The following is a 115,343-nucleotide window of genomic DNA, read 5'->3' as shown; positions in this document are numbered from 1 at the left end:
TGGTTTCTATATCATTTTTAGGCTATCCACTATATAGACGAAACAGGATACCAAAACATTGCATGAAAAGTCTACTATTTCGTTAAGCAAGAGATTATTTACTGTAATTTACACTTACTTAATGGATTTCCGTGCCGCAAGCGGTCGGGGTATCTTAAAGGAATTAAACCCTAAGAGATAGAAAAAGCGGAAGAAACTCAATTCCCCCGCTTTATAATATCTGAAAAAAGTTGATCCCTACTCGCCGATAACCGGTTTATAATAACCTAGATCTTCAATACGTGATTTGGTGACGAAGTTGTAATTTTTCATCACCTCTATCTCTCCGTAATGGATATAGACTTCCGCACTGCGACGGAACATTTCCGGTTCTTTATTGGCATCCTGCAAAAGAAGGTGCCCCATAATTATATGTGCAGCACTTTCCACGAGACGACGTGCATGGAAATCGAGATAATCCTCATCCTTGGGAGAGATAACTGCCTCCACCATTTTTTCATAGGTCTCTGCCATGTTAGCCAAATCACGCTTCAACGCTTCCAGTTCAGGCACGACCGGCATAGCTGCATACTCTTTGATCTGCTGCAGATAGGTTCCAGTCGTGACGTGACGGATTGCAGCCACCACCTGTAACTGGGTAGTACCTTCGTAAATATTGGTGATACGTGCATCACGGTAGAGACGCTCGCACTTGTAATCTTTCATATAACCCGATCCTCCATGTATCTGGATGGAGTCGTAAGCATTCTGGTTAGCATATTCACTACTCATTCCCTTTCCAAGAGGAGTGAAAGCATCTGCCAAACGGGAAAAGTGCTTCATCTCATTCCGTTCCTCAGGAGTCAGTTTCCGTTCCCGGCTGATATCTTCCAGTGTTTTATACATATCCACAAAACGGCAGGTCTCATACAGTAATGCACGCGACGCATCGGTCCTGGCCCGCATATTGGCCAGCATCTCATACACCGGAGGGAACTCAATAATGGCTTTTCCGAACTGACGACGCTCAAGAGCATAGTTGTATGCCTCACGGGTAGCTGCTTCCGATATACCTACCGACTGGGCCATAATTCCAAGACGGGCACCGTTCATCAGCGACATCACATATTTGATCAGTCCCATCCGGCGCGATCCAACCAATTCAGCTTTGGCATTTTTATATACCAATTCGCAGGTGGGTGCCCCCTTGATTCCCATCTTATTTTCGATACGGCGTACATCCACTCCTCCATTTCTCTTGTCATAGACAAACATCGACAAGCCGCGGGCATCTTTGGTACCCTCTTCCGAGCGGGCAAGTACCAAATGGATATCGGCATCGCCGTTGGTGATAAAACGCTTCACACCGTTCAGGTACCACTGATCTTCCTTTTCGTTATAGGTTGCCTTCAACATAACCGCCTGAAGATCCGATCCGGCATCGGGTTCGGTAAGATCCATCGACATGGTCTCCCCTTTTACGATACGGGGCAGGTATTTTTCCCTCTGCTTTTCATCGGCAAATTCATATATTGTCTCACCGCAGTCCTGCAACATCCAGATATTCTGGAAGCTGGCATCGGCACGGCTGACAATATCGGCGCTCATCATATAGGGCACCATCGGAAAATTGAGACCACCATACTTACGGGCAAGCCCCATCCCCATCAGTTCCGCCTTATTGAGGGCATCCAGGTTTTCCTGTGTAGGTGCAGCATAAGTCACTCGCCCCTCATTTACCGTAGGTCCGCTATGATCTACTTTTTCAGCATTCGGTTCAATGATATCGCCACAGATCTCGCCTACCACTTCCAGCACCTTGTCGTAACTGTCCATCGCGTCCTCAAAATCCATCGGAGCGTAATCATATGTTTCACGATCTGCATAATTTCTCTCTTTCAATTCCACAATTCGTTTCATCAGCGGGTGCTGAAGATAATGACGGAATTGCGGTGTATCTGTATAAAAGTTTGCCATTTCGTTCTTCTGAATATTATTTATTGTTATTGGTTTCGGAAAAGCCGGAATTTACTTTCCCTCCTCTCCACACACTCTCTCTGTCCCCTTATTTTGAATTCTTCTTATAATACTTGATCATCTTCGGAATTACCTTCTCTATTTCACCGGTGATCACATAATCAGCGATTGAGTTGATAGGCGCGTTGGGGTCGTTATTGATAGAAATAATGATAGAACTGTCCTGCATACCGGCGATGTGTTGTATCTGCCCCGATATACCACAAGCAATATAGACCTTGGGGCGGACGGTGATCCCTGTCTGTCCCACTTGGCGTTCATGTTCTGTGAAGCCGGCATCCACTGCGGCACGAGAAGCCCCTACTTCGGCTCCCAGCACGTCGGCCAGTTGATAAAGCAGTTGGAAGTTCTCTTTTGAACCCACTCCATATCCTCCGGAGACGATAATGGGTGAATTCTTGATGTTTACTTTCGATTTTTCGATATGGCGGTCGATAATAGAAACTACAAAATCTTCCTCTTTCACATAGTCAGCCACATTGTGCTCCACGGTCTCACCTTTATAATAAGGGTCGAAAATTTCTTTCTTCATCACCCCTTCACGTACGGTAGCCATCTGCGGGCGGCAATCGGGATTGATGATCCATGCCACGATATTACCTCCAAAGGCAGGGCGTATCTGGTAAAGCAGATTTTTGTAGGTCTTTCCTGCTTTCCGGTCCTCATGGTCACCTATCTCAAGTGAGGTACAGTCGGCTGTAAGACCGCTACCCAGAAGGGATGAAACACGTGGGCCCAGATCCCGACCAATAATGGTAGCACCCATAAGACAAATCTGCGGCTGTTCTTTTTTAAAAAGTTCCGTCAGGATAGAAGTATGCGGAAGCGTGGTATATGGCGACAGGCGATCATCTTTGAAAAGATGGAGCACATCCACACCATATGGGAATACCTGCCCTTCTATTTTTTCGAGGTCGGCAACAGATCCGGCAGCGATGGCTTCGAGTTTACAATCCAACTGTCCGGCAAGTGAGCGCCCTTTGGTCAGTAGTTCCTGGCTCACATCGGCTACTACTCCATCCTCGATTTCCAAATATACAAATAAGTTATTCATGTTTAATCTGTTCCTTCATTAAAATTAGACTATTTCTCGCTATGGCAGAATATAAACAGGTTTATCTTCTGCTCATTTAGCTTAACGAAATAGTTGTGTTATCCAATCGTGTGACTATCTATCAGTTCTTTCATCAACTCTTCAATATCGACATCGTCGTCGGTAAGATGCCTGCTCTCTTTAGCCTGAAACACCACATTCTCTATCTTTTTCACTTTTGTAGGAGAGCCGGAGAGACCGCACTGTACCTTGTCGGCTTCCACATCATCCACACTCCATTCGGTCAGGTTCAGATAGGGGCGGCTGCTATAGATATCTATATAGTCGATATTCTCAGCCTGCCGTTCGGTAACGGTTTTGGCATGTTTGTATTTCAATAATAATTTTGCATTACGGGGACGGCAAGCACGGGCAGAACCGTTCACAGTGACAACCACCGGAAGAGGACATTCTACCACTTCCACCCCATTTTCCAAACGGCGCTTGACGGTTATTTTACCATTCCCGATCTTTTCAATATTCTCAGCATAGGTGATTTGCGGAACTCCCAACTTTTCGGCCACCTGCGGGCCAACCTGTGCTGTATCACCGTCAATGGCCTGACGTCCCGAAATAATGATATCGAACTTTCCGATTTTACGGATCGCCATCGACAATGCGTATGAAGTAGCCAGCGTGTCTGCACCGGCAAAAGCCCTGTCGGTTAACAACACTCCATCGTCTGCTCCACGAAACAACCCTTCACGTAAAATTTCGGCAGCACGTCCAGGTCCCATAGTCAGCACCGTAATGGTTGAACCGGGAAACCGGTCCTTGATGTCTAACGCCTGCTCCATCGCATTCAAATCCTCAGGATTAAAGATGGCGGGCAGTGCCGCCCTGTTTACAGTCCCGTCGGCTTTCATCGCATCTTTCCCCACATTCCGTGTATCGGGAACCTGCTTAGCCAACACAATAATGTTAAAAGCCATATTCATTAGATTAGTTTATCTCTTATAGATGTATTAAATGTTTTAAGAACGCAAATATAATAAAATTTGCCATGCCTAGCGCTACATTATCAATTTTCTAAAAAATGAAATGAGGCATTAAACCAAACATGGAGAAACTTATCTCTATAATAGTATAATTCCACTGAATGCCTTAAAGGCAATCACACGACTTAGGAAACATGAATAAGTAATACAAAAGGCTTCAGCAGAAAATATTTATTTTTCTGTAAATATGAATGAAATATGATAACTTTGCAGTAAATTTTAATCGTATGCAAAAGACAACATCCTCTTTGATAATTCTTTTTTTGGCTCTGATGATGAGCAGTTGTGCCGGAATTAAATACCTGACAGTGGAAACGCGTGAGCCGGCACAGGTGAATCTCCCTTCAAATGTACTTTCGATAGCGATTGTCAATAATGTGCTACAACAACCCGATGAAGTAGGACACGACAGCATCCCGATAGGACATACGCAAGCTGAAAGGGTAAAAGCACCGGCCGACAGTGCCGCTATTTTTTACACCGAAGCTCTGGCCCAGTTTCTGGATGAAGAGGATTATTTTCACAGGGTAATACATTATAATGAACCGTTGAGGAAGGACAATGACTTCTTCAGGGAGAGACCGCTCGAACCCGAAACAATGAACAGAATAAGAAAGGAAACAGGTGCTGATGCAATTATCTCTCTCGACAAGCTGATCATTGAAACCAAAAAGAGAGATCATTTCAAGCAACAGGGGTATATCTATGCTGATATGACCGGAAAAATACATTCCATCCTCCGTGTATATATGCCTACCATGGAAGGAAAAATTCCTGCGGTGCAATACACCGACAGCATCCATTGGGAAGGGTTTGACATCCAGGATGGAAAGGCCTATGCCGATATTATGCTCCCCTCCCGTGAGGAAGCGGTAAAACTTTTGTCAGTAAGGGCTGCGGAGAAGATGACTTACGTATTTGCCCCGCATTGGGAGATGCAGGACAGATGGTATTACACGTTGCCCAACTCACTGATGCGTGAAGGAGAAGCCTACGCTAAAGGGTCGCAATGGGAGGAAGCAATTGAAAAATGGGAAGCTTTCTATAATAACAGTTCTAAAAAAACTGACAAAGCCAAAGCCGCAAGTAACATCGCGCTGGCTTATGAGATGTTAGACGATATGGAACAGGCATTGGAATGGGCAACCCTTTCAAATAACCTGTTCATTGAATCTACAGCACCCAACTCTCTGGAGAGAAGGAGATCACTCCTTTACAAAAACGAAATTGAAAGGCGGAACAATAATTCCAACAGATTAAATATGGATGACCTGTAATGAGATTCTATCCATGGATGACCCGAAAAAAGCGATTTGATCTCCTTTTTTCGGGTTTATTTTATCTCAACCTAAAAAAACTCCAAACTTAATTTCCAGTTTTCAAAAAAAGGATTACCTTTGCCATCAAATCTTATAACAGTAATTTTACTCATAACTACTGTTCAATAACATTAGACTTTTTCTTATTAGACTTTTTCTGTGCTCGACATAGTTCTAGTAAACTTAGTTATTTTCAATTTTTATTGTGCTATTTCAAGTGCTTTAGACTATTTCAGCGTTCGGCAAAGCAAATAAATTTACTCTGCTCTCACTTGATAAAATAGTCCTACACTTAACAAAGTCAAAGCAGGTTTTGCTGCTGTATTTATTTATCGAAATAGTTCCTTTCATGGCAAAGTTCAACAGATGCCAAATTAAGATCAGAACATCAATAACAATATTTATTCAAAAACCATAACGAATTTCATACACCTACATGGCTTATAACATTATTGAGCTTAATGAAAAGCTCACAACAGAATTACGAGTTCTCGCCAAAGAGATGGGAATAAGACGTCCCGATGCATACAAAAAGGAAGAGCTCATTTATAAAATCCTTGATGAACAGGCAATTGCCGAAACAAAAAAATTGAGCGCAGACGGTGGAACCCAACAGGGTTACACACCGAGAAGAGGTTCCGACAGCAAAACGAACACCCAAAGAAATAAAACTTCTAACAGGAAAGAGGAACCCAAAGAAAAGGAAACCGATAAAAAAGAAGACAAGACAAAGACCCAAAGCCAATCACAGCCTGTGCAGGCTGTAGAAAAGCCTAAATTAGTGAGGAAAGAGTCCGCTGTTACCGAAGAGAAAGTTCCGGCAACACAAAAAGTGTCCCTGAGCAGTCAGCCGGAAACTAAGCCGGCAACTACCAAAACAGTTCCGGAAAAAAGTATTGAAACAACCGGAACAAAAATCGAAACCCCGGAGAAAAAAGCTGAAGAAACGGCTACACCAAAGGCACCCGGAAAACCGATACAGCTGGTTTTTCGTTCCTCAAAACATCGTATTGAGGAAAAGAGCACACCTGCTCCTGTCACATTACCACCGGTAGTGGCAGAGGAGGCACCGGAAGAAAAAACAGACACACCCGTGAAAGAGGCTCCTGTCCCCGGTGGTAAACTATCCATGATGGATCTCATATCGCCTTCGCCTTTGCAACCTAAACAGGCGGCTGCACAACAGAATAAACAACCTCAGGCACATCAGGGCCAGGTACAACCTCAAGTTCAGGTACAGGCTCCGCAACCCAAGGAAAAAGATCCCGCTTATGATTTTGACGGCATACTGAATGCATCCGGCGTATTGGAGATCATGCCTGACGGTTATGGCTTCCTGCGCTCCTCCGATTACAACTATATGTCCTCGCCCGATGACATTTATGTATCACAATCACAAATCCGGCTCTTCGGACTGAAGACAGGTGATGTGGTGGAAGGCCCTATCCGTCCGCCCAAAGAAGGAGAAAAATTTTTCCCATTGGTAAAAGTGGACAATATCAACGGACGCAATCCTGATGATGTACGCGACCGTGTACCTTTCGATCACCTGAAACCTCTTTTCCCTAACGAAAAATTCAACCTCACCAAAGGACATAACGACAATCTTTCCTGTCGTGTGGTTGACCTCTTCTCTCCTATCGGAAAAGGACAGCGCGGTCTGATCGTAGCACAACCCAAAACAGGGAAGACAATGCTGTTGAAGGATATTGCCAACGCTATTGCCGACAATCATCCGGAAGTATATATGATCATACTGCTGATTGACGAACGCCCTGAAGAGGTGACTGACATGGAAAGGAGCGTAAATGCAGAAGTAATCGCTTCTACTTTCGATGAACCGGCAGACCGTCACGTGAAGATTGCCGAAATTGTACTGAACAAGGCCCGCAGGCTGGTGGAATGCGGACACGATGTAGTGATACTGCTCGACTCCATTACCCGCCTGGCTCGTGCATATAATACGGTACAACCTGCTTCGGGAAAGGTGCTTTCGGGAGGTGTGGACGCCAATGCGTTGCATAAACCAAAACGGTTCTTTGGTGCAGCCCGTAACATCGAACATGGCGGTTCACTTACCATTATCGCAACAGCGCTCACCGAAACCGGCTCCAAAATGGACGACGTGATCTTCGAAGAGTTCAAGGGTACCGGCAACATGGAATTGCAACTCGACCGCAAACTCTCCAACAAACGGATATTCCCCTCTGTGGATATTATTGCATCGAGCACGCGTCGTGACGACCTGCTCCTGTCGCAGGAAACGCTTAGCCGCATGTGGGTACTCCGCAACTTCCTTTCGGATATGAATTCGGTGGAAGCGATGGAATTCCTGTTGACCCGTCTGAGACGTACTTCAAGCAATGAAGAATTCCTTATTTCAATGAATGATTGATCTTCCGGGAAAATAGCTTTCTCCTAAAGGAAAAGCAGACAACAAAAAAACGCAGCGGACTTCATGGTTCGCTGCGTTTTTTGTTGCTCCTATCTAAAAGCCCGGCTTGAGTTTGGATATTTTAGCTTTCCTCTTGTTAAACCGGTACAACCGGGGAGCCCTGTAAGGTACATTCTTTTGAACTTCATCCAACTGTTCGAGGCCATCGATCTGTAACATTTTCTTTTGAAAATTACGCACATCGGATTTTGTTTCAAGTATAAGGTCGTATAAATTACGGAGTTGAGTCATTGTAAACTTACGCGGTAGTAATTCGAAAAGCATATAAGGCTGGAGCATCACCTGATGGCGTATATGCTTCAACGCTTCCTCCGCAATCTGATTATGGTCAAAAGCAAGCTTCATGTTGCTAAGCGATTTGACATCATACCATCTTGCAGTAGTATTTTCGGACTCAAAAATAATTTTCCGGCTGATCTTGATCAGTGCAAGGTAGCCTACAGTTACAATACGTCCGATTTTAGTATTGGTCGTTTTCTCCAACCAATTCTTATCCCGGGGGTTACTGGTTCTTTTGGGATCGCCAAAACTATGAAACTGATGCAGGAAAATATTTTTTAGACCCGTAAGTTCATTCAGAACGCGCGTTGCCGCGGTATCCAGATCTTCATCCTGATATATAATGCTTCCCGGCAATTTTTTATCACTATAATTTCCATCCCCTTCCCTGATCGTACGTTCAATTAAGAGTATTTTTAATTTTTCCCCATCAAAACCGAATACTACACAGTCAATAGAGACATGAGGATTATATGCTATTGGCTGGGATGTCTCCTGTGACACTTTATTGTCTATCATAAATTATTGTACTCAATAGAAAATTGTGCTCCAAAATAAAATCTCAAATATATGAACTATTTTATTAATTTTTCTTCTTATTGTAGTTATTATTCAAAAAAAATGAATAAGTTTGCAGATCAATATACGTACTTTATACAATAAGGATATTGGTCTGTATCATCGAATTAATCAGTGGGTAATCATGCCTTACTTACTCCGTATACACAAATAAAAGTGAGTGGAATAACAGAAACAATTACAGATTATGTATGTATTAGGATATGACATAGGCAGCTCTTCGGTAAAAGCTGCTTTGGTGGAAATTGAGACCGGAAAAACAATAGCTTCCGACTTCTACCCAAAGAAGGAGATGACAATGTATGCTGTACAGCCGGGATGGGCCGAACAGGATCCCGGGATGTGGTGGGCAAACTTAAAACTGGCCAACGCTTCGATACTCCGGCAATCGCAAGTAGACCCGCAAGATATCAAAGCCATCGGTATCTCATGGCAAATGCACGGACTGGTAATGGTGGATAAAAACAGGGAAGTATTACGTCCCTCGATTATTTGGTGCGACAGTCGTGCGGTATCTTTTGGCGAGAGGGCCTTTCATGCAATAGGCGAAGAGAAGGTGTTGTCCCGGCTATTGAACTCACCCGGCAATTTCACTGCTGCCAAACTGGCATGGGTAAAGGAGAATGAACCTGGGATATATGACCGTATCGACAAAATTATGCTTCCCGGCGATTATATCGCCATGAAATTAACGGACGAGATATCGGTTACCATGGAAGGACTGTCGGAAGGGATTTTCTGGGATTTCAAAGAGAACAGGATATCACAGGAAATCATGGATTATTTCGGATTTAAGAAAGAGTTAATCCCTGAAATAACACCGGTATTCGGTATACAAGGAGAGTTATCAGGCTCCACAGCAAGAGAACTCGGTCTCTACCCCGGAACACCGGTCAGTTACCGTGCAGGGGATCAACCCAACAACGCGGCATCCCTGAATGTGTTCAATCCGGGAGAGATTGCATCTACCGCCGGCACATCGGGGGTGGTATACGGGGTATTGGATGAAGTGAAATATGATCCCCTTTCAAGGGTGAATATCTTTGCACATGTCAATCATAAACCGGAATTGACAAGATTGGGTGTTTTACTCTGCATCAACGGTACAGGCATCCTCAATTCGTGGATAAAGAAAAATATAGTGCCGGAAGAATTAAGCTATAACGGGATGAATGCACTTGCGGCACACTCGCCCATCGGTGCAAGAGGCATTTCAGTGATTCCTTTTGGAAATGGGGCGGAGCGGGTACTGCAAAACCGAAATAGAGACAGCTCGTTCCATGGCATCAATTTCAATATTCATTCCCTTTCCGATCTGCTACGCGGAGTACAGGAAGGAATTGTCTTCTCCTTTCAATATGGCATGGAAATCATGGAGGAGATCGGGATGGATATCCGGGTTATTCGTGCGGGAAACGCCAATATGTTCCTCAGCCCGCTATTCAGGGAGACACTGGCTTCAATCAGCGGGGCCGTTATCGAACTTTTCGATACCGACGGAGCTGCAGGTGCGGCAAAAGCCGCCGGTGTCGGTGCCGGAATTTATGCATCACCTGCTGAGGCTTTTTCCTCTTTGAAGAAGATTATGACTGTGGAACCGGACAATAGGAACAAAGCACAATATCAGGAAGCATATCAACGATGGAAATCCCTGATATAAAGAAAAAGATGCAACTACTTTTTTAATAAATATTTTATGAAACGAGCATGAGTGTCATTCTGCCCAAGAACATGATTAAATTGTCTTGTATCTTGAGTCTTGATTCTTGGCTCTAAAAATTTAAATTATGGAAACTGAAAGAACAACAGGGGAATTTTTCCCGGGTATAGGGAAGATCAAATTCGAGGGAAAGGAAAGTCGTAATCCGTTGGCATTCCGGTATTATAATGCCGAAAAAGTGGTTTACGGACGCAAGATGAAAGATTGGTTCAAATTTTCAATGGCTTATTGGCATACCCTCTGTGCTGAGGGTGGCGATCCGTTCGGACCGGGAACAAAAACATTTCCCTGGGCACAAGGCAGTTCAGCTCTGGATATTGCCAAACAGCGATTAGACGCCGGTTTTGAATTTATGCAGAAAATAGGTATCGAGTATTACTGTTTCCACGATGTGGATCTGATTGCCGAAGGCGATTCGATTGAAGAATATGAAGCTAATCTCAAGGCGATCGTTGCTTATGCCAAGCAAAAACAGGCTGAAACCGGTATAAAACTGTTATGGGGAACTGCCAATGTCTTTGGTCACAAGCGCTATATGAACGGGGCAGCCACCAACCCCAACTTCGACAGTGTGGCATATGCCGCTACGCAAATCAAAAATGCACTGGATGCCACGATCGAACTTGGTGGAGAGAACTATGTATTCTGGGGCGGACGCGAAGGATATATGAGTTTACTCAATACCGATATGAAACGGGAAAAAGAGCATCTGGCCATGATGTTGACCAAAGCACGTGATTATGCCAGGGCAAAAGGTTTTAAGGGTACTTTCTTTATCGAGCCCAAACCAATGGAACCGACAAAACATCAGTATGATTATGATGCTGAAACAGTGATAGGGTTCCTGCGCGCCCATAATCTGGATAAAGATTTTAAACTGAATATTGAAGTGAACCATGCCACCCTGGCCGGCCATACATTTGAACATGACCTGCAATGTGCGGCAGATGCCGGCATGCTTGGATCCATCGACGCCAACAGGGGGGATTATCAGAACGGATGGGATACCGACCAGTTTCCTATTGATGTATACGAGCTGACACAAGCCATGCTCGTCATCCTGGAAAGTGGAGGCTTGCAAGGTGGCGGAACAAATTTCGACGCCAAAACCCGCCGGAATTCCACTGACCTGGAAGATATTTTCATCGCCCATATTGCCGGTATGGATGCTTTCGCGCATGCGTTGGAGGCTGCTGCTGCAATCCTTGAAGAGTCGCCCTATTCCACAATGCGGAAAGAGAGATACGCCTCTTTCGACAATGGCAAAGGAAAAGAATTCGAGGAGGGAAAACTCTCCCTGGAAGAACTGCGTGAATATGCACTATCGTTAGGCAGAGAACCTGAACAAATCAGTGGTAAGCAGGAGTTATACGAAGCTATTTTAAATATGTATATCTAAAACAGGATATGCAATGACAAGAGTTTGTATTGTTCAATTTCCCATCATATGATAAAACAGTATAATAAACCTTACCTGTTCGGTATCACATTGGTCGCTACCCTGGGAGGATTGCTTTTCGGATACGATACAGCGGTAATTTCAGGAGCTGAGAAATCTATTGAAGCCTATCTTATCAGGCCGTTGGGGTTGAATTCCCTGATACACGGAGCCACGGTCTCAAGCGCATTGATCGGTTGTATAATAGGAGGAGTACTGTCAGGATTCTTTTCAAATCGTCTGGGACGTAAGAAAACACTATTATTTGCTTCAGTATTGTTCTTTCTGTCCGCCCTGGGATCGGGCTATCCGGAAACGCTATTCTTTACCAGGGGAGAGCCTTCAATAGGATTACTGCTGGTGTTCAACTTATATCGTATCATCGGTGGTATTGGGGTAGGACTTGCCTCTGCGGTGTCACCCATGTATATCAGCGAGATAGCCCCTGCAGATATTCGTGGCCGGCTGGTCTCATTCAACCAGTTTGCCATTATCCTTGGAATGTTGGTGGTCTACTTTGTAAATTGGGCTATTGCCAACGGACAGAGTATAGAATGGATAAATGCTATAGGATGGAGGTATATGTTTGCATCGGAAGCTATTCCTGCTGCATTGTTCGGGATCTTATTACTTCTGGTTCCCGAAACACCGAGATTCCTGGTGCTGTCAGACCGGAATGAGCAAGCGATGTCGGTTTTGAATAAAATTTATAGCGACAAGCTGAAAACGCAAACGATTTTCTCGGAGATTAAGCAGTCTGTAGGACAGACTACTGAACGTGCAAAGCTATTCTCATATGGAAAGATAGTGATAATCATAGGTATTCTATTATCGGTCTTCCAGCAATTTGTAGGAATAAATGTGGCTCTTTATTACGCTCCCCGCATTTTTGAAAGCATGGGTGCGGCTAAAGATGCTTCGATGTTACAAACCATTGTAATGGGTTTTGTAAATGTTGTCTTTACGGTTGTGGCAATTCTAACAGTTGATAAATGGGGGCGGAAACCACTTCTCATTACAGGATCGATAGGGATGGCTGTAGGTATGTTTGCCATATCGGCACTGGCATTTAACAACATTATAGGGATCGGCACATTGATATTTATTATTATATACACTGCTTCTTTCATGATGTCGTGGGGGCCGATTTGCTGGGTGCTCATATCAGAGATCTTCCCCAACAGGATTCGTGGCCAGGCTGTGGCAGTTGCCGTTGCTTTCCAATGGTTTGCCAACTATCTGATTTCATCCACTTACCCAGCGATGATGGAATTCAGCAGTGGAATGACTTACGGTTTTTACGGATTGATGGCTGTCATTTCAGCATTGTTTGTCTGGAAGATGGTACCTGAAACGAAAGGCAAATCACTTGAAGAGATGGAGAAATTGTGGAAAAAACGTTGAAGATAAAATATCCGGTGATAAGATAACATTTATTCTCCTATCACCGGATAAATTTTGACATACTTGTCTTTGCGGTAATCCGGTAACAGATCCATTTCAGAAGTTCCAGAGCATATACACTATAAATTCCTTATCCAGATATTCCGGAAAGATACTGCCGTTCCATGATCCTGAAGCATCAGGGGAAGTCTTCCATGGGCATTGTACTCCGGCAATCCGATATAAGGAGTATGCCCTTTCAGTATATAATTGTTTTGTATAAGGATACCGTTCAATACCACTGTTATCATTGCAGGAGACTCCAGCTCGCCTCCAGCCCCAAATCTGGGTGCTTTCCAGTAAATATCATACACCTGCCATTCCCCGTTTTTTGTATATGCATTGGCCAATGGGGCTGCCTGTTTATATATACTGCCCACCATCCCGTTCACATAAGTATCGTTATTATCACCATCCAGTACCTGAACTTCATACCGGCTCATTAGAAAGACACCGCTATTCCCACGGTTTTGACCGTTATGGTTTTCCGGATCCGGAGACCTGAACTCTATATGTAACTGACAATCGCCAAAATGTTCCTTGGTCATAATTGCTCCCGTGCCCGGCCTGACTGATAAGACTCCATTCTCTACATTCCACCGCGGTTTTTCACCCTTTTCATTCACCCATTCAGAAAGATCTCCCCCATCAAAGAGTATAATGGCATCAGAAGGTGCGGCACCGGCTGTTTTACCCGGGATGACTTTCTCTGGTACGGGATAATACCATTCGGTCTGTGCAGGTGTCCATTGCGTAAATGCACTGAGAGAATAAATGACACAAATAGTTAATAAAATGCTCTTTTTCATCATGTTATCTTTTACTTTCGATTAATATATTTTTGGTTTATACAGACTATTCCCCATGGAATAACAGGTTACCACCTCTTGTCACAACCAGATATCATCAGGATAGATCACCTTTTCCAGGAAAAGGGCATGTCCCGGTGCAGAGTCACCTGCCACATTCCGATTTCCGGCTTCAATAATACGTCGAAACCCCTGTTCATCGAGTCGTCCCCTACCCGCTTGTAACAATGTTCCTACAATAGCACGCACCATATTCCTAAGAAAACGGTCGGCTCGGATGGTAAATTCGTACAACTCTTCTTTTTTCTCCCACCGGGCATATTCAATACGGCAATTGTTGGTCTTCACATCGGTATGCAGCTTACTGAAACTGGTGAAGTCTTTATATTCTTTCAATACTTCACAGAAGGTATTCATCGCCTCAATATCGGGTTGAAAAAACACCCGGTAAGAGTATTCATAGAGAAACGGATCTTTCACCGTCGTCACATAATATTTATAAGTACGCGAAACCGCACTGAAGCGTGCATGCACATCCGGGTGCACCTGTCGTATAGTGGAAAGGGAAATATCTTTCGGAAGGAAATTATTGAGTCTGTATACCAGATCATCCGGAGAAAAAATATCTCCTTCCCAGTCGAAATGGGCAATCATCTCACGGGCATGCACGCCTGCATCAGTCCTGCCGGCACCTACCACCATCACGTCCTTCCTTAAAATCACAGAGAGTGCATCCTGAAGCGCCTGCTGCACACTCATTCCGTTAGGCTGGATCTGCCAGCCCACATAATTTTTTCCGTTATAGGAAAGTGTGATAAAAAAACGGGACATCCGAAGTTTATAAATTAAGAAACAATTAATTTAGTACGCAGGTGTAAAGGGTTCTTCGACCGGCATGTGCGGCGCTAGCAGGATCAACCCTCCTACAGCGGCTGCTCCTGCCACAATCCAACCGGCAGTAACGGCATTCCGGTTGACAATCTCTATATAAAATATGTCACCCCGTTGTTGAATATCACGGGATAAGAGGTCATTTTTACTACCTGTTTTTATTATCTCCGAAATAAAAAACACATCTTCAAAAACAGTCTGACTTTTATCCCTGTCATTGACAATGGTTAAATAGCTTCGAAATTTTAAAGGTGTGTCTTCTTCAGTAAAATTGATAAAACGAACAGATGACAGACCTATGTCCCGCTTCTGATAAAGATATGCGGGAATATCCAGATTCAAAACGCGCGACAACGCCATAGGTGAATGAACAACTTTAGAATGAGGAGGAACAAACAAATCACTCTGGGGTAACACAACCCGCCCGGAAATACTTCCCGAAGAAGCACTGTAATTGGTATTTGAGAAATGATAGGTCGTGGTACTTACATCGCCGTGAAAGCGTGCGGTATTATCTCTCAGTTGCACAGCATAGTCCTCAGCAATAATCACCGAACGCGACCAATCTACAAAAACCGGATCATCCGACTCATTATGGATTTCATACACTACTTTCCCGCCCAAATCCTTGAATGAATAGTTCACAGATAAATCGTTACGAGAAGTACGAAATGAACCATCCTGGTTCCGCCGTAACTCTTTTTCATACGACTGAACGGTGGAATAATAATAGGTCGTACAACCGGACGTGAATAATCCCAAGCCTACAATTAAAAATAAAACGGTATTCTTTAAGATCATGAGGAAGATATCTCAATGTGCCAACAGCACGTTTAACTATTCATCTCACGAAGCCTGATTTTAGTAAGCACCTGTTTGGTATTGAGCGGGAAATCACCATCCATCATCCAGGCATAATAACTCGGTTCATTTTTAAGGACTTCTGACACCGGCCTCCCTTTATGTTTCCCAAAATTGAAAACTTCTACCCCTTTCTCATCATAGACAAACCGTCCGGCAAAATCCACATTATTATTGAAACTCGAATACTCTTTTGATAGCACCTCGATATCATTCTCCAGATCAGGATAACGGTCGAGTTGAGATTTCAACACTTCATAAGTAGCGATGGTATCCGCTTCGGCAGAATGTGCATTCTCCAGTTTTTTATTGCAATAAAAGGCATATGCCGCTTCGAGTGTACGCTGTTCCTTTTTATGGAAGATGATCTGCACATCCACAAATTTACGTTTACTCATATCAAAATCCACACCGGCTCGGAGGAACTCTTCCGCCAGCATCGGCACATCAAACCGGCTCGAGTTGAAGCCGGCCAGGTCACACCCTTCCAGTTGGTCGGCCAGTGACCGCGCCACCTGTTTAAAGGTAGGGCAATCTTTCACGTCATCATCAGTGATACCGTGAATCGCTGTAGCCTGGGGAGGAATAGGTATCTCGGGATTGATACGCCGCGATCTTACTTCCTCCTTTCCGTTAGGATGGACTTTTAAAAATGATATCTCTACAATACGGTCGCGAGTGATGTTGATCCCGGTCGTCTCCAAATCGAAGAAGACCAACGGATTCCTAAGATTTAACTTCATCTGGTTATTGTTAGTCATTCAACATCATCGGCATCAGCAACGTCAGCATATCTTCGTTTTCCTCCTTATCTACAGGAAGGATCAATCCCGCACGTGACGGGTCAGAAAGCTCTATCCGCACATCAGAAGAGGGTATATTGTCAAGTATATCAATCAGGAAAGAGGCTTTAAAGCCAATATTCATCACATTCCCTTCGTAAGTGCAAGGAATAGTTTCTTCTGCTGTAGTCAGGAAATCGATATCCTGGGCAGTCACCACTATCTTATCTTCTGAAAGTTGGAATTTAACCAGGTTGCTGGCCGGATTGGAGAATACAGCCACACGTTTGAGTGCGTTCAACAGTGTCAGGCGGTCCAGCACAAAAGTGTTGGGATTATTCTGCGGAATTACTGAATTATAATTGGGATAGCGCCCTTCCACAAACCGGCATACCATCTTGTAAGACGACATGGCAATGTATGCGTTATTTTCATCGAACTTAATCTCTACCGCACCTGACTCTTTCGGTAAGAGCGATTTGAGCAGGGTTGCCGGTTTTTTAGGCAGGATAAATGATGAACGTCCTTCTCCTTTGGTCTCGGTAGTAGTCACACGTACCAGTTTGTGTCCGTCAGAAGCCACGAAAGTAAGATCGTCGGTAGTAATATCAAAATAGATACCGTTCATCACCGGACGCAATTCATCGTCTGCGGTAGCAAAGACAGTCCGGTTGATACCCGAGAAAAGTGTATCGACCTCCACCGTCAATGTCATAAATGAATCTTTGAGCGGCTTTGGTTCCGGGTATTCATCTCCTTTCAGACCAACAAAATTGTACTTCCCATTATGATAATAGAGAAATATTTCCAACGTTTCGTCATTGATATCGAATGTAAGCGGCTGGTCAGGCAATTCACGCAGCGGATCGAGCAGGTTCCGGGCATTGATGGCCAGGCTTCCTTCACCTTCCGCGCTATTCACCTCCACCGTTGTTTCCAGCCGAGTCTCATTATCAGCTGCGGTTAGTGATAGTGTGCTGCCCTTTAAATCGAGCAAAAAGCAGTCGAGAATAGGCAATGTGTTTTTGGAATTGATAACTCTGCTTATGGCCTGCAAGTGACTCAATAGTGCGGCGCTTGATACTACAAACTTCATACGATAATATTTATTTTTTTATTTATCTTTATCTTCAGCAAATATATAAAATTATCCCGGTGCTTCGATCCTTTTTCCGATAAATTTTCAATGCCTGTTTAAAATTCACATCAACTTCTCGGATGATGTTCTATGATTTCCTGTCGCAGAAAATTGCGGTCGATATGCGTATAAATCTCGGTAGTGGTAATTTTCTCATGTCCCAGCATCTCCTGGATCACCCTTATATTGGCACCCCTTTCGAGCAGATGAGTTGCAAACGAATGACGAAAAACGTGCGGGCTGATCTTCTTTTGCAAACCTACTTCTTCGGCATAACGCTTGATATAATAAAACACCGTGACACGGGAGATCGCTTTGCCACGCGAGCTGACAAAGAGAATGTCTTCATTTCCCTTCCGGATGGGAATTTGATTGCGGTAATAAAGCCAATCCTTAATCTTCCGTATCGCCACATCGGAAATAGGTACCAGCCGTTGTTTGCTTCCCTTCCCTTCCACACGTATAAATCCCTCCTTGAAAAAGAGATTCGAGAAACGGAGATTGGTCAATTCGGAGATACGAAGTCCACAACTGTATAATGTTTCAATAATAGCGTAGTTACGGGTCCCTTCAGCCGTCGAGACATCAATGACAGCCAGTAGAGAATCGATCTCCTCCACCGATAAAACAACCGGAAGTTTCAGTCCGATCTTGGGAGCCTCCACTAATTCAGCAGGGTCATCCGGACGAATTTTGTCCAGCACCAGAAACCGAAAAAAAGATTTCAGGCCTGATATAATACGGGCAATGGAACGTGGTGAGATATCCTTATCATGCAATTCCGAGAGAAACTCTTCGAGATGGACGGTCTGAACAGATTTCATATCAATCCCTTTGTTTTCCATGAAATCAAGCAATTTCTGCAGATCGGTCATATAGGCGTCAATGCTATTCGCCGATAATCCCCTCTCTAACAGAAGATAACGTTTGTATTTTTCAACCTTTGGATCCCGATCCATCTCAATTTTCATCGAACTCTTTTCTGAGGGTTTCTACCTCTTCAAGATATTCCTGGATTTTATCCAGCACAAAAGCCTTCTCTTTATCCGGTAAAGTCTCTCCTTTTTCCAGTTTTTCCATAAGTCCTATTAACGACTTATTTCCCATTGACCGGAATAACGGTAATATCTTGTGAGTAATTGCCTGAACCATTTTTCCCTCTTTTTTCTGAAAAGCCTCCTGCAACTGGATACGGCACTCTGCCAGTTCATTGATAAACGATTGTAAAATGGCTACAGAAGCCCGTTTGTCATCACTCACAAATTCTATTAACGCTCTGGCTCCCTTCTCATCGAAAGATTGATTTTCTTCCTCAACGAAAGCTATCTGGCCTGGACTTTCACCTCGCACATGGTGCCAGATTATACTGTATAATCTATCAGAAGTGAACGGTTTAATAAGGAAACCGGTAAATCCTGCGGCCTTCATCTTTTCTCCCGACATATCCGATCTGGCTGACAAGCCTATCATGGGCATATTCTTTATTCGCTCACTTCCTAACCGGCGAATTTTTTCAACCAGTGCCAGGCCGTCGGTACCCGGCATCTGAATATCCATGAACAGGATATCGAATGACATCGACTCAAGGAGCGGCAACACTTTATCAGGATTCATCTCTGTCACACTCGTGACCTTCTTTCTGGAAAGCATTTCAGAAGTCATTGTCAACTGAACGGGGTCGTCATCCACAAGAAGTACGGAGATGCCTTCAAGATCCTGTGGTACAGTTTCAGAGTTATCCCTGCCCTTACTCTTTGGTTCATTCTCATTTGCATCTTTCAGGGGGATTTCCACAATGAATTCAGAACCTTCTCCTTTTCGGGAATTGAGACGAATGGTTCCCTTTAATGCCTCTATAAATCCCTTGGTAATGGCCAGTCCCAGACCACTTCCTTCCTCCCCGAGAGGATTATCCAGTTGCCTGAATTCCTGGAAAACGATCTGTTGGTCGGCTTCATCAATTCCCTCCCCGGTATCGTTGACTGAAAACACGAGGCGTTTCGATGAATCTTTATCTTCTAGCCAAGCGTTTACATGGACGCTTCCTTCCGATGTATATTTTACTGCATTGGAGATAATATTGTTCATGATCTGTCGTATCATATAGAGATCCCCATAAACAGCCAAATGTTTCGGCAGTTCATTCTTAACACTGTATTCCAGTCCTTTTCTTGCAGCCAGCGGCTTAAATCCTGAAGTCGTATTCCCAACAAGATCGTACAGGTTAAAGTCCGACTCCTTCAATTGCCAGCTACCCTCCTCTAATTTATGATAATCGAGTAATGCTGAGGCAAGCTCCAGAATATGCTCTCCTGAATTCTGCATATTGTTCAGGTAAGTCTCATTTTTCGGATTGCCATGGTAATCCATTAATTCAATAAATCCAAGTATTGAACTCATGGGAGCCTTGATATCATGCGATATGGTAAGCATCAGTTTCTCGCGCGAATCCAGCAAATCGGAAATACGCTTATTGGATGCCTCCAATTGTCTCCTGTAACGTTGACTCTTATTGATATCTATCAGGAAGAGTATGGCAAAAACAAATGCTATGGACAATGCCACACAAAAAGCGATAAACATGGTATGTTGCGAATTTGCAAGCATCTCCTCTTTTTCCTTCAGGAGTCTCAGCGACTTCTCCAACTCTTCATGTTCAATCCCTTTCAACAGTTCGTCTATCTGCAAGGTAAGCATTCGGTTAGTTTCGGTCATCGTTTCCTGACGCTTGAGGTAAGCTAACTGGAATTGCCTTTGCCGTTCCAAATCGAGCCTCTCTGAATAACGGACTTTGTTGATAATGGTATCTACGATCAGTTTAAGGTCATTATCCGATACTATCGATTTTTTTTCTATCACAACGGTTGAGTCGGAACGGGCCACGAATACATCACGTACCCGATCAAGAAAACCTCTCCTGGAGCCGACGACTACACTCGTATCATTCTGATTGACATCAGCGTTATTCAGGTTTTTGCTCTCCAAATAATCGGATATTTCCTTGTTCAGCTTCAGAGGCACATAACTGCTCTCGGTCTGCGCCACTACCCTTGGGGCACGACGAATAGAATCGAGCAATGCGGCAACTTCCTGCAGATTTTCCCTTTTCTTGTCGACCAGCAGTTGAATGGTATCCAGTTTCTCTATCCGCGAGGAATCGACAGCAACCTCTTTCAATTCAACCAGATTGGCTTTGATTTTCGGCGCTATGGAATCGTACTTAAGAAAATATTGTTCTGCATTTTCCGCATTAATAAGATTCTGCTCACTCTCAATCTCATAAAGCATGGATAATGTGTTTCCCACAATCAATAATTCTGACATGTCCTCACTGCTTATCCTTTTGTTTGAGTAGTCAACCAAATTATGATAAAGAGCGACAAGCCCAAATGCCATCACTACCACTACAAGCAAGTACCCTATAATGACTGTAAATTTAATCTTCAATGAGCCTTGTTTTTTATTTTCAGGTAATGATCGCATATCATTTTCAATTGTTTGGAAAAACGTTGTAAAGCTTTATTTTATTGTAGAGTGTTTTCCTGTCGATATTCAAAATAGACGCCGCCATTGTTTTATTACCCTTGGCCAGTTCCAATGCTTCTATAATCTTTTCCTTTTCATAATATTCCTTACGAAGCCCCTGGATCGGATTTAATAATAGCGTACGGTCTTCGTTCTTTGTTTTGTCCCCAAATAACTCCGGAACAATGGAAGCAGGAATGATTTCATCCTCTGTAAGCAAAGCAGCTTTTATGATGCAGTTCTTCAATTCCTGTATATTTCCCGGCCAGGCATATCCGGTGAGGCGCACCAATACGGCAGGATCAATGGCTTCTATCTTTTTATCAAGTGTGGTATTGGCAAATTGAAGAAAATGATTGGCAAGGAAGCTAATTACCTCTTTTTTACCTTTCAGGGTAGGTAATATAATACAATCCTGTATTATCAGGTTGTAAAGTTTGGGTATAAGACGTCTTTGCAATTCATCCTTGCTTATTTCGGTACTCATGATCACTTGCGTAAAATCATCGTCCTTTTTTTGTCTGGTAAGGATGCCCAACAATTCATTCTGCTGGTTAATATCGAGATAAGCAGTTTGCCGTATATATAATAATCCACCTTTTGCTTCCTGGAATTTCTGCATAAGTGGTGACCTATCATCACTTCCGTTGGACGATGTACGATAGGAGTTTGCACTATCGGCCGACTTATCATTATCAAAAATTACAAATGGCTCCGATAAATGGGTTCCCTTTTCGTAGATATATTTCGCTACTGAGAGTTTTCCTGTTGCCGGATCCCCAATAATCAACCGGTGCAGGTTATTTTCTGCAGTATGTTCGAGCTCCTTGTAAAGTTTGCTGTATTCTTCACCAGGGAATTTGATAAAATTATCTGAGAACCGGGTCTGTCTCAATACCCGTTCCTGAAGGGTAAAGGCTTCATCTATTTTCTTAAAGAGCTGCTCCGGTTCAATGGGCTTGGAGATATAATCTACTGCGCCCGATTTCATCGACTCGACCGCCGATTCAATGTCTGCATAGCCGGTCATCATGATTACAAGAATATCCGAATCATATTTCTTAACCCAGGAAAGAAAATCGAAACCGTCTGCATCCGGCATCCTTATATCACACAGAATTAGATCAAACGGTTGTTCCTTCACCTTCTGCTTTGCCTCTTTTACACTGGAGGCCGTTTCCACACCGAAATCTTTTTTTACCAGCCAGGATTTCAGCATCAGACAGACAGTCAGATTGTCGTCAATAACAAGTATATTCCTGTTTATATTATCCATAATAGAATATTGGGTACAACATTCCGGAAGCCTATAGTTTATTTTTCTCTTTTTCCAACTCTCGGGGTATCATAACAGATGCATAGAGTAAAAATATTGCTCCGACGATCATTGCCAGTACCCACTCATTACGTTCCCTGAACATCAGATAGGTCGCTACAATCATCGATATGCATGAAAATAGCTGAAAATTAAACAATCTCTTACCACGGATACTCTTCCCTGGATACGGGTTTGTAAAAGTGATGGCAGTAAATATTACCACGGACACGGCCATTATCCAAGGTACTACAGCAGGTATAAAAAGATACAATACCGCTGACAATAAAATCAAAATACCGGAAATCCGAAACAAGACATCCTTTACACGATGCATTTTATTTGTTATATATGCTAATTTTTTTTGTGAAATATCAACCAAAACCCGGTTATGACCTTACAAAGGTACCACTTTTTTTAATTATTTCAACTTAATCCTATCTCACTTCTTCTCTTTGATGATAAAAATTTCTTCATTCTCCTTTTTCATCAGATAATTTTCCCTGGCGAACTTCTCCAGATCTTCTTTATTGGACTGAAGTTCATTCAGCTTTTCCCTATCTGCCTCCGTCTGCTTCCGATAAAATTCGATTTGGGATTCAAGGTCTTTTATCTGAGACTCATACCGCATTCTTTTGGTAACACTGCTGTCACTGAAAAAAAAGAGCATTGCGACCAGCACAAGAAGAATAATGATTTGGTAGGCTGTGAGACCCAGAATTCTTCCCGACCCGAACTTCTTTATATATTTATTCATTGTTACACAACTTTTAAGCAATACAAAAATAGCGTCTTTTTTCCAATTGTGCGAACCATTGCATGGAAATAAATCCAAAATATACACCTACCCTTGGGGCAAATTAAACAAAATAAAGTATCTTTACGCTCAAGTTAAGAAATTAAAAATAGTTGTATGAAGAAAATCATTGCTGTAATTGCGTTATTATTCGTAATTTCCACATCCTTTCCCTGTACAAATTTACTGGTAGGAAAAAAAGCCTCCACAGACGGATCTACATTGATATCTTATGCTGCTGATTCCTATGCACTTTATGGCGAACTGTACCACTGGTCCGCCAGAGAATACAGTCCCGGAGAGATGCTCAAGGTGTATGAATGGGACTCGGGGAAATATCTTGGAGAGATACCTCAGGTTCTACGGACTTACAACGTGATCGGCAATATGAACGAACATCAGTTAGCCATTGGTGAGACTACTTTTGGAGGAAGAAGTGAACTATCCGACTCTACCGGCATCATGGACTATGGAAGCCTCATTTACATTACACTTCAGCGTGCCAAAAATGCCCGCGAAGCCATCAGCATAATGACCGGATTGGTAAGGGATTACGGTTATTACAGTTCAGGTGAATCGTTTTCTATTGCCGATCCTAATGAAGTATGGGTAATGGAAATGATCGGCAAGGGTCCCGGCAATAAAGGGGCTGTCTGGGTAGCTGTACGTATTCCCGACGATTGCGTATCGGCTCATGCTAACCAGGCACGGATACAGCAATTTCCGATGAATGATCCCGAAAATTGCATCTACTCTCCCGATGTGATCTCGTTCGCCCGCGAACGAGGATATTTCGATGGGGACGATGCCGATTTCAGTTTTGCCAAAGCCTATGCTCCGCTCGATTTTGGTGCACTCCGCTATTGTGAAGCACGTGTATGGTCGTTCTTCAATAAAGTAAACAAGGATATGGCCCAATACGTCACCTATGCACAGGGAAAAACTACGGATCCCATGCCACTCTATATCAAGCCGGACAGAAAGTTGAGCGCACAGGATATCCAAGAGATGATGCGCGACCATTATGAGGGGACCGAACTCGACTGGCGTTTCGATGTAGGCGCAGGTCCTTTCAACTCGCCCTACCGTTGGAGTCCGCTCTCTTTTGAGGTCGATTCCGTGGAGTATTGCAATGAACGTCCTATCGCTACTCAACAAACTGCTTTCTCTTTCGTAGCGCAAATGCGTTCCTGGCTACCCAATGAAATAGGGGGCATCCTCTGGTTCGGTATCGACGATGCGGCACAAACGGTGTACTATCCGTTCTATTGCGGCCACACCGAAACACCTCACGAAATGACTGCCGGAAATGGCGACCTGCTCACTTTTTCATGGACATCCGCTTTCTGGATTCACAATTGGGTCTCCAATATGGTGTATACCCGTTACAGCGATATGAGCGTAGACATGAAAAAAGTGCAATCGAAGCTCGAAAACCAATTCCAAACCGCACAAACCGAAGTAGAACAGGAAGCGGCGCGGCTCCATGAACAATCTCCCCCGCAAGCTGTTCAGTATCTTACACAATACACCAACAACCTTGTAAAAGAAGGTGTAGCAGAATGGAAAAAACTGGGTGAATATCTTATGGTGAAATATGTAGACGGTGTAATCAAAAGAGAGGAGAACGGACAATTTAAGCGCAACCCATACGGGGAACCGGCTTCTCCTTTACGTCCGGGATATTCGAACGAATATTACAGAAAGATAGTCGACCAGACTGGCGAAAAATACAAAGTACATCCTATTGAATAAACAAAAAATAAGACTGTTTTAACATGGAAGAAGAAACATTATTAGCCCAGGTCACCGATAAGGCTATGTCCTGGATTAAAGGAAATTACGATGCTGATACGAAAGAAGAGGTACAACAGATGCTCGACAGCCACGATAAAACAAAACTGATCGATGCATTCTATAAAGATCTTGAATTCGGCACCGGCGGTCTGCGCGGCATCATGGGTGCCGGTAGCAACCGAATGAACATCTATACGGTAGGTTCTGCCACACAAGGGCTTTCGAATTACCTCAAAAAAGAATTTGCCGACCTGGATGAAATCAAGGTAGTGATCGGGCATGACTGCCGTAATAACAGCCGTAAATTTGCTGAAATCTCGGCTGATATCTTCAGTGCAAACGGCATCAAAGTATATCTTTTTGAGAATCTGCGTCCTACCCCTGAAGTATCTTTCGCTATCAGAAGGCTGGGATGCCAGAGCGGAATTATGATTACCGCTTCACACAATCCCAAAGAATACAACGGTTATAAAGCTTATTGGAACGATGGTGCGCAGGTGCTTGCCCCGCACGATAAAAATATCATTGCTGAGGTTAACCGTATTAAATCGGTAGATGATATCCGTTTTGAGGGAAACAAAGGCCTGATCGAGATTATTGGAAAGGATATGGACAAAGCGTTTATCGAAGAGGTAAAAAAACTGGTGCTCTCTCCGGAGGCCATTACCCGCCATAACGACCTGAAGATTGTCTATACGCCGATCCATGGAGCCGGAAGCACGCTCGTGCCCGATGCTTTGAGAGCTGTAGGTTTTACCAATATCATCTCCGTACCTGAACAGGATGTGATAAGCGGAGATTTTCCGACTGTGGTATCCCCCAACCCGGAAGAATCGGCAGCACTCGACCTGGCTATCAAAAAGGCCATTGAAACCGGTGCCGACCTGGTGATGGCAACCGATCCCGATGCAGACCGTATCGGCACGGCTATCCGGGACAATAAAGGGAATTTCATTTTAGTCAACGGTAACCAGACGATGCTGATCTGCCTCTATTACCTGATGACCCGTCGCGATGAACTGCAACTGCTTACGGGTAAGGAATATGTAGTAAAGACAATCGTCACCACCGAACTGGTAAAAGAAATTGCCACTAAGAGGGGAATTGAGATCTTCGACTGCTACACTGGGTTCAAATGGATCGCAGAGATCATCCGCCAGAACGAAGGAATAAAAAAGTATATCGGAGGAGGAGAAGAGAGCTACGGCTTCCTGGCCGGTGACTTCGTACGCGACAAAGACTCCGTATCGGCCTGTACCCTGTTCGCAGAGATAGCAGCCTGGGCACGTGACAACGGGAAGAGTATGTACGAACTATTGCAGGATATTTATCTGGAATACGGCTATTCCAAAGAAGTGGGTATCTCCCTCGTACGCAAAGGCAAGGAAGGTGCCGATGAGATAGAAGCTATGATGAAGAATTTCCGGGTGAATCCTCTGGCTTCACTGGGCGGATCCCCGGTCACCCTTGTGAAAGATTTTGCAAAACTGGAGGCTGTAGATTATATTCATGGCGAGCATATCTCCCTTGAAATGCCAACCACTTCCAACGTCCTGCAATACTTCACGGAAGAAGGCACAAAACTCTCTATCCGCCCTTCAGGGACAGAACCAAAAATCAAATTCTATATTGAAGTGAAGAGTGGTCACGCAAAAACAAGAGAGGCTCTGGAAGAAGCAGAAGCAGTTGCAAATCGAAAAATTAATGCTATTCGCGAAGAATTGGGCATTTAATTGATTTGAAGATTTGCTGATTTAACGATCCCGGCAAGTCGGGACAACTTGTCCCGTTTTTTCACTTTTAGTTTACCTGTCTTGGTTCGTGGCTCTTTATTGTTTACTCTAAAAAAATATGAAACGAAAACTAACAATAGCTTTGGTGGCGCATGACCACCGCAAAGCCGATATGGTGGAATGGGTGGTTTTTAATGCCGATTTTTTGTCGAAGCATCACCTCGTTTGCACCGGCACCACCGGAACACTGGTACGTGATGCTTTGTACGAAAAAGGAGTCTGTCCTGACTTCACTATAATGAATTCGGGGCCAATGGGTGGTGATGCAGAGATTGCTGCTATGGTGGTTCGTAAAGAGATAGATCTGGCCGTTTTTCTGATAGACGACCTCAATCCGCAACCTCACGAAGCAGATATCATGATGTTGCTCCGGCAGTGCCGGGTGCATAATGTACCCATAGCCTGTAACCGGTACAGCGCCGACCTCATGATCACCAGTAATCTATGGGATGATGATGACTATACTCCATCCCCACCCCGATATGAGAAATTTGACAGGGAATCGTTGAATCTCTGAAACAACGATTAACTAAAGATTTGATCCCTCATCAGCCGACAATAGCCAATGAGGGATTTTTTAATAGATGGTTATCCTTCATAATGCGGACAAAAGCAAAACTAAAAGTCACAGCCTACCACAAGGAATTGGAAAACAACCTGTGAACTTTTAAATATAGCGCAACAAATAACTAAAGATGAGTAAGAATTGTATCACAAAATCCGCGATAATTTGAATTATCGCGGATTTACGCGATACTCCATATTATTGTTTAAGTATGCAATAATTTAAAATATTGCGCTAATATGCAATATTATATTTAACTTTGTGATTCAATTATAACAACCATAACATGATAGCAGTTATAAAAGGGGATATCATCGCATCAAGGAAGCTGACAGATCAGGAGAAATGGCTGTCACCATTAAAGAACCTGTTGTCCACATGGGGAAAGACTCCCGAGCAATGGGAGTTGGTGTGGGGTGATTTTTTTCAGATAGAGATTGATCACCCGGAAGAAGCACTCCAAAAAGCCTTTATCATAAAGACGCTGATAAAAAAAACAGAACCACTGGATGAGCAAAAAAAGATCAGTCCCATAGATGTGAGAATAAGCATAGGGATAGGAGAAAAGACCTATACGGGTGTAAAAATATCAGAAAGTAACGGATCAGCATTCATCTACGCCGGTGAAAAATTTGATGCCCTTAGAAAGGAAAAGATCACTATGGGGATAAAAAGCCCCTGGTCGCCTTTTGATGAGGAAATCAATTTATATCTGAAATTAGCCGGCACTTTTATGAATAAATGGACTATATCTTCGGCAGAGTTGATGCACGCAGTACTTCAAAACAATACATATACACAGCAAGAGATTGGGAAATTGTTGGGAATAAAACAAAGCGGCGTCAGTGGAAGATGGAATCGGGCCAATGTAGAAGAAGCATTGGATGTGGAAAAGATGTATCGAAAAAAGATTAAAACTCTACTATCATGATATTGCTCATCAAACTCATATTGGCTCACTTTATCGGGGATTTTTTATTGCAACCCAAATCGTGGGTTAAAGAGAAAGAGACTAAAAAACTCAAATATCCTCAATTCTATCTGCATATTTTACTGCACGGCATATTATACCTATTGATACTTTGGGATTGGAACTATTGGCTTTTGGCATTGGTACTGATGTTTGCACACGGGATAATTGATATAGTAAAACTATATGCCCAAAAAGAAGACAACAAACCCAAGTGGTTTTTGATAGACCAGGGGCTGCATATCATCACCATCGTGGTATTATGGTATATTTGGAGCGGATTAAGTTTCAATTTTCATGAATGGTTCGATAATGTAAATGTATGGATTTACATCACAGCGATACTTTTTTTAACGGTAGTAAGCAGTATAATCATACAGGTTCTCATGTCCAACTGGTCAAAATCGTTGAACGACAATAACGATGCATCCCTGGCCAGTGCAGGCAAGTATATCGGTATATTAGAGCGATTATTTATCTTTACATTTATATTAACCGGTAATTGGGGAGCTATCGGATTTTTACTGGCTGCAAAATCGGTTTTCCGTTTTGGGGATTTAAGGGAATCAAAAGACAGAAAATTAACAGAATATATTTTAATCGGGACCTTACTCAGTTTTGGTATAGCCGTAGCTACAGCAATGCTTGTACTGGAATTACAATGAGATTATATCAATAACTCTTCCTCGCAGAGGCTAACGAACATTTATATAAAAGGGATGAAACATTCAATCCCTTTTTTTGTTTTAATAAGAGATGATTGTAACAGGGCACCGATATGAAGACTCATACGACAAATTATTTCAATACATTGATTGAAGTGGCGGAAGATACAAAAGTAAACTGTGGAACAATACCGCCTGCAAAAGATAAAAAGACCGTCGCACAAATGCAATACGAACTGCTGGATGGTAATCCATACAACTACAGTTCCGATGATGTACTGTTTCTGGTATATGCAGAAAGGAATAATATCCCCCAAGATGAATATCCCCGGGCAAGGGAACAGTTCTTCTCGAAAGGACAACCCTGCATGCGCACTTCACCGCTGACAAAGAATTACGGCTTTGGGATCCATAGTAACGGCGAAGGAAAGATCGCTCTCTACGGAATGGAAACCAAAGAGTATCAACAGTTTTCAGCCGATACTACTGTAAAGAAGATAAAAGCGATGAAACGAACATGAATTGCCTTGCAATCGACGTAGTCAATTACGAAGTAAGACGTAGTCAATTACGAAGTAAGACATAGTCAATTACGAAGTAAGACGTAGTCAATTATGAAATAAGACGTAGTCAATTATGAAATAAGACGTAGTCAATTATGAAATAAGACATAGTCAATTACGAAGTAATCGACTCATTGCTTGATGAAAAAGTTCCATACACCAAAATGAAAAAATAAAATAATCATATGAAACGAGCATGACAATCATTATCACACAAGAACATGATTAAAAGCGAGTTCCATACGATACAATTGAATATAAATAATTTTAATCGTATGAATAAACTAATTGTAATAGTATCACTGATGGCCATCGTACAAATGAGTCCGGCCCAGTCCCTGAAAACGGTCTCTTATATGGACGGAACACAGGAATTGAATGGGTTAGTTACTGCCAATGCAGGACAACAATTACCCGGCGTATTAATCCTGCCAGCATGGAAAGGTGTTGACAATGAAGCCAGAACGGCTGCTTTAGAATTGGAAAAAGAGGGTTACATTGCCTTTATCGCAGATATTTACGGCAAAGGGAATATCCCGGAGGACAATGCATCCGCCGCGAAATTATCCGGGTCCTACAAAAGCGACTATAAAGCGTATCAGCACCGGATCGCTTTGGCGTTAGAGCAACTGGAAAAGCAAGGCGCTTTGCCTGACAAGATAGCCGTCATCGGTTATTGTTTCGGCGGGACAGGAGCCCTGGAAGCGGCACGTGCAGAATTTGACATACAGGGAGTCGTCTCTATACACGGAGGATTGGGTAAAGACAAAAGCAGACCGAATGCACCTATAAAAACAAAAGTATTGGTGGAACATCCGGCAGAAGACCAGAGTGTATCCCAGGAAGATTATGACAGTCTGGTGAAGGAACTGCGGGATGGCAATGCCGACTGGCAGATCATTATATACGCTAATAGCGGACACACCTTCACCAATCCCGAATCGCACGAATACAACGAAGTTATGGCCAAAAGAGCCTGGAAACATACATTGATGTTTCTCGAAGAGATATTAAAATAACAAACGTTTTTGCGAATTTCAAAACACAAAATAAAAGGATCCTGACAAAAAACGAATTGGCGGGGTATATCTCTATATCCCGTTGAAAACGGAAAAGTAAAATTATGAGCAAAATAAAGATCAACAACACAGATTTGAAGATAACCCGCATCAATCTGGGTGGAAATGTATTCGGATGGACACTGGATGAAACCAGGTCCTTTGAAATTCTGGACAAATTCATTGAAAAGGGTGGAAATTTCATCGATACCGCTGATACTTATCCCTGGTGGGTAAACGGCACAGGGGGATTATCGGAAACCATTATCGGAAAATGGATAAAATCAAGAGGGAATCGGCAGGATTTGGTCGTAGCTACCAAAGTCGGTTCTGAAACCAATGAGCACACTTCTGATATCAGCAGGAAGCATATCCTGCAATCTGTAGATGAGTCATTGCAACGGCTTCAGACCGATCATATCGATCTCTATTATACCCACTTCGATGATGAAAAGACGCCTGTCGAAGAAACATTGTCTGCTTACGACGAAATCATAAAGGCCGGAAAAGTTCGCTACATAGCCGCGTCCAATGTTTCACCTGAAAGATTGACAGCCTCTTTTGAAGCGGCGGAAAAAAACAACTTTCCCAAATATGTCGCTCTTCAACCGCATTACAATCTAATAGAAAGAGCAAAATATGAGAATGACTATTTACCTCTGGTGGAAAAATATAATTTAAGCGTATTCCCTTACTGGTCTTTGGCAGCGGGTTTCCTTACGGGAAAATACCGCTCCGAAGCCGATTTCAAAAAGAGTGTAAGAGGGGCGGGAGCAAAAAAATACCTGAATGAGAAAGGTTTTGCCGTTTTAGATACTTTGGATAAAGTTTCTGCCAAACACGGCACATCACAGGCGGCAGTCGCGTTGGCATGGCTCCTGGCACAACCGCATATAGGTGCGCCCATTGCAAGCGCGACAAACCAAAACCAACTGGAAACTCTATTTGTGGCAACCAAACTGGATCTGGATAAAGAAGACCTGGATTTACTTGATAAAGCGAGTAAATAAAACAGCTCAGTATTTCGCCTTATTACAAAGAGCTGAAAGAATAATCTGCAAATAAGATACGCACATATAATATTGGAAAAGAGGGATATATCAACATGATTTAACCCTCTTTTTGCTTGAATAATCTATTTGAAACAAACCCAAATATTCAATTCCCAGTCTGAAAGATCTTTCTGAGACTATAAAGATCAATTTTCAGGATGGAATTTATCGGGAACGACTCTTAGCATCTCTACAAAACAGTCTGATAATTGTTCGGGTAGAAATAGGGTAACTACATCATCCAGCTTCAAACCATATTTGTGTGAGAATTCTCTTATTTGCCGCTTTCGGAATATTTCCTTCAAGGCGGTACGTACCGATAAATCAGGATATCTTAATATGAAGCAAAGGAAATCAAAATATTTCTCTTTCATTTCAATATTTATCCTTGGGGATTGTTTTTTACTTATCTTCACCAGTGCCGACTGAACTGTTGGAGGCGGCATAAAACTAGCCGGAGGAACAGTATAGATTAATTCTAAATCATAAAACGTATGGTAAAACAGCACGTAGGGATTGAAAACTCTTCTCCGGAAGAGCTTTTGAGCCGCCTCTAACTGTATTACCAGACTCCCTTTTTCAAAAAATTCCGTATTATTATACATCAACGATCTAAGTATGTAAGAGGTAATACCATAAGGTATATTAGAAACTGCCTTGAATTGTTTCTGAGGTATCCGGAATTTCCTGAAATCTGAATTAACGACAGTAATATTTTTGTTGAAAGCAAATCTCGTTCTTAATTCAGCAACGAGACCAGGATCACTTTCAATAGCTATTACATTTCCTGAATATCTGACCAGATGGCCTGTAAGGAATCCCCGGCCTGCACCAATATCCAGGACCAGATCATTTTTTTGTATTTCAGCTAAGCGGATGGAATCTTCTATTAATTGTGTATCTATTATAAAGTGTTGTCCTGTAAATCTTACAGGAACTCTATTTTTGTTCATTGTACATTTCTTTTGGATGAATACTGCACTGAAGAGAGATCACAGAAAAGTGACAGACAGTATTATCCTGCAGAAATAACAAGACTGCATTGCCTTAGCTCAAAAAAGAAAACAATGCAAAACAAATAGTATTCTTCTTTTAAAAAAGGAGAAAACAAATAAAATAATCAAAGGACCGTCTATCACTTAGATAGCAGTCCACGGTCTGCTGAAATACATAATGTGTATATTTATTGTTACAAAAGTACACGATTTTTCTTTAAAAACTGATACCTTTGATGGTAGATAACGACTTTACTACATGAAATTGATAAAACGAATAATGATAATCCTTGTAAGCATTGTATTGCTGTTGAGCATTACGATATTTTTCTATATCCGGCAACCGAAGTTCGGCAGAGCTCCAAGCGGGGAACGACTCGAGCAACTACAACAATCCCCGAATTACAAAGATGGACAATTCCGGAATATCCGTCATACACCCAATTTCAGCGGAGATCAATCGCCTGCAAAAATCTTTTTCAATTTCCTTTTTAAGAAAGTTCCACGTACAAGACCCGTTGACGAGATCCCGTCTCTGAAGACAGATTTGAAAAATCTGCCCATCCATGAAAATGTGCTGGTATGGTTCGGCCATTCCTCTTATTTTATCCAACTCAACGGAAAGCGGTTTCTGATCGATCCGGTTTTTAGCGGCAACGCTTCGCCGGTACCTAATTCCAATAAATCATTCAATGGGACAGATGTATATTCGGCCGATGATATGCCTGAAATTGATTATCTGCTTATCACTCATGATCATTACGATCACCTTGATTATCCGACAATAATGAAATTGAAACCAAAGATCGGGCACATTGTCTGCGGTCTGGGTGTAGGAGCACATTTAGAGTACTGGAAATTCGACCCTGGAAAAATTACCGAGAAAGATTGGAACGAAAGTATGTTTATTTCCAATAATATCACCCTGTATACTGCACCGGCACGCCATTTTTCAGGCAGGAGTTTTTCAAGGAACAACACTCTTTGGCTGGCATTTATTCTACAAACCAAAGAGTTAAAATTATATCTCGGGGGCGACGGTGGATATGACACCCATTTTGCTGAAATCGGAGAAAAATTCGGTGGATTTGATCTGGCGATTCTGGAGAACGGCCAGTATAATCAGGCGTGGCGAGCCATCCATCTACTGCCCGAGGAGGGATTACAGGCAGCAAAAGACCTAAAAGCAAAACGCTTGTTTCCCGTCCATTCTTCTAAATTCAAATTAGCTCACCATCCCTGGGACGAGCCGTTAAAAACCATAACCGAAATGAATGAGCAAGGAGACCAGATACCACTGGTGACTCCCAGGATCGGCGAAGTTGTCTATCTGAACGACACTACACAGGTTTTCAGTAAATGGTGGGAGGGGATTAATTGAAATCTGAATAATATTAGCTACTTTTGTCGCCGAAGACAATCAGCTCCATTTGATGCCAAACCCATCAGTTGAAAATGTTGCCTTCTTTTCAAGTTGATCATCGATACAGAAATGGAAAGAAACGAAACAAGTCAATACACTTTTACCATTATTGTCCCGATTTACAATGAAGCAGAGAACATCAGTCGGTTAGAAGAAAAACTACAAAACTTCTTACCTCAGTCGCTATATCCTGCTTGTGTACTGTTTGTCAACGACGGTTCGACCGACGGCAGCCGGGAAAAAATACATAGTATCTGCGAACGGAACCCCCATTTTTTCTATCTTGACATGAAAAAGAATGGTGGATTGAGTGCTGCTTTAAAAGCCGGATTCGATTACTGTTTTTCGGAATTCGTGGGTTATATGGATGCCGACATGCAGACTGACGCCGACGATTTCAACCTGCTACTCCCCCATCTGGCCGAATATGAATTGGTAACAGGTATACGTGCTAACCGCAAAGACTCGTTCTTCAAGAACCTGCAATCAAAAATAGCCAACGGATACCGGCGGATGATGACCGGTGACGGCGTATCTGATACCGGCTGTCCGCTAAAAGTGTTGCATACCGGGTACGCCAAACGTGTACCAATGTTCAACGGAATGCACCGGTTCCTTCCGGCACTCATTCTGTTGCAAAACGGCAGGATACAACAAATCCCGGTACGTCACTATCCCCGTATAGCAGGAAAATCGAAATATCATCTGTGGAACCGGCTTACCGGCCCTTTTATCGACTGTTTTGCTTACCGGTGGATGAAAAAACGCTATATCAATTACCAGATCAGTGGAACCAATTTAGATTGATCTATGCAGGGAACAACCATCTGGATTTACGGAATTGGCTTTTTAGCCCAGATCTTCTTCTCGGCACGAATACTTTACCAGTGGATTGTAACCGAGAAAGCAAAGAAAATAATCTCGCCCCCTATATTCTGGATCCTGAGCATTTTCGGTTCCTACCTGCTTTTTATTTACGGGGTACTCAGAAACGATTTTGCCATTATATTCGGGCAATTCATTGCATATTATATCTATCTCTGGAACCTCAATATGCAGGGAATCTGGAAACAAATACATGTCGGACTGAAAGCCATTCTCCTATTAACACCGGTGATAGCGGTTGCATTACTGATGCGCGACATGAATGCTTTTACCACCCTCTTTTTCCGGCAGAAGGATATACCTGTCTGGTTACTGATCTTCGGTTCGGCCGGTCAGGTGCTCTTTACATTCCGTTTCATCTATCAATGGATCTATTCTGCCCATCTTCATCGGTCTGTACTGCCAATCGGTTTCTGGATTATCAGCCTGTTGGGATCAGGTATTATCGTCGCTTACGGGATCATTCGCCACGACCCTGTTCTCATACTGGGACAATCGGTAGGTTTTGTTGCTTATGTACGTAACATCATGATCGGCTTACAGACTAAAACTAATGTGCCAATATGAATGTGCCAATATGAATAATCCCGCCAACTCGGGGCGTGTAGTGTCAATGTGAATGATGTTAGAAGAAAAGAAATCGGAAGTGTAGTTAAAGTGTCCTCGGCAATATGTGCTTCGCACGATAATTGGTAATTGGTAATTGGTAATTAGTAATTGGAAATTAGTTAATTAGTGACTCGGATGAAAACTAAGTATCTCTATCTCTTTTGGTTTATAGCACTGCTCCCGGTTATGGTCTTACGGGACTATACCCCCAACAATGAGTTACGTTACCTGAGCATTATTGATGAAGCTTTGCGTAACGGCAATTTTTTTACTTTCACGCTGGATGGTGAGATCTATGCCGATAAGCCGCCTCTCAGCTTCTGGCTGATGATGGCAGGGAAAACATTGCTCGGCAGTCACCAAATGTGGTTTCTGTCGCTTTTATCGTTTTTGCCCGCATTGGTAGTGTTGATGGTAATGGAGAAATGGATGAGAAGAGAGAAATCTTTTGCCTGCCAACCCGATGGTTTGCTGATGCTGATGACCGGCGGTTTCTTTCTGGCTCTCACCATTACTATTCGGATGGATATGCTGATGGTGATGTTTATCACCCTTTCACTCTACACTTTTTTTAAGATATACCAGGGGGAAGGAAAGAAACGGGATGCTTACCTGTTTCCGCTCTATGTCTTTCTAGCTCTTTTCTCAAAAGGCCCCGTCGGCATATTGGTTCCGTTGCTCTCCACCCTGATATTTCTTCTCTACCGGGGTAAAATCCATACATGGCAACAATATTGGGGATGGAAAAGCTGGCTGGTTCTACTGCTGGGATGTGGTATCTGGTTTACCGGTGTTTATATGGAAGGAGGAGACGCCTATCTCAATAACCTGTTAGTACATCAAACAGTAGGAAGAGGTGTGAATGCTTTTCACCATAAATCTCCGTTCTATTACTATGCTATTGCCATCTGGTACTTGCTGGCCCCCTGGATGTTTTTATGCGTGGGACTGATCATTGCCGGAGTGGTTCGCAAAAAAATCCAAACCGAGACCGAAAAGTTTTTTCTTACGATTATCCTGACGACTTTCGTCATGCTATCCCTGATCAGTTCCAAGTTGGCAGTCTACCTGCTTCCCGCCATACCCTTTCTGATCTATCTCCCGGCCATGCTACTCGATAAATTCGATGAGAAAAATATCTGGTTACGGCTTTCGGTGGCAGTGCCTGCTGTCGTTTTCGCAGTAGTGCTGCCGGCTGTTTTTTATATAAAACGAATCGACGAAATCTCTTATATCGCCGTACCATTGGTCTATGCAGCGGCAGCTGTTATCTCACTCGGCGGAATCACAATCTTATATCTGCTATTCCGGGAAAAAGCGCTCCGTAAGTCTATCCGTGTGATGACTTTCACCCTTTTATTGACTATCTTTATCGCCGGATTAGCCTTGCCTCAGTTGAATCCTTATATGGGATGGAACACATTATGCAACGAAGCGATTCGTATTGCGGAAGAGAAAGGCACTTCCGAATATTATGTGTATAAGATTTCACGGCCCGGAAGTATGGATGTTTTTCTTGGAAAAGAAGCCATAGTTGCTTCCGAAGAAGATATACTGAACAATACATTATCCGGCCAACTGCTACTGTTACCCGAGAAAGCAGTATTGAATAACCGTCAGATTCAATCTGTTATATCAGGCAAAGAGCAACACAAAACCGGCCCTTACCTCATTGTTGTTTTATAATCTGATGAAGATGAAGATATTGGTTACCGGCACCGCCGGATTTATTGGTTTTCACGTCGTACGCGAATTAGTCCGGCAGGGATATGATGTGGCCGGTCTCGACAACATCAACGCTTATTATGATGTACAATTAAAATATGCCCGTCTGGCCGAAACAGGTATACCACAGGGAAAAATAAAAGAGGGCGAATGGGTCCAGAGCGATAAATACCCGACCTACCGTTTTATCCGGCTTGACCTGACTGATGCCAAAGGACTTCTCACCCTCTTCCGTGAAGAACAATTCACACATGTTCTCCATTTCGCTGCACAGGCCGGGGTTAGGTACTCCCTTGAAAATCCTCTTTCATACATCAATTCCAATATAGTGGGTTTTACCCACCTGCTGGAGGTATGCCGTTCCTATCCTGTCCGGCATTTCCTTTATGCCAGTTCCAGCAGCGTCTACGGAGACGACACTCCCACTCCCTACAAGGAATCGGCCCAAACCGATCATCCCGTAAGTCTTTATGCGGCTACTAAAAAAGCAAACGAGCTGTTGGCCTATTCCTACAGTAAACTTTATGGAATAGCTGCAACCGGTATTCGTTTTTTTACGGTCTATGGCCCCTGGGGACGTCCCGACATGGCACCCTGGTTGTTTATGTCGGCCATTACGGCAGGAATGCCTATTAAGGTTTTCAACAATGGGGAAATGCAGCGTGATTTCACCTATATCGACGATATTGTGGAAGGAGTACTCAAAATTATGCCTGCTCCTCCGCAAGCCGGGATTCCCAGTGTAGTATATAACATGGGCTGTGCTTCGCCTGTACAACTAATGGATTTCATCCGTATTATCGAAAAAACCACCGGAAAGAAAGCTGTCAAGGAAATGGTAGATATGCAACCCGGAGATGTGGTATCTACTTATGCCGATACATCATTGCTTGAACAGAAGTTCGGATACAAACCCCATACATCGGTTGAGACCGGTATCAGGAATTTCTACGACTGGTTTAAGGAATATCGTCACGGGTAAAACCTGTTTAAGAAATATAATCCCGGAAAAAACAGGCTGTACAAGAAATATTTCTCTAAAGTGACAGGTCTTTGACCCTGCCCGATTTTTGGATAGTGCCAATTTTCAGTTTTTTGTCCCAAATAATTTTATCAAACCGAAAAAATATGCTATTTTTGTAAGCCTGTTAAAAAGATGGTTTTTAGGGACGTTCTTCATCAGGTTGAACAGGCTGAAGAAAGGTATAACAGCCGGTATGAGGCCAAAAGAGATAACAATAACAACGATTAATAAGAACTCTTTTAACAAATAAAATTCAACAAAATTATGATTAAAGTAGGTATTAACGGATTTGGCCGCATCGGACGTTTGGTTTTCCGTGCCGCACAAAACAGAGATGATATCCAGATCGTGGGTATCAATGACTTGCTCGATGTGGATTACATCGCTTATATGTTAAAATATGACACGATCCACGGTCAGTTCACCGGATCGATCGATGTAAAAGACGGTAACTTAGTGGTAAACGGAAATACCATCCGTGTATCTGCCGAAAGAAATCCGGCCGACCTGAAATGGGATGCCGTAGGTGCTGAATACGTAGTTGAATCTACCGGTTTGTTCCTTTCTAAAGATAAAGCTCAAGGCCATATCGACGCCGGCGCGAAATATGTAGTGATGTCGGCTCCTTCTAAAGACGATACCCGCATGTATGTTACCGGCGTAAATGAAAATACGTATACCAAAGGCGAGCAGTTCGTATCGAACGCATCCTGTACCACAAACTGCCTGGCGCCCATCGCTAAAGTTTTGAATGATAAATTCGGTATCGAAGAAGCGTTGATGACCACCGTACACGCTACCACCGCTACCCAGAAAACAGTGGACGGACCTTCAGCAAAAGACTGGAGAGGCGGACGCGCGGCATCGGGCAACATCATCCCGTCTTCTACAGGAGCTGCCAAAGCAGTAGGGAAAGTAATTCCCGAACTGAACGGAAAGCTCACCGGTATGGCATTCCGTGTTCCCACCCTGAACGTTTCGGTTGTGGACCTGACTGCCCGCCTGAAAAAAGAAACCACTTACGAAGAAGTATGCAACGCAATGAAAGAAGCTTCGGAAGGTGAATTGAAAGGTATTTTGGGTTATACCGACGAAGATGTGGTATCGAGTGACTTCATCGGCGATGCACGTACTTCCATTTTCGATGCAAAAGCCGGTATCCAACTCAGCCCGACTTTCGTGAAAGTGGTAAGCTGGTATGACAATGAATGGGGATATTCCAGCAAAGTACTGGAACTGATCGCTCACATGGCAAAAGTAAACGGATAATACACCGTTATAACAATTATAGAAAACGCCTCCAAACGGGGGCGTTTTTTTGTGGTTGTTTTGCTCTTCCCGGCACCCCTTGCTTCAAGGCACAAAAAAAGCCGGACAACAATTGTTCGACTCTTTTTGTTCAATTACATTGGACTATCTCTCGCCATGACATAGCTCAAGCAAGCTTGACCCTGTCCATTTAGCTTAACGAAATAGTTCAAATATTCCGGTGTTATATTTTATTCCGGATGAATTGATTCTGTAGGACATACTTCGGCACAAGAACCACAGTCAGTACATACATCCGGGTCAATCACATAAATATCGCCTTCCGATATAGCCTCAACAGGGCACTCGTCGATGCATGTTCCACAGGCAATGCAACTATCGTCAATTACGTAAGCCATAATAATAGTAAAAAATTAGTTATTGTAATTAGTTTATATTGTCGCAAAGATAATCAGTTTTTTTCTAATACAAAAGAGGTGTAAGATATTGTCCGTTATTTAGACTCTGTATAAATTTCCCGTATCATCTTATTCCTTATATTTTGATAAAATAGCCGTTATAACCTATTCGAAACACAATAACCGACGAAGAATAACGTTTAAGATAACATATGATCAAAAAGGCAACATACTTTCTTCTATTGATCCTGATTTCAGGAAATCTCTACGGTCAACAGCGTAAGTTACAGCATCGTCCTTATGCCGATCAGCGGCTGTTTCATCTGGGATTTACACTCGGATTACATACGCAGGATCTGATACTCACCCAATCGGGATTTATCAATGAAAACGGAGAAGTATGGTTTTCAGAAATCCCTGCCTATTCGCCTGGATTCGCTGTCGGAATTATTGGGGATATGTACCTTAACAGGTTTATAAATCTCCGGGCAATACCTTCGCTGTATCTGGGCGATAAAAAATTTGTATTCAGGGAGCAATCATCAGGAGAGGAATTCACTACACAAATTCGAAATAATTATATCGCCCTGCCATTACATTTGAAAATATCTGCCGACAGGATCAATAATTTCCGACCATATGTACTGGTGGGTGGATATGGCAGTCTGGAATTGGCTTCCACCAAAAACCGGGCTGTATTGTTAAAACCCTATGATGCGGGAATTGAGTTCGGCGTGGGATGTGATTTTTATCTGCCGCTTTTTAAACTGGCTCCCGAGTTAAAATTCAGTTTCGGGTTGGCGGATATACTGGAAAAAGAAAGGAATGACCTGAAAGATGATGATCTCCGGAAATATGCCAATTCATTGTCGAAAGCCGTCCAACGGATGATTACACTCAGTTTTCACTTCGAGTAATACTATTTCCTTCGACTTAGGCTTCCCATAACAGCTGCATAAGTTTTTTTCCCCCTGAAATAAAAATCAATCAAAATGCTCTTCCGGTATTGTGTAGGAATAACTTCCTTGACTGCTTTCCGCAGATTTTCACGACGTACCGGCCTAAAGGAAGGCCGCATCTTCAGGAAATCCCTATAAGCGTCAATCACCGCCCGCGCACTTTGGAAATTGGCATTCAGTAAAAGACGCAAACAAGCAAGGATATCAAAGAAAAGTCGCATCGTAAACGTGGAATGATATATCCTTTGTGGTATATTTTTATAGATCATCAGCAGGTTATTGCGGAAATTCAGGTACATCTTTTTGGGATTATCCTGGCGCAACGATGCCCCCCCCACATGATAAACCACCGATGAGGGAATACACATCACCCTCTTACCCCGTGCATTCAACCGCCAGCAGAGGTCTATCTCTTCCATATGGGCAAAGAAACGGCTATCCAGGCCTCCAGCTTCCGTGTACTCTTTCCTCCTGATACAAAAGCATGCTCCCGTCGCCCAGAAAACCGGCATCTCGTCATCATACTGCCCCCTGTCTTCTTCTACCACATGCAGTATTCTTCCTCTGCAAAAGGGATAACCGTAACGATCGATAAATCCTCCTGATGCTCCGGCATATTCAAACCGGTTTTTATCTTTGTAAGCACGTATTTTCGGCTGTACCGCCGCCACTTCGGGATGAGCATCCATATAGGATACCAAAGGCTGCACCCAATCCGGCGTAGTTTCTACATCAGAATTAAGTAGTACTACATACTCAGAATCCACTTGTTGCAATGCCTTATTATAACCTTCTGCAAAACCCCAATTTTTGTCCAGCACAATCACCGGCAGGTCTGGATAATGTGTCTGGAGAAATTCCAGCGAATCGTCATTTGAATTGTTATCAGCCACAATCACATTGCACTCTTCGCTCAATGAATGTTGCAGCACTGAAGGAAGAAAACGCTCCAGCAATTTTCTCCCGTTCCAGTTCAATATGACGACAGAAGTTTTCACTAATTAAAAATTACCAATGACTAATTACCAATTACAGTAAAACTAAAAATGAATCTCACCCGGGTATCCTACCTTCTCACCTTCCCACTTTAATCAGGTTTCTTGAATTTCCAGCGGTCATGCGACCATAGATAATAGGCCGGTTCCCGTATGGTTGTCTCCTCCAGTTTCCTCATGTATCTCTCCATGATACTGTTTTCTGTCTCTTCACTTGCGTCGGGTGTAATTACAAAGAATTTACCTGCATAATGTCCTCTTTTCACTTTTTCTATGTCCAAGTAAACAATAGAGTTTCCCAGACGCCGGGCTATTTTTTCCATGCCGGTTTGCACAGGAGTCTGCTGATTCATAAAAGTAGTCCAGTATTTATCTTGACGTGGTGATGGCCTCTGGTCATTAAGGAAACCGATTACCATTATTTTTCCCTGATTCTGAATGCGGATCATCTGCCGGATAACACTTTGCATCTCGATGGGTGTGGCATGAAAGTGGCTTCTCGTCTTTAGAAAAAGATAGTTAAATGCATTGGAATGGAGTTTTTTATAGACAAATCCCAATACGATATCTGAAGCCAAATGCAACCCCACAGAAGTAACCCATTCCCAGTTACCATAATGGCCAAGGGCCACTATACAGGATTTTCCATTAGAAGTCAGCCGGTCAATTATCTCCGGATTTTCAAACTTCATCCGTTTTCGTACCTCTTTATCACTAAGACGAAGCGTTTTAATGGTTTCTATAAAGTAATCACACAAGTGACGATAGAATTTCCTCTCAATCTTCCCGATACTCTTTACTGACTTCTCAGGAAAAGCGTTTTTTAAATTTTTCCTTACAATTTTTCTCCTGTACCTTACCACGTAATAGGCTAACAGGTATAGGATATCGGAGAGAATATACAGCACTCTGAACGGTAACAGCGCGTGCAGATATGTTACCGCATATAACAGTGAACCCCCGATTCCCTTTTTACTTCCTTCGTCATCCATTAAAAAATCGCTTTCATTGCCATTTCATCCTCGTCATACGCACCCACTTCCACTTCTGTAACCTTGTTCACAAGCGATGCATCGTAATCGGCATACAATTTTACATAATTTTCGGTAAATCCATGCATTTTCTTACCCCGTTTTGTATGTTCAAACAATACCTTTTTCCGGCTTCCCTGCTGCGACAGATAAAAATCCCGCAAATGTCCGTCCGAGAGATCCAGCAAGGTTTTGCTACGCATATGTTTTGTTTTCGGATCTACTGCATAATCGATATTTAACGCTGCCGTACCGGGACGTTCGGAATAGGTAAACACATGCAGTTGCGAGAAATCGATGGAGCGGATAAATGCTTCCCCCTCTACAAAATAATCATCGGTCTCGCCCCTTACACCCACAATCACATCCACTCCGATAAAAGCGTGAGGAAGGATCTGTTTGATCTTTTCCACCTTGTGGCGGAACAATGCAGTATCATACCGCCGTTTCATCAGGCTCAGTACAGCATCACTACCCGATTGCAGCGGCATATGGAAGTGGGGAGCAAAACGATGTGATCCGGCCACAAAATCTATGATCTCATCCGACAACAAATTCGGTTCAATAGACGAGATACGGTAACGTTCCACACCTTCCACCTTATCGAGTTCTTTGAGAAGATCCAGGAAGGATTCTTTGGTGGTATGTCCAAAATCGCCGATATTTACCCCTGTCAGGACAATCTCTTTACCCCCTTCCTGCACAACCTGTTCAGCCTGCCTTACCAGATCGGCAATCGACCCGTTACGGCTTCTGCCTCTGGCAAAAGGAATAGTACAAAAGGAACAGAAATAGTCACATCCGTCCTGTACCTTTAAAAAATAACGGGTACGATCATCCGCAGAAACAGAAGGGACGAACGAGCGGATGCGGTGTGTCTTTGATGTGACAACCTCTCCTTTTTCTTTTTTCTTCAGATCATCGAGATATTTTACTACGTCGAGCTTTTGCTCTGCACCCAATACCAAGTCGACACCTTCAATGCCGGCCACCTCTTCGGGTTTCAACTGGGCGTAACACCCCGTAACGACCACAAATGCCGAAGGGTTCTCCTGAATCACCTTCCTGATAGCCTGACGTCCTTTCTTATCGGCCAACTCAGTGACGGAACAGGTGTTGATCACACAAATGTCGGCTTCCTGCCCCTTCCGGGCACGACGCACGCCGGAATTTAATAACTGCCTCCCTATAGCAGATGTCTCAGCAAAATTTAATTTGCAGCCCAGGGTATAATAGGCGGCTGTTTTATTTTGAAAAATAGTTCTGTCAATCATATCTGATTTGTCATATTCATATCGTTTCTCCTCGAAAACAGACTCATTGGAGAAACTCTTCGTACGACAATAAATTAACTGTGAATAAATGAAGGGACAAAATTACAATTTTACTCCTAATTTACAGCCCTTTTTTCTTTGATAATACATTTTTAGCTATTACTTTTGCTCATATTTAGCAATAATGTGCAATTATGATTGAACAAAACTTCATCAAAATATACGAAGAGAGTTTTAAAAAGAACTGGGATCTGCCTGCACTGACTGATTATAAAGGCGGCAATTCATATACCTATGGTCAACTAGCCCATGAAATAGCCAAACTTCACCTTCTGTTTTCGGAATTACAGATTGAAAAGGGTGACAAGATCTCGCTGGTCGGTAAAAACCACTCCTCCTGGTCTATTGTTTTTATGGCTACCATCACTTACGGTGCAGTGATTGTCCCTATTTTACACGAATTCAATCCGGAGAGCATAGAATATATTATCGATCATTCCGATTCAAAACTGGTTTTTGTCAGTGAGGCTATCTGGAAATCCATCAACAAGGATAATCTGAAGATACCGGTATTTGAGTTATCCTCTTTCTCTCTTCTGAAAAGTAATGATGAAAGTATAACCGAAAAGGTGGCGAAACTCGAAGAACTATTTTATCGCACCTATGCGGGCGGTTTCTCGCGCGACGATATCCGGTATGCAGACGTAAGCAATGAAGAAGTAGCTTGCCTTAATTACACATCCGGAACAACCGGATTCAGTAAAGGGGTGATGATTACGGCAAATAATTTTGCAGGGAACGTCACTTACGCCGGAAAATTAAATCTGCTTTTTGCCGGTGACCGCAATCTGGCATTTTTACCGATGGCGCATGTATATGGTTGTGCATTCGACTTTCTCTATGCACTTTCCGCAGGTGTCCACACCACATTGCTGGGCATCTCCCCTACTCCCCAGAACCTTATTGTTGCACTGAACGAGGTGAAGCCACACCTTATCATCACGGTACCTCTTGTCTTTGAAAAGATATATAAGAAGCGGATCCTGCCGGTAATAGAAAAACCGGCTGTCAAAATGCTTTTGAAAGTACCCGGGATCAATAAACTCATACTTAATAAAATAAAGAGTTCGCTGACAAAGACATTGGGAGGAAACTTCAGGGAGGTAATCATCGGTGGTGCAGCACTCAATGCTGAAGTAGAAGCTTTCTTCTACAAGATAAAATTCCCTTTCACTGTCGGTTATGGCATGACGGAATGCGCCCCGCTTATTTCTTACGATCATCATTACGACTTCATACCTACATCCTGCGGTTCAGTATTGGACAAGATCATGGAAGCACGTATCGATTCACCCGATCCTGAAAATATTCCGGGTGAAATCCAGGTTAGGGGTGAAAATGTGATGAAAGGCTATTACAAAAATCCCGAAGCGACAGCAGCGGCTTTTACAGCCGACGGCTGGCTTAAAACCGGCGACCAGGGTATCATGAAGGGAAAGCGCCTGTTCATTAAAGGAAGGATAAAAAGCATGCTCCTTTCGGCAAACGGACAGAATATTTATCCCGAAGAGATTGAATCGCAGTTGAACAACCTCCCGTATATTGCTGAAAGCTTAGTGATAATGCGCGACACAAAGCTTATCGCGATGGTCTGGCCCGATATTCCCGCCATGAAGGAAAACAACATCCCGGAAAAGAGGCTCAAAGAGATCATGGAGGAAAATAAGGGAATACTCAATCAATCAGTAGCCCAGTATGAGCGGATCAGTGCCATAGAAATAGTAGATATGGAGTTTGAGAAAACTCCAAAAAAAACCATCAAACGTTTCCTCTACGAGTGATATAGGTAAGAAATCCAGCCTCACTTATATCAGATCATCAAGATTGACAAACACTTAATGTTATTTAACTATAATTTTTCCCCTAAATATGTTCTATAACATGTTTTTGATATAATTTTGTATCGTTTTTGATAAGCAATATTATTTATCGTTTAAAACTACTAAAAGATGAAAAAAGTACTTTTGTTCGTTGCCATCGTTGCAACATTGGGTTTTATCTCCTGCAACACTGCTCAGCAAAAAGCTGAAAAAGCAACCCAGGACAGTATTGCTGAAGCAGCCAGATTGGACAGTATTGCCAAGGTTCAGGCTGACAGTATCCGGGCCGCCATCGAAGCTGCTGAAGCTGCAGCGGCCGACACACTGGAACAGGTAGTTGAAGAAGCCGCTGCTCCTGCAAATCAATAAGGAGTAAAGTTGACATTGAAGTGCGGCCACCCCAAAAGGGCAGGGTCAACGCATTTAAATTTTCAACAACTGTAGCAAAAAGTTGTCATCCCACCCGGCCTTGAGACGTTTTGAAACCAAAGAACCCTTCGATGTGTCTTGTTTTAGAAGGTTGAGTGCTATTTTTCTGATGAAGGAAAAGTTTTGGGCGGAGTTCTTCGCCCTTTTCCTTTGCCGGTCTTCGTCAAAAACCATGTCCAATGTCCAGTGGAGTTTGTTTTCAATGCCCCAGTGCTGACGTATAAAAGTGTTGAAGTTTGCTGCTTGGTCAATGACACTGCTAATGTAGAAACGGGTTTCGGTCTCCTGTTTTTTACCCGTGTCCCTGTGGGCAGTAATCCTGACAATCGTCTTGAGTCCTTTCCAGTGTTCCCTGTTGTCGATGAAACCCAGGTTCGAGATAATTTCACAGGTACGTGTTTCAATCCGTCCGTGCCCTTTTTCCGTCACCTGATCGACCGAGTCCGGATTATGCCGGTTGAAACTGTCCTCCACCTGGGACAAAAGCTCTTTCTGGTTACCCTTGACCGAAAGGATATAATCCGCTTTATTTTCTATGATTTTTTCAGCAATCTTCGTTTGGGTACCAATGGCATCTATGGTAATAATGCTTCCTTCTATGTCAAGCAGGTCCAGCAATAACGGGATGGCCGTGATCTCATTGCTTTTCTCATCCACCTTGAGTTGGCCCAGGACCAATTGGTTTTCTGATGCCCAGGCGCTGACCATGTAGATGGGGTTCTTTTCATGAAAGCTGTCTTTGGACCCTTTTATACACTTGCCGTCCAAGCTGATAACCTCTTTTGTGATATGCTCATCCTTTAAAGAATCAACCCATTTGATGAAAGCTTCTTCAAAAAGACGTGGACGTAAACTGGAAAACACCCTGTTAATCGTATCGTGTGAGGGGATACCGTTGGGCAGTTTGAGGAACGTTTTCAGGAATGAAAGTTTTGTCTTGCCGAAAAGTTCAATTGAATCCCACGATTCCGCCCCACAAATAACGGCGAGTATCGACAGGATTATGATGTCGGATAGCAGGTGTTTCTTGTTCCTGTTGATTCGGTGGTCGGGAATGCACTCAAAATACCGGTGCAAAGAAGTGGCTGGACTTGTCATGTCTTTTTTGAGGCAAAGATACGCATTTACATTGCCTCAAAACAACACAAGTTATTAACAACCAGACGGATAAATTGTTGATAACACTGTCTTTTCTGATTTTTTTATGCGTTGACCCTGCCCAAAAGGGTGGCTTTTTGTTTGATATTCTACCAAAAATAGTAACTTTGTTTATCTATTCCCTGTAATATGGGAACAGACCCAAAGGATAGCGATCCGAACACTGACTGATCAGGCTTATTCTTACAATATAATTTTATCAACAGCAAATGAGAAAGATCTTTTTTACCACTTTGTTGGTGTCTCTCGCATCACTCTCAGGGTGTAACCAGAGAGCCAACACCTATTTCGAGAAGAGACTGGCTTTCCCCGATTTGCTTACTTCCGACCAGAAAGTCAAACTCTCGGCATACGTCATTCCCACACAAAGCCAGTATGAATGGCAGCAGATAGAATTAGCAGCCTTCATTCATTTTGGAATGAATACCTTTACCGGGAAAGAATGGGGAGATGGGACCGAAGATCCGGCACTGTTCAACCCCACTGGTTTTGATGCTGAACAATGGGTTAATACATTACAGGGGGCAGGTTTTAAAATGGTCATTCTCACGGCGAAGCATCACGACGGTTTTTGTCTTTGGCCTACCAGGACTACCAGTCACTCGGTAGCTTCCTCACCCTGGAGAAACGGTTTTGGGGATGTAGTAAAAGAGGTGAAGGAAGCATGTGACCGTCACAATATGAAATTCGGTATTTATCTGTCGCCTTGGGACAGAAATGCCGAAAGTCATGATGATTCTCCACGATATAACGCACTGCTCACGCAACAGTTGGCTGAACTGCTTACAAACTATGGTGAGATCCACGAAGTATGGTTCGACGGTACTCACGGTGACGAACATGACAGTAAAGTGCAAAGATACGACTGGACACATTTCTATCAGGTGGTCGACAGTCTTCAACCCAAGGCTGTAAAAGCAATTATGGGTAACGATGTGCGTTGGGTTGGCAATGAAGAGGGATTGGGCAGAGAGACTGAATGGAGTGTCACTCCTCTGCAGCCGGATATCAATGATGCCATCATTAATGAAAATATACGGTTGGGTATCTCTCCTACTGCGGAAGATTTGGGTAGCAGCCGGCTTATCGCCGAAGCAAAAACAGTTTATTGGTATCCTTCCGAAGTAGATGTATCCATTCGGCCGGGTTGGTTCTATCATCCGGAAGAGGATCAGGCGGTAAAAACATTGCCCCAGTTGGTGGATATCTATTTCCAGTCGGTCGGGATGAACTCGGTACTCCTGTTGAATATTCCACCGGATAAACGAGGCAGATTACACGAGACAGACACCGAGCGACTCAAGCAATTCGGCGACTATATCACTCAGACTTTTGAAAACGAAAAACTCACAAATGGCAATATAGAATGGAAAGCCCCTGCGGGAGCAAGTCGGGAATACAATGTGATACCGGGGGAAACAATCAATACGGTGATGCTTCGGGAAGATATCCGAAAAGGACAACGTGTAGAAGAATTCACCGTGGAAGGATGGCTAAACGACGAATGGGTGGAATTGGTAAAGGGCACTACCATCGGCTATAAACGATTGCTCAGGTTCGATGATGTCTCTGTTCCTAAATTACGGGTAACCATTTCAGAGACACGTGATATCGCCAACATTTTCAAGGTGGGTGCTTATCATGCTCCGCATTTAAGCGAGGGAACCGATACTTATCATTCTGCAAAATAAAAATCAAATTAAAATATTTATAATAATAATGATCATGCGAAATTTTATATGGATATTTTTCCTTTCTGTTTCTTTAGTGGCAGAGGGACAAAATATAGGAGACCTGTTCAAATCAATGCCGTCGGAACTCCTTCCGGGAGTATCGGAAGGCAATAAGACCATGCTGTTGGTCGATTCAGGCAAAACAACCGTTCCTTACGCACTGGGTGAAATAAAAAAACTGGAGCAAAGCAGCGATTATCTGAAGATAAAAACATCAGATGCAGGTACCACCCAATTAAAAATGCTACCGGTTGCGAAGGATTCTTCGATTGTATGTATAATCAAGACCGTTTGTGCAGAAGCATGTGATAGTCATATCTCTTTCTATACAACGGAATGGAAAAAAATAGAGAACAATAGTTTCCTACCGGAACTCACCAAAGAAATTTTCTTCGATTCTTCCAAAAAAGAGATGAAAAATTATAAATATGCAGTATCTTTGCACCACATTTACCCGATCTCGGCAGAGTTCAATGAAAGCGGTAGTGATTTAATGCTGACATTCAACTACAAAGCACTTTTGACAGACGGCCAGATCGCAGAGATAAAGCCTTTTCTGAAAAGTGACACCGTTACATTTAAATGGGAAAACGCTGTATTCAGGCAATAATAAGGCAATCCTGCACCCGTAGTTCAATGGATAGAATATCGGATTCCGGTTCCGACGATGTGGGTTCGATTCCCGCCGGGTGTACTAACACAAAAGACAGTTAATTGATTATAAATTAATTGGCTTTTTATTTTTCTTCATTTGCCTGACATTTGCGCAACATCTATTCATAATGTCCATTTTTGGGCTATATTCTCCCGTATCACTATCAATTCAAAACATGTTATAAAACATATACGGGATAATCCCGCATTTACCCATTATTTTGGGGATTATAATGTCCGTGATAAGTACATTTAGATTTTTTCCATTTTGGGCGAAAACTACATCAGTATATATTTACTGCAAACGAAACGTTCCTTTCGCTGGGTCAGGCCTCAATCAGTTCCTGACCTACCTGCTTCACGACATTTATAATTTCCTTCTCCCGTTCTTTTGAAGGCTTTTTATTTCCGCTTATATAAGCAGCTAAAAGGCTTTGTTTCATCCCCAAGCGCCGGGCAATCGCCGACACATTCAGTTCGGGATGTTTGCGGAAAATCCTTGCAACTCCTACAGGTTCCGGATCATCGTAGAGAAAGCTGTCCAACGACATATCTTCGTCCACATCTTCCCAACGTATGCCGGAGTTGTCTATTTCGTAATTCTGCCGTTGTTCCGGGCTTGCATTCAGCAACCGCGGGTACCATAACAGCGATTGCCACAGTTCTCTTCCGTCATCAGTAAGGATGAAAATTTTTTCACCGTCAAACCATAATTTTTTAACTTTCATAGCAATACTTGTTTTAATCCGGATTTCTAGGGATTATTCCCCGAAAACCCTTTTCCATTCCTTAATAAAATTCTCCTTGTTCTCTTCGAGAATACTTTCGGCAAGTTTCACATCTTTTGGTTTCAGTCCGTTATTGTATACTAACCGGAGATCCTCTTCAATTTCAAATTTTGCCTCACCATCACTACTCTTTACGTGAATATGAATAGGCTCATGATCACGTGTGTAGAAATAGAATCTTAATCCGAATAATATTAAAAGCGTTGGCATAACTATTATATTTTCACACCACAAAGATAGGTTATAAAATTATAACCTGCAAATATTTTGTGAATCATTTTACATGAAATCCTTAGTTCTTACTATAATTTTATTCTCACCTTTTTAATTTTCGAGCTGTTGTGGGGCGCCAAAGAAAACGACAGATAAGATTTAAACAACTTTAATCATAAAGACACATAATTTTTGCAGACCTAAATTCCACACCGGAATGGAATTGAGAATAACTGGCTATATCAAAATGTACATACATTTGTACAGACATACAAAATTAAAAAGATGAAGATAATAACTACAAGAGAAATAGTCAGGGAAACAAAAACATATTTCGAACTGGCAGAAAAAGAACGGATTGCCGTCAAGAGAGGAAGAAAATATGTGAATCTGATTGTCACGGATGACCCTGACACAAAGTTTGTCAGTGAGGATTGGATCAATGAATTTATGAGTATTCCCGCAGAATATAGAATAAATCCTTTCGATGTCAGCCCGTCGGGTGATTTGTTTTTCGCTGATAAGCGGAATATTGAAAAGATTGAAAAAGATTGCAGGATATACTGAAACAGACAGGCAAAGGCTTTTGGCAGATGCAAGTATTATCCGAAACAAGCTGAAAATAAACGCTGCCATAGAGAATGCAAAAACAATTCTTGCACTACAAAAGGAATACGGTTCCTTTGAGAAATGGTTAGATCACCATCACCCAAAAACAAAGGACAAATGGGTGAAGTTGTTCAAAAAAACATTGCTCTTTATAGGAGACGAAATTGTAAACGAATTATTATTTAATGCCCGTGAGCGGCTTCGTGTGCCGCAATGCCTTCGGCTTGTGTCTGGTGAACGGTACCGTGAGGGTGCTCTCCCGGGGCATAAATCGAGTAAACCTTTAATGGCTCATCTGAGTCGTTCACCAGGTTATGCCATTTTCCGGCAGGGATGAATATGGCAAAATCATGCTCCACCCGGGCTTCAAAGTCGAGGTTATCCTCCGTGTCTCCCATCATCATGATTCCCGTGCCGGCTTCCACACGCAGGAATTGATCGATATCGGGATGCATTTCCAATCCAATATCTCCTCCCGCGGGGATGCTCATCACGGTCATCTGCATATATTTTCCCGTCCAGATAGCCGTACGGTATGTTTCATTCCGGGTAGTGTACTCCTCGATATCAAACACGAATGGCTCCGGCCCGAAATCTTTGAATTCTACCTGAGCCGTTGTTTCAGGGGTTGTTTCCGCTGCCTGCCCTTGATCTGTTGTTCCCGTGCAATCGGCCAAGAATAAAAGCGGAATAAAAGCGGTAAGTAAAATTTCTTTTTTCATTGAGTTTAATTTTTAATGGTTGATATTCAGCTGTTTTTGCAAATATACGAAGAAAAACGTTACGAGGAGCTCTTTCCTGGAAATCACCTAATCACTCCCTGATAAGCTGGTTCCGGTCAAGGATCTTAACCATACGCCCTTCCAATTGAATAATCCCGTCCTCCTCCATCTCTTTCAGGGATCGGGCAAGCGACTGGCGCTGTACCCCGAAATACTCCGCCAACTCGGTACGCGAACGTTTCAGCGTGAGCGTACCGTCCTCCGCGGTGGTCATCTCCAGAAAGTAGGTAGCCAGTTTCTTCCTCAGGCTTTTTAACGAGATCATCTGCAATTTGTTGGTAAGGAAAAGGGTAAAGTCGGCATTCATCGTGAGAAAGTTGGTCAACAGCTGTTTATTGTTGGCCATCTCATCCAGCCATGCTTCCTTCGAGATCTTCAGGAAGATGGCGGCCTCCACCGCGATCACATCTACCGGATAGTTGTTTTTTACTCCGTAGATAAACGAGGGGGTTAACGGGATGACCGCCTCCATGATATCGATATCCAACACGTTCCCTTCCATGGTGATCATCTCCGTCCGTACGCTGCCTTGTACCAATAGCATCACGAACTGGATGGGATCTCCCTGGCGAACAACCGTCTCCCCTTTCTTGTAGGTGAGTATCTCCCGCACGTTCCTATCCAGGAACTCGTCGTGCTCTCGCTGGGTCATCCCGCGGAAAAGGGGGCAGTACGATAACTCCTGATCGTGCCGGTGGGAATGATGGTGCTCTACATCCACGTTATCCATGGGAAAATTAAGTCTCTCCAAAAGATGATAGAGGTGGTCGTGAGAATGACTCTGGGCAGGATACTTTGCTGTCTGAATTTGCTCTTCCATAGGGGAGGATGTTTTTACTCTTTATTGATTTCAACCCGGCAATCGCCAACACGTTAAATTATCCAAAAAAAAAGCGCTATGTCGCTTGGGTGACATAATAAGCAGCGGCCGGTAGATAGCTTTGCAATACAAATTAAAGGAAAATCACGAACAATTAAAAATAAAAAGTATGAAGACAAGAAATTACATGTTATCAACAAAATCACTAAAGTCGTTCTTTGTTTTATCACTTATCGCGATGGTCTCTGTCCTGAGTATCCAACCCGTATCGGCCCATTGCGATTCATTCGACGGCCCAGCCTTGATAGACGCCGCCAAGGCGTTGGAGACAAATAACGTGGAGCTGATTAAGAAATGGATCCTGGCAGAAGACGAGGCCGTGGTAGTCCCGCTGTTTCACAAAACATACAGCCTGAAAAATGGCGATGCCGAGGTATATGAAATCGTGAAGACGCACTTCTATGAAACATTCATCCGTCTGCACCGCGAGATGGAGGGGGCTACTTTCACCGGGCTAAAACCGGCCGGGACTACCGCACACATCACTGTGATGAGCGATAAGGCGCTGGAAACCGGGGATTTTAGCGGGCTGCTAACAGCACTTAATAGGCATGTGAACCGGCAATTAACGGAAAAATACGAAAAAGCAGCTGCCTTATACCGAGTGAAGGATCGTTCCGTGGAAGAAGGGCGCCAGTACGTGGCTGCTTATGTGGACTATACACATGCCGTGGAAGCGGTACATGATATCTTAGAAGCTGGGGGGCACCACCATCATTAATTTTCATTCCTTTGGAATACAACGCGAAAAAACCGATGCTCGTGAACGAGTCATCGGTTTTTTGTAGCTTAGCAATAACCTTGTGGTGTTAATAACTAAAAAAAATCACGTTAAATAAATCAAATTTGATCTCATTTTTCAAATTCAACCGTATATTTGTAAGTGAATATTTACTTACATATAGTGTGATTTGAATATTACTATTTTCATTCGTTCATCCTAATGAGGATTCGGAAGGATAATAAAAGAGTAAAGATATGATAGAAAGAAAAGCAAGTTCTCTAATTCCGGGATAATGGTGAAAACGTTATTAACGCTAACCGACGACTGGCTGTTTAATTCGCTTTACTTGTTACCTCCGGTGTTTTGAAACACTACATAAATACGTGCTGCAAAACTATGAGTAATAGAGGATTCTTGAAGATAAATTTTTAAACGCTAAATAAAAGAATGATGCTAATAAAGATGGATATTAAACCAAGGCAACTTGAGATTATTGAAGTAGCCGGAAAACTACTCACGAATTCCGGTATAAACGGCTTGACCATAAAGAACCTGGCCAATGAAATGAATTTCTCCGAAGGGGCCATTTACCGGCACTTCAAAAATAAGGAGGAAATTATACTTACCCTGCTCCGTTACTTGCATGAGAATGTGCAAAGAATCATCGGAGAGATCCCTAAAAGCGGTGATTTCGAGAAAGATTTCACCTCCCTCTTTGACAGACTAGCATGCTATTTTAAAGAGAATCCTCATTACGTGGTCGCGGTATTCTCTGAAGGGTTAATGGATGAAAGTGTCCGGGTGAGTGAGAAAATCATGCTGTTGATAGGCACGTTGATGAAGCAAGTGCAATCGGTTATTAAAGAGGCACAGGAGCAGCAAATAATCACGGGTTCCCTCGCGTCTGAACAAATCGCACAAATAATTATCCCCTCTTTCAGGCATCAAATGTTCAAATGGAAAATGTCAAACTTTAAATCGGACATTGAACAAGACGTTGCATCCTTAACGCACACGTTTATAAAACTTTTGAAGGGAACTCGCTAAAGACGGAGTTGATTAGCGTTTGATCGAGCTCGAGTTATTGATAATTGACAACGCCGAACATAATTTGGACGGATTCGTCACCGGAGAAAAGATAAAGTTATAAAAATAAATCACTGCAATAAATGATTGTAAGTATGAGACTAAAAACATTTTTGTTACTCGCAGGGATGATCTGGATGCTTAGTACGGTCGCGGTGGGGCAGATCGTCACGCTGGATGAAATACAGCAGAAAGCGGAAGCCAATTACCCTGCCATTGCCCGGTACGGCATCATCGAGAAAACAATGAACTACAGCATCGTGAATGCCAACAAAGCGTATCTTCCGCAAGGAATCCTGAGCGCGCAGGCTACATGGCAATCCAATGTGCCCCATATTGATCTGGATTTCCCGGAAGGAATGCCGCCCCTCGAAATACCGGTACCCGATCAGGATCAATACCGTGTCATCGCCGAGCTGAACCAACTCATCTGGGACGGGGGCAATATTTCTGCCGGTAAAAAGAGCCTGCAAGCTCACGCGGAACTAGAGAGGCAGCAACTGGAGACGGAAATCTACGCCTTGCGGGAACGGGTAAATAACCTCTATTTCGGCATTCTGCTGATGAATGAAAACCTGCAGCAACAGGCTATACTGGAGAATGAATTGCAACGCAACTACCACAACGTGCTCGCCTATATACAGAACGGGGTGGCCAACGAGGCCGATCTGAGCGCGGTAAAGGTAGAGCAACTGAAAGCAGGACAGAAACGTATTCAGTTGGAATCAACGCTTGAAGCGTATATTCGTATGTTGTCGGTTCTGGCAGGAGAATCACTCGACCGAAGCATGGTTTTCGTGAAACCGACTCCCGATGACGGGTTGATTTCTCCCGTGATTAATCGTCCCGAATTGAAGATGTTTAACGCACAGGAGGCAGCGGTTGAAACACAAAAATTGCTGTTGAAGGCAAGAAGTATGCCGAAACTGGGTGTCTTCGCGCAGGGTGGCTACGGGAAACCTGGACTCAACATGTTCGACAATGATTTTTCTCCTTACTTCTTAGGGGGGATACGCCTTTCGTGGAACTTTGGGAATTTATACACGCTGGGCAACGATAGAAAGAAAATCGACCTTCAAAAGCAGTCGGTGGACATACAAAGAGAAACGTTCCTGCACAACTTGTCCGTCCAGATACCGCAACAGCAGGCAGAGATTGAACGGTATAAAAAGACGATGCAGGACGACGACGAGATTATCCGCCACCAGACATTGATACGCGAAGCAGCCGAGGTGAAGGTAGAGAATGGTACCTTAACCGTCTCCGACCTGATGAAGGAAATCAATGCCGAAGAAGCAGCCAAGCAAGCCAAAACGCTACATGAAATTCAATACCTTATGGCAGTCTACGCGCTCAAACACACCACGAATCAACCCTGAAAGAAAATTAAATAAAGAATAGAAATAAAAAATCGTATGAAGACAAATCGTTACCTGTCACTGACAATTATGGCATTATCGTCCCTGTTCCTTCTTTCTTGTAGCAATGGCGACGAGGATTACGACGCCACCGGATCGTTTGAAGCCATGGAAGTCATCGTATCGTCACAAGCAACCGGTCGCGTACTGGAGTTGAATGTGAACGAGGGAGAACAGTTACAAGCGGGTCAGGTAGTAGGCCGGATAGATAGTACCCAGCTCTATCTTCAGAAGATGAGCCTTCTCGCCAATGCGAAGGGGATTCGTGCCCAGCAACCCGACATCCGGAAGCAGACTGCGGCTATCCAAGAACAGATAAAAACTCTGGAACGGGAGAAAGTCCGTGTTGAACGATTGATTGCCGCCAATGCCGGAAACCGGAAACAGTTGGATGATATCGAGTCGCAAATGGAAGTGCTCCGGAGCCAACTCTCGGCACAAACGTCCACCCTCCGGAAAAGTAGTGAGAATATATCTGCACAGAGCTCGACCCTCGATATCCAGGTGGCTCAACTGGACGACCAACTGGAGAAAACACGGATCAGTTCTCCCATCTCCGGCACGGTGTTAAACCGATACGCGGAGGCTGGTGAACTGGCTACCATGGGGACTCCCCTTTTTAAAATTGCCGATATCCGTACCCTGTTCTTAAGGGCTTACGTGACCAATGATCAACTTGCACGGATCAGGCTGAACGATGAAGTGACCGTGCGGATAGACGATGGAGAAGGAGGGATGAGGTCGTATAACGGCCGGGTAAGTTGGATATCCGATAAATCGGAATTTACCCCCAAAACCATCCGGACAAAAAATGAACGGGCCAACCTGGTGTATGCACTAAAAATTGCCGTTCCGAATGATGGTTTTCTTAAGATTGGCATGTATGGTGAAGTAAAGTTCCCAAGGTATGATTGAAGTAAATAAACTGTATAAAAGTTATGGGAAACAGGGTAAAATCAATGCCCTGAATGGTATCTCTTTCACGGTGGATGAGGGGGAGATATTCGGCGTGATCGGCCCGGACGGGGCCGGTAAATCGTCGCTCTTCCGGATCATGGCTTCGCTCCTCCTGCCCGATAGCGGCACGGCAATTATGAACGGGTATGATGCGGTAAAGGATTACCGGAAGGTACGGCAGATCATTGGCTACATGCCGGGGCGGTTTTCGCTCTATCAGGATTTGAGCGTGGAAGAAAACCTGACGTTTTTCGCTACCCTCTTCAATACCACCATCGAAGAGAATTACCACCTGATCAAGGATATTTACCAGCAGATAGAACCATTCAAAAAACGTCGTGCCGGTGCCCTTTCCGGTGGAATGAAACAAAAGCTGGCACTGAGTTGCGCGTTGATCCATAAACCGGAGATACTAATTCTGGATGAACCAACCACCGGGGTGGATCCCGTCTCACGAAAGGAGTTCTGGGACATGCTGGGACGGCTGAAAGAACAGGGAATCATCATTCTGGTTTCCACGGCCTATATGGATGAAGCGAGTCGATGCGATCGAATCGCGTTAATACGGGAGGGAGAGTTTATCGCTACCGACACACCCCGGGCGATCATCGACAACTACCGGGAGATATTATGGTCGGTGGAAGGTACCCGCATGTCGGCCCTGTTGACAGCTTTGCGCGGCTACCCCGAAGTCAAGACCAGTTTCGCCTTTGGAGATAAGCACCATATCACCGTGGATGAATCCTTTCAACCCGATGCGTTGAGGTATTTCCTGGCGAATAAAGGGTTCCATGATGTGCGTGTAGAACTCGCCAAACCCACCGTGGAAGATTGCTTTATGGCAATGTGAGGGAGGTACGGTGTGGAACGTGAAAGCGAACTAAAAAGATATCATCATGAACAAAGTAATAGAAGTGTCGGGCTTGACCAAGAAGTTCGGCAATTTCACAGCCGTGGATCACATCACTTTTGATGTGACGGAGGGAGAGATTTTCGGGTTTTTGGGTGCCAATGGTGCCGGTAAAACCACCGCCATGCAGATGCTGTGCGGCATTAGTATGCCTACGGCCGGGGAAGGAACCGTGGCAGGCTACGATATCATTAAACAGAATGAGTCTATCAAACGGAATATCGGATACATGAGCCAGAAATTCTCGTTGTACGAGGACTTGAAAGTTTGGGAGAACATCCGCCTGTTTGCCGGTATTTACGGTCTCAGCGACAAAATAATTGCAGAAAAGACGGATACACTGTTGAAACGATTGGATTTTGAACGGGAGCGCAACACGCTGGTGAAATACCTCCCGCTCGGGTGGAAACAGAAGCTGGCCTTCTCGGTAGCCATCTTTCATGAACCTAAAATTGTCTTTCTGGATGAACCTACCGGCGGCGTGGATCCGGCCATGCGAAGACAATTCTGGGAGATGATTTACGAGGCGGCCGACCAAGGAATCACTGTTTTTGTGACCACGCACTATATGGACGAAGCGGAATACTGCAACCGGGTATCCATCATGGTGGACGGGCGTATCGACGCGCTCGACTCACCGGCGGCGCTGCGCCATCAATTCAAGGCTGACTCCATGGATGAAGTATTCCGCCAACTGGCACGTAAAGCAGAAAGGGGGGACTAATGAAGCAATTTCTCGCGTTTGTAAATAAAGAGTTCTATCATATCATCCGGGATAACAGAACGTTACTCGTGATACTGGGGATACCCGTGGTACAGATACTGTTATTTGGCTTCGCCATCAACATGGAAGTACAGGATATTCGTGTGGCAGTGTATGATCCTACTCCTGATGCTTTCACGACCGGTATCGCGGAGCGTATACAACAGAACGCCTACTTCACCTATCTGGGGAACGTGCATTCCATGAACGAGATGGAGGAATTGATGCGAAAAGGGAAACTCGAACTGGCCGTGGTGTTTCAACAAAACTTTCAGGAAAACCTGGTTCACTCGGGTGATGCGGCCGTCCAGTTACTCTCTAACAGTTCTGATCCCAACCGGGGATCCATCGCGGTAACCTACGCTACCGCGATCATTACAGGGTATCAACAGGAACAAATGGGCATTGGGCGGATACCTTTTCAGATTCAAACCGAAAACCGGATGATTTATAATCCCCTCATGAAATCATCCTACATGTTTGTACCCGGTATCATGGGACTGGTGCTGATGATTATTTGTACCATCATGACATCGGTTTCCATTATTCGGGAAAAGGAGTGTGGTACCATGGAAGTACTCCTCGCATCGCCGCTGAAACAGGGAGCCATGGTTTTTGCCAAGACTATTCCCTACATGTTCATATCCATTATTAACCTGATTATTATTCTCCTGCTGAGTTATTTCGTGCTGGAAGTGCCTGTCAATGGCAGTCTGCTGTTGCTCTTATTGATCTCTGTCATCTACATTTTGCTGACATTGTCATATGGGCTGACCGTCTCCACGATAGTAGATAAACAGATCAACGCGGTCATCGTTTCGGCTATCACGGCAATGATTCCCGTGCTGATGCTCTCGGGAATGATCTTTCCCGTCGACAGCATGCCCCGGGTGTTGCAAGCACTATCTACCATAGTGCCTGCCCGATGGTTTATCGCGGCTGTGCGAAAAGTGATGATTGAAGGACAGGGTTTTATCATGGTTTGGAAAGAGGTACTCGTGATGATCGGAATGACCTTTTTTTTACTGGGAATCACCATTATGAACACCAAGAAAAGATTGGAGTAACTGTTGAACGTTTCGAGGGTGCAAAGCGAAAGGTTCAAAATTCAAAGTTAAATGCTGATAGTTGAAAGATATGAAGATTTTGAAATTCTTAATAGAAAAGGAGTTTAAACAGATGTTCAGGAATCCGCTGATTCCAAGGTTGATCGTGCTGTTTCCCACCATGATGTTGCTGGTCTTCCCATGGGCGGTAAGTTTTGAAATAAAAAACATCAAAATTGACGTGGTGGATCACAGTAAAAGCGTCTACTCCAAAAGGCTGACGGATAAAATCGCCGCTTCACACTACTTTATCCTGAACGATACCCCACCCGATTACCGGACAGCCATGATAAATATGGAGCATGGCGAAACAGATATGATCCTGGAGATTCCCTCTTCGTTCGACGTGGATCTGGTAAAGAACAGGGCATCCGGCGTGGGTATGGCAGTCAATTCGGTCAACGGTACGCAGGGGCTGTTGGGCAGTAACTACATCATGCAGATTGTGAACGATTTTTCGTCGGAACTGCGCGGTGAACTGATGCACACACTACCCGCACAATCCAGAGCTGCCATAATGCGGATGCCCCGGATAAACATTGTTCCACAATACAAATTTAACCCCGCGTTGGACTATAAGAGTTTTATGATCCCCGGTTTCATGGTGCTGTTGCTTACCATTATATGCGGTATTTTGCCCGCGTTGAACATCGTGATGGAGAAAGAGAACGGTACCATCAACCAGATCAATGTCACCCCGGTAAACAGGATCGGTTTTATTCTGGCCAAACTGATCCCTTTCTGGGTTGTCGGCCTGGTTGTAATGATTATCTCCGTCTCGGTAGCATACCTGATATACGGCCTTTGGCCTGCCGGAAGTGTCGTGGCAGTGCTTTTTTCTGCCATTGTCTTTATCTTCTCCATATCGGGACTGGGAATTATCATCTCAAATTATTCCGAAAGTATGCAGCAGGCAAGCTTTCTGGTGATGTTCTTTATCCTGATCCTGATTCTGCTGGGAGGTATGTTCACACCCGTCTCAAGTATGCCGGGCTGGGCACAAGCAATTGCATCCATCAACCCGTTTAACTACCTGACAAAGACCTTCCGCATGCTTTACCTGAACGGCAGCACATTGGCTGATGTCTCCGGGAACCTGTTGATGCTGGGACTCTTTTCGGTCATGTTGAATGGGTGGGCAGTAGTTAGTTACAAAAAGAGAGGATGATTCTGATGTGATTATTTGCTGATAACTGTCAGCTAAATAAAAATGAAATGAGTCCCTTTTACCTGCATGGCGGTCGATGTACGTAATTTAAATCTTCTAAAAAAGAGTTCGAGTTTACTTCTTCCTGATACACTAAAGATCGCTGTAAATCAATTGATTTATAGCGATTTTACTTTTATAGGACAACAAAACAACAAATTAGGAAAAAAACAGGAAGGGGAAGAAAAATTAATATCTTTGTCAAAAAATTTATCATGGAAACTTTTCCTGAGAATATCGCCCATTTTACACATGGGATGGCATTCATGTTTTTTATTTTTGTCGGCGCCCATTTGTATTGGCAGCAAAACAAGAGCCGGCTGCTCTGGTTTTTATTCTATGAGGTGATTTTCTTTGCGTTTATAGAAATGAAAGATATGGTGTATCTTATCGAAGGCGTATGGTACACCGATTATCTCACACGCATACTCCTAAGCCTTGATATGTGGATTATTCCATTCACCATGCTGTTTCTGTTCGAATTAATGTCGCCCGGCTGGATAACAGTGCGCCGTACATTTACTTTGATTACTCCGTCCATTATCCTATCGCTTTTACTGATTTTTATCCCTTCAGATACGCTGTTCCATTGGGTAACTGCATACAGCCTTCTACTCGGCGTCATTGCCCTGCTGGTGGTTTTTATGGCTTCGGCACGGTACGACAATTATGTGAAGAAAAACTTTTCTTATACGAAAGGGTTAAGCGTTTCATGGGTGCGGACCACCATTGTTATTCTGTTTTTATACCTTGCCTTGTGGTTTTTTATCCTGCAATACGAAAATTGGTGGGGAGACGCACTTTATTACCTGGTAACTATCGCAGTATGGGGTTTTATCTATTTTTACACCTTGCAACATGCCGTTATAGAAATGCCCGATATACTCTATCGTTTCCGGAAAGAAGAGGTAGCAAGCAAAGAATCTGAGGAAAACGATTGTCCTTACCAGTTTGCCGAAACCTTGAAACAAGCGATGGAAAAAGATAAACTCTATCTCAATCCGAAGTTAAACATAACCGATGTCGCATCGGCCATCAGTACAAACCGGACATATCTTTCCAACTATTTGAATAAACATTTAGATACTACATTTTATGATTATGTAAATGCTTTCCGCGTCGAAATGGCATGTGAACTACTTGTAAACGAAAGAAAACAGACAATCGAACAAATAGCCGAAGAGTGTGGTTTTAATTCACTCTCTACTTTCAGCCGGTCTTTTTCCAAAATAAAACGGTGTAATCCTTCAGAGTATAGAAACCATCATCAGTAGTATTTTAATTCTCCGAAAAACACCAAATTATATTCCCGGAAAATTAAAATAATCTGACCTTTTCGAACATAATAATACTTTCATCAAACATCAACCCACTACAAGAACAGATGGATAGGGTCTAATAATAAATAGTTCATTTCACTGTTTTTTGTTGTATTGACTTGTTTTTTGTTGTACTGACACGCACTTATTTCCTACCGTTCACTATTTTCGCAGGCAAGTTAACTGTTAAAAATTATGAGTGGAAATCAACACCAAACTCAACAGCAACAAAAGCAGGAACTAAAACAACATACCCAACATGTTGAGGTAAAAAGTTACCAATGTCCTAACTGCGGCATGGCGCATACTGCTGCCGATAAGTTCTGTCCCGAATGTGGAATGAATCTGAAAGCAAACGCCTGTGTGCGCTGCGGAGCGGCTACGGAAGCCAATTGGGAAATTTGTCCCCATTGCGGGCAAAACCTGCATGCTGAACTCTGTTCATTCTGCGGAGCTAAAACAAGCAGCAATGATATGTTTTGCCCGGAATGCGGTAATCCTAAAACAGGCATCATGTGCCCGGGCTGTCAAACGCTCAATTTCCGCAGTTTTTGCCGTAAATGCAATACACCGCTCAATGCTTTGGCTCAGGAGGCGTTGCAACAGATACGGCAAAAACCCGAATTGAAGAAAGCGCTCGCCATTGCCGAAGAACTTGCCGTACTCGAAGACTTCCTTCTTTCCCAAACCGGAGAAGAGGCAACGTCGACAGAAATACCGGAACTTTCGGATGAAAACCGCGAATTTGTAAACCAATACAAAGAATTACTGGCCGTTTTTCGCGGACAAAAGTACGAGGAAAGAACGGAAACCCCGAAATTGCCGGTGACGGAACCAAAACCACGAAAAACTTTCTCTCTCAACATACCAGGCAAAGAAGAGGCGTGGGCACAATACAAGGCAAAATTGGAGGAAATGAAAAAAATACTCAACTCTCTGATCCCCGACCCCGGGATGACACCGCAAATGCAACGTGACTATTATACCGCTGTAAAAATAGAAATCATCACAAAAACAAAAGTGAAAGTCGGCTGGAAATGCAATGCTTACGGTTGTGTACACGAGAAACCCAATGATTGTGCGGAACCGTTTAAGGGCGGGACATGGATTTTTGAAGATAGGGATACCAGTGTCTGGGTAAGGCAAGAGATTTGAATCCACTATTTCGTGAAGCGACCGAAACCAGTTATTGCGGTAAAAGTATAAAAGAATATATCATTCAACAGTGATGAGCGATATCGAAAAAACAATCAGACCAGCTGACAATGCAGCAGATAAGACCATGCGTCCCAAAATAAGCACTGAAAAAACAATAAGAGGCGGCGGAACCGGTGTGGAAAAAACAACAAGGGCTGCAGATAAAACCACACGGGGAGAAACAAGCGTGGATAAAACCATACGGGGTACGGTAACAGCGGAAAAAACCATGCGCCCTGAAAGGCAGGAAGAGATCGACAAAGTCGTCCGCCAGATCGAACGGCAAACCGAACAAACCGGTTTTTTGCTGAACAACATCAATTATAGTGTGGTCGATTCCCTTTCCGAAGGTACGGGCGAAGCCGACGTTTACCTTGTAGAAGACGGCAAGAACCAATTTGCCCTCAAACTCTACAAAACCGATATTGAGCCGGATAAGGATATCATAGAAATTGTCCGTCAAAATTCAGGTAATCCTTCCCTGACTTTTCTTGTGGACACGCTTCATCATGGGTTTTGGACAAATCCAAAGACCGGACAACAACACTATTACGAATTAATGGTATATTGTAGAGGTGGCTCGCTCAACCAGATTACCATCAGCCACAATTCAGAAGGTGAACGGCTTTTGAGCGAAATCGCGATTAAGTGCGCTGCCTGCCTCAATTTCCTTCATTCAAAGCAGGTTATCCACCGCGATGTAAAACCGGCCAATTTCTTTTTCCAAAAAGAGGAGAACAAGGTAGAAGACCTTTCGCTTGCCGATTTCGGTATCGCTATCCGGTGCGACAAAAACGGCGAAGCCAAAGTAAAGATCCAGATGCGTACCAAAATCTACGCCGCCCCCGAATATTATGTGATCATCGATAGAATCACCATTACCAAAAGTATGGACTTCTATTCGCTGGGTATGATGCTGCTCGTGCTTTGGGAAGGTGGTGAAGAAAGATACCGTGCGCCCGGAGAACGTGTCTTATGGACATTGAAACAGAACAACAAACTCCCCTACCCGCAGGATATGCCGCCGCGCCTGTTGCAACTTGTCAAAGCTTTAACCATTGCCGATCCCGAAAAGCGCGCGGGTTTTAAAGAAGTCGTAAACTGGGCGAAAGGCGAAGATATATACAACGAGGAAAACATCCTCTTCAATATTGTCTATAACGCTTCAAAAAAGCAGATTGCGAAATCGCGTGAGGAGTTGGTGAAATTCATGCTTGAAGACCAGAAACTGGCAACCACCTATTTATACAGGGGACAAATTTCAGCGTGGCTCAAAGAGATAAACTTTACGGAACTGTCGAATCCGGTTGACGAGATTACCGATAACCAATTCCCCAAAAACAAGGAAGCCGGTTTTTGGGCAGCCTGCTACTTTCTCGACCCGAGCCTGAAATATGTCGATATCAACAACCGGGCCATAGAAGAAAACGAAGAGATAGCAGCCACACTCAAGGAAAATTTCGACTATTACAGTCAGGCCCTGGCGGATAAGAACGACAAGCTCTTCATTTATCTCAACACCACAGGACGCGGGGAAGTGAACAAACTGGTTCCGCTGTTTAAAAAAGGCAAAGACAACCGCGATGCAATGCTCCGGCTTATCTATGCGCTCGATCCTTCTTTGCCCTGGACAATTGCCTGTGAAGGCGGAGAAACAGTTGAATGCCACACCATCAATGATATCCTTCACCTCACGTACAGAGACCTTACCGATATGGATTTCACTATCAGCGACCAATCAAATGAAGATTTATTAACGGAAAGCTTTCTTACATGGATAGGTACACGAGACAAGGCGCTGGAAGGAAAAATCCGCTCGATCAAGGGACATGACGAAAATATTTGGATAGTGCTCTATAATCTTAACCCGAAAGTATCCTACAATTTTGTACTCGACGAAAATGCCGATAACTATTTTTTTACTGCGGCAGAAATAGGCGACTACATGAATATGCATTTGGATGAATATATCCAGCATGAAGATAATGACTCATATGCAAGCGGACAACTGGATATAATGCTGGATATTGACGATACGCGACTTTATCATTACTTCAAATCGAAAGGGGGCGTTTACGACGATAAAATCGACTGGATAAAATATTGTGCCGATATCGAGTCAAAAGAGAACACGAACAAAGCCGGCCCGTATGACTGGAAAATAGCTATTTACAAAGCTATCGCAGGACTTGGCTACGATCCTTTCTACTATTTCCCGAAAAATGATAAATATGTATTTACACTCAACGAGTTGGAACAAATTCCGAAAAAGGAAATAAAGGAAGAATTGGAAAAAGGTTATTTGGAGGCATGGCTGACGATTTTCTTCCAGGAAGACCCTCACCGCGACCTTTCGCCCCAATTCGCCTATGAAGAGGCTACCGACCAGTACATGACTCTGTTGGAAAAATTAGATAAGAACCACGAAGATGTAGAAAATTACCGTATCGCAACAAACCAACTCGAAGAGAGCGTGAACAGCTTAAATCGGAAATACAGGTTTAACCTGCTCTCGAAAACCATTGTGGGTACCCTTACTTTTATCGCGTCGGCTATAGTGATTTACGGCCTGTTGACCCTGGATGTTCCCCGGGACAGGGATTTCCATTCCTCATGGATATATATCGTGGCTGCGATGGCGGGCATCAGCGCCACGGTATATGCCATGTATGATATAAGCCACGATCTCGGTTGTCTGGGATGTCTGCTGATAGGAGCGCTTTTCGCAGTTGCCACATATTTCGGGCTGCTTTTCCTCGCGCCTTATCTGGTTTATCTCGCTTCCGCGCTATTGGTTACAATGCTGGTTTTTATGGTGATTCGTATTGTGAAATCACCTGCCAGCAAACGAACAAACAGGGATTTATTCGATCCGTCCCCTGAAGAGCGCATTGTGGAACCATTGAATTTTGCTTTCAATGCCGGGGAAGGTGAATATTTCAAATCTTCTATCGAAGACCGGGTATCCGATTTAACCTGTGATATCGGGGAAAATACAAAAACATTCTACCGGAAACTGATCGTTCCCTGGGTCTCCATTATCGTGCTGGGAGTGATTGCTTTCGGCTTTGTTTCCATTTCAGGCATAGCAGCTACCAAAAAATTCGCAAAACAACAACAATACACCGTTTTACAGGGAGAATGGAAAGGAACGTTCGACCAACGCGAAGCGACTTTTATCATTTCCAAGGTGGAAAAAGAAACGGCAGAGGCCTCTATCAGCGTAAAGTACCGGGAGATGATCTCCGAAAGTTTAAAAGGCACCATCAATATGGCAGACAAGACTTTTCATTTCGACGATGTGCACTCCAACAACGGGAATCTCGATGGCGAATACAACGGAAAATTCAACGATGATTTCACGGAGTTTTCAGGAACTTATCAAAACTATACAACCAAAAAACAGGTAGATTTCATTTTTGTCAAGTAAATTAAAACTATGGATTGTCCGAAATGCAATAAAACCAATCGTGATAAAGCTGTTTTCTGTAAATATTGCGGTGAAAACGTCATTATAAAATCAAATGCCCCCTTACAGGATTTAGTAGGAATGGAGCAGGTAAAGAACCGTTTGAATGATCTGGTGAAAATCTGTGAGATGTTGGCGCTAAGGGCAAAAAAAACAGGTGTAAAAATCCGTCCCGGTATGGATATGGTCATCACCGGCAATACCGGAACCGGAAAAACCAAACTGATAGGAGTCATTCAATCGCTGCTTCACTCTACAGGAATCATCAAAAATCCAAAAGCGGAAATGATAGATGCAGTGGATTATGAAAACTTTTCGAAGGAAGATAAATGGGATGAAAATATCGCTAAGGCCAAAGGAGGCTTATTGGTAATTGAAAACGCACAGAAACTTGTTCCGCAAAGAGAGTCCGATGATATTAACAAACTCGACAAACTCTTCAAATGCATGAACGGCGAATGGAACAACGACCCCATTGTTATCCTTTCGGGATTAACGGGATTAAACGCTTTTATGCGTGCAAACGCCGACATAGCAAGCCGTTTCGAATATCATTTTGAACTGGCCAATTGCAGTGCTTCGGAACTTTGTGACATCTGCACCACCACACTGAAAAACACCTATAAATTAGAACCCGGCGATGATGCCCGAGCCAAACTCGAACGCGTTTTCAAGTACGCTTTCCGCAATCAGCATGAGGATTTCCTGTTTGGCAATAACGGCCATTTTGCCGTAAAAAAAGCCGAACAGATATGGCAAAAGGCTATACAACGCGACTTTAACGCAACGACTTTCGAAGCAGATGATATCACAGGCAAAGAGTTCAAGGAAAAAACCTACGATGATATCATGGCTGAACTCGATGAGTTTGTAGGCATTGACGAGATAAAAACCACCGTACAGAAAATTATCAATAAGATAAACGATGAACATGAACTGAAAGGCAGCAACGCCAAACGTGAAATAGCAGACCATTTCCTCTTTCTGGGTAATCCGGGAACCGGTAAAACCACCATCGCGCGCATCTTTGCCGATATTTTGGCTTCCATCGAGGCGCTGCCAAGCGGCCATCTGGTAGAGGTCGCCGCAAAAGACCTGATCGCAGGATACGTCGGCCAAACCGCGCAAGCTACCGCCGATGCGGTAGACAAGGCAATGGGAGGGGTGTTGTTCATTGACGAAGCGTATGATTTGGCGGGAAATGATTTCGGAAAAGACGCTATTAATACGCTTCTGAAATTGATGGAAGACAACCGGGGAAAATTCGTCTGCATAGCGGCAGGTTATACCAAAGAAATGGCGGATTTCCTGGGTACCAATTCAGGCTTGGGATCCCGGTTCAACGAAACAGTCAATTTCCGCGACTATAAACCGGAGGAATTGAGTGAAATATTCCGTCGCATGGCAAAAAAAGAGGGACTGACCCTTGACGAAGAGGCCGATAAGCATCTTCAGAATTATTTCAAAAAGATCTATATCGCCCGCGACAAAAATAACTTCGGCAATGCCCGGGAAGTGCTGAACACACTTAAAAAGGCTATCGGTAACCGGAGTTTGCGGTTGCAGAAACTTCGTTCCACGACCGGAATAACGCGGGATATACTTTCGGTGCTTACCCGTGCCGATATCGAAGGCGAAGAGAACATAAAAGAAAAAGACCTCAACGCCATATTTGCCGAACTCGACGAATTCATCGGTATGGACAGCGTCAAACGCGAGATATTTGATTTGGCTAACAAACTGGAATTTAACCGGCGGAAAATGGAGAAGGGCCTGGGTGATGCCAAACTGACCAACCTTCATATCGCGCTCACGGGTAATCCCGGAACAGGAAAAACCACTATTGCCAATAAACTCGGAGAAATTTTTAAAGCCATCGGTTTGCTGCCTTCTTCGAAAGTGGTAGTAAAAAAACCCGAAGACCTGCAAAGTTCCATCGTCAACGAAACGGGGACAAAGACCAACAAGGCCTGCGATGAAGCCATGGGTGGAGTTCTTTTGATTGACGAAGCGTATGGCCTTGCCGACAGGCAGGGATACACGGACGGCACACGAAAAGAGGCTGTGGAAACCCTTATGACACGCATGAGCGAAGATGCGGGAAAATTTGTGGTGATTGTCGCAGGTTACCGTAACGAGATAGAACAGTTTATCCGCAATGCGAATCCCGGTCTGGAACGGCGTTTTACCGCCAAGCTTCACATAGAGGATTACACGCCCGGCCAGCTCGTCGAAATATTCATGCTGAACGCGAAGAAGAACAGGGATATTCTGACGGACGAGGCAATCATCGTTTTGAAAAAATTGGTTGTACAAATGGTCGACGCTAAGCGTGAGAACTTTGGAAACGCGGGTGAAATGGTGAAACTGCTGGAACAAGCCGATACACGCAGGGCCAACAGGCTTATGGCAAGAGAAGATAACGGCGAAATCCTTCCCGATGAAGCATACCATATTTTTGAGGCGGAAGATATTCCTTACGATCCACCGAAAGCCCTCAATGAAGAGGATATTTTCCGCGAACTCAATCAACTGATCGGGCTGAATAACGTGAAACAGGAGATAAAAGAAATAGCCGATTATATCAAAGTGGAACGGAAAAAAGCGGAAGATCTGGGTAAAAAATTCCAGGGAGTCGCCGACCATTATCTTTTTGTGGGCAATCCGGGAACGGGTAAAACAACCGTTGCCCGAATTATGGCCGATATATTCCATGCATTGGACGTGCTGCCAACCAACAAATTGGTGGAGGTGAAGCGCGAAGACCTGGTGATCGGCTATGTAGGCCAGACAGCGCCGAACACAAAAGAAAAAGTAAAAAGTGCCATTGGCGGCGTGTTTTTCATTGACGAAGCCTATTCCCTCAAAAGTGAGGGCAGCGGTGATTTCGGACAGGAAGCCACCAACACTCTCTTACCGCTGATGCTCGATTACAAAGGAAAAATGGTATTCATCGCCGCCGGCTATCCACGTGAAATACAACAATGGATCAACACCAACAGCGGATTGGAAAGCCGTTTCACAAAAACCATCCGTTTTGAGGATTATACAGGCGAAGAGATGACCCGGATATTCCTGATGAAAGCCTCCAAAGACCAACTTCACCTCACACCCGAGGCCGAAACAGTGATGAAGGACTACTTTAACAATCTATATGAAAACAGGAGCCGCAACTTTGCCAATGCCCGTGAAGTCGGAAATTATTTCGACCGTGTAAAGAGAAGGCAAAGCAGCCGCCTTGAGAAACGGATGTATGAGCCCGGTTTTGACAAAAATGAATATAAAGAATTGAGAGTGGAAGACTTCCCCACCCCCTGACTAAATCATCAACTGCACATCTAAAAGAAAGAATATGGAATTGCTTAGATGTCCCTTTTGCGACAAAGAAATAGAATCCGACAGTTTTTACTGCGACCAATGCGGCCAGGAATTGAGGATTTGTTCTCATGGGCACGGCTTTAAGAAAGGCAAGATATGCACCGAATGCGGTAACCCACTCACAGCGGCAAAAGATGCCGCAAGTCCCGTTGTCCGCCCGGATGTACAACCCGTCAAACCTAAATTTCTGGTTAATAACGCGCTGAACGCCCGTTTGCAACTTCTGGACGGCGCAGTCATAGGACGCAGGGCAGGAAATTATGTCCACGTTTTCGGCTCACAGAGTTATGTTTCCGGAACACATGCGCGTCTACAAAGAAACGGCACAGGCGATTGGGAAATTACTGATCTGGACTCGACCAACGGCACTTTTCTGAACGATGTCCGTCTGGTCTCTCAATGTCCCACACCCTTTAAAACGGGCGACACAATCGCATTTTATGATTTGAGATTCATTGTCGAATAAATATAAATACAAATACTGATACTATGCTTCTAAAATCGGAAATAAACAGCGATATTGGTTGCGTCAGGGTCAACAACGAAGACATGATCCTGTTCGGCGGCGAATTTTTCCGCGACAGGAGTGCGAAACAAATCTTTGAGCTTTCAGATACCGCACGGTTCGCAGCCGTTGTCGCCGACGGTATGGGCGGGCACGACGGTGGAGAATTTGCTTCGGAAATTGCCCTTAGATGCTTCGATGATTTCATACTCGCCTTGCCGGAAGGACTGGATGAAGACGAAGTTGCTTCATCCCTGAAACGCTGGACGGAAGAAACACACCGTCTTATCCTCAGGAAAAGTCACGAATTACCCGGATGTGAAGGAATGGGGAGCACTTTTTGCGGACTGCTTTTTTACGGGGAGATGGTTTTTGCATTGAATATCGGCGACAGCAGGCTTTACCGTTTTCGTGGTGGCATCCTCAAACAGTTGACTACCGACCATTCGATACGACAGCTCACAGGCGGCCTTTCACAGGATTCCAACCAGATTTACAACTCGTTGGGAGCGGGAGAGTCGGCTTTTATCGACATCAAAAACCTGGGTGGACAACTATTGGAAGAGGATTTGTATCTTATCTGTTCCGACGGACTTTCCGATATGCTTCCCGACGAAGAAACAGAGCGGATACTGACTGAAAATCCATCTGCAGAAGCCCTGATAACAGCGGCAAAAAATGCGGGCGGCAAGGATAATGTAAGCGTGATATTATTAAAAATTATAAGCTAATTACATTATAATCAAATACAAAACTATCATTCAAACACACAACATAATAAAAATATGAAACATTTTTTCGACCGTACATTTCTATTTTTCGTCTTGTCACTGATTCTTGTTGGTGTAGTAATTTATAACAGTATCCCGAGAAACAAACCGGCCAATATGGGTGTTGCTGCCATTCAAAAGACACAACTTTCCGACTTTAAAGATGATTTTGCCACTATTGACAAAGGTGATTCACTGACCATTCTGGGAGTCGATTTTAGCGATTTTCGCTTTCTGGTAGCAACAAAAGATGGACAGAGGGGATGGATACCGCAGGAAGCCGTAGACAACAAAGGTATTATCTATAATGTGGAATTAATTACCGAGAATGAGAAAACTGCGGTAAAGAACGGTGATACAGTAACATTCTTGGAACAAACCGGCGACCAGTATAACCGGATGATGGAGTTCAAAACCGTGGACGGAGAGCAAGGTGAAGTTCGTGTTCACAATCTTACAACCCTCACAGGTAATAACCTGCTCAAATACGAATACAATGGAGGCGACTATTATCTCTCGAAAAAGAAATTTGAGGAAAAATATATCGGAAAAACTTTTGAAGAGAATGAAAAACTTTATCGCCCTGCCATACTTGTAAAGAAAACTCCAAAAGGGCTCTCTGCCCAATACGATTTGCGTGTTTTTGACAAAAATGATGGCAAATTCTACTCACCCACGATTACTTATGAAAATGGTGTGGCTACTTCTTATACTACGGATTATATCAGAATGCCCAACTCATTTTTCCTGAAATATCTCCCGTTAGTTTCTACATTTCTTGATATGGATTTCTTCTCGCAGTTAATATCTTCAAATGCCTTTGAAATAGGGGATATAGATAAAGATAGCCATCCAATCTGGTTTAAAATTGCAGGCTACATTCTGTTGGTTTTCGTTTTGATTGGCGTAATAGGCTTTCTCTTTTTCCTCAATCAGATCATTCCATTCTTGATGTTCGGTTTGCTCCGTTTCCGCTATCCACTAATTTTTATTTCAAATAACATATTCCAAAAAATTATTTGGGCTGTTATTATCATTTGTACATACATCTGGCTTGTTTTGGGCTTGTGTTACCCCTTACACTGGTGGTACTTCATTCCGATACTGCTTATTGCCACATGGTGGCTCACACCCAAAATCTTGGAATGGTTTGATGATTTTCCCTCGAACCGCTGTCCGGAATGCAAATCGTTATATACCATTGAATACGACAGCGAGGAATTTATGCGCGAATATCAGGAGTGGCGTAAAGAGACTAAAAGTACCAGGATTGGCTCACGGTCGAGCAGTGAATGGGTACACGATACAGAAATTACAAAATGGAGCGACGGCAGCACATCATCGAGAGCCGTCAATCAACGAAAGGTTACACACACAACCAACACATACAATAACGATGTGTATGATGTGCTCTATTTGGTACGCGAGTATAAGCAAACCTACAAATGCGAGCATTGCGGGTTCGAAGAATACGGTTCTCGCAAAGAATCGAAAGAACTCGACCGGAAATACAAAGGTTCCTATATAGATACAACAACGACTCATTCGGGATACTAATGCAATTGAAAACTCAGACAAAATATTATAAATCATGATTCATTTTGTTTTAACACGTATGTGGATGTACCATGCCAAGGTAAACGAAAAGAAACTCTCCAAGTTTACCGATACACTTAACGTTAAAGGGCAAACCATTTTGCAACAACCGGTCGATTTTACGTCTCCGGAAGCTTTTCAGGGAAAGGTCTCAGCCCGGTGGCGCAACTATTCGGAAGTTCAGGCCGAAGGGCATAACCTGTACCCATGTATTGACCTGCAACCTGATGAAGAAACACTCAAAAGGTTCGGCCTCTTTCTCATTGAAGAGACTAATAATGGGGACTCTCTCATGAAAGGGATTAATGGCTGCAGGTTAAGCGATTGCACATTCCGGATTACCGACTACGGATATCTGAATATACGCCTTGTGTTTGAGGTCGATAATGTAGCTGCACTGGAAAAAATAAGCCATCGCCAAGTCGCTATTACACGTCTATTGAACCAATGGACTCCGCAACTGGAACCAATTTTGCGAGAGTTGCAAAAACAGGATTACGTGAAGATTGGTGAAGACTGGTTTGGCATTCCGTTGAAGATAAAAGATGTCTTATCCATTGATGAAAGCGACATGTACACTTATCAGGACTTGACGGTGCTTTCGGGCGAAAGCCGGGAACTTGTAGATGATATTCGCAAACTTTACGGAACCAGTGATGAGTATGAAAAAATGGAGTCTTTTGAGGTTCACGGCATCGACCAATCGGCAATTATTTGTACCGGCCACACAACAGGGCTTGTCGAAATCGAAGATATCATTGAGCCGTACAACCTTTTACTCGCCGAAATAAACACCTACGATTCCATTGGAAATCTCAATTACGCGATAATCAAACTGATGAACGACAGCGATTTATCGAAAACCAATAAAAAAAGATTTCTCAGAAAAGACAAAGTGGAAAGTGCTTTCAACCATTTCACTTCAAGCGATTTACGGAAAATGACAATCAACACGCACTATATTTTGCACTGCATCAATTTCCGCAAAACAGCCATTGAACATTGGCAAAATCTGTTTATGCGAAAATTCAAAGACAAAAATCCTTACGACGAAAACCGCCAGAACTGCGAGCGTAGCGAAGCGATCATCCAGAAGCTGATTGAAGAAAAAACGCAGGAATCACAAAAAGGCCATTCCAATACCCTCGAAATACTGTTTATGTTCCTTTCGGCGATTACCATCTATTCCACGTATGTTGATGTGGTAAGCTTTTTGGATTCATCTCCCCACTCGAATATCTCAAATCTCAATACCGGCAGTTTGGAAATCAAAATCTTCCTGTCGATCTCATTGATCCTGGTCGTGATATTTTTATGGATAGTCAGGGTGAAGAAGAACCGATAAACAATAAATGCAATGCAACACAACTTTTCAGATATCCCTTCGTCAAAGTATGCGGAACTGATTCCTTTGATCAATTCCCAATCGAGCTACGACCTGTTCACTCAAGAAAAGACACACCTTCAAACAACCCTGTTGCCGTTCTTTAAGGATTACCGGTTGTTATCGGCACAGACTTTTTCGACGATACCGCCCGTCACAATGCACTATTTGTGGAACGAGGAGAATAACGACATTATCCGGATAGAAGGAACACGGGATGCCGTTTTCAATAATCTCGGCAAATTGGGGCTGATCCTGAACGAAAAGACGGTTGTACCGTACGTTAAATTTGTCCTTGACTCCGTTTGGACGGATAAAGGCAGTTTGCGGCTTGTGGAAGATATGGATGAAATTGAGTTTTCAGATGGGCCTTCCATGAAAGATCTGCGGTTTTTGAAAAAAACCATACGACCGGCCATTATTTCACGGAACGGTGGGAGCTACCTCCTCGACGCCATCATTATCTACGCTACCGAAATTTATCAATCCACCATAAAACTGCAACAAAATGGTACTTTTGAATTTCAATCGGAAACAGAATTAAAAGCAGGAATGTCCTGTGTAAGAGTCATTTTCTTAGAATAAAAAATGATGGGCACTTTTTACCGTAAAATCATGTTCTTGGATGATGCTATGATCGTCCGTCCTGTCACCGCAGAAGATATCAAGTGGGCAAACAATGAATTGGAAAACTCCAACCTACCTCTCATTCCAACCGGTTATGCCGATTTTTTAAAACATTGTAACGGAGTCGCCTTCAATGGCGTGGAACTTTACGGAACAGATATTGTAACCGACCCACAGACCAATTTTAAGTTGATCGACATTGTATCCTTTTCGGAACAACAACTGGAGCTTTTCAACGATCAACTGCTCTATTTTGGACGTGTCGATGACGATATTTTCACATTTAATCCCGCCGTTGAAAAATACGAAACGAGGGACATTACCAGTTTTGAAATATGGAACGAATACAACAGTTTTGAAGAATTCCTGGAAAAAGAAATTTCAGAAAAATACCTGCCGACAGAGGAAAATGAGGTTATTTCTTCAATGGTGTATAGTAGGATGAAAGAGGATCCTGTTTTCGCGAAGAATATACTGGAATACTACACTTTGATGGCCGATAGCGGAAATGCGGAAGCACAATATCAACTGGCCATGCTGCTAATGTATGAGGGCGGCGTTGTGGAACAGGACTACGATACCGGATTCGATTGGCTTGCCAGGGCGGCAGAGCAGGGTTACCCACAAGCCGGACTCCTCTATTTGGAAGAAACATCTACTGACGACGATGGCAGATATGATGCATGGGTATAAGTGATAGAAATCAGATAAAAAATGGATGATTACGAAAAAGCAGTTTTAGAAGCGCATAACGCTGTCCTCTTATCAAGAGGAAGGATAAAGGAGTTGGTTGAGAACAGGAAGAAAATTGCTTTGGAAGCAATGCGTACTTACGATATCTTCTCCCACTTTACGGGAGATAATGAAGAGCAATTCGACGAGACCCTGGTACCTTACTTTTTTCTGATCAAAAGAATAAAGGAAAATCCCGATAAAACCATCAAAGAGATAGTCGGTATTGAAGAGATGGAGAATATCCCTGCCGCCCTTGCCGCTTTTGAGGAGTATGACTTGATGGAGCGCTATATTGCCGAAGGTAATACGTTCAACGTACAGACTTCAGTCGGTGCATTCCGTCACTGGCAACCTACCCCATTATATTATGTCACCATCAAAAAGGTTTTTGAAAACCTGAAAGATGCAAAAAAATTATTGACGTTCCTGGTGGAAAACAAAGCCGACCCGAACATGTATGCAGGAGATGACAGCACGCCGCTTCTGAATGCATGTTATGACGATAAACCGGTAAAATTGATGCAATGGCTGCTTGAACTTGGTGCCAGTCCAAACAAGCAAGGGGTGGATCAAGGTTTATTATGGTATCCCCTCTCCTATTGCCTCTTGCCTGAAGAGGGGGAAAACGGTAAAGAAAGAAATCCCCCTTCCAAAGAAACGATTCGGAAAGCAAGATTATTACTCAAATATGGCGCGGATCCCAATAAAGGTTTAGACGATTTTCCGCCGCTGATACATGCGATAGTGACTTGCGACCATACAGATATTGACCTGATCCGGGATCTGCTCGAAAGGGGAGCCAATCCAAACGTGCTTGGCGATGGACATACCTTGAACCCTCTGCTGCTATCGTATGATTTCGATTGGTTTGAAGCGGGACAGCTACTGCTTCTATACGGTGCAGAGATGGATACGGTGCAAAAACTCCTGGAAAAGCGAAACAACCGTCACATTATCACCCTAAAGGCTACGGTGACAACATGGTTTCCTTCGGGAGCAGGAAAAGATCACACAACTTCAAAAAACTTTCCAATTGCGGAGATAGAAAATGGGAAGCATCTCTCCTTGGATTATTTCCATATAACGATTCAGACGGTAAGCGGGAGGCATATTGAAGGTACTGCCTTTTGGCAAGATCAGGATTCAAACGCCCCCTATAATGCTCCCCTCACTTTTGATTGTGGCGGGTTCATTCTTTCGCCCGACAATCCGGAATACAATACAAATTCGTTGAATGTATCCTACGAGACATATAGTAAGCTATCACTGTCGCTTCAACTGGCAGATATCTCCCTGAAAGAGGAAGCAGAACTAGGGATGACAGCATTAATCACATAAGTTATAATATTTTAATTGAAAAATTCCGATTATTAATTTCTAATTTGCAATTATCATGAAACGATCAATTCCAACATTGTTTGTCGCCTTTCTTGGGTTTCTAAACATTATCTCATGTACTAAAGATGATCCAATTAGCAAAGGATTTATCACACCGGGAACTTCCCAGTCCATCTCGTTAGAGGCAGGTGCTGCTTCTTCGGAATTTGTATTCAGCACCAACAGCAATTGGACGGCAAGGGCTTCGGAGTCCTGGCTGTCAGTTTCGCCTTCAAGCGGTGGTGCCGGAGAAAACATCAAACTAAAGGTTTCCGCCGGAGAGAACACCCAATATGAGACAAGAAGTGCAACGGTCACAATTTCCGCCGGTGAAGCGACACTGACATTGACTGTTCAACAGGCTTCAAAGAAAGGTTTTGAAATCTCACAGGCCAGTTTCTCCATCGGAAAGGATGGCGGCAACGTCAACATACCGGTTAAAGCAAATGTGAGCTATACCTGCACTGTTTCTGAAAGCGCAAAGTCATGGCTGTCCGTCACTCAGTTAAAATCGCTGACCGATTATACCATTGTGCTGTCGGCGTCAAAGAATGAGACCTATGATGCAAGGACAGGCACGGTCACCATCGCCTATGAAAATCAGACATCCACCATCACTGTCACTCAGAGTCAGAACGAAGAAATCATCGTGACGCAGAAAGAATTTGAAATAAACAGTAAGGGCGGCGAGTTAAGAATTCCGGTCACTACCAATATAGAGTATGAGTGCAGCGTGATGGATGGAGCACAGGAATGGATTACAATATCTCAAAGCCAGACAAGAGGTCTGGAGGAGTACAGCATCGTGCTTCAGGTTGCTGAAAACGTGGGTTATACAGGAAGAGTCGGCCAGATAAAGGTCACAGGTGTCGGAAAGGAGAGTTTTATCACTATTATCCAGGGAGGTAATATTCGGATAACTGATCTGGGGGACGATTTCTATTTACACTCTTCGGGAAGGGTAATCGCCACACATTATAAAGGGCGTAATAATGACGATTTACTGAGACTCATCTACTCCAAATTTGAGGATGAATTTGATTTTGCCTTTTATGTCTATGAAGACGATTCATATTTTATTGGCGGGGGCTACTCGACTTTAATGAACAATATAAAAGGAATAGGTCGAGAAATTGAAGGTAATAGTATATACAATCATAACCTTTATGCAGAAAAATTGTTCGGGACTATTCTTTTTGGAGGATACCAGGAATTCAATCCCGAGATTATTAAACACGAGTTGTGTCACACATGGGCAAATTACCTTCGCTCCACATATCAACTGATAGGTGAACAGGAACATGAAATTTTTGCCCACTGGGGATTCAGTGATGTGAACGGAATGCTGGGAGGATTTGACAAGAAAACGTTTACTGCTAATATTGAAGGAAATCCGAAGTGGTACCATGCTCCTAACATCAATTATAGTGAAACATGGGATGCCCAGGGAGCTACCATGGGTATTGAAGACAAAACTTATGCTCCGCTGGAACTCTATCTCATGGGACTTATCTCGGCTGAAGAAGTTCCTGATGTGACATTCTATTCGGGTCTGTCCAATATCCCCGACAGCAGGTTTTCATTAGCCGATGGTTATTTTGCAGCCGAAAAGTCTGAGACATGGAGTATTGAAGATATTATTGAAAGATTTGGGGCAAGAGAACCGGCGTATCCCAATACCCAGAAAGAATTCAGAATTTTAACTGTTATTTTGACCAAAGAAGCACGGGAGATACAAGATACGGAATGGGAACTTGTTGATAACATGCTCCTGAAAATGAGTTATGCAGGTAAAGATGATGACAATTCAAGTCTGAATTTCTGGGAAGCCACTTTGGGAAAAGCTACTCTTAAAGTAGATGAGTTGGATAAAATCCTGAAGTAACCTCCGCTCACCAAGGCAGTCAGCGCACCAAAGGCGAACAACCTCGAACCACTGGTACCTTCTGTGTTTATAAAAGGCAGTGGGAAAGATGCGGGAAAATAAAAGTATTACGCTATCATTTTTATACACGTGCCATCTTCAAGATGGCGCGTGTATATTTCTCAAGAGGTTCAATAAGTCGCAATAAGATCTTTTAGTTTGTCAATCAATTCCTGTAGAGGCATACCCGATTGTTCACTCATCATTTTGAGCGTGGCGATAGGCAATACAACCCTTGCCATTGGGCTCTTCAGCATGGAAAATCGGGGATTTATACCGGGTAAATCATCCTTTAGCTGAGGGTATCGTTGGAGCAATGATTTTAGTTTGGTTTCAGCAGTAATAACAATTGGGCCATCACCACCGTTTAGGTCATCATCGCTTTCTCCGTTTCCGATCTCATCGTTCTCGTAACTTTGAAGGTTTTGAGAGCTTTGATAGCTTTGGGCACTTTGGGAGGCACCTACCTTTTCTCCCCCATTCTGCTGTTGCTGCACCTCTTCCCAGGTAAGCAGTCTCCGCTCGCCTTCGAGCTGGCGGATATGCGTACAATCCTGCATCATTTCCATGACTCCCCTGAAAGTCCCGTCCTTGTCTCTTACAGCGACATACACGATATAAATGAAAAGTCCCGGTTTGTTGATCCAAAATTCCGATTTACTCTGCTCGCCGCTGCGGAATTTCTCAATGATCTCCTCCACCATATGCAAACTTTTGGGCGGGTGGCAATTACGCACCTCTCTCCCGATAACGCCTTTGCTGCGGGGAAAAACGCGATGAGCGGTATCGGTATAGAATTTCACGAGATCGTTTTCGTCTACGAAAGAGATGTCCACGGGTAAATGGCGGAAAAGGAGGTTTATCTGATGAAGCGTAAGTTTGCCTTCAGCCACATCGAGGACTTTCTCCTTTGGGTCTGTCTCTATATTTTGTCCATACTTTGCCAGCAACGCAGCCAGGTCGTCCATCAAACCGGTTTGCTCTGCTACAGGTTTCGCTTCTTCAGGAGATGTACGTTGATTGAGACCGGGCATATCGATCAGGAAGAATCCGATTTCCCTGTCGCCCGATTTCATCTCCTCGAATTCCTCTTCCGGAATCAGTTTCAATGAAGTCGGATAGAGGATCAGTTCTTCTTTCTCCATCAGGTCTCTCAGGTCGACGGTCATCTGCCTGTAAGCATCGAAAAAGAATTCCGGGTTTACATCTCCATTCCGCAAAATCTCCAATGCACTGTTCATCTCATCTCGTATCTCGTCGTCATATACCCACATCGTGGTAGAAGGACGGTCAAACCCTTTCCTCTCCAACGCAGAATAGAGTTGGTTCTGTTTGCGGCTGAAATGAACTTTATATTGTATAATCTGCTCCATCAACTCCAACCAAGGATTCAGTATAAACGGCTTTTGGGCCAATTCATCTCCCCTTTGGAGCAATTCCTTCATTTTTTTATTTTCCCGCCGGTAAGCATCTATAGGATGACCGTACGGAAGACCGGGCTCATCAGCCTGGATCAATCCGTCAAATACCTCCAGTATAGTACGTACATCTTCGTTACGGCATTCGTCGGGATCCTCGTCCTTGAACATCTGTTCGGCGGCGGCAAACTCTTCGGGCGAAATTCTCCCCACTTCACTTTTTACACGATTTTTCGCTTCATCGAGTGACAACACTCCTTTATCATACTGTTGCTTGATATGGAGCATCCGTTGGAGTTTATTCTGGTCTAAACTCTCAAATGTTGTATTGGTTATTTTCTCTTGCATAATAAAAATAGTTTTTGCCGGAGCTCTTTTGTTTTGCGCTGTGATAATTGATTTGTCATACAAAAGGCTCTCTTGTGGACTCTACCGGTTCTGTACTCCTTTACAAAACAAAATTACGGAATCCGGAGGGTGTTTACAATCACAATAAATAGCTATTTTTCAGGTAAAACATCCCTATTTTTAGGGATATGGTATGATCTGATATTCAATCAGCCATTGCTAATTGTTAATTAGCAATGGCTGATCTATGACAGAGAAAAACCGGGGTATAGTTATAATCCATTTATATTTGTATCCAGCCATTGGAGGCGTTTTTCCACAAAATCCACAAAAAAGTTGACTTCAGCAGCATAGGATCCTCTGATTATCTTTGTATTCCATTCGGGTTTTGTGATGCTCCATCCGGCGCCTCCGGGTTTCGGACTAAAATTCTTTTTTTGTGCATCCTGTAATGCGAGAGCATGATCCCTGATAAAACCGGGGATTTCATCCAATCCGGGTTTCAGTTCGTTCCACCGTTTTTTTAATTCTGCCACAAAATAGGGATCTTTAAATAGCTGGTCGAACCAGGGCGATTGAGTTTTAATAAACCAGCCATCAGGTCCCGCGGAAGTAGCTCCCTGTTCCCAAGTGATATGGTCGGCATTACCAAAGGCGATATCAAAGTCCCATACTAACGGCATCTCGATTTTTCCGTTCCTGCGAATAGCCATATAACAACTGCCCCGCATATTGCCGTCCACATTCTTGGCAAGCTCCTGCACTATATAATATTTAATGAACGACTCTACATCAATATACTTGCGGTAGCCATTTTCAGGATCCTTAAAGTTATCCGAATATAAAACCCGCTCAGCCGTATTGAAATAATCCTTTACATATTCAAACTGGGCACTTGTCGGTTCATCCGGATCTTTGAACATGATTGGCAGTCCTTTGTCCGGATAACCCCTATCTGTTCTGAATCTGGAAGGCTCATCAAAATGAAAATCCAATTCAAGTAAATAATCACCGGTCAACGCTTCCCCCAAATTATCGGTGGGTTTCACCAACTCCATATCGAGCCTTTCTTTCGAAACCTTTACATGTTCTGTCAATGCATATACTCCCTGGTATGTTCCGTTCAGGTAAAAATCGACACTGATGGATGCAGGAGTCCAGCTCATTTCGGCTATCTTCGCGATCTCAAACGCAGTGATATTTCTCAACAATGTCTTATCAGTATGATTGGCAAGGAGCGCCCAGTCCTTGTCGTTACTCATACCTAAAAGGGATACCTTATTGTCCAGCTTTACGCGGTAAGGTTTTTTATCCATTCCCCATGTTGAGTTTCCCCGCCCTCTTATTCCGGCTGTTGTGATAACAGGGTCTCCATCAGTATAATATTTATCAATATCCTCAACCCTAACCGTTGAATTAACATAATTCTCTTTGTCCAGAATAGGTGCACCCCCTGCTGTATTGACATATACTCTCGGTATACGTGGCAGATTCTTTATAACGGTAACAGTATAATCAGTTTTTGTCCCGTCTTCAGCAATAACACTATAAACGACCGGCTCGTTGAAATCATTTTTTGTGACATCACTGATTTGTTCAACATCTCCTATTTTCACTGATGCACCCGAATAGGTAAATGTGGCGATCAAACCGTCGAATGATGCACTGTAAGGGATCAATACGGTTATATCCGTACCGGATCTTGTAACCAATGCAGCGTCCTCTAAATCTTTATTGAATTTTGGATGGAAAGTGAATGAGTCGAGTTGGGAGATAGAGGATAACTCTTCCGTCCGATTATCCGAACAGGAGATAAAAAAAGAAAATAATATGAAGTACAGGAACAGTCCCGATGCAGTGTGGTATTTGAGATATTTCATGCTTTAGTTTTTCTATTAATTACACTATAGTTCATAAACAAGTTCAAAAAGACTATGGTTCAAAATTAACCAATATGATAATTATTTTCCTACCGCAGAGCCGGGTCATTGAACGTATCTCCCTGACTGATATCACCGGTCTGCATGCCCTTTCTGAACCAGTAAGTACGTTGCGCGGAGGTACCGTGTGTAAACGAATCGGGGACGCTATACCCTCTCGAACGTTTCTGAATAGTGTCATCGCCGACCGCCGTGGTAGCACTGATTGCCGACTCCAGATCGCCCGGCTCCAGTTGAATCATGTTCATCTGCTGTGCATGATACACCCAGACTCCTGCCAGAAAATCGGCCTGCAACTCCAACTTCACATTGAGTTTATTGAATTCCGCTTCGCTGATCTGCCCCCTGTATTGATTCATCTCATCAATGATCCCCAACAATTTCTGTACGTGGTGCCCTATTTCGTGAGCCGTCACATAAGCCATTGCCAGATCACCTTCAGCACCGAAATCAGTTCTTAACTGATGAAAAAAGTTGAGATCGATATACATTTTCTGGTCTGCAGGACAATAGAATGGCCCTACGGCATCCGTAGCTCCACCACATTCCGAAACCGTGGCATCGGTAAAAGTAACCAGGGTAGGACGTATATATTGTCTATTCAGTTGTGTCCGGAATATTTCCTCCCACACATCATTGGCGCTGTTAAACACTCCCAGCGTAAAAACCTTCAGTTCCTCATTCTCATTCACCCTGGAAGGATCTATTACCTCAGTCGATTCTCCCGGAGCAATACTGTTTACCATGTCTAATGCCTGGAAAGGATTTTGGCCTAACAACAATGCTATCACCGCAATGACGACCGCTCCTACTCCACCGATGGCAGCGTTTCTTCTCCCTCTGCCTCTGCCCCTACGGTCTTCATAGTTGGCCTGGCTGTCATTTCTATTGATCCACTTCATGAAACATGTTTTGGTTGTATTCTATTTCTATTCCGTTTTTTTCAGCCAATCATTCACTAGATCGGCTTCATATCCTAATTCTTTGGCTTTCCGAAAATCGGCCCGGGCAGCTATCTTATCAAATTGTCCAAGGCGAACACGTCCCCGGAGAATATAAAAATAAGGATTTGCTTTCTGCGATCCTTCCACGGCCCGTAAATCGGCTGAGGCTTTAAATATCTGATCGGTATTTACATAACATTCCGCACGGTTCAGATAAAAGCTGGGATCAACTTTAGAAGAAGATTGTATCAGTCCGGTATAAACCTGCTCTGCAGCTTCCCAATTATCATCCAGCTTATAAAGCAATGCTTTGCTCAGTTTCGTATACATATTGTCCGGATCTATCGCATCCGATGCCTTGAAATCATCCTCTGCTTTGGCTCTCTCATTCTTCTCCAGAAAAAGCAAGCCTCTCCGGTAATAGGCTTCCACATCATCCGGATAGTTACGGATAAGGGTGTTATAATCCTCCATCGCCTCATCAAACCGTTCCATATCGCACAAAAGGGAAGCCCGGTTGTGCAATACCACATTAGGCATCGGATTATTTCCCATGGAGGCGGTAAATGAAATATATGCATCATCATAGAGCCCCAATTGCCGTTGCAGTATTCCGAGATTGAGTAGTAAAACGGGATTATTTTCATTTGCCGGTTCCAGCGCCATCGCCTTTTGCAGTGCCACTGCAGCACTATCGAGCCTGTTTTGCTCGATATGGTTGGCTGAGCGGTCTACCCATCCCATATAATCCAACGATTGTGCCGAAAGTACGTAAGCAAAGAAATACAATATAACCGTAAAAATAATCTTCATTCTGTTTATTATATAGATATCAATCACAAAAATAACTGTTTTTTTGTACTTTTGCGATGTTACACTGTTTAAAAACTAAAATGATGACGCTGCTTCAGATATCATTGCCTACCGACAGCATTTTTGTGCCACGGTCACCTAATGATCCCTCTTTCGGTCAACTGATCAAAGAAGGCAGGTACGATCACGTACTGGATAATATACTCGCATGGGGGATTGACCTGATAGTGAACATACTTATTGCGATTGTGCTGTTTATCATCGGTCGTTTTTTAATCACGAAGATTGACAATTTTGTGGCAAAGATCATGCGGAAGAGCTCGATCGACAACACGCTGAAAGGATTTATAAGCAGCGTATTGCAAACGTTCCTTTTTATTGTCTTGTTCATGATCATCATTAATTCCGTGGGAGTAAAAACCATCTCCATCGCCGCTATTATCGGTACGGTGGGATTAGCCATAGGGCTTGCTATGAAAGATAATCTCTCCAATTTTGCGGGCGGAGTAATGATTCTCCTGAGTAAACCTTTCAGAAGCGGCGATTACATCAGGGCACTGAACCTGGAGGGAACGGTCGAGAGGATCGGTATTATGCATACCATATTGAGGACCGGTGATAACAAAACGATTTACATACCCAACGGGCCACTGTCGACCGGAAACATCATCAACAATAACAGCCTCGATGGAACCCTTCGCACGGAAATTATCGTCAATGTGGATTACGGCTGCAATGTGGATGAAGTAAAAGAGTTGCTGTTACAAATCGCCGCCCGGCATCCAAAGGTATTGAAACAACCCGTGCCTTTTGCAAGGATGTCCAAGATCAACCCCACGTCCCTTGAATTCGTTTTCCGGGTATGGGCAAAGAAAGGAGACCTGGCCGATGTGAACCACGATCTGAGTGAAACTGTTTACAAACAATTTTACGAAAAGGGAATGATCAGTTCAATACCACGTATGTCGGTTTACCTTGCTAAAGAAGACGGGAAACCCACATAAAACAGGGGAAATATTTTGTTGTGAACTCTATCTCGTAACTTAATACTCAGAGCTAAAGTGAAAGCGGATATTTTTAAAATCCTGCTGTGCCATCATTAGAATATAGTTCGATTCAGCCAGAAAGACATCCCTGCCCTCCTTATCATGTGCCATGTACTGATATTTCCGTTTCTTGAAATCTGCCAGTTGTGCGGCATCATCGCTCTCGATCCAGCAGGCCTTGTATAGGCTGATGGGGTCCCAGCGGCACTGCGCTCCATATTCATGGAGTAGCCGGTACTGTATCACTTCGAACTGAAGCTGCCCCACCGTCCCGATGATCTTCCGTCCGTTAAACTGATTGGTAAAGAGCTGTGCTACCCCTTCGTCCATTAGTTGTTCAATCCCTTTCTGGAGTTGTTTCGATTTCATCGGATCGGCATTCTCGATATATTTGAACATCTCGGGAGAGAAACTCGGCAGTCCTTTGAAATGCAACTCCTCACCCGAAGTGAGCGTATCACCGATCTTGAAGTTGCCGTTATCGGGTAATCCAACGATATCACCGGCATATGCCTCGTCCATGATTTCTTTCTTCTGCGCCATAAAAGCGGTCGGCGATGAAAATTTCATCATCCGGTTAAAACGCACATGCTTGTAGTTTACATTCCGTTCGAATTTTCCTGAGCAGACTTTTACGAAAGCGATACAAGAACGGTGGTTCGGATCCATATTGGCATGGATCTTGAAAACAAATCCTGAAAAACTGTCCTCATAGGAATCCACAACCCGTTCTTCTGCCTGTACTTCACGGGGCGACGGAGCAATATCCACAAAACAATCCAGTAATTCTTTTACACCAAAGTTATTCAATGCTGAACCGAAAAACACTGGAGCCAGTTTCCCGGCAAGGTATTCATCCCTATCGAATGCGGGATAAACCTCGGTAACCAATTCCACATCGTCGCGTAACTTCTCCGACAAACGATCACCGATATGGTTTTCCAGTTCCGGTGACTGGATATCGAGCCTTAGCGATTCCGTCACCATCTGCTTACTGGGCTTATAAAGATCCAGACTATTCTTGTAAAGGTTATATACTCCGCGGAACCGTTCTCCCATATCTATGGGCCAACTCAACGGACGGACGCTGACTTTCAGTTCCTCCTCCAGTTCATCGAGGATTTCGAACGGATCCCTCCCTTCCCGGTCAAGTTTATTGACAAAGATCATCACCGGCGTATGCCGCATACGGCATACTTCCATCAGTTTACGCGTTTGAGCTTCTACCCCTTTTGCCACGTCCACCACTACGATCACACTATCTACCGCAGTAAGCGTACGATAAGTATCTTCCGCAAAATCCTGGTGTCCGGGTGTATCCAGAATATTGATCTTATGATTGTTATATTCAAATCCCATGACTGAAGTGGCGACAGAAATTCCACGTTGTTTCTCTATCTCCATCCAGTCCGAGGTAGCTGTTTTTTTTATTTTGTTCGATTTCACTGCTCCTGCCACATGGATGGCTCCTCCAAAGAGCAGTAGTTTTTCCGTAAGTGTGGTTTTTCCCGCGTCGGGGTGACTGATCACGGCGAACGTACGCCGGCGCTGTATCTCTTCTTTTAATGTCATTTTTTGATTTTTATCTCTTTATTGTGCGAAGCACACTATCATTTATCAAGCGAAGCATATATCATTTTATCAAACCCATACATCTTTTTAAAGCCTCTTTCCATCCCGGAATCTCCACATGAAAAGCAGCACATATTTTGGACAGATCCATTACGCTATATGCCGGACGGGGAGCTGGTGCACCATATTCCTCTGTTTTGACAGGTACCAGTTCACACCGGTTGATACCTGCTAGCCTTTTGATCTCTTCAGCAAATCCGAACCAGGTAGTTTCACCTTTGTTGGAGAAATGATAAATCCCTGTCTTCCATTCGGTCTCTTCGGAATATTGCAGGATATGGACGATCATCTCTGCCAGATCTGCCGCATAAGTCGGGACTCCCCGTTGGTCATCTACGATAGTCAATCTATCCCGCTCATTCATCAGCCGGATCATTGTCTTCACAAAATTATTTCCGTATTCAGAATACAACCATGAAGTACGTATAATCATCCACTCACCTCCTACAGCTTGCAGCGCTTCTTCACCTTTTAGCTTCGACTGGCCGTAAACCGAAAGCGGATGCGGTTCTATATCCTCGGTATAAGGGATTTCCGAGAGGCCATCAAATACGAAATCGGTCGAAATATGGATAACCTTTGCTCCTTCTTGCTTTGCAGCAATCGCTATATTCTCTACCGCTTTTTCATTTACGAGATATGCCTTTTCAACATCTGTTTCTGCTTTGTCCACAGCGGTATAAGCAGCACAATTGACGATATAGAGTACCCGGTAATCCCTTACAAAATCCGCTACCTGATCCCCGTCCGTCACATCAAGGTCACTCATATCGGTAAACAGGAATTTAAAGGGCAAATTCAACCGGTCCGTCATTTTTTTCAACTCGTTCCCCAATTGCCCGTTGGCTCCGGTCACCAGCACATTTTTCTGTACCAGCCCGTAAAAATATTGTTGTCTTGGGGTATCCTTTTCTGTCCCCCCCAGATGTTTGGTTATACCTGTAAATATGGGCATTTTTTTAATTATGAATTATGAATGATGAATTATGAGTTGCTAATTACCACATCAACAAATCATTATATTATCCTTTTATCCATTATTCCCATTGGCTCTACTTCCCGAAAAATCGGGACAAGTTATCCCGACTTGTCAGGATTGGCTCATTAACTAATCATCACATTAGTAAATTGTTAAATCGTCATTACCTGTCCCGACTTGTCGGGATCAAATCACTCTTCCTCAACAGCTTTATATTTTTGGGAAAGAAGCCGTAACAGGCCGGTAATTTGAGCAATGGCAGCCTGTGTCTCACCGGAGATTTCCCGTTTCTGCAATTTCAGCAACAGGTACCCGTACAAAGCCGTGAAACAGGTTTCCAGTTCAGATACATCCTTGTTCCCCGACTTTGCCCTTAAAGCCACAATATGAGGCAGTGTATTGTAGTAAATACCAATGTATGCCGACTCCTTAGGGTCTTTCAACAACCGTAAATGGAGATCGGTAAGGTCTATGACCAGGTTCTTGTTGATCTGCAGATGCCCTTCTTTCTGTATACCCTCCGATTTCATCATCATGATCAATCCTTCGTACCAGTCACGGGCTTCTTTCTTTTCTTCTTCCGTATGATATACGGGGTCAATCAGCGACTGCTGTACCTTGTCGATATCCAATTCATATGATCGCAAGATATCTTCCAGTTGCCACATGTACAGCAAATATTCTGCAATATTCTCTTGTTTTTTTTGCCGGGCTATCAACATAACGTAATTTTGCACAAAATTACAACTTATGATCAAGTTTTACACCATAGACCCGGGATATTTTCTACTATTGTACCGTTATAGCACATTCACTCGCCCTGATTGTAGGGATCAAATCAACTCCGGAACAAAAAAGCCAATCACACCTGCCTTCCATTAAAAAAACACTAATCTCCGGTTAACTGAAAAAAAATTATGTTTTGATGATACGTTTTGACACCCTTTCTCGTCGGATAAATGAGTATGGACATTGTTGAATACAAAAGAATAGTCGTTGCACTGCGCCCGTCGTTACTCGCAGTCGCCCGCCGCATCACAGGGAATACCGAGGATGCGGAAGATGTGGTGCAGGATGTATGTCTGAAGATCTGGCATTTCCGTGACCGGATCGATCAATATGAAAATATGGAAGCATACAGCACAACAATGGTGAAGAACCTGAGTATTGACAAGATCCGGAGCCGGAAGCCATTCTCCGATGAACTGGAGTTACTCGGCAAAGAAACGGGAGAACAACTCCCTGATTCATTGCTTGAAGAAAAAGAAGAACGTAATGCCATTCGCAGGATCATTGAGATGCTGCCGCCATTACAACAACGTATCTTGCAAATGAAAGATCTCGAAGGATTTGAAACCGTCGAAATCAGCGAGATGACAGGTATTGCAGCCGAAGCCGTACGCAATAACCTCTCACGGGCACGCAAACGGATACGCGAATTGTACCTGATGTATTATCAAACCCAACAATCAACAAAATGACAACAGATATCAGACATCTATTAGACAAATATTTTGAAGGAGACAGCTCTGCCGAAGAAGAGAAGATATTACGTCGTTATTTTGCGCAGGACAATCTGCCTGAAGACCTGAAAGTATACGCATCCATATTCTGTTTTCTCGACGACGAAGCAGCAGCACTGGCCGTATTGAATGAGATCCGTAGCGAAAACAATGTTCCTGCTCGCCGCAGACCCGTGTTTTTAAGAAAATTACTGACAATTGCTGCCGTGGCAGCCTCACTGCTGATCGCAATCCTATTACTGACACGTCCCGATCGACAATCGTCACTGAACGAAAGCTATGTGTGGGTGGACGGCAAACAAATTACAGATCCGGCCACAGTCCGTAAATATGCTGAAGCATCTTTCGGAAAAGTACAGTCCGAGAGTGACATCATAGAAGATCAGCTCCGCTTTATTCTGGAATAAATCAATGATGGTGAATCTTCTTATAAAGCCTGTTTACTATTTGAACATCAACATGATATCACAATGAAGATAAAAAGAACATTTCTACGCCTGCTTATCCTTTTCCTGTTGCTGGTAACCTCCGGAGTGACGGTACAAGCACAGGAAAACCTGAGGATCAATACTGTTTTCGAAAAATATGGCAAGCAAAAAGGCGCTACAATGGTAGTCCTCTCCGGCAAGGCGCTCCATAACTATCGACTCGACAAATACCGCAGTATTACCCTGCAATATGACCGGACCATCCTGGATGAAATACAACAGTGCCTTGAAACAGATAAGAAACAGGCGCACCAGATAAAAGAAGTCATCAGTAACGGTATTATCTCTTCAGGTTATTATCAGCTACCGGAAGAGGAAAACCAAACCAACCGGTACATCTTGTTCAAAATCGGAGACGACGGTACTGCCACACTCATTTATATGGAAGGTGGAAAGGATTCCGAAGAACTGATCAACCGGCTATTTATTAAAAAGGAGTAAATGAAAAGTTAGAAGTGGAGAAGTCGGAAGACTGAAATTAGAAGAAGTCTGGGATGCTGGACTCTTAAATCTTAAATCTTGAATTTTGAATTTTGAATTTTGAATTTTTAAATTGAAATAAAATCATCAAACAATATAAAACAATGAAAAAAACTACATTTACCATCGTTTTTTTGTCGCTAGCCTTGTATATGGCAGCTTCCTCAACGTTTCCTGCCGATACCACTCTTCATTATAACAACCGGAAAGTGGTTATTTCAGAAAACGATAATGAGATAAATATCTCGGTGTATCATCGGAATGAGCAGGGTGACACCATAGAAAGCCGGAAGGTCTACGAAGGCATCTTTACTGACGGGAGAAGTATTGAACGGGTATACGAAAACAGTTTTGAAATATCGGTGCCTGATATTTTCAAACCGAAAAACAAGCGTCGCCCAAGCCGTTCGCACTGGGCCGGTTTCGGCGTGGGATTCTCCAATCTGCCCCAGGGCCTTGATTTCGATGGGGAATTGGCATCCATTGTCAACCTGAGTCGTTCATTGCAGTATAACCTGAATCCCATTGAAGGTTCGTGGCGCATAGGAAACAGCAATTTCACCGGAATTGTCGGTATGGGTATCCAGTTCAATTCCATCCACTGGCAAAACAACAAAGCCATCGAAGTAGAGGATTACAAATCGGTTGTTACCACCACCGAACCGGGCAATGAATACAGAGACTCCCGCCTGCACTACACCTATCTCACCTTTCCTTTCCTCATAGAAACCAATTGGGATTTGGGACGTCGATCGCATTTTTTTCTGAATGCAGGTGTAGTCGCCAAAGTAAAGACCGCATCATCATCCGCAGTTTGGAGGAATAATGAAAACGGGAAAAAAGAGAAGACAAAACTTCCCGGAGAACTGAATATTCGTCCCGTTACACTGGATTTACTGGCCCAGGGAGGAGTCAATGATCTGGGTTTCTTTATTTCATATTCACCGTTCAACCTCTTCAGAAACAATAAAGGCCCTGAAGCCAATCAGGCAACTATTGGGGTACAACTTTACTTCTGACTCTGACGCAGGAAAAGATTCTTACACAGCACAAAACTTCACAATAAACAGACCGGGATTGTATCTTTTAAAAAAGAGATACGATCCCGGTTTTTAAATAATTGGATCTGTATAAAAACCGATCGGGGACTATGGTTGTTTAATGAAATTCGTTGTATTCAGTGTAGAAATACGGCAAAAAGAGGTAATTTTGTATAAGAATCTGTTTAAATTTATTTCGCTATTCAAAAAGAATTATTTTTTAGGAGAGTTCTTTCTTGTTTTGGCGATTATAGCGGGCTATTTGAGCCAAATAAGAGAAAGAAATATACAAAAAAGAAACTTTTTGAAGGCGAAGATCTCTTATTTACTAATTTCGTAAGAAATTTAAACAGTTTCTTAATATTATAGAGTATGATCAAGTTCCATATCATTGAATCGGGATATTTCCTCGGCGATGGCGGGGTCATGTTCGGCCCCGTACCCAAAAAATACTGGTCGGCAAAATATAAGGTAGATGAAAAGAATATGTGTGTGATGGCGCTCCGCTGCCTCTTTATCGAGACAGATAAAAGACGTATCCTTGTGGATGCGGGAATAGGCGACAAACACAACTCCCGGTTGAAATTCTTTCAACCTTTCAATCAGAAGGATATTGCCGGAGAGATCCGGAAAATCGGATATGCGCCGGAAGAGGTGACCGACGTGATCATTACCCATCTCCATTTCGATCACTGTGGCGGTTGCACAGTATTTAACAGCAATAAAGAAGCGGTTCCTGCCTATCCTAACGCCACTTATCATCTGAGCCTCGCACAATGGAAGAATTACAGAAACCCTTCACTTTTCGAAAAAGGCTCCTTTTTCCCGGACAATATTGAGCCGGTATATGATGCGGGACAGTTACAATTTGTACTGGAAGACATGCAATTCGATGAACATATCCGGCTGGAACTGTATGACGGGCATACTCCGGGACAGATCGCTGTGCTTTTCGATACGAAAGAAGGTAATTACGCCTTTCCGGGCGACGTGGTACCCACTTCACTCAACCTGTCACTAAGCTGGCTTTCTGCCTATGACAACAGCGTGGTCATAGCTATGGAAGAAAAAAAACGTTTTATGGACAAAGCAATAAAAGATAAACGTACGCTTATCTTTTATCACGATGCCTATACTGTTTCCTCCAAATTATAAAAAATTCCACCGGGGAGGCATATGGCAAAGAATGTCTTAAGAACCTGAAAATATAAAATTATAACGCTTATGAAAACTAACGTTCTCTTTTTATCGGCTATTATTGCTGTTCTCAACATTTTTTCCGCGTTCCCACAGAAAGAAGACTCCCTGCTATTACAGTTAAAATCGCTGGAACAAAAACTTTCGGATTACCAACACCGGTTCGATATATTGGAGAAACAGATTGACGACCTGATGTGGTTTCGCCGGCTGGAAGATATAGCCCATATAGATAAAGTGCGGCTCACAAGCACGCCCCGCTGGAAACCCAAAGACCCGGAAGACCGTTTTGCCGGCAACAAACTGCAATTTTACAGTTATGTCTTTATTCCGAAAAATGTCAATCCTAAAAAAAAGTATCCGCTTATCGTACTCCCTCACAGTGGAATACATGCCAATTTCTCCACATATTATTCCCATATTGTGCGTGAGCTTATTGCCCAGGGATATATTGTGGTATCGGCCGAATACCGGGGCAGCACAGGTTACGGGAAAGCGACATACGAAAATATCGATTACGGCGGACGGGAAAACGACGATGTACTGGAAAGCCGTAATTATATGATTGAAAATTATAGTATTGTCGACCCTTCACGAGTAGGCGTAATCGGGTGGAGTCACGGTGGCATGATTGCCCTGATGCAGATTCTCCAACACGGCGACAAATACCAATGTGCATTTGCGGGAGTACCTGTGAGCGACCTGGAGAACCGTCTGGCATCACATAATGAGAGTTATACCGCCTACTTTACCACCCCATATCATATTGGCGAATCCATTGAAGAGAATCCCGAAGAATACGCCCGCCGTTCACCCACACACTATGCGCAAAATCTCGACAAGCCGCTACTCATCTATACCAATACCAACGATAACGATGTGTATGTGGAAGAGGTACAACTGATGATCAATACGCTCAAAAAGCATGGCAAAGAGTTCGAATACAAAATCTTTCAGGATGCCTCCGGCGGTCACGGTTTCGATCGGATCGACAGTAAGGAAGCCACTGATATCCGTTTCACGGTACACAAATTTCTGGAACGCTACCTGAAACCGCCGCATCCGTTCGCATCGCAAAAGGAGATGCGCCGCGCAGCCTACGGGTTTTGATCCGGAATCTTTTTCGTAATAATGATTACACCATTCTTTCCCTCATCGCCATAAATTTCAATGGCACTTTTATCTTTTAGTACCGACATCGACTGGATATCATGGGGATCAATAGAATTCAATTCAAAATCTTTGGACATTTTTTCTCCGTCAACAATGATTAAAGGAGGGTTTTCGAGTATCTGATCCAAATTTTGAGAACTGTTTTCCTGTGTTCTCTTTATTAGATTTTTCACATCACCCCGAAGAGAATCCATTGTTCCTGTACCTATAGACAGTACATCTCTATTACTCTTTTTCGTTGTTATCAGTATCACTCCGTCTTTTCCCTTATTTCCATACATTCCGATGGCAAAGTTGTTTTTCAACACAGAGATAGATTCGATATCTTCAGCATTAATTTTTTGTATCTCTGCTTCGGAAATGATCTTTTCGTCTACAATATAAAGTGGATGCTTACCACCGACTGTACGAAGAGTCACTTTTTCCACATCACCCTGAAGATTTTCCGTTGTCTTTACCCCCACTACGGCCAGGGCATTCTGAGGAGATCCCGTCACTCTCTCCCTCACCTTTTTCAAGTATCACCTTGAGATCCGACTCGGTTTTAGTGACAGTGACTTTATTCACAACTGCCACCATTGGAATGGGTTTCCCGGCTTCATCCCCGACTTGACCGGAAACGGTAATTTTCTCTCTGACAAGGTCTGTTTCATTATTCTCCTTTTCCACGACTTTCGCATTCAGCTTCGGCACCGAAAGCGCGATTATTGCCAGGAATAATACGGGAAACCCCATTGCATAGCTCCATTTCACGCGTCTGTTGGTTTTGTCTTTCTTCATCATGGTAATTCGTTTGTGCAGGTCGCGCTGACGGAAATTATTTGCCAAAGCAAATTTATATTCACCTACGCTTTTGCGGATTAATAGAAGTTGGTATTGTTTAGAATCGATCCCCTGACTGAGCACCTTTTCGTCTGCCTGATATTCATGGACAGACTGAATTTCCCGACGCAACAACCATGAGAACGGATTAAACCAGAAGATGCAGGTAAAAAGATCGAAAAAGATCATATCGACCGAATGCCGTAAATGAATGTGCGCCCTCTCATGGCGGATCACTGCCTGATTATCTGCCGATAAATCCCTGCGGGAAAGAACAATATATTTCATCCAACTGAACGGCGAAATATTCTTATCAGTCACACATAAAACAGTATGATCAGACAGTATCTGTTTTTCTGAATTCCGAATGATAACGGCGATCTGGCTCAACCCTATCAGGTAACGGATAAACGTGAAAAGAAATCCTATGGCAAACAAAATTATCAGGATATGCATCCATGGAATTTCTACCCGCGGTTGCGTTTCCACAAATTCAGTGACGGGGATGGAAGAAAGATCCATCGAAAACGTTCCGGTAACCGGTTCCGTCTTTTTCTCAGGAATAAAGTTGAAACGGAAAAGGGGAAGCACTGATATCACCAGTAATATGAATATCAACGAACAACGGTTGACATTATGAAACGTATTATTGGCGAAAAAAAACTTGTATAAGCCGTAAAATAATGCCATTAAGACAGATGCCCGAAGCAGCCAATAGAGAAAAAGTTCCATAATAGTCATTTTTTAGAATCAGACTGTTCCACTTCGTCCAGTAGTTTCCGAATTTCTTCCACTGAAATATCCTGTTCTTTTATAAGCGATGAGACCACATTCAGATAGGAATTATCGAAATATTTCTTTACCACACTTCTCAATGTACCATTGCGGTATTCCTCTTCACTGATAATCGCGAAATAACGATAGGTGGAACCGAATGCTTCGTGCGACAGAAAGCCCTTCTCTTCGAGCATACGTGCGTAAGTAGATATAGTATTGAAATGCGGTTTCGGGTCGGGGTATTTCTCCACCAACTGCTTTACAAACTGCGGCCCTTCGTCCCAAAAAAATCGCATCACTTCTTCTTCTTTTGCTGTTAACTCCTTCATATTTCAAATTATTAAACTGTAAAAATCAATCACACCGCAAATATAACTAAAACTTTTCGTTTCACAACGAATGCATTTAGTTAAATAAAATATATTGGGCTGTTAAAATTCCGACCAAAAGAAAAACCGATTGAATATCAACCGGTTCAAATCTTTGTACATCCAAATAAGATGTAAACTCAACTGTTTTCATTTCTTCTACTCACACAAAAGGTAACACATTTATTGTAAGGACAAAATTCAGCATTAAGGAAATCATTTGTCTTTCAGACGCCCGCTTTTCTTGAGCGCCTGATCCAGTATCCATTGAATTTGACCGTTCACACTACGAAATTCATCGGCTGCCCACTTTTCTATTGCATCCATGGTGTCCGCATCCAACCGTAACGCAAAATTCCTGGTCGTTTTCTCTTTTTTAGCCATCTTTCACTCGCTCCATCTTATCAAGTTTCATCAATACCTATTATTTTACCACTGTTCCGCATACCCCATCAACACACTCAGTTTCTCTTTTTCACTTTTCACTGATACAATGTACCCGTATTCAATACCGGCTGTGCCGATTCATCAGCACAAAGCACTACAAGCAAGTTGCTCACCATAGCAGCTTTTTTATCGCCGTCGAGTTCCACAATACTTTCATCCTCGATCCTTTCCAATGCCATCTTCACCATTGTCACCGCGCCTTCCACGATCTTCTCCCGCGCTGAGATAATAGCTTCTGCCTGCTGGCGCCGAAGCATTACAGCCGCAATCTCGGGTGCGTATGCCAGATAATTGATACGCGCTTCTATAATTTCTATCCCGGCCATCTCCAGACGGCTGTTCAACTCTTTCAATAGGTCATCGTTAATCTCTTCCCCGCCCGAACGTAATGTCAGTTCAGTATCCGAAACTACATTGTTGTCGTAGGCATAGAGTCCGGCAACCTGCCGCAATGCGGCATCGCTTTGTACGGCCACAAAATTCTCGAACGCATCCATCTGTTTACTTACCGTATAAGCAACTGCTCCGTCCTTTCCCGGCCTGGATGCAGCCATAGTCTGTGCATCTATCTCGAACATCGCTTTATAGGTATCTCTCAGTTTCCAGACCAGCACCAACCCTATCAGCACCGGATTCCCCACTTTGTCATTCACTTTGATAGGATCAACATTCAGGTTCCGGGCACGTAAGGATAATTTTTTCTTCGTCATAAATGGATTCACCCAAAAGAATCCGTTCTCCTTCAATACACCTTTGTATTTACCGAAAAAGATCATCACGACTGCCTCATTGGGTTCCAGTTTGGCATAACCGACAAACAGGATAATCCATACAACGGTCAGAACAATGCCTGTAATGATTCCCCAGACCTCCAGCGAAGAATAAAGCCATACAATTCCCGCCAGCATGACCAGCATCAAAAAAAGCATCAGGAAGCCGCTAATCTTAAACCCCTTAAAATTGAATTCTTTCGTTTCCATAATTTATAATTTAAAATGATATTATTTTAATATCACAAATATATTAAGTAATTTCCAATTGCCCAAACTTTTTCTTCATTAAATAAATAAAAAATATTATCTTTGCGTCCATTGTGATGAGTAGGTTCTCATTTAACACTCCGGGTTATTAAAGCCACAACATTGACAATAATCCTGTTATTTTTGCTGTTCTCACAATATTCTTATCATTTTTCCAGTTCACATTCAACTATACTCAATACGTATGGACATAAATGTTCTTATTGTTTTCGGAATCATTCTTCTGACAGTCACATTTTTTGTCTGGGGTAAGATACGATCCGACATCGTCGCTTTGTCTTCACTCGTTTTATTGGTATTAACCGGCATATTATCACCCGAAGAAGGATTATCGGGATTTTCCAATTCCGTGGTTGTCATGATCGTGAGCCTATTCATTGTCGGAGGAGGAATCTTCCAGACAGGACTTGCCAAAATGATCAGTACAAAAATCCTTGCCCTGGCCGGGGGAAATCAATTCAAGCTTTTCATACTGGTAATGTTAGTGACCGGTGGTATCGGCGGATTTGTGAGTAATACCGGTACAGTAGCACTGATGCTGCCTATCGTGATGAGTCTGGCTTCTGAAGCCAATACCGATTCACGGCGGTTTCTGATGCCGATGGCTTTTGCCAGCAGCCTGGGGCTGCTCACGCTGATCAGCACCCCTCCCAACCTGATTATCAACGACGCACTAGTCAGCGGGGGATTCGAAGGGTTGTCCTTCTTCTCATTTTTGCCTGTCGGTTTGATTACCCTGACGCTTGGTATCCTATTGCTATGGCCGCTCAGCAAACTATTGGTTGCGGGCAGGGATAAAGAAAAATCTACTGTAAAGAAAAATAAGTCACTGAATCAATTGGCATCGGAATACCAATTGGCCGACAATCTCTACAGGGTATTGATAGAAAAGAACTCCCCCTTCATCAATAAATCCCTTCAGGAGCTGAATATAGCCCAAACTTACAATGTAAGCATACTTGAGATCCGAAGGATCCACTCACGAAACCGCTTTCATAAAACGGTCGATATGAAGATGGCCGGGCCGTCGAGTACTTTCAAAGAAAACGATATATTATATGTGTTCGGGAATTTCAATGATGTTACGTCGCTCGTCAGTGGAAATGGCCTGAAATTGATCGACACCCATAAAACAGAAGGAACCGGCAGTACACTATCGGTTTCTCAGTCAGGAGGATTGGAATTCAGTGAAATCGGTATTGCGGAAGTGGTTTTGATGTCTACGTCGAAACTGATCAATAAGCATGTAAAGGAATCCAATTTCCGTCAACTCTACAATGTAAATATACTGGGGATACAACGTAAAGACGGATATATCCTTCAGGATGTAAAGGATGAGAGGATGCTTTCGGGCGACGTATTGCTGGTACAGGGAAAATGGTCGGATATAGAAAAGCTGAATCAGGAGACATCGGAATGGGTAGTGGTCGGGCAACCTATGGAAAATGCGTTGAAAATTCCACGTGACCACAAAGCACCGGTCGCTGCAGTCATTATGGTGTTGATGATCGTGGCCATGGTATTCAATATAGTACCTACTGTGATTGCCACAATGATAGCAGCACTATTGATGATCATACTGGGATGTTTCCGCAACGTGGAATCGGCCTATAAAAGCATTAACTGGGAAAGTACTTTTCTGTTTGCGGGTATGTTTCCTTTGGCGATTGCCATGGAGAAAACCGGTGCCTCCGGCTTGATTGCCGATGCGATCGTGAACGGGTTGAGCCAATTCGGCCCCGTATCGGTATTGGCCGGCATCTATCTTGCCACATCCATATTGACAATGTTCATCAGTAATACGGCGACTGCCGTGTTGTTTGCACCCATTGCCCTACAATCTGCCGTAACCATAGGCGTCAGTCCCTACCCGTTTTTGTTTGCCGTGACGGTGGCTGCCAGCATGTGCTTTGCCAGCCCCTTCGCAACACCGCCCAATGCATTGGTAATGTCTGCCGGACGATATAAATTTATAGATTACATAAGAGTGGGATTGCCATTGCAGCTTATCGTGGGCATTATTATGATCTTCGTTTTACCACTACTGTTTCCACTTTAGTATCTGACAGAAAAATATTGACCTTCAATAATGTAAAAAAACAGGGTAAAGGGCAAACAATCAATGGATACTTTTCGATATTTAAGTAAAAATTGTAACTTTGCACTTAGAAACTGTTTTGAATTTTTTCATCAATTGTTTTTTAGTAATTTTTTGATGGATTTGGATTTTCATTTATTGAAATGTAGCGGGCTACTTGAAAGAAATGAAAATTCGAAGGCGCAAAAAAGGGCAAAAAACAAGATGAAAGAGTGAAAAAATAAGTGTAAAATAATTACTCGTAAAATTCAAAACAGTTTCTTATTTTATATGAAACCGATTACCCAGGTTTTTTTCAATTGTTTAAATCATATTTAATTAGAAGTCGAATGAGAAAATTTCTTTTTATTTTATTAGCAGTTATGACATTACTTGCCTGCAACAACGCCAATACCGGTAAAACCGGTGGTGAGCCCGGCGCCATTTTTTACACCGAATACGATACCCCGTTCGGTATGCCTCCTTTCGACCGGATCTCTTTTGAAGATTACAAACCGGCCTTCCTGAAAGGAATGGAAGAAGAAGCTAAGGAGATTGAAGCCATTGCGAATAATTCCGAAGCGCCCACTTTCGAAAACACCATTGTGGCAATGGAAAACAGTGGAAGGATACTGACCCGTGTCTCCCGCGTATTTTACGGTTTGAGAAGCGCTGAAACCAACGACTCCATTCAGGCGTTGGCCGTGGAACTCTCTCCTCTTTTGTCGGAACATCGTGACAATATCAATTTGAACGAAAAATTATTCAACCGCATCAAAACGCTGCACGACGACACCACGGGCATGAATCTTAATACCGAACAATACCGGGTGTTGGATAATTATTACAAGAATTTTGTACGCTCAGGGATACTGTTAAGTGAAGCAGAAAAGTCGAGATTGCGTGAGATCAACAAGGAATTATCCTCACTTACCCTTGCGTTCGGAAATAACCTGTTGAATGAGACCAACGATTTCAAATTAGTGATAGATAATGAGGAAGATCTCGCAGGACTTCCCGAAGGTGTTATTGCCGCTGCAGCAGAGGCTGCCAACGCTGCCGGTGAAGAAGGGAAATGGGTATTCGGCCTGCAAAAGCCAAGCTGGCTCCCCTTCCTGCAATATTCAGAAAAACGTGACCTCCGTGAAAAACTATACAAAGCCATGTATATGCGTGGTGATAACGATAACAAGAATGACAATAAACAGATCATCAACGATATAGTGAACCTGCGTATTGAAAAAGCACAAATGCTAGGTTATAAGGCACATGCCGATTTTGTGCTTGAAGAAAGTATGGCAAAAACACCGGAGAACGTTTACAAACTGCTCAATGATGTTTGGGCATATGCGCTGCCTCAGGCAAAAAAAGAAGCAGCAGAACTCCAAAAACTGATCGATGCCGAAGGAGGCAACTTTAAGCTGGCATCCTGGGACTGGTGGTATTATACCGAAAAACTCCGCCAGCAGAAATATTCACTCAACGAAGAAGAGATCAAGCCTTACTTCAAGATGGAGAATGTACGCGAAGGGGTGTTCGAAGTAGCCAACCGGTTATTCGGACTAAATTTCAGGAAATTAGAAAACGTTCCGGTATATCACCCCGAGGTAGAAGCCTACGAGGTACTTGATGCCGATGGTTCCCATTTAGCGGTATTTTATACTGACTACTTCCCTCGTACAGGTAAGAACGCCGGTGCATGGATGAGCAGCTTCCGCGGACAGCAGGTAATAGAAGGTGAAAATATCCGTCCCCTTATTTACAACGTAGGCAACTTTACCCGTCCCACCGGGACAACTCCGTCGCTACTCACTCTCGATGAAGTAGAAACACTCTTTCATGAATTCGGACACGCCTTGCATGGCATGATGTCGAACGTCACCTATAGCAGTGTAGCCGGCACAAGCGTTTCACGGGATTTCGTGGAACTTCCGTCACAGATCATGGAACATTGGGCATTTCATCCCGAAGTACTGAAACTTTACGCCAGACATTATCAAACAGGCGAAGTGATTCCCGATGAGCTGATTGCGAAAATCGATGCAGCATCCAAATTCAATATGGGATTTATCACTACCGAATTTGTCGCGGCAGCGTTACTCGATATGGATTATCATACCCAGGGCACAGTAAAGTCTTTCGATGTACGTGAATTCGAGAAAAAATCTATGGAAAAGATCGGGCTGATCGATGAAATTATTCCCCGTTACCGCAGTACCTATTTCTCACATATCTTCAGTGGTGGGTACTCTGCCGGATATTACGCATACCTCTGGGCAGAAGTGCTCGATGCCGATGCCTTCCAGGCATTTGTAGAGAATGGGATTTTCGATAAAACCACAGCTGCGAAATTCAGGGATAACGTTTTGTCGAAAGGTAATTCCGACGATCCGATGGAACTCTATAAAAGATTCCGCGGTGCAGAACCCAATCCGGTATATCTGCTAAAAAACAGAGGATTTATCGAATAAATTATTGACTGCATCCCATATATCTTCCACCTTGCTTTATCACCGGATAATTTTCGAGAAAAATTATCCGGTGATATTGTTCTTAAAAAGATAAAAAAAACGTATATTTGCACGCTCTAAATAAAAAGGCATCCAACATGCCTTTGTTTTTACGTATACGGAGTTCATAACCTGAAAATAAATAGTAAAACAAAAAGTAATATTGAAATGCAAAACAAAGGATTCATTAAAGTTTTCAGTATTATCCTGACTCTTATCAGTTTGTTTTATCTCTCTTTTACTATAGTGGGGAGACAATACAACAAGAAAGCGGATCAATACGCCAATGGAGACTTAGCTCTGAAGAATCAGTATCTTGATTCCCTCTCTACTGAGAAAGTGTATCTGAATTATACGCTTAAGCAGGTTCGTGCTAAGGAAATCGGACTAGGACTCGACCTGAAAGGGGGGATGAACGTTATCCTCGAAATTGATGCGGCACAGGTACTCGCATCACTGGCCAATACCGATGACCCTCAATTCAATCAGGCATTGAGAGAGACTATCGTTCAAAACCGCCGTGGTAGTTCATCTGACTTCATCACGCTATTCCGGCAGAACTATGAACGGATAGCGCCCGAAGGCAGGCTGGCCAATATCTACAGCATTACGATGGGTGACAGGGTACGTCCCACCGCTACCAACGATGAGGTAATCGCTATATTGCGTAATGAGTTGACCAGTGTAGCCAATAATTCTTTCAATGTATTGGCTACGCGTATCGACCGTTTCGGGGTAGTTGCTCCCAACATCCAGAAACTGGATCGCGCAGAACGCATTTTGGTGGAGCTCCCCGGAATTACAGAACCGGAACGTGTACGTAACCTTTTGCAGGGAAGTGCCAACCTCGAATTCTGGAAAACATACAATGTGAGTGAACTGGCAGCCTACTTCAACGAAATGAATGCGCGGTCAAGCGAATATGCCATGGCGCAAAGATCGGCCCAGGCTACCACTGATACCACTACTGCTGAGACAGAAGCCGAAGAGGACGCTATAGCCGGTGATTCACTTCTGCAGGGTGATTCACTTTCATTACCTCTGTTCGAAGAGGAAGGGGAAAAGATCGTCATCAACAAAAGCTTTGTGGAGTATTTCAATGAACCCTACTTCGCAATGGGAGGGGCTGCGGGGCCGGTAGTAGGAACCGTGTCGAAGCTCGATACCGCTGAGGTGAATTTCCTCCTGAACAGATACAAAGATATATTCCCCGCCGACGTACGGTTTAAATGGGGATTCAAACCCATCGACCAGCGTGAGACTTACTTCCAGTTATTCGCCCTCAAAGGTGATGGAAGCAAACGCGGCCCTGCATTGGATGGAGACGTGGTAACCAATGCCCGTGCCGATCAGGGACAACAGGGATCGGCCTGGGAAGTAAACATGACGATGAATTCGAGTGGTGCCAGCCGCTGGGCGACTATCACAGGCGCCGAGATCGGGAAGGCTATCGCCATCGTACTCGACGGATATGTCTATTCAGCACCAAATGTCAATCAGCGTATCGACGGAGGTCGCTCCAACATCACCGGCAATTTCACACCGCAGGAAGCACAGGACCTGGAGAACGTGCTTAAATCGGGTAAGATGCAAGCCGGTGTCCGTATCGTACAGGAAGACGTGGTAGGCCCTTCATTGGGACAGGAAGCCATCCGCGACGGATTTATCTCCTTTGTAATTGCCCTGGCAGTGCTCTTTATCTTCACCTGTATGCTCTACGGTTTTATTCCGGGTATGGTGATTAATGGAGCCTTGCTACTCAACTTCTTCTTCACTCTGGGAGCGCTCGCGGCATTCCAGGCCGTACTCACCCTTCCGGGTATTGCGGGTATGATACTCTCACTCGCGATGGCGGTGGATGCCAACGTACTTATCAATGAGCGTATCAAGGAGGAACTTGCGGCAGGTAAGACACTCCGACGGGCATTGGAAGACGGTTACAAGAACGCTTTCTCGGCCATCTTCGACTCCAACCTCACGACCATTATCACCGGTATCATCCTTGCCATTTTCGGTGTAGGAGCTATCAGGGGATTTGCTATTACCCTGATCATCGGTATTGCCGTTTCGTTCCTTACAGCCGTATTTATTACCCGTCTGGTATACGAAAGCCGGTTATCCAAAGATAAATGGTTACACCTCACTTTCAATACGGGATTCTCAAAAGCCATCTTCAAAGAGTATAGTTTCGATTTTATTCACAACAGCAAGAAGGTACTCATAGCGATCGGAGTTTTTGTAGTAGTCAGCGTTATCTCACTCTTTACGCTTGGATTGAATTCAGGTATCGACTTCACAGGAGGTCGTAACTATATTGTCCGTTTCGATCAACCAGTCCGTGTGAGTGATGTGGAAAATGCCCTTAACCCCTATCTCAACGAATCGGTTCGCGCTATCACTATCGGGTCCAGTAATCAGGTGCGTATCTCCACCAACTATATGATTGAAGAGGAAGGTGCCGGCGTGGAAGATCAATTACGTGATCTGCTGGGACAAGGATTAAAAGAATTCATAACACCCGGAAAAACAATCGACGACCATATACAGAGTTCTCAGAAAGTAGGACCGAGTATTGCTGAAGATATGATCCGGAATGCATTCCTGGCACTCTTCATAGCTCTCGTTTGTATGGGTATCTATATCCTTTCGCGTTTCCGCAACTGGGGATTCTCCGTGGGAACGGTGGCTGCGCTTTCTATCGACACTTTCGCTGTAGTGGGATTGTATTCATTGCTTTGGAAAGTCATGCCTTTCTCCATGGAAATGGACCAGACGTTCGTGGCGGCTATCCTCACCATCGTGGGATATTCCATTAACGACAAGGTGGTGGTGTTCGATCGTGTGCGTGAATACAGGCAACTCTATCCGAAGCGGGGATTGAGGGAGCTCTTCAACGACTCAATGAACGCAACCTTGGCTCGTACCATCAACACCGGTTTGAGTACTATCCTTGTGATCATTTGTATTCTTATTTTCGGTGGTGACGCCGTGAGAAGTTTTGTGTTCGCCATGCTTATCGGTGTGGTAGTGGGGACAATTACCAGTTTATTCGTCGCTTCACCTGTCGCCTACAAGCTTATGTTGAATCAGCAAGATAAAAAGAAATTGGACAAGTAACAGTTTTCTGATTAACAAGGGAACGGGCAGCCATTTGGTTGCCCGTTTTTTGTTACCCTTAAAAAATCGGAAGTGATTGGCAAATATCATTATTTTTTTTACTTTTGCACTCTCTTTACAAGCCACAATAGCTCAGTTGGTAGAGTAACGCATTCGTAACGCGTCGGTCGCGAGTTCAAGTCTCGCTTGTGGCTCTTTTTCGACGATTGTGCAAATAAAATTAAAATTATTCGCACAGTCGTTTTATTTTGTATCTTTGCCCTGTAGCCATCACTGAATATATAACCATATCCAAATAATTATGTCGGCATTAAATGGACATATATCCCAGATTATAGGGCCGGTAGTAGACGTGCATTTTGAACTTTCCGGATCACAGGAATCCAGACTACCCGCTATCGATGATGCACTCTACGTAAAACGTCCCGACGGCCAAAATATTTTCCTGGAAGTACAACATCATATCGGCGAAAATATTGTCCGTACTGTAGCAATGGAAAGTACAGACGGCCTAAGCCGTGGCTTGCCGGTAAAGGCATTAGGACGTCCCATCAGTGTTCCGGTAGGAGAACAGATCAAGGGACGGTTACTTAATGTGATCGGCAGCCCTATCGACGGACTGTCAGATCTTAACCGTGAAAACCAGTATCCCATCCATCGCCCTGCCCCTAAATTCGAAGACCTTGTCACCTCTGAGGAAGTACTTTTCACAGGTATAAAGGTAATCGACCTGCTCCAGCCCTACCTGAAAGGAGGAAAAATAGGCTTGTTCGGAGGAGCCGGTGTAGGAAAGACCGTCGTTATAATGGAACTGATCAACAATATCGCCAAAGGACATAACGGTTATTCCGTCTTTGCAGGTGTAGGCGAACGGACTCGTGAGGGCAATGACCTTTTGCGGGAGATGATCGCATCTGGAGTGATCAGGTATGGCGATGAATTCAAGAAGACGATGGAAGAAGGAAAATGGGATTTGAGCAAGGTCGACTACGAAGAGGTCAAAAAATCCCAGACTACACTGGTATTCGGACAAATGAACGAACCTCCCGGTGCCCGTGCGTCGGTTGCACTTACCGGTTTAGCAGTAGCTGAATCGTTCCGTGATATGGGTGGTGAAGGTAGTGATACACTACTATTTATCGACAATATTTTCAGATTCGTACAGGCAGGATCCGAAGTATCTGCGCTGTTGGGACGTATGCCTTCCGCCGTAGGTTATCAACCTACACTTGCCTCAGAGATGGGAACACTACAGGAACGGATTGCCTCCACCAGGTACGGGTCTATCACATCAATCCAGGCCGTATATGTACCCGCCGATGACCTTACCGACCCGGCACCGGCTACTACATTCAGTTATCTCGATGCAACCACGGTACTTAGCCGCAAGATCGCTTCATTAGGAATATATCCCGCAGTAGATCCTCTGGAATCATCATCCCGTATTCTCGATCCGCATATTGTAGGTGAAGAACATTACAACACCGCGATGCAGGTAAAGCAAATCTTGCAACGATATAAAGAATTGCAGGATATCATCTCCATATTAGGGATGGAAGAACTTTCGGATGAAGACCGTCTCACAGTGAACCGTGCCCGTAAGGTACAGCGGTTCTTATCTCAACCCTTCTTTATGGCAGAACAGTACACCGGTCAGCCCGGCGTGATGGTTTCTATTGAAGATACTATCAAAGGATTCAAAATGATCCTCGACGGAAGCCTGGATCATTATCCGGAAGCGGCATTTATGAGCGTGGGCACCATCGAAGAAGCAATTGAAAAAGGCGATAAACTGATGGAGCAGAGCCAATAACCTGATGTGATGATTTATTGATTTAAGATTGACTGAGATTGACTAAGATTGAGTAAGATTGAGTAAGATTGAATAAGATTGAATAAGATTGAATTCCAAATCTTGTGTCTTGATCCTTGGTTCTTAGTTCTATTTTCAATTAATTGGTAATTGGTAATTAGTAATTGGTAATTTAGATATATGACGCTGGAAATTCTTACACCCGAATCTGTTTTTTATAGAGGTGAGGCAGACTCCATTACCCTACCAGGTATGTTGGGATCATTCCAGATACTGAACAACCATGCTCCCATTATTTCATCGCTGACAAAAGGAGTACTTTCTTTCATAGTGAAGGGTAAAATCCGGCAGATCGAAGTTTCAGACGGATTAATGGAAATGCACGACAATAAAGTAACGGTTTGTATTGATAAAATCCATTGAAAATAATGAAGAAGCTCACAATATATTTTCTTATCGTTCATACAATCATGCTACTCATTACGGGATCCGGCATTTGGTTTATCCTGAATAAGTTCTTTCCGGAAACGATGGTTGACTACTACTTCATTATTCCTCTCTTTTTCTATCTGATGGGGCTCATTTTCATTTTTCAGTTCAGGCGCACTCCCGTCGACGAACCCAAAAAGATGGTCAACCTCTATATGCTTATGCGCATGATTAAGATATTCATGTCGGTTATACTCATACTCATATATTGGTTTTTAGACAAGCCTCATATTCGTAATTTCGCGATTATCTTTATCATTTTCTATCTTGTCAACCTGATTTGGGAAACATATATCTACATCAGAATGGAACTCTATTTTAAATATAAGGATAAACAGCAAAAAAACTCCCGAAAGGATATTGAGTTATGATGAAACGAGCATTATATATATCAGGTCTGTCACTGATTCTTTTTCTCACAGCTTCTCCGGTATGGGCATCAAACCAGGATGAAGCAAAGGAGGAACTAAATGCAAAAGAGTTCATCACGGAACATTTGGCAGATTCTTATGAATGGCAGATTGTGAGTAACGGCACTAAGTATATCGCTATTCCCCTTCCGGTAATATTGCACAGTAAAACCACGGGATGGCACCTGTTCCCCTCTTCACATTTTCACCACGGGGCAAACTCTTATAAAGGATTTGAGATCGCAGCTGAAGGGAAATACAAGGGAAAGATCATGGAAACGGATGCAGACGGAAGTGCCTCTCGCCCACTTGATCTCTCACTCACCAAAAATGCAGCCTCACTGCTGTTTGCCTCCTTACTGGTTATACTAATCATTATGGGGGTAGCCCACTCACTGAAGCGAGATCCGATGAAACCCCGGAAAGGGTTCACTGGATTGATCGAGATGCTCGTCCTCTCTATCAATGATGAAGTGATAAAACCTTCCATCGGCAAAGATTATCAAAGATATGCCCCTTATCTGCTTACCGTCTTCTTCTTTATCTTCACGAATAACCTGTTGGGATTAATTCCTCTCTTTCCGGGAGGAGCTAATGTGACGGGAAACATAGCCGTAACACTCGTGCTTGCTGTTGCTACATTCCTGATAGTCAACCTGACGGGAACAAAAGAGTATTACAAGGAGATCTTATGGCCTGATGTCCCTACCTGGCTTAAGGTGCCTATCCCTTTGATGCCGATAGTGGAGATTGTGGGGACGTTCACCAAGCCTTTTGCATTAATGATCCGTCTTTTTGCAAATATGATGGCCGGACACTCCATCGTATTAGGACTGACAATGCTTATTTTCATCACGGCGAGCATGGGGATGGCCATCAACACTTCCATGACTGTCCTGTCGGTTATCTTCACCGTTTTTATCGATCTAGTGGAGTTATTTATCGCTTATATTCAGGCATATGTCTTCACGCTGCTTTCAGCTGTCTTTATTGGCCTCGCACGAATAGAATCCCATTTCGAAAAGAAGAAAGCGGTTGAAACAGAGAAGGCTGCATAAGTTTCGGCATCAGCGGTGAAATGTTTGTTATTTAGAAACGAAGTGATGTTAAATAATCCGAAATACAACGATCTTCCACAAATAGTTTCATTAACTTTGCCAGGATTGATTTCTGCTTTGTGAACCGGGCAGGAAATTATTCAATGGAAATAAGGTTATTTTTCAGATAAATAAGTTATTCATGGTGAAGCGAATCATTATATATCTATTTTGTCTTTCCATTACTTTGCAGTCGATGCTAGGACAGTTCCTGTTGTTGGATCATACGACAGGTTCTTTTGGCCTGTTGTCTTCGGGTATCTCCCTTTTCTCAGATAGAACCGAAACCGCTCAGGGCCATGTAATGAAGGTGTCGGAAAGGGATCTACACGATACTCATGAAAATCAAGCTCAGAAAGATGATAATACAGGCAATTTGAAATTTGTACGTGATTCGGTTATGGAGCATCTGTTTTCTCCTTCCAATTGTCCGAATGAAACAACCCATATTTTCACAACTTTCTCTTTTCTTTATATAAAGAATAACATCGATCTAATTGTTATTGAAGAAAGGATCAGCAATTTTGTACACTTTTATGCATCTTTTTTTAGAAATATCCAAATAGGACTTCCCATTGCAAAGATCATATATCCTTTCCACAACTTCTACTAAAATCACCGGAAAACATTTTAAGAATGGACGTTGTTACTAATAAGATCACAGCCGGTTCTTAGTTCATTATTTTTTCATATAAAGACTTTTCTTTCTTTACTTACTATCGCTCTGCTATAAAACGTATATAACTATGTGGAGAATGGAGAAGGGTTACGTAAGTAATATAGAAATAGTTTTCCGCCATGTATGAGGTTGGCGGTATGCTGCACTGGCCGCTTCTTTACACAGATGCAGTTATATTCTTCAAAATTTGATTATCATTTAATTAAAAAACAGTATAATATGGTACTACTTACAGTTTTATTACAGACAGTCGGCACGCTGCTACAGGTAAGTGCTGATGGTTTAGGATCTTTGGGAGCAGCCATAGGTATCGGTCTTGCTGCCATTGGTGCAGGATACGGAATCGGTAAGATCGGCGCATCTGCCATGGAAGGGATTTCCCGCCAACCCGAATCGACTTCAGATATCAGGATGAACATGATCATTGCAGCGGCACTTATCGAAGGAGTAGCATTGTTTGCAGTGGTTGTCTGTGGTTTTATTCTCTAACCAATCCAATAAGGTATGTCATTACTTACACCCGAACCCGGTCTTCTGTTCTGGATGCTGATCTCTTTCGGCATCACTGTGTTTGTGCTGGCAAAATTCGGATTTCCCGCCATACTCAAATCGGTTGAAAAGCGGAAAAATTATATCGAAGAATCGCTCCTTGCTGCGCGTAAAGCCCACGAGGAGCTGGCCGGCATAAAGGAGACCGGCGAAGCCATATTGGCACAAGCCCGCAAAGAACAAGCGGACATCCTGAAGGAAGCCGCCCTGCGACGGGAAACGATGATAGAAAAAGCCCGTGAAGAAGCTCGTATGGAATCGGAGAAACTGATCGCTTCGGCACGACAGCAAATCGGCGCAGAGAAAGAGGAAGCCCTCCGTTCAATCCGGAATGAGGCTGCCACACTATCGTTGACCCTCGCCGAAAGGATATTACGGGAAAAACTGGGAACTGAACAGGAACAGAAGAAGATGATCGACCGCCTGTTCAACGAAATGGATATCTCAAAATCGTAAACAGTGTATGAACACCGGACTCATTTCTTCACGTTATGCGGAATCCCTGCTGCAATACGCCGTCAGCCTGGGACAACAGGAAGAGGTATATGACAAGATGAAACTGCTTTCGGAGATATTTATGAAAATGCCCGCATTACGCCATGTAATGATGAACCCGTCGGTATTGATCGGGGATAAGAAGAAAATTCTCGTGACAGCTTGTGGTGGCAGTATGCCATCGTCACTCTCCAGAATGATCGACCTTATCCTCAGGAATGAAAGGGAAGAAGTTTTGCAATATATTACCCTCCGTCTTATCGATCTCTATAGAGAAAGATTCAATATTCAGCGTGGAAAGTTAGTTACCGCAGTAGCTATCGACGGAGAAACGGAACAGAGGCTTATTGCCCGGATCAAAAAAATGGTAAAGGCGAATGTAGAAATGGAATCTGTGGTCGATCCCGGAATCATTGGTGGTTTCGTACTCACTTTGGGGGATTTCAGATGGGATGCAAGTATATCGGGTGAACTGGCCCGTATAAGGAATAAATTTCAGAAAGATTGAAGAAGATTGAACGAGATTGAATGAGATTGAACGAGATTGAATGAGATTGAATGAGATTGAACGAGATTGAATGAGATTGAATGAGATTGAACGAGATTGATAAAGACCTAGGGTTTTATATTCTTAACTTCTTAACTTCGTAGTTCTAATTTTCAACTTCTTAATTTTTCACTTTTAATTTTTTAATTTTTCACTTTAATATACATGTCCAATAATAATATCAGGGTAAGCGAAGTCTCCGAGGTGCTTCGGATGCAACTCGAAGGGATCGATACCGGCATTCAATTCGATGAGACAGGCACGGTCATCACGGTGAGTGATGGTGTTGTACGGATTTTCGGCCTACGTAACGCGGAAGCGAACGAGTTGTTGGAATTCGACAACGGCATGCGGGCTATCGTGATGAACCTCGAGGAAGACAACGTGGGAGCCATTCTGTTGGGTAGCTCCAGTGAGATCAAAGAAGGGTTCACCGTGAAGCGTACCGGACGTGTAGCCTCTATTTTTGCAGGAGAAGGGATGCTCGGCCGTGTAATCTCTCCTACCGGTGAACCGGTCGATGGCAAGGGGCCATTGGCAGGAGAACTGACAGAGATGCCTATGGAACGGAAAGCGCCCGGTGTGGTTTTCCGTCAGCCTGTCAATACTCCTTTACAGACCGGCTTGAAAGCCGTAGATGCCATGATCCCTATCGGCAGGGGCCAGCGTGAATTGATCATCGGCGACCGGCAGACCGGAAAAACCAGTATCGCCATCGACACCATCCTCAACCAGCGGAAAAATTTCGAGAACGGTGACCCGGTCTATTGCATCTATGTGGCGGTGGGACAAAAAGGCTCTTCAGTAGCCTCTATCGTCAAAACGCTTACCGACGGGGGCGCCATGGATTATACCGTGGTGGTCTCCTCCAGCGGTTCAGATCCCGCCTCCATGCGGTATATCGCACCCTTTGCAGGCGCAGCCATCGGAGAATACTTCCGCGATACGGGCAGACATGCCTTAGTGGTCTATGACGACCTCTCCAAACAGGCGGTAGCCTACCGGGAGGTGTCGTTGATCCTGCGTCGCCCGTCAGGTCGTGAAGCCTATCCCGGAGATATCTTCTACCTTCATTCCCGATTACTGGAAAGAGCGGCCAATATCATTTCCCAGCAAGATGTAGCAGTCCTGATGAACGATCTTCCCCCCAGTTTGGAAGGGAAAGTCAGGGGTGGCGGTTCCCTCACTGCCCTGCCTATTATTGAAACACAGGCAGGAGACGTATCTGCTTATATTCCCACTAACGTCATCTCCATTACCGACGGACAGATATTTCTGGAAGCCGACCTTTATAATAAGGGGATCCGTCCCGCCATCAACGTAGGTATTTCCGTCTCCCGCGTTGGAGGTAATGCCCAGATTAAGTCGATGAAAAAAGTGGCCGGTACGCTGAAGATCGACCAGGCACAATACCAGGAGCTGGCAGCTTTTTCCAAATTCGGTGGTGATATGGATGCCGTAACAGCCATGACCATTGATAAGGGACAAAAGAATGAGCGGTTACTTGTCCAGCCTGTACACAGTCCCATGACCGTAGAGCAACAGATTGCCATCCTCTACTGTGGCACCCACGGCCTTCTCAAAGAGATCGCTCTCGAGAAAGTGGCGAAATTCGAAAAAGAGTTTCTTGCTACGCTGGAGGCAAGTCATCGACACGATGTGCTTGACCCGTTGAAAGAAGGAAAAATAGATGATGGGATCTGTAAAATTATTGAAGAGGTGGCGGCAGATACCATAAAAATAATAAATTCCTGAAACGATGGCACAACTGAAAGAAATAAAAAACAGGATACAGTCAGTGCGATCCACACAAAAAATCACATCGGCCATGATGATGATATCTTCTGCCCGGTTGGTGAAGACTCAACGCCTCATCCAGAGCCTCTACCCCTATGAGCAGAGTCTGTACCGGATGTTACAGTTGCTTGCCGCAGGCCGGGAAGAGAGTATCGATTCCCCTTTCCTGCAAACACGTGCCGTCAAACGGGTCGCCATCGTGGCATTTTCCTCCAATACCGGATTGGCCGGCAGGTTCAACGACGATATTGCTGAAAAACTAAAAAAAGTAGTGGCCAACTATATGCCGCTGGGAAAAGAAAATATTCTTCTTTATCCTATTGGGGAGAAAGTGGCAAAAGCGGTACGGAGTATGGGATTCAAACCGCAAGGAGATTACAGTGCGATTAGTGAAAGTCCCTTTTATCATAACGCGCAACAGATTGCCGGAAAACTGATGGAGATGTATCAGAAAGGAGAAATAGACCATGTGGAGTTAATCTACCACCACTTCCTCACTAAAGGTTCGCAGGTGATAATCAACGAGCCGTTCCTCCCTATCGAACCGAAAATACCCGATGGAGAAAAATCTGCTCCAAACTATATAGTGGAGCCCGACAGGAGAACCATTCTCACGCAACTCATTCCTAAGATCCTGAAAGTAAAATTCTATACCGCACATCTCGACTCGGTCACCTCGGAGCACGCCGCACGTATGACGGCCATGCGGATAGCTACCGACAATGCGGATGATCTCAGTGAAGAACTTACGCTGGAATACAACAAATTGCGACAGCAATCCATCACCAACGAATTGCTCGACATTGTCGGCGGCTCGTTCGGTAACGCCTAAAGGAATAACAGCTATATTGTATTATTTCTTTGCGGAAAAGTTTCGAGTATGGACGAAAGATTTGAAAAAGGCAGAAAAAGAAAGCCATCCCCCGATAAAGGACGGCTTTCTTGATTTTGACACTTTGTGCCTTAGGTTAGGTTTAGATTCAAAGATTACAGGACAAATCCTATCTTTATGGTCGGCGCCGCTAAAAAGCCGATGCCATGGCTGTCCGCCTGTAATTGTTTCAGTCCCGGTTGCGGCTGGATACCCGACATTCCGTAGGTATAAGCCAGCGGGTCTATCTGAACGCCGATATACAATGCGGGCAGAACAAAATAATCGATGCCCGACGTAAACGCCGCTCGCAGGTTCCAGGTCTCACCGAT

102 protein-coding genes, 2 tRNA genes and 1 pseudogene (1 of these 105 only partly in view) are annotated in these 115,343 nt (G+C 43.5%); 68 read left to right on the top strand and 37 right to left on the bottom strand.

Going from position 1 to position 115,343, the window contains the following annotated elements:
• Positions 1-237 precede the first annotated feature (237 nt).
• The 3 genes from PSM36_RS07650 to PSM36_RS07640 form a co-directional block, all read right to left on the bottom strand.
• On the bottom strand, positions 238-1,956 hold the full coding sequence (locus PSM36_RS07650; RefSeq protein ID WP_076930396.1) for an acyl-CoA dehydrogenase family protein: 1,719 nt from the start codon (positions 1,954-1,956) through the stop codon (positions 238-240).
• A gap of 88 nt (positions 1,957-2,044) precedes the next feature.
• Entirely contained in the window at positions 2,045-3,070 is a 1,026-nt protein-coding gene (locus PSM36_RS07645) for an electron transfer flavoprotein subunit alpha/FixB family protein (protein WP_076930394.1), read from the bottom strand.
• Between the two features lie 98 nt (positions 3,071-3,168).
• Positions 3,169-4,041: an electron transfer flavoprotein subunit beta/FixA family protein gene (locus PSM36_RS07640; protein ID WP_076932126.1), complete on the bottom strand. Its 873-nt coding sequence runs from the start codon at positions 4,039-4,041 to the stop codon at positions 3,169-3,171.
• Positions 4,042-4,334: 293 nt separating this feature from the next.
• On the opposite strand from PSM36_RS07640, the gene PSM36_RS07635 reads away from it, so the two are divergent.
• Together PSM36_RS07635 and rho are read left to right on the top strand one after the other, a co-directional pair.
• Positions 4,335-5,384 (top strand): DUF6340 family protein, encoded by a 1,050-nt coding sequence (locus tag PSM36_RS07635; protein ID WP_139233443.1) that lies wholly within the window; start codon positions 4,335-4,337, stop codon positions 5,382-5,384.
• 478 nt (positions 5,385-5,862) lie between these two features.
• Positions 5,863-7,821 (top strand): transcription termination factor Rho, encoded by a 1,959-nt coding sequence (gene rho / locus PSM36_RS07630; protein WP_076930390.1) that lies wholly within the window; start codon positions 5,863-5,865, stop codon positions 7,819-7,821.
• Positions 7,822-7,914: 93 nt separating this feature from the next.
• Here rho and PSM36_RS07625 read toward each other — a convergent pair whose 3' ends face one another.
• The gene (locus PSM36_RS07625; RefSeq protein WP_076930388.1) at positions 7,915-8,679 is read right to left on the bottom strand and encodes an NUDIX hydrolase; all 765 of its coding nucleotides are present in this window, start codon (positions 8,677-8,679) and stop codon (positions 7,915-7,917) included.
• Between the two features lie 247 nt (positions 8,680-8,926).
• On the opposite strand from PSM36_RS07625, the gene PSM36_RS07620 reads away from it, so the two are divergent.
• The 3 genes from PSM36_RS07620 to xylE all read left to right on the top strand — a co-directional run bounded on the left by PSM36_RS07620 (position 8,927) and on the right by xylE (position 13,301).
• Complete coding sequence (locus tag PSM36_RS07620; RefSeq protein ID WP_076930386.1) at positions 8,927-10,399, top strand: xylulokinase; 1,473 nt, start codon at positions 8,927-8,929, stop codon at positions 10,397-10,399.
• A 127-nt stretch (positions 10,400-10,526) separates the two neighbouring features.
• A complete protein-coding gene (xylA, locus tag PSM36_RS07615; RefSeq protein WP_076930384.1) occupies positions 10,527-11,858 on the top strand; it encodes a xylose isomerase in 1,332 nt (443 codons plus the stop codon).
• Between the two features lie 48 nt (positions 11,859-11,906).
• Positions 11,907-13,301 carry a D-xylose transporter XylE gene (gene xylE, locus PSM36_RS07610; RefSeq protein ID WP_076930383.1) on the top strand — a complete coding sequence of 465 codons (1,395 nt, stop codon included), beginning with the start codon at positions 11,907-11,909 and terminating at the stop codon, positions 13,299-13,301.
• Positions 13,302-13,420: 119 nt separating this feature from the next.
• Here the strand turns inward: xylE and PSM36_RS07605 are convergent, their stop codons facing one another.
• The 10 genes from PSM36_RS07605 to PSM36_RS07560 form a co-directional block, all read right to left on the bottom strand.
• A complete protein-coding gene (locus PSM36_RS07605; protein ID WP_076932125.1) occupies positions 13,421-14,149 on the bottom strand; it encodes a 3-keto-disaccharide hydrolase in 729 nt (242 codons plus the stop codon).
• Between the two features lie 81 nt (positions 14,150-14,230).
• Complete coding sequence (truA, locus tag PSM36_RS07600; RefSeq protein WP_076930381.1) at positions 14,231-14,980, bottom strand: tRNA pseudouridine(38-40) synthase TruA; 750 nt, start codon at positions 14,978-14,980, stop codon at positions 14,231-14,233.
• Between the two features lie 30 nt (positions 14,981-15,010).
• Entirely contained in the window at positions 15,011-15,841 is an 831-nt protein-coding gene (locus PSM36_RS07595; protein ID WP_076930379.1) for a hypothetical protein, read from the bottom strand.
• Positions 15,842-15,873: 32 nt separating this feature from the next.
• Positions 15,874-16,644: a 3'-5' exonuclease gene (locus PSM36_RS07590; protein WP_076932124.1), complete on the bottom strand. Its 771-nt coding sequence runs from the start codon at positions 16,642-16,644 to the stop codon at positions 15,874-15,876.
• A 10-nt stretch (positions 16,645-16,654) separates the two neighbouring features.
• Positions 16,655-17,779: a DNA polymerase III subunit beta gene (dnaN, locus tag PSM36_RS07585; protein ID WP_076930377.1), complete on the bottom strand. Its 1,125-nt coding sequence runs from the start codon at positions 17,777-17,779 to the stop codon at positions 16,655-16,657.
• Positions 17,780-17,889: 110 nt separating this feature from the next.
• The gene (xerD, locus tag PSM36_RS07580) at positions 17,890-18,780 is read right to left on the bottom strand and encodes a site-specific tyrosine recombinase XerD (RefSeq protein ID WP_076932123.1); all 891 of its coding nucleotides are present in this window, start codon (positions 18,778-18,780) and stop codon (positions 17,890-17,892) included.
• A 1-nt stretch (position 18,781) separates the two neighbouring features.
• Complete coding sequence (locus PSM36_RS07575; protein ID WP_161947558.1) at positions 18,782-21,268, bottom strand: ATP-binding response regulator; 2,487 nt, start codon at positions 21,266-21,268, stop codon at positions 18,782-18,784.
• 43 nt (positions 21,269-21,311) lie between these two features.
• On the bottom strand, positions 21,312-22,622 hold the full coding sequence (locus PSM36_RS07570) for a sigma-54-dependent transcriptional regulator (RefSeq protein WP_076930372.1): 1,311 nt from the start codon (positions 22,620-22,622) through the stop codon (positions 21,312-21,314).
• Positions 22,623-22,653: 31 nt separating this feature from the next.
• Positions 22,654-22,998, bottom strand: a complete 345-nt coding sequence (locus PSM36_RS07565; RefSeq protein WP_076932122.1) for a hypothetical protein — start codon at positions 22,996-22,998, stop codon at positions 22,654-22,656.
• A gap of 105 nt (positions 22,999-23,103) precedes the next feature.
• Positions 23,104-23,418: an FtsB family cell division protein gene (locus PSM36_RS07560; RefSeq protein WP_076930370.1), complete on the bottom strand. Its 315-nt coding sequence runs from the start codon at positions 23,416-23,418 to the stop codon at positions 23,104-23,106.
• A 156-nt stretch (positions 23,419-23,574) separates the two neighbouring features.
• Here PSM36_RS07560 and PSM36_RS07555 point away from each other — a divergent pair, with 156 nt between their 5' ends.
• The 8 genes from PSM36_RS07555 to PSM36_RS07520 all read left to right on the top strand — a co-directional run bounded on the left by PSM36_RS07555 (position 23,575) and on the right by PSM36_RS07520 (position 31,878).
• Positions 23,575-25,212 (top strand): C69 family dipeptidase, encoded by a 1,638-nt coding sequence (locus PSM36_RS07555; protein WP_076930368.1) that lies wholly within the window; start codon positions 23,575-23,577, stop codon positions 25,210-25,212.
• A 23-nt stretch (positions 25,213-25,235) separates the two neighbouring features.
• The gene (locus PSM36_RS07550; protein ID WP_076930366.1) at positions 25,236-26,987 is read left to right on the top strand and encodes a phospho-sugar mutase; all 1,752 of its coding nucleotides are present in this window, start codon (positions 25,236-25,238) and stop codon (positions 26,985-26,987) included.
• A 118-nt stretch (positions 26,988-27,105) separates the two neighbouring features.
• Positions 27,106-27,564, top strand: coding sequence for a methylglyoxal synthase (locus PSM36_RS07545; protein WP_076930364.1), 459 nt, complete (start codon positions 27,106-27,108; stop codon positions 27,562-27,564).
• A 334-nt stretch (positions 27,565-27,898) separates the two neighbouring features.
• Positions 27,899-28,543: a hypothetical protein gene (locus PSM36_RS07540; RefSeq protein WP_076930362.1), complete on the top strand. Its 645-nt coding sequence runs from the start codon at positions 27,899-27,901 to the stop codon at positions 28,541-28,543.
• Positions 28,540-29,247, top strand: coding sequence for a DUF3307 domain-containing protein (locus tag PSM36_RS07535; RefSeq protein ID WP_076930360.1), 708 nt, complete (start codon positions 28,540-28,542; stop codon positions 29,245-29,247). The genes PSM36_RS07540 and PSM36_RS07535 overlap by 4 nt, the downstream gene beginning before the upstream one ends.
• A gap of 113 nt (positions 29,248-29,360) precedes the next feature.
• Positions 29,361-29,768, top strand: a complete 408-nt coding sequence (locus tag PSM36_RS07530; RefSeq protein ID WP_076930358.1) for a DUF6157 family protein — start codon at positions 29,361-29,363, stop codon at positions 29,766-29,768.
• Between the two features lie 317 nt (positions 29,769-30,085).
• Positions 30,086-30,829 carry a dienelactone hydrolase family protein gene (locus tag PSM36_RS07525; protein WP_076932121.1) on the top strand — a complete coding sequence of 248 codons (744 nt, stop codon included), beginning with the start codon at positions 30,086-30,088 and terminating at the stop codon, positions 30,827-30,829.
• A gap of 104 nt (positions 30,830-30,933) precedes the next feature.
• Positions 30,934-31,878 (top strand): aldo/keto reductase, encoded by a 945-nt coding sequence (locus PSM36_RS07520; RefSeq protein WP_076930356.1) that lies wholly within the window; start codon positions 30,934-30,936, stop codon positions 31,876-31,878.
• Between the two features lie 188 nt (positions 31,879-32,066).
• Here PSM36_RS07520 and erm read toward each other — a convergent pair whose 3' ends face one another.
• Complete coding sequence (gene erm, locus PSM36_RS07515) at positions 32,067-32,873, bottom strand: 23S ribosomal RNA methyltransferase Erm (RefSeq protein ID WP_076930353.1); 807 nt, start codon at positions 32,871-32,873, stop codon at positions 32,067-32,069.
• Between the two features lie 322 nt (positions 32,874-33,195).
• Here erm and PSM36_RS07510 point away from each other — a divergent pair, with 322 nt between their 5' ends.
• The 6 genes from PSM36_RS07510 (at position 33,196) to gap (ending at position 39,850) form a co-directional block, all read left to right on the top strand.
• Positions 33,196-34,296: an MBL fold metallo-hydrolase gene (locus PSM36_RS07510; protein ID WP_083710975.1), complete on the top strand. Its 1,101-nt coding sequence runs from the start codon at positions 33,196-33,198 to the stop codon at positions 34,294-34,296.
• Between the two features lie 111 nt (positions 34,297-34,407).
• Entirely contained in the window at positions 34,408-35,145 is a 738-nt protein-coding gene (locus tag PSM36_RS07505; protein ID WP_076932120.1) for a glycosyltransferase, read from the top strand.
• 3 nt (positions 35,146-35,148) lie between these two features.
• The gene (locus tag PSM36_RS07500; RefSeq protein ID WP_076930350.1) at positions 35,149-35,790 is read left to right on the top strand and encodes a lipid-A-disaccharide synthase N-terminal domain-containing protein; all 642 of its coding nucleotides are present in this window, start codon (positions 35,149-35,151) and stop codon (positions 35,788-35,790) included.
• A 177-nt stretch (positions 35,791-35,967) separates the two neighbouring features.
• On the top strand, positions 35,968-37,518 hold the full coding sequence (locus PSM36_RS07495) for an ArnT family glycosyltransferase (protein ID WP_076930347.1): 1,551 nt from the start codon (positions 35,968-35,970) through the stop codon (positions 37,516-37,518).
• Positions 37,519-37,528: 10 nt separating this feature from the next.
• On the top strand, positions 37,529-38,539 hold the full coding sequence (locus PSM36_RS07490; RefSeq protein WP_076932119.1) for an NAD-dependent epimerase/dehydratase family protein: 1,011 nt from the start codon (positions 37,529-37,531) through the stop codon (positions 38,537-38,539).
• Between the two features lie 306 nt (positions 38,540-38,845).
• Positions 38,846-39,850, top strand: a complete 1,005-nt coding sequence (gene gap, locus PSM36_RS07485) for a type I glyceraldehyde-3-phosphate dehydrogenase (protein ID WP_076930345.1) — start codon at positions 38,846-38,848, stop codon at positions 39,848-39,850.
• A 230-nt stretch (positions 39,851-40,080) separates the two neighbouring features.
• Here the strand turns inward: gap and PSM36_RS07480 are convergent, their stop codons facing one another.
• Positions 40,081-40,248 (bottom strand): DUF362 domain-containing protein, encoded by a 168-nt coding sequence (locus tag PSM36_RS07480; RefSeq protein ID WP_076930343.1) that lies wholly within the window; start codon positions 40,246-40,248, stop codon positions 40,081-40,083.
• Positions 40,249-40,460: 212 nt separating this feature from the next.
• Here PSM36_RS07480 and porT point away from each other — a divergent pair, with 212 nt between their 5' ends.
• A complete protein-coding gene (porT, locus tag PSM36_RS07475; protein ID WP_076930341.1) occupies positions 40,461-41,165 on the top strand; it encodes a type IX secretion/gliding motility protein PorT/SprT in 705 nt (234 codons plus the stop codon).
• A 2-nt stretch (positions 41,166-41,167) separates the two neighbouring features.
• On the opposite strand, the gene PSM36_RS07470 is transcribed toward porT, so the two are convergent.
• The 3 genes from PSM36_RS07470 to mtaB all read right to left on the bottom strand — a co-directional run bounded on the left by PSM36_RS07470 (position 41,168) and on the right by mtaB (position 44,507).
• Positions 41,168-42,205 (bottom strand): glycosyltransferase family 2 protein, encoded by a 1,038-nt coding sequence (locus PSM36_RS07470; RefSeq protein ID WP_076930339.1) that lies wholly within the window; start codon positions 42,203-42,205, stop codon positions 41,168-41,170.
• Positions 42,206-42,294: 89 nt separating this feature from the next.
• Positions 42,295-43,194: a lysophospholipid acyltransferase family protein gene (locus PSM36_RS07465; protein ID WP_076930336.1), complete on the bottom strand. Its 900-nt coding sequence runs from the start codon at positions 43,192-43,194 to the stop codon at positions 42,295-42,297.
• Positions 43,194-44,507, bottom strand: a complete 1,314-nt coding sequence (mtaB, locus tag PSM36_RS07460; RefSeq protein ID WP_076930334.1) for a tRNA (N(6)-L-threonylcarbamoyladenosine(37)-C(2))-methylthiotransferase MtaB — start codon at positions 44,505-44,507, stop codon at positions 43,194-43,196. The genes PSM36_RS07465 and mtaB overlap by 1 nt, the downstream gene beginning before the upstream one ends.
• 194 nt (positions 44,508-44,701) lie before the next feature.
• On the opposite strand from mtaB, the gene PSM36_RS07455 reads away from it, so the two are divergent.
• Together PSM36_RS07455 and PSM36_RS07450 are read left to right on the top strand one after the other, a co-directional pair.
• Positions 44,702-46,348, top strand: a complete 1,647-nt coding sequence (locus tag PSM36_RS07455) for an AMP-binding protein (RefSeq protein WP_076930331.1) — start codon at positions 44,702-44,704, stop codon at positions 46,346-46,348.
• Between the two features lie 168 nt (positions 46,349-46,516).
• On the top strand, positions 46,517-46,756 hold the full coding sequence (locus tag PSM36_RS07450) for a hypothetical protein (protein WP_076930329.1): 240 nt from the start codon (positions 46,517-46,519) through the stop codon (positions 46,754-46,756).
• 54 nt (positions 46,757-46,810) lie between these two features.
• On the opposite strand, the gene PSM36_RS07445 is transcribed toward PSM36_RS07450, so the two are convergent.
• On the bottom strand, positions 46,811-47,914 hold the full coding sequence (locus PSM36_RS07445) for an ISAs1 family transposase (RefSeq protein WP_071136433.1): 1,104 nt from the start codon (positions 47,912-47,914) through the stop codon (positions 46,811-46,813).
• A gap of 269 nt (positions 47,915-48,183) precedes the next feature.
• Here PSM36_RS07445 and PSM36_RS07440 point away from each other — a divergent pair, with 269 nt between their 5' ends.
• The 3 genes from PSM36_RS07440 (at position 48,184) to PSM36_RS07430 (ending at position 50,401) form a co-directional block, all read left to right on the top strand.
• The gene (locus PSM36_RS07440; protein ID WP_076930327.1) at positions 48,184-49,665 is read left to right on the top strand and encodes an alpha-L-fucosidase; all 1,482 of its coding nucleotides are present in this window, start codon (positions 48,184-48,186) and stop codon (positions 49,663-49,665) included.
• Positions 49,666-49,699: 34 nt separating this feature from the next.
• Positions 49,700-50,317, top strand: a complete 618-nt coding sequence (locus tag PSM36_RS07435) for a DUF3256 family protein (protein ID WP_161947557.1) — start codon at positions 49,700-49,702, stop codon at positions 50,315-50,317.
• 12 nt (positions 50,318-50,329) lie between these two features.
• Positions 50,330-50,401, top strand: a tRNA-Arg gene (locus PSM36_RS07430).
• Between the two features lie 286 nt (positions 50,402-50,687).
• Here PSM36_RS07430 and PSM36_RS07425 read toward each other — a convergent pair.
• Positions 50,688-51,089 (bottom strand): DUF2442 domain-containing protein, encoded by a 402-nt coding sequence (locus tag PSM36_RS07425; RefSeq protein ID WP_076930322.1) that lies wholly within the window; start codon positions 51,087-51,089, stop codon positions 50,688-50,690.
• A gap of 33 nt (positions 51,090-51,122) precedes the next feature.
• Positions 51,123-51,359: a DUF4160 domain-containing protein gene (locus PSM36_RS07420; protein ID WP_076930320.1), complete on the bottom strand. Its 237-nt coding sequence runs from the start codon at positions 51,357-51,359 to the stop codon at positions 51,123-51,125.
• A gap of 288 nt (positions 51,360-51,647) precedes the next feature.
• On the opposite strand from PSM36_RS07420, the gene PSM36_RS17330 reads away from it, so the two are divergent.
• Together PSM36_RS17330 and PSM36_RS17735 are read left to right on the top strand one after the other, a co-directional pair.
• Positions 51,648-51,929: a hypothetical protein gene (locus PSM36_RS17330; RefSeq protein WP_076930319.1), complete on the top strand. Its 282-nt coding sequence runs from the start codon at positions 51,648-51,650 to the stop codon at positions 51,927-51,929.
• Positions 51,850-52,014: pseudogene (locus PSM36_RS17735) on the top strand (DNA-3-methyladenine glycosylase I); the annotation flags it as partial. The gene PSM36_RS17330 and the pseudogene PSM36_RS17735, both read left to right, overlap by 80 nt.
• A gap of 139 nt (positions 52,015-52,153) precedes the next feature.
• On the opposite strand, the gene PSM36_RS07405 reads toward PSM36_RS17735, so the two are convergent.
• The gene (locus PSM36_RS07405; RefSeq protein ID WP_076930317.1) at positions 52,154-52,693 is read right to left on the bottom strand and encodes a cupin domain-containing protein; all 540 of its coding nucleotides are present in this window, start codon (positions 52,691-52,693) and stop codon (positions 52,154-52,156) included.
• Positions 52,694-52,784: 91 nt separating this feature from the next.
• Positions 52,785-53,573, bottom strand: a complete 789-nt coding sequence (locus tag PSM36_RS07400) for a Crp/Fnr family transcriptional regulator (protein WP_232001542.1) — start codon at positions 53,571-53,573, stop codon at positions 52,785-52,787.
• Positions 53,574-53,811: 238 nt separating this feature from the next.
• On the opposite strand from PSM36_RS07400, the gene PSM36_RS07395 reads away from it, so the two are divergent.
• The 20 genes from PSM36_RS07395 to PSM36_RS07300 all read left to right on the top strand — a co-directional run bounded on the left by PSM36_RS07395 (position 53,812) and on the right by PSM36_RS07300 (position 80,046).
• Positions 53,812-54,354, top strand: a complete 543-nt coding sequence (locus PSM36_RS07395) for a DUF6448 family protein (protein ID WP_197684923.1) — start codon at positions 53,812-53,814, stop codon at positions 54,352-54,354.
• Positions 54,355-54,819: 465 nt separating this feature from the next.
• Positions 54,820-55,404 carry a TetR/AcrR family transcriptional regulator gene (locus PSM36_RS07390; RefSeq protein ID WP_076932117.1) on the top strand — a complete coding sequence of 195 codons (585 nt, stop codon included), beginning with the start codon at positions 54,820-54,822 and terminating at the stop codon, positions 55,402-55,404.
• 134 nt (positions 55,405-55,538) lie between these two features.
• Positions 55,539-56,822, top strand: a complete 1,284-nt coding sequence (locus PSM36_RS07385) for a TolC family protein (RefSeq protein ID WP_232001541.1) — start codon at positions 55,539-55,541, stop codon at positions 56,820-56,822.
• Positions 56,823-56,858: 36 nt separating this feature from the next.
• Positions 56,859-57,776 carry an HlyD family secretion protein gene (locus PSM36_RS07380; RefSeq protein ID WP_076930311.1) on the top strand — a complete coding sequence of 306 codons (918 nt, stop codon included), beginning with the start codon at positions 56,859-56,861 and terminating at the stop codon, positions 57,774-57,776.
• A complete protein-coding gene (locus tag PSM36_RS07375) occupies positions 57,769-58,668 on the top strand; it encodes an ABC transporter ATP-binding protein (protein WP_076930309.1) in 900 nt (299 codons plus the stop codon). Before PSM36_RS07380 ends, PSM36_RS07375 begins: the two co-directional genes overlap by 8 nt.
• Positions 58,669-58,714: 46 nt before the next feature.
• Complete coding sequence (locus tag PSM36_RS07370; protein WP_076930306.1) at positions 58,715-59,452, top strand: ABC transporter ATP-binding protein; 738 nt, start codon at positions 58,715-58,717, stop codon at positions 59,450-59,452.
• Complete coding sequence (locus tag PSM36_RS07365) at positions 59,452-60,558, top strand: ABC transporter permease (RefSeq protein ID WP_076930304.1); 1,107 nt, start codon at positions 59,452-59,454, stop codon at positions 60,556-60,558. Before PSM36_RS07370 ends, PSM36_RS07365 begins: the two co-directional genes overlap by 1 nt.
• 76 nt (positions 60,559-60,634) lie before the next feature.
• Complete coding sequence (locus PSM36_RS07360) at positions 60,635-61,765, top strand: ABC transporter permease (RefSeq protein ID WP_076932116.1); 1,131 nt, start codon at positions 60,635-60,637, stop codon at positions 61,763-61,765.
• A gap of 254 nt (positions 61,766-62,019) precedes the next feature.
• Complete coding sequence (locus PSM36_RS07355; RefSeq protein ID WP_076930302.1) at positions 62,020-63,078, top strand: helix-turn-helix domain-containing protein; 1,059 nt, start codon at positions 62,020-62,022, stop codon at positions 63,076-63,078.
• Positions 63,079-63,318: 240 nt separating this feature from the next.
• Positions 63,319-64,278 (top strand): zinc ribbon domain-containing protein, encoded by a 960-nt coding sequence (locus PSM36_RS07350; RefSeq protein WP_083710973.1) that lies wholly within the window; start codon positions 63,319-63,321, stop codon positions 64,276-64,278.
• A 73-nt stretch (positions 64,279-64,351) separates the two neighbouring features.
• Positions 64,352-67,750 (top strand): protein kinase domain-containing protein, encoded by a 3,399-nt coding sequence (locus PSM36_RS07345; protein ID WP_076930298.1) that lies wholly within the window; start codon positions 64,352-64,354, stop codon positions 67,748-67,750.
• Positions 67,751-67,759: 9 nt separating this feature from the next.
• Positions 67,760-71,107, top strand: a complete 3,348-nt coding sequence (locus tag PSM36_RS07340) for an AAA family ATPase (protein WP_076930294.1) — start codon at positions 67,760-67,762, stop codon at positions 71,105-71,107.
• A 34-nt stretch (positions 71,108-71,141) separates the two neighbouring features.
• Positions 71,142-71,633 carry an FHA domain-containing protein gene (locus PSM36_RS07335; RefSeq protein ID WP_076930292.1) on the top strand — a complete coding sequence of 164 codons (492 nt, stop codon included), beginning with the start codon at positions 71,142-71,144 and terminating at the stop codon, positions 71,631-71,633.
• A 23-nt stretch (positions 71,634-71,656) separates the two neighbouring features.
• A complete protein-coding gene (locus PSM36_RS07330) occupies positions 71,657-72,403 on the top strand; it encodes a PP2C family protein-serine/threonine phosphatase (RefSeq protein WP_076930291.1) in 747 nt (248 codons plus the stop codon).
• A 54-nt stretch (positions 72,404-72,457) separates the two neighbouring features.
• Positions 72,458-73,999, top strand: a complete 1,542-nt coding sequence (locus PSM36_RS07325) for an SH3 domain-containing protein (protein WP_076930289.1) — start codon at positions 72,458-72,460, stop codon at positions 73,997-73,999.
• Between the two features lie 34 nt (positions 74,000-74,033).
• Positions 74,034-75,383, top strand: coding sequence for a hypothetical protein (locus PSM36_RS07320; protein WP_139224127.1), 1,350 nt, complete (start codon positions 74,034-74,036; stop codon positions 75,381-75,383).
• A 12-nt stretch (positions 75,384-75,395) separates the two neighbouring features.
• Positions 75,396-76,007 (top strand): hypothetical protein, encoded by a 612-nt coding sequence (locus PSM36_RS07315; protein WP_076930285.1) that lies wholly within the window; start codon positions 75,396-75,398, stop codon positions 76,005-76,007.
• A 3-nt stretch (positions 76,008-76,010) separates the two neighbouring features.
• Positions 76,011-76,742 carry a YrhA family protein gene (locus tag PSM36_RS07310; RefSeq protein WP_083710972.1) on the top strand — a complete coding sequence of 244 codons (732 nt, stop codon included), beginning with the start codon at positions 76,011-76,013 and terminating at the stop codon, positions 76,740-76,742.
• Between the two features lie 21 nt (positions 76,743-76,763).
• Positions 76,764-78,122 carry an ankyrin repeat domain-containing protein gene (locus tag PSM36_RS07305; RefSeq protein WP_076930280.1) on the top strand — a complete coding sequence of 453 codons (1,359 nt, stop codon included), beginning with the start codon at positions 76,764-76,766 and terminating at the stop codon, positions 78,120-78,122.
• A 55-nt stretch (positions 78,123-78,177) separates the two neighbouring features.
• Positions 78,178-80,046: a BACON domain-containing protein gene (locus tag PSM36_RS07300; RefSeq protein ID WP_076930278.1), complete on the top strand. Its 1,869-nt coding sequence runs from the start codon at positions 78,178-78,180 to the stop codon at positions 80,044-80,046.
• A gap of 170 nt (positions 80,047-80,216) precedes the next feature.
• On the opposite strand, the gene PSM36_RS07295 is transcribed toward PSM36_RS07300, so the two are convergent.
• The 4 genes from PSM36_RS07295 to PSM36_RS07280 form a co-directional block, all read right to left on the bottom strand.
• Positions 80,217-81,851 (bottom strand): PAS domain-containing protein, encoded by a 1,635-nt coding sequence (locus tag PSM36_RS07295; RefSeq protein ID WP_076930276.1) that lies wholly within the window; start codon positions 81,849-81,851, stop codon positions 80,217-80,219.
• A gap of 272 nt (positions 81,852-82,123) precedes the next feature.
• Positions 82,124-83,731 carry a CotH kinase family protein gene (locus PSM36_RS07290; RefSeq protein ID WP_076930274.1) on the bottom strand — a complete coding sequence of 536 codons (1,608 nt, stop codon included), beginning with the start codon at positions 83,729-83,731 and terminating at the stop codon, positions 82,124-82,126.
• A gap of 89 nt (positions 83,732-83,820) precedes the next feature.
• On the bottom strand, positions 83,821-84,693 hold the full coding sequence (ypfJ, locus tag PSM36_RS07285; RefSeq protein WP_076930271.1) for a KPN_02809 family neutral zinc metallopeptidase: 873 nt from the start codon (positions 84,691-84,693) through the stop codon (positions 83,821-83,823).
• Positions 84,694-84,720: 27 nt separating this feature from the next.
• Positions 84,721-85,548, bottom strand: a complete 828-nt coding sequence (locus tag PSM36_RS07280; protein ID WP_154670980.1) for a tetratricopeptide repeat protein — start codon at positions 85,546-85,548, stop codon at positions 84,721-84,723.
• Positions 85,549-85,628: 80 nt separating this feature from the next.
• On the opposite strand from PSM36_RS07280, the gene PSM36_RS07275 reads away from it, so the two are divergent.
• Complete coding sequence (locus PSM36_RS07275; RefSeq protein ID WP_161947556.1) at positions 85,629-86,552, top strand: mechanosensitive ion channel family protein; 924 nt, start codon at positions 85,629-85,631, stop codon at positions 86,550-86,552.
• A gap of 39 nt (positions 86,553-86,591) precedes the next feature.
• Here PSM36_RS07275 and PSM36_RS07270 read toward each other — a convergent pair whose 3' ends face one another.
• From PSM36_RS07270 to PSM36_RS07260, 3 genes are all read right to left on the bottom strand, one after another.
• On the bottom strand, positions 86,592-88,166 hold the full coding sequence (locus PSM36_RS07270; RefSeq protein WP_076930264.1) for a peptide chain release factor 3: 1,575 nt from the start codon (positions 88,164-88,166) through the stop codon (positions 86,592-86,594).
• 61 nt (positions 88,167-88,227) lie between these two features.
• A complete protein-coding gene (gene rfbD, locus PSM36_RS07265; protein ID WP_076930261.1) occupies positions 88,228-89,181 on the bottom strand; it encodes a dTDP-4-dehydrorhamnose reductase in 954 nt (317 codons plus the stop codon).
• A 215-nt stretch (positions 89,182-89,396) separates the two neighbouring features.
• On the bottom strand, positions 89,397-89,927 hold the full coding sequence (locus PSM36_RS07260) for a DUF4924 family protein (RefSeq protein ID WP_076930259.1): 531 nt from the start codon (positions 89,925-89,927) through the stop codon (positions 89,397-89,399).
• Between the two features lie 243 nt (positions 89,928-90,170).
• Here PSM36_RS07260 and PSM36_RS07255 point away from each other — a divergent pair, with 243 nt between their 5' ends.
• The 6 genes from PSM36_RS07255 (at position 90,171) to PSM36_RS07225 (ending at position 95,043) form a co-directional block, all read left to right on the top strand.
• Complete coding sequence (locus PSM36_RS07255; protein ID WP_026327483.1) at positions 90,171-90,686, top strand: RNA polymerase sigma factor; 516 nt, start codon at positions 90,171-90,173, stop codon at positions 90,684-90,686.
• Complete coding sequence (locus PSM36_RS07250; protein ID WP_019540422.1) at positions 90,683-91,135, top strand: hypothetical protein; 453 nt, start codon at positions 90,683-90,685, stop codon at positions 91,133-91,135. The genes PSM36_RS07255 and PSM36_RS07250 overlap by 4 nt, the downstream gene beginning before the upstream one ends.
• A 63-nt stretch (positions 91,136-91,198) precedes the next feature.
• Positions 91,199-91,657, top strand: coding sequence for a DUF6108 family protein (locus tag PSM36_RS07245; protein WP_076930257.1), 459 nt, complete (start codon positions 91,199-91,201; stop codon positions 91,655-91,657).
• A 143-nt stretch (positions 91,658-91,800) separates the two neighbouring features.
• Positions 91,801-92,715: a hypothetical protein gene (locus PSM36_RS07240; protein ID WP_076930254.1), complete on the top strand. Its 915-nt coding sequence runs from the start codon at positions 91,801-91,803 to the stop codon at positions 92,713-92,715.
• 393 nt (positions 92,716-93,108) lie between these two features.
• A complete protein-coding gene (locus PSM36_RS07230; RefSeq protein WP_076930248.1) occupies positions 93,109-93,891 on the top strand; it encodes an MBL fold metallo-hydrolase in 783 nt (260 codons plus the stop codon).
• A gap of 69 nt (positions 93,892-93,960) precedes the next feature.
• Complete coding sequence (locus tag PSM36_RS07225) at positions 93,961-95,043, top strand: alpha/beta hydrolase family protein (protein ID WP_076930245.1); 1,083 nt, start codon at positions 93,961-93,963, stop codon at positions 95,041-95,043.
• Here PSM36_RS07225 and PSM36_RS07220 read toward each other — a convergent pair.
• The 5 genes from PSM36_RS07220 to PSM36_RS07200 form a co-directional block, all read right to left on the bottom strand.
• Complete coding sequence (locus PSM36_RS07220) at positions 95,031-95,603, bottom strand: TonB-dependent receptor plug domain-containing protein (RefSeq protein WP_161947555.1); 573 nt, start codon at positions 95,601-95,603, stop codon at positions 95,031-95,033. The two genes, PSM36_RS07225 and PSM36_RS07220, sit on opposite strands and share 13 nt — an antisense overlap.
• Positions 95,536-96,660, bottom strand: coding sequence for a M56 family metallopeptidase (locus tag PSM36_RS07215; RefSeq protein ID WP_161947554.1), 1,125 nt, complete (start codon positions 96,658-96,660; stop codon positions 95,536-95,538). Before PSM36_RS07215 ends, PSM36_RS07220 begins: the two co-directional genes overlap by 68 nt.
• 5 nt (positions 96,661-96,665) lie before the next feature.
• The gene (locus PSM36_RS07210) at positions 96,666-97,034 is read right to left on the bottom strand and encodes a BlaI/MecI/CopY family transcriptional regulator (RefSeq protein ID WP_076930233.1); all 369 of its coding nucleotides are present in this window, start codon (positions 97,032-97,034) and stop codon (positions 96,666-96,668) included.
• Between the two features lie 255 nt (positions 97,035-97,289).
• Entirely contained in the window at positions 97,290-97,457 is a 168-nt protein-coding gene (locus PSM36_RS07205) for an Arc family DNA-binding protein (RefSeq protein ID WP_076930230.1), read from the bottom strand.
• 98 nt (positions 97,458-97,555) lie between these two features.
• Positions 97,556-98,500 carry an SPFH domain-containing protein gene (locus tag PSM36_RS07200; RefSeq protein WP_076930228.1) on the bottom strand — a complete coding sequence of 315 codons (945 nt, stop codon included), beginning with the start codon at positions 98,498-98,500 and terminating at the stop codon, positions 97,556-97,558.
• 244 nt (positions 98,501-98,744) lie between these two features.
• Here PSM36_RS07200 and PSM36_RS07195 point away from each other — a divergent pair, with 244 nt between their 5' ends.
• From PSM36_RS07195 to atpG, 14 genes are all read left to right on the top strand, one after another.
• Entirely contained in the window at positions 98,745-100,619 is a 1,875-nt protein-coding gene (locus tag PSM36_RS07195) for an SLC13 family permease (RefSeq protein WP_076930226.1), read from the top strand.
• 368 nt (positions 100,620-100,987) lie between these two features.
• A complete protein-coding gene (locus PSM36_RS07185) occupies positions 100,988-103,108 on the top strand; it encodes a M3 family metallopeptidase (protein WP_076930220.1) in 2,121 nt (706 codons plus the stop codon).
• A 207-nt stretch (positions 103,109-103,315) separates the two neighbouring features.
• Complete coding sequence (secDF, locus tag PSM36_RS07180; protein ID WP_076930217.1) at positions 103,316-106,264, top strand: protein translocase subunit SecDF; 2,949 nt, start codon at positions 103,316-103,318, stop codon at positions 106,262-106,264.
• 121 nt (positions 106,265-106,385) lie between these two features.
• Positions 106,386-106,458, top strand: a tRNA-Thr gene (locus PSM36_RS07175).
• Between the two features lie 107 nt (positions 106,459-106,565).
• The gene (gene atpD / locus PSM36_RS07170) at positions 106,566-108,077 is read left to right on the top strand and encodes a F0F1 ATP synthase subunit beta (RefSeq protein ID WP_076930215.1); all 1,512 of its coding nucleotides are present in this window, start codon (positions 106,566-106,568) and stop codon (positions 108,075-108,077) included.
• Between the two features lie 180 nt (positions 108,078-108,257).
• Positions 108,258-108,500 (top strand): FoF1 ATP synthase subunit delta/epsilon, encoded by a 243-nt coding sequence (locus PSM36_RS07165; RefSeq protein WP_076930212.1) that lies wholly within the window; start codon positions 108,258-108,260, stop codon positions 108,498-108,500.
• Between the two features lie 5 nt (positions 108,501-108,505).
• Positions 108,506-108,937, top strand: a complete 432-nt coding sequence (locus tag PSM36_RS07160) for a hypothetical protein (protein WP_139233445.1) — start codon at positions 108,506-108,508, stop codon at positions 108,935-108,937.
• Entirely contained in the window at positions 108,934-110,034 is a 1,101-nt protein-coding gene (gene atpB / locus PSM36_RS07155; RefSeq protein ID WP_083710968.1) for a F0F1 ATP synthase subunit A, read from the top strand. Before PSM36_RS07160 ends, atpB begins: the two co-directional genes overlap by 4 nt.
• A gap of 181 nt (positions 110,035-110,215) precedes the next feature.
• Complete coding sequence (locus PSM36_RS07150; protein WP_092025461.1) at positions 110,216-110,686, top strand: hypothetical protein; 471 nt, start codon at positions 110,216-110,218, stop codon at positions 110,684-110,686.
• A 285-nt stretch (positions 110,687-110,971) separates the two neighbouring features.
• Entirely contained in the window at positions 110,972-111,241 is a 270-nt protein-coding gene (gene atpE, locus PSM36_RS07145) for an ATP synthase F0 subunit C (RefSeq protein ID WP_076932114.1), read from the top strand.
• A 15-nt stretch (positions 111,242-111,256) separates the two neighbouring features.
• Positions 111,257-111,757 (top strand): F0F1 ATP synthase subunit B, encoded by a 501-nt coding sequence (gene atpF / locus PSM36_RS07140; RefSeq protein ID WP_076930203.1) that lies wholly within the window; start codon positions 111,257-111,259, stop codon positions 111,755-111,757.
• Between the two features lie 7 nt (positions 111,758-111,764).
• Positions 111,765-112,304: a F0F1 ATP synthase subunit delta gene (locus tag PSM36_RS07135; protein WP_076930200.1), complete on the top strand. Its 540-nt coding sequence runs from the start codon at positions 111,765-111,767 to the stop codon at positions 112,302-112,304.
• A 204-nt stretch (positions 112,305-112,508) separates the two neighbouring features.
• Positions 112,509-114,098: a F0F1 ATP synthase subunit alpha gene (atpA, locus tag PSM36_RS07130; RefSeq protein WP_076930196.1), complete on the top strand. Its 1,590-nt coding sequence runs from the start codon at positions 112,509-112,511 to the stop codon at positions 114,096-114,098.
• Positions 114,099-114,102: 4 nt separating this feature from the next.
• Positions 114,103-114,972, top strand: coding sequence for an ATP synthase F1 subunit gamma (atpG, locus tag PSM36_RS07125; RefSeq protein WP_076930193.1), 870 nt, complete (start codon positions 114,103-114,105; stop codon positions 114,970-114,972).
• 155 nt (positions 114,973-115,127) lie between these two features.
• Here atpG and PSM36_RS07120 read toward each other — a convergent pair whose 3' ends face one another.
• Positions 115,128-115,343, bottom strand: partial view of a BT1926 family outer membrane beta-barrel protein gene (locus PSM36_RS07120; RefSeq protein WP_076932113.1) — the 3' end only. Its footprint extends 519 nt past the window's final position; only the last 216 of its 735 coding nucleotides appear in the window; its start codon lies beyond the right edge, outside the window — the gene reads right to left on this strand; the stop codon is at positions 115,128-115,130.

Origin of the sequence: Proteiniphilum saccharofermentans, from assembly GCF_900095135.1 — a bacterium.
GTDB classification, from domain to species: domain Bacteria; phylum Bacteroidota; class Bacteroidia; order Bacteroidales; family Dysgonomonadaceae; genus Proteiniphilum; species Proteiniphilum saccharofermentans.
This window is presented reverse-complemented; position numbering and strand designations above follow the sequence as displayed.

What these genes read in the sequence shown, in the direction of transcription:
- PSM36_RS07215 (WP_161947554.1), bottom strand. Translation starts at nt 96,660, where the DNA reads ATGGAACTTTTTCTCTATTGGCTGCTTCGGGCATCTGTCTTAATGGCA.
- atpF (WP_076930203.1), top strand. Translation starts at nt 111,257, where the DNA reads ATGTCATTACTTACACCCGAACCCGGTCTTCTGTTCTGGATGCTGATC.
- gap (WP_076930345.1), top strand. Translation starts at nt 38,846, where the DNA reads ATGATTAAAGTAGGTATTAACGGATTTGGCCGCATCGGACGTTTGGTT.
- xerD (WP_076932123.1), bottom strand. Translation starts at nt 18,780, where the DNA reads ATGGATCGGGATCCAAAGGTTGAAAAATACAAACGTTATCTTCTGTTA.
- xylA (WP_076930384.1), top strand. Translation starts at nt 10,527, where the DNA reads ATGGAAACTGAAAGAACAACAGGGGAATTTTTCCCGGGTATAGGGAAG.
- PSM36_RS07535 (WP_076930360.1), top strand. Translation starts at nt 28,540, where the DNA reads ATGATATTGCTCATCAAACTCATATTGGCTCACTTTATCGGGGATTTT.
- mtaB (WP_076930334.1), bottom strand. Translation starts at nt 44,507, where the DNA reads ATGATTGACAGAACTATTTTTCAAAATAAAACAGCCGCCTATTATACC.
- atpE (WP_076932114.1), top strand. Translation starts at nt 110,972, where the DNA reads ATGGTACTACTTACAGTTTTATTACAGACAGTCGGCACGCTGCTACAG.
- rho (WP_076930390.1), top strand. Translation starts at nt 5,863, where the DNA reads ATGGCTTATAACATTATTGAGCTTAATGAAAAGCTCACAACAGAATTA.
- rfbD (WP_076930261.1), bottom strand. Translation starts at nt 89,181, where the DNA reads ATGCCCATATTTACAGGTATAACCAAACATCTGGGGGGGACAGAAAAG.
- PSM36_RS07335 (WP_076930292.1), top strand. Translation starts at nt 71,142, where the DNA reads ATGGAATTGCTTAGATGTCCCTTTTGCGACAAAGAAATAGAATCCGAC.
- atpB (WP_083710968.1), top strand. Translation starts at nt 108,934, where the DNA reads ATGATGAAACGAGCATTATATATATCAGGTCTGTCACTGATTCTTTTT.
- xylE (WP_076930383.1), top strand. Translation starts at nt 11,907, where the DNA reads ATGATAAAACAGTATAATAAACCTTACCTGTTCGGTATCACATTGGTC.
- PSM36_RS07225 (WP_076930245.1), top strand. Translation starts at nt 93,961, where the DNA reads ATGAAAACTAACGTTCTCTTTTTATCGGCTATTATTGCTGTTCTCAAC.
- PSM36_RS07310 (WP_083710972.1), top strand. Translation starts at nt 76,011, where the DNA reads ATGATGGGCACTTTTTACCGTAAAATCATGTTCTTGGATGATGCTATG.
- PSM36_RS07320 (WP_139224127.1), top strand. Translation starts at nt 74,034, where the DNA reads ATGATTCATTTTGTTTTAACACGTATGTGGATGTACCATGCCAAGGTA.
- PSM36_RS07405 (WP_076930317.1), bottom strand. Translation starts at nt 52,693, where the DNA reads ATGAAAAAAGAAATTTTACTTACCGCTTTTATTCCGCTTTTATTCTTG.
- PSM36_RS07275 (WP_161947556.1), top strand. Translation starts at nt 85,629, where the DNA reads ATGATGACGCTGCTTCAGATATCATTGCCTACCGACAGCATTTTTGTG.
- PSM36_RS07545 (WP_076930364.1), top strand. Translation starts at nt 27,106, where the DNA reads ATGAAACGAAAACTAACAATAGCTTTGGTGGCGCATGACCACCGCAAA.
- PSM36_RS17330 (WP_076930319.1), top strand. Translation starts at nt 51,648, where the DNA reads ATGAAGATAATAACTACAAGAGAAATAGTCAGGGAAACAAAAACATAT.
- PSM36_RS07395 (WP_197684923.1), top strand. Translation starts at nt 53,812, where the DNA reads ATGGTCTCTGTCCTGAGTATCCAACCCGTATCGGCCCATTGCGATTCA.
- PSM36_RS07200 (WP_076930228.1), bottom strand. Translation starts at nt 98,500, where the DNA reads ATGGAAACGAAAGAATTCAATTTTAAGGGGTTTAAGATTAGCGGCTTC.
- PSM36_RS07560 (WP_076930370.1), bottom strand. Translation starts at nt 23,418, where the DNA reads ATGAATAAATATATAAAGAAGTTCGGGTCGGGAAGAATTCTGGGTCTC.
- PSM36_RS07450 (WP_076930329.1), top strand. Translation starts at nt 46,517, where the DNA reads ATGAAAAAAGTACTTTTGTTCGTTGCCATCGTTGCAACATTGGGTTTT.
- PSM36_RS07385 (WP_232001541.1), top strand. Translation starts at nt 55,539, where the DNA reads ATGAGACTAAAAACATTTTTGTTACTCGCAGGGATGATCTGGATGCTT.
- PSM36_RS07330 (WP_076930291.1), top strand. Translation starts at nt 71,657, where the DNA reads ATGCTTCTAAAATCGGAAATAAACAGCGATATTGGTTGCGTCAGGGTC.
- PSM36_RS07305 (WP_076930280.1), top strand. Translation starts at nt 76,764, where the DNA reads ATGGATGATTACGAAAAAGCAGTTTTAGAAGCGCATAACGCTGTCCTC.
- PSM36_RS07260 (WP_076930259.1), bottom strand. Translation starts at nt 89,927, where the DNA reads ATGTTGATAGCCCGGCAAAAAAAACAAGAGAATATTGCAGAATATTTG.
- PSM36_RS07135 (WP_076930200.1), top strand. Translation starts at nt 111,765, where the DNA reads ATGAACACCGGACTCATTTCTTCACGTTATGCGGAATCCCTGCTGCAA.
- PSM36_RS07565 (WP_076932122.1), bottom strand. Translation starts at nt 22,998, where the DNA reads ATGCATCGTGTAAAGGATGTCTTGTTTCGGATTTCCGGTATTTTGATT.
- PSM36_RS07150 (WP_092025461.1), top strand. Translation starts at nt 110,216, where the DNA reads ATGGTGAAGCGAATCATTATATATCTATTTTGTCTTTCCATTACTTTG.
- atpA (WP_076930196.1), top strand. Translation starts at nt 112,509, where the DNA reads ATGTCCAATAATAATATCAGGGTAAGCGAAGTCTCCGAGGTGCTTCGG.
- PSM36_RS07325 (WP_076930289.1), top strand. Translation starts at nt 72,458, where the DNA reads ATGAAACATTTTTTCGACCGTACATTTCTATTTTTCGTCTTGTCACTG.
- PSM36_RS07465 (WP_076930336.1), bottom strand. Translation starts at nt 43,194, where the DNA reads ATGGATGACGAAGGAAGTAAAAAGGGAATCGGGGGTTCACTGTTATAT.
- PSM36_RS07315 (WP_076930285.1), top strand. Translation starts at nt 75,396, where the DNA reads ATGCAACACAACTTTTCAGATATCCCTTCGTCAAAGTATGCGGAACTG.
- PSM36_RS07165 (WP_076930212.1), top strand. Translation starts at nt 108,258, where the DNA reads ATGACGCTGGAAATTCTTACACCCGAATCTGTTTTTTATAGAGGTGAG.
- PSM36_RS07625 (WP_076930388.1), bottom strand. Translation starts at nt 8,679, where the DNA reads ATGATAGACAATAAAGTGTCACAGGAGACATCCCAGCCAATAGCATAT.
- PSM36_RS07445 (WP_071136433.1), bottom strand. Translation starts at nt 47,914, where the DNA reads ATGACAAGTCCAGCCACTTCTTTGCACCGGTATTTTGAGTGCATTCCC.
- ypfJ (WP_076930271.1), bottom strand. Translation starts at nt 84,693, where the DNA reads ATGAAGTGGATCAATAGAAATGACAGCCAGGCCAACTATGAAGACCGT.
- PSM36_RS07240 (WP_076930254.1), top strand. Translation starts at nt 91,801, where the DNA reads ATGAAAAAAACTACATTTACCATCGTTTTTTTGTCGCTAGCCTTGTAT.
- PSM36_RS07375 (WP_076930309.1), top strand. Translation starts at nt 57,769, where the DNA reads ATGATTGAAGTAAATAAACTGTATAAAAGTTATGGGAAACAGGGTAAA.
- PSM36_RS07480 (WP_076930343.1), bottom strand. Translation starts at nt 40,248, where the DNA reads ATGGCTTACGTAATTGACGATAGTTGCATTGCCTGTGGAACATGCATC.
- PSM36_RS07195 (WP_076930226.1), top strand. Translation starts at nt 98,745, where the DNA reads ATGGACATAAATGTTCTTATTGTTTTCGGAATCATTCTTCTGACAGTC.
- PSM36_RS07500 (WP_076930350.1), top strand. Translation starts at nt 35,149, where the DNA reads ATGCAGGGAACAACCATCTGGATTTACGGAATTGGCTTTTTAGCCCAG.
- PSM36_RS07595 (WP_076930379.1), bottom strand. Translation starts at nt 15,841, where the DNA reads ATGATCTTAAAGAATACCGTTTTATTTTTAATTGTAGGCTTGGGATTA.
- PSM36_RS07245 (WP_076930257.1), top strand. Translation starts at nt 91,199, where the DNA reads ATGAAGATAAAAAGAACATTTCTACGCCTGCTTATCCTTTTCCTGTTG.
- PSM36_RS07645 (WP_076930394.1), bottom strand. Translation starts at nt 3,070, where the DNA reads ATGAATAACTTATTTGTATATTTGGAAATCGAGGATGGAGTAGTAGCC.
- PSM36_RS07635 (WP_139233443.1), top strand. Translation starts at nt 4,335, where the DNA reads ATGCAAAAGACAACATCCTCTTTGATAATTCTTTTTTTGGCTCTGATG.
- PSM36_RS07205 (WP_076930230.1), bottom strand. Translation starts at nt 97,457, where the DNA reads ATGGCTAAAAAAGAGAAAACGACCAGGAATTTTGCGTTACGGTTGGAT.
- PSM36_RS07530 (WP_076930358.1), top strand. Translation starts at nt 29,361, where the DNA reads ATGAAGACTCATACGACAAATTATTTCAATACATTGATTGAAGTGGCG.
- PSM36_RS07400 (WP_232001542.1), bottom strand. Translation starts at nt 53,573, where the DNA reads ATGGAAGAGCAAATTCAGACAGCAAAGTATCCTGCCCAGAGTCATTCT.
- PSM36_RS07505 (WP_076932120.1), top strand. Translation starts at nt 34,408, where the DNA reads ATGGAAAGAAACGAAACAAGTCAATACACTTTTACCATTATTGTCCCG.
- PSM36_RS07290 (WP_076930274.1), bottom strand. Translation starts at nt 83,731, where the DNA reads ATGAAATATCTCAAATACCACACTGCATCGGGACTGTTCCTGTACTTC.
- PSM36_RS07525 (WP_076932121.1), top strand. Translation starts at nt 30,086, where the DNA reads ATGAATAAACTAATTGTAATAGTATCACTGATGGCCATCGTACAAATG.
- PSM36_RS07520 (WP_076930356.1), top strand. Translation starts at nt 30,934, where the DNA reads ATGAGCAAAATAAAGATCAACAACACAGATTTGAAGATAACCCGCATC.
- PSM36_RS07555 (WP_076930368.1), top strand. Translation starts at nt 23,575, where the DNA reads ATGAAGAAAATCATTGCTGTAATTGCGTTATTATTCGTAATTTCCACA.
- PSM36_RS07210 (WP_076930233.1), bottom strand. Translation starts at nt 97,034, where the DNA reads ATGAAGGAGTTAACAGCAAAAGAAGAAGAAGTGATGCGATTTTTTTGG.
- PSM36_RS07230 (WP_076930248.1), top strand. Translation starts at nt 93,109, where the DNA reads ATGATCAAGTTCCATATCATTGAATCGGGATATTTCCTCGGCGATGGC.
- PSM36_RS07340 (WP_076930294.1), top strand. Translation starts at nt 67,760, where the DNA reads ATGGATTGTCCGAAATGCAATAAAACCAATCGTGATAAAGCTGTTTTC.
- secDF (WP_076930217.1), top strand. Translation starts at nt 103,316, where the DNA reads ATGCAAAACAAAGGATTCATTAAAGTTTTCAGTATTATCCTGACTCTT.
- PSM36_RS07365 (WP_076930304.1), top strand. Translation starts at nt 59,452, where the DNA reads ATGAAGCAATTTCTCGCGTTTGTAAATAAAGAGTTCTATCATATCATC.
- PSM36_RS07440 (WP_076930327.1), top strand. Translation starts at nt 48,184, where the DNA reads ATGAGAAAGATCTTTTTTACCACTTTGTTGGTGTCTCTCGCATCACTC.
- PSM36_RS07380 (WP_076930311.1), top strand. Translation starts at nt 56,859, where the DNA reads ATGAAGACAAATCGTTACCTGTCACTGACAATTATGGCATTATCGTCC.
- PSM36_RS07640 (WP_076932126.1), bottom strand. Translation starts at nt 4,041, where the DNA reads ATGGCTTTTAACATTATTGTGTTGGCTAAGCAGGTTCCCGATACACGG.
- PSM36_RS07355 (WP_076930302.1), top strand. Translation starts at nt 62,020, where the DNA reads ATGGAAACTTTTCCTGAGAATATCGCCCATTTTACACATGGGATGGCA.
- PSM36_RS07620 (WP_076930386.1), top strand. Translation starts at nt 8,927, where the DNA reads ATGTATGTATTAGGATATGACATAGGCAGCTCTTCGGTAAAAGCTGCT.
- PSM36_RS07490 (WP_076932119.1), top strand. Translation starts at nt 37,529, where the DNA reads ATGAAGATATTGGTTACCGGCACCGCCGGATTTATTGGTTTTCACGTC.
- PSM36_RS07650 (WP_076930396.1), bottom strand. Translation starts at nt 1,956, where the DNA reads ATGGCAAACTTTTATACAGATACACCGCAATTCCGTCATTATCTTCAG.
- PSM36_RS07250 (WP_019540422.1), top strand. Translation starts at nt 90,683, where the DNA reads ATGACAACAGATATCAGACATCTATTAGACAAATATTTTGAAGGAGAC.
- PSM36_RS07540 (WP_076930362.1), top strand. Translation starts at nt 27,899, where the DNA reads ATGATAGCAGTTATAAAAGGGGATATCATCGCATCAAGGAAGCTGACA.
- erm (WP_076930353.1), bottom strand. Translation starts at nt 32,873, where the DNA reads ATGAACAAAAATAGAGTTCCTGTAAGATTTACAGGACAACACTTTATA.
- PSM36_RS07295 (WP_076930276.1), bottom strand. Translation starts at nt 81,851, where the DNA reads ATGCAAGAGAAAATAACCAATACAACATTTGAGAGTTTAGACCAGAAT.
- PSM36_RS07425 (WP_076930322.1), bottom strand. Translation starts at nt 51,089, where the DNA reads ATGAAAGTTAAAAAATTATGGTTTGACGGTGAAAAAATTTTCATCCTT.
- PSM36_RS07390 (WP_076932117.1), top strand. Translation starts at nt 54,820, where the DNA reads ATGGATATTAAACCAAGGCAACTTGAGATTATTGAAGTAGCCGGAAAA.
- PSM36_RS07345 (WP_076930298.1), top strand. Translation starts at nt 64,352, where the DNA reads ATGAGCGATATCGAAAAAACAATCAGACCAGCTGACAATGCAGCAGAT.
- dnaN (WP_076930377.1), bottom strand. Translation starts at nt 17,779, where the DNA reads ATGAAGTTTGTAGTATCAAGCGCCGCACTATTGAGTCACTTGCAGGCC.
- porT (WP_076930341.1), top strand. Translation starts at nt 40,461, where the DNA reads ATGATCAAAAAGGCAACATACTTTCTTCTATTGATCCTGATTTCAGGA.
- PSM36_RS07590 (WP_076932124.1), bottom strand. Translation starts at nt 16,644, where the DNA reads ATGAAGTTAAATCTTAGGAATCCGTTGGTCTTCTTCGATTTGGAGACG.
- PSM36_RS07370 (WP_076930306.1), top strand. Translation starts at nt 58,715, where the DNA reads ATGAACAAAGTAATAGAAGTGTCGGGCTTGACCAAGAAGTTCGGCAAT.
- atpG (WP_076930193.1), top strand. Translation starts at nt 114,103, where the DNA reads ATGGCACAACTGAAAGAAATAAAAAACAGGATACAGTCAGTGCGATCC.
- PSM36_RS07570 (WP_076930372.1), bottom strand. Translation starts at nt 22,622, where the DNA reads ATGGATAATATAAACAGGAATATACTTGTTATTGACGACAATCTGACT.
- atpD (WP_076930215.1), top strand. Translation starts at nt 106,566, where the DNA reads ATGTCGGCATTAAATGGACATATATCCCAGATTATAGGGCCGGTAGTA.
- PSM36_RS07280 (WP_154670980.1), bottom strand. Translation starts at nt 85,548, where the DNA reads ATGAAGATTATTTTTACGGTTATATTGTATTTCTTTGCTTACGTACTT.
- PSM36_RS07160 (WP_139233445.1), top strand. Translation starts at nt 108,506, where the DNA reads ATGAAGAAGCTCACAATATATTTTCTTATCGTTCATACAATCATGCTA.
- PSM36_RS07510 (WP_083710975.1), top strand. Translation starts at nt 33,196, where the DNA reads ATGATAATCCTTGTAAGCATTGTATTGCTGTTGAGCATTACGATATTT.
- truA (WP_076930381.1), bottom strand. Translation starts at nt 14,980, where the DNA reads ATGTCCCGTTTTTTTATCACACTTTCCTATAACGGAAAAAATTATGTG.
- PSM36_RS07300 (WP_076930278.1), top strand. Translation starts at nt 78,178, where the DNA reads ATGAAACGATCAATTCCAACATTGTTTGTCGCCTTTCTTGGGTTTCTA.
- PSM36_RS07455 (WP_076930331.1), top strand. Translation starts at nt 44,702, where the DNA reads ATGATTGAACAAAACTTCATCAAAATATACGAAGAGAGTTTTAAAAAG.
- PSM36_RS07270 (WP_076930264.1), bottom strand. Translation starts at nt 88,166, where the DNA reads ATGACATTAAAAGAAGAGATACAGCGCCGGCGTACGTTCGCCGTGATC.
- PSM36_RS07420 (WP_076930320.1), bottom strand. Translation starts at nt 51,359, where the DNA reads ATGCCAACGCTTTTAATATTATTCGGATTAAGATTCTATTTCTACACA.
- PSM36_RS07435 (WP_161947557.1), top strand. Translation starts at nt 49,700, where the DNA reads ATGCGAAATTTTATATGGATATTTTTCCTTTCTGTTTCTTTAGTGGCA.
- PSM36_RS07185 (WP_076930220.1), top strand. Translation starts at nt 100,988, where the DNA reads ATGAGAAAATTTCTTTTTATTTTATTAGCAGTTATGACATTACTTGCC.
- PSM36_RS07605 (WP_076932125.1), bottom strand. Translation starts at nt 14,149, where the DNA reads ATGAAAAAGAGCATTTTATTAACTATTTGTGTCATTTATTCTCTCAGT.
- PSM36_RS07550 (WP_076930366.1), top strand. Translation starts at nt 25,236, where the DNA reads ATGGAAGAAGAAACATTATTAGCCCAGGTCACCGATAAGGCTATGTCC.
- PSM36_RS07495 (WP_076930347.1), top strand. Translation starts at nt 35,968, where the DNA reads ATGAAAACTAAGTATCTCTATCTCTTTTGGTTTATAGCACTGCTCCCG.
- PSM36_RS07255 (WP_026327483.1), top strand. Translation starts at nt 90,171, where the DNA reads ATGGACATTGTTGAATACAAAAGAATAGTCGTTGCACTGCGCCCGTCG.
- PSM36_RS07350 (WP_083710973.1), top strand. Translation starts at nt 63,319, where the DNA reads ATGAGTGGAAATCAACACCAAACTCAACAGCAACAAAAGCAGGAACTA.